The 97,991-nt window shown below is 66.1% G+C and carries 96 protein-coding genes and 3 tRNA genes (1 of these 99 cut by a window edge); 44 read left to right on the top strand and 55 right to left on the bottom strand.

The genetic code is table 11. The annotated features are described in order from the left end of the window. The coding region (locus D5S08_RS16855) for a PepSY-like domain-containing protein (RefSeq protein WP_121119429.1) at positions 1-361 on the top strand (361 nt) is incomplete at its 5' end. Between the two features lie 402 nt (positions 362-763). Here D5S08_RS16855 and D5S08_RS13560 read toward each other — a convergent pair. Then, complete coding sequence (locus D5S08_RS13560; protein ID WP_121119427.1) at positions 764-3,424, bottom strand: AAA family ATPase; 2,661 nt, start codon at positions 3,422-3,424, stop codon at positions 764-766. Positions 3,425-3,943: 519 nt separating this feature from the next. Here D5S08_RS13560 and D5S08_RS13555 point away from each other — a divergent pair. The 4 genes from D5S08_RS13555 to D5S08_RS13540 all read left to right on the top strand — a co-directional run bounded on the left by D5S08_RS13555 (position 3,944) and on the right by D5S08_RS13540 (position 8,139). After that, entirely contained in the window at positions 3,944-4,651 is a 708-nt protein-coding gene (locus tag D5S08_RS13555; protein ID WP_121119425.1) for a MerR family transcriptional regulator, read from the top strand. 70 nt (positions 4,652-4,721) lie between these two features. Next, positions 4,722-4,991: an AlpA family transcriptional regulator gene (locus tag D5S08_RS17415; protein ID WP_338322984.1), complete on the top strand. Its 270-nt coding sequence runs from the start codon at positions 4,722-4,724 to the stop codon at positions 4,989-4,991. Positions 4,992-5,200: 209 nt separating this feature from the next. Further along, a complete protein-coding gene (locus D5S08_RS13545) occupies positions 5,201-7,642 on the top strand; it encodes a glycogen/starch/alpha-glucan phosphorylase (RefSeq protein WP_121119423.1) in 2,442 nt (813 codons plus the stop codon). Positions 7,643-7,794: 152 nt separating this feature from the next. Beyond that, on the top strand, positions 7,795-8,139 hold the full coding sequence (locus tag D5S08_RS13540) for a response regulator (protein WP_121119421.1): 345 nt from the start codon (positions 7,795-7,797) through the stop codon (positions 8,137-8,139). 4 nt (positions 8,140-8,143) lie between these two features. Here the strand turns inward: D5S08_RS13540 and D5S08_RS16725 are convergent, their stop codons facing one another. The 4 genes from D5S08_RS16725 to D5S08_RS13525 all read right to left on the bottom strand — a co-directional run bounded on the left by D5S08_RS16725 (position 8,144) and on the right by D5S08_RS13525 (position 11,582). Continuing rightward, a complete protein-coding gene (locus D5S08_RS16725; RefSeq protein WP_206610345.1) occupies positions 8,144-8,308 on the bottom strand; it encodes a hypothetical protein in 165 nt (54 codons plus the stop codon). A gap of 60 nt (positions 8,309-8,368) precedes the next feature. Next, a complete protein-coding gene (gene lpdA / locus D5S08_RS13535; protein ID WP_121119419.1) occupies positions 8,369-9,784 on the bottom strand; it encodes a dihydrolipoyl dehydrogenase in 1,416 nt (471 codons plus the stop codon). Between the two features lie 72 nt (positions 9,785-9,856). Further along, positions 9,857-10,189, bottom strand: a complete 333-nt coding sequence (locus D5S08_RS13530) for an acyl-CoA thioesterase (RefSeq protein WP_121119478.1) — start codon at positions 10,187-10,189, stop codon at positions 9,857-9,859. Positions 10,190-10,241: 52 nt separating this feature from the next. Continuing rightward, entirely contained in the window at positions 10,242-11,582 is a 1,341-nt protein-coding gene (locus D5S08_RS13525; protein WP_121119417.1) for a pyruvate dehydrogenase complex dihydrolipoamide acetyltransferase, read from the bottom strand. Positions 11,583-11,726: 144 nt separating this feature from the next. On the opposite strand from D5S08_RS13525, the gene D5S08_RS13520 reads away from it, so the two are divergent. After that, positions 11,727-12,179 (top strand): universal stress protein, encoded by a 453-nt coding sequence (locus D5S08_RS13520; protein ID WP_121119415.1) that lies wholly within the window; start codon positions 11,727-11,729, stop codon positions 12,177-12,179. A gap of 30 nt (positions 12,180-12,209) precedes the next feature. On the opposite strand, the gene D5S08_RS13515 is transcribed toward D5S08_RS13520, so the two are convergent. Next, positions 12,210-12,581, bottom strand: a complete 372-nt coding sequence (locus D5S08_RS13515) for a cupin domain-containing protein (RefSeq protein ID WP_121119413.1) — start codon at positions 12,579-12,581, stop codon at positions 12,210-12,212. A 130-nt stretch (positions 12,582-12,711) separates the two neighbouring features. Between D5S08_RS13515 and D5S08_RS13510 the strand changes: the two genes are divergently transcribed. Continuing rightward, positions 12,712-12,924 carry a DUF4287 domain-containing protein gene (locus D5S08_RS13510; protein ID WP_121119411.1) on the top strand — a complete coding sequence of 71 codons (213 nt, stop codon included), beginning with the start codon at positions 12,712-12,714 and terminating at the stop codon, positions 12,922-12,924. 22 nt (positions 12,925-12,946) lie between these two features. Here the strand turns inward: D5S08_RS13510 and D5S08_RS13505 are convergent, their stop codons facing one another. Next, positions 12,947-15,229 carry a ribonuclease R family protein gene (locus D5S08_RS13505; protein WP_421757466.1) on the bottom strand — a complete coding sequence of 761 codons (2,283 nt, stop codon included), beginning with the start codon at positions 15,227-15,229 and terminating at the stop codon, positions 12,947-12,949. A gap of 118 nt (positions 15,230-15,347) precedes the next feature. Here D5S08_RS13505 and D5S08_RS13500 point away from each other — a divergent pair, with 118 nt between their 5' ends. After that, positions 15,348-16,541, top strand: a complete 1,194-nt coding sequence (locus D5S08_RS13500; RefSeq protein WP_121119407.1) for an MFS transporter — start codon at positions 15,348-15,350, stop codon at positions 16,539-16,541. Here D5S08_RS13500 and D5S08_RS13495 read toward each other — a convergent pair whose 3' ends face one another. The 9 genes from D5S08_RS13495 to dnaK form a co-directional block, all read right to left on the bottom strand. Next, positions 16,542-18,083 carry an aminoacyl--tRNA ligase-related protein gene (locus D5S08_RS13495; RefSeq protein WP_121119405.1) on the bottom strand — a complete coding sequence of 514 codons (1,542 nt, stop codon included), beginning with the start codon at positions 18,081-18,083 and terminating at the stop codon, positions 16,542-16,544. Between the two features lie 105 nt (positions 18,084-18,188). Then, positions 18,189-18,797, bottom strand: coding sequence for a polyhydroxyalkanoate synthesis repressor PhaR (gene phaR / locus D5S08_RS13490; RefSeq protein WP_121119403.1), 609 nt, complete (start codon positions 18,795-18,797; stop codon positions 18,189-18,191). 73 nt (positions 18,798-18,870) lie between these two features. Beyond that, a complete protein-coding gene (locus tag D5S08_RS13485; protein WP_121119401.1) occupies positions 18,871-19,923 on the bottom strand; it encodes an alanine racemase in 1,053 nt (350 codons plus the stop codon). After that, a complete protein-coding gene (locus D5S08_RS13480; RefSeq protein WP_421757468.1) occupies positions 19,920-21,530 on the bottom strand; it encodes an MFS transporter in 1,611 nt (536 codons plus the stop codon). The genes D5S08_RS13485 and D5S08_RS13480 overlap by 4 nt, the downstream gene beginning before the upstream one ends. 32 nt (positions 21,531-21,562) lie before the next feature. Further along, the gene (locus D5S08_RS13475) at positions 21,563-21,994 is read right to left on the bottom strand and encodes an iron-sulfur cluster assembly scaffold protein (protein ID WP_121119397.1); all 432 of its coding nucleotides are present in this window, start codon (positions 21,992-21,994) and stop codon (positions 21,563-21,565) included. After that, positions 21,991-22,509, bottom strand: coding sequence for a CvpA family protein (locus D5S08_RS13470; RefSeq protein ID WP_121119395.1), 519 nt, complete (start codon positions 22,507-22,509; stop codon positions 21,991-21,993). Before D5S08_RS13470 ends, D5S08_RS13475 begins: the two co-directional genes overlap by 4 nt. Before the next feature lie 11 nt (positions 22,510-22,520). Continuing rightward, on the bottom strand, positions 22,521-23,888 hold the full coding sequence (gene radA / locus D5S08_RS13465; protein ID WP_121119393.1) for a DNA repair protein RadA: 1,368 nt from the start codon (positions 23,886-23,888) through the stop codon (positions 22,521-22,523). 42 nt (positions 23,889-23,930) lie between these two features. Next, complete coding sequence (dnaJ, locus tag D5S08_RS13460; RefSeq protein ID WP_121119391.1) at positions 23,931-25,058, bottom strand: molecular chaperone DnaJ; 1,128 nt, start codon at positions 25,056-25,058, stop codon at positions 23,931-23,933. A gap of 75 nt (positions 25,059-25,133) precedes the next feature. Next, a complete protein-coding gene (gene dnaK, locus D5S08_RS13455; protein WP_121119389.1) occupies positions 25,134-27,056 on the bottom strand; it encodes a molecular chaperone DnaK in 1,923 nt (640 codons plus the stop codon). Positions 27,057-27,224: 168 nt separating this feature from the next. Between dnaK and D5S08_RS13450 the strand changes: the two genes are divergently transcribed. Next, entirely contained in the window at positions 27,225-27,737 is a 513-nt protein-coding gene (locus tag D5S08_RS13450) for a copper chaperone PCu(A)C (RefSeq protein ID WP_162301980.1), read from the top strand. A gap of 41 nt (positions 27,738-27,778) precedes the next feature. Continuing rightward, entirely contained in the window at positions 27,779-28,264 is a 486-nt protein-coding gene (locus tag D5S08_RS13445) for a vgr related protein (RefSeq protein WP_241557407.1), read from the top strand. On the opposite strand, the gene D5S08_RS13440 is transcribed toward D5S08_RS13445, so the two are convergent. From D5S08_RS13440 to hrcA, 4 genes are all read right to left on the bottom strand, one after another. Continuing rightward, positions 28,265-28,549, bottom strand: coding sequence for a YMGG-like glycine zipper-containing protein (locus tag D5S08_RS13440; protein WP_175578939.1), 285 nt, complete (start codon positions 28,547-28,549; stop codon positions 28,265-28,267). It abuts the gene before it with no gap. A 113-nt stretch (positions 28,550-28,662) separates the two neighbouring features. Then, complete coding sequence (locus tag D5S08_RS13435) at positions 28,663-28,872, bottom strand: YMGG-like glycine zipper-containing protein (protein WP_175578938.1); 210 nt, start codon at positions 28,870-28,872, stop codon at positions 28,663-28,665. A gap of 65 nt (positions 28,873-28,937) precedes the next feature. Then, the gene (locus D5S08_RS13430) at positions 28,938-29,477 is read right to left on the bottom strand and encodes a nucleotide exchange factor GrpE (RefSeq protein WP_175578944.1); all 540 of its coding nucleotides are present in this window, start codon (positions 29,475-29,477) and stop codon (positions 28,938-28,940) included. 19 nt (positions 29,478-29,496) lie between these two features. Continuing rightward, the gene (gene hrcA, locus D5S08_RS13425) at positions 29,497-30,540 is read right to left on the bottom strand and encodes a heat-inducible transcriptional repressor HrcA (protein WP_121119380.1); all 1,044 of its coding nucleotides are present in this window, start codon (positions 30,538-30,540) and stop codon (positions 29,497-29,499) included. 68 nt (positions 30,541-30,608) lie between these two features. Here hrcA and rph point away from each other — a divergent pair, with 68 nt between their 5' ends. The 4 genes from rph to D5S08_RS13405 are packed head-to-tail and all read left to right on the top strand — an operon-like array spanning position 30,609 to position 33,998. Beyond that, complete coding sequence (rph, locus tag D5S08_RS13420) at positions 30,609-31,325, top strand: ribonuclease PH (RefSeq protein WP_121119378.1); 717 nt, start codon at positions 30,609-30,611, stop codon at positions 31,323-31,325. After that, positions 31,322-31,951 (top strand): RdgB/HAM1 family non-canonical purine NTP pyrophosphatase, encoded by a 630-nt coding sequence (gene rdgB / locus D5S08_RS13415; protein WP_121119376.1) that lies wholly within the window; start codon positions 31,322-31,324, stop codon positions 31,949-31,951. The genes rph and rdgB overlap by 4 nt, the downstream gene beginning before the upstream one ends. A gap of 8 nt (positions 31,952-31,959) precedes the next feature. Then, complete coding sequence (gene hemW / locus D5S08_RS13410; RefSeq protein ID WP_121119374.1) at positions 31,960-33,111, top strand: radical SAM family heme chaperone HemW; 1,152 nt, start codon at positions 31,960-31,962, stop codon at positions 33,109-33,111. Continuing rightward, positions 33,108-33,998, top strand: coding sequence for a tyrosine recombinase XerC (locus D5S08_RS13405; protein ID WP_121119372.1), 891 nt, complete (start codon positions 33,108-33,110; stop codon positions 33,996-33,998). Before hemW ends, D5S08_RS13405 begins: the two co-directional genes overlap by 4 nt. Here D5S08_RS13405 and D5S08_RS13400 read toward each other — a convergent pair. From D5S08_RS13400 to rsmI, 4 genes are read right to left on the bottom strand one after another with little or no spacing between them, the layout of a single operon-like run. Continuing rightward, the gene (locus D5S08_RS13400; protein ID WP_121119370.1) at positions 33,995-34,603 is read right to left on the bottom strand and encodes a DedA family protein; all 609 of its coding nucleotides are present in this window, start codon (positions 34,601-34,603) and stop codon (positions 33,995-33,997) included. The two genes, D5S08_RS13405 and D5S08_RS13400, sit on opposite strands and share 4 nt — an antisense overlap. Before the next feature lie 36 nt (positions 34,604-34,639). Continuing rightward, positions 34,640-35,605, bottom strand: a complete 966-nt coding sequence (gene gshB, locus D5S08_RS13395; protein ID WP_121119367.1) for a glutathione synthase — start codon at positions 35,603-35,605, stop codon at positions 34,640-34,642. Between the two features lie 13 nt (positions 35,606-35,618). After that, entirely contained in the window at positions 35,619-35,969 is a 351-nt protein-coding gene (locus D5S08_RS13390; protein WP_121119365.1) for a YraN family protein, read from the bottom strand. Continuing rightward, a complete protein-coding gene (rsmI, locus tag D5S08_RS13385) occupies positions 35,966-36,814 on the bottom strand; it encodes a 16S rRNA (cytidine(1402)-2'-O)-methyltransferase (protein WP_241557406.1) in 849 nt (282 codons plus the stop codon). Before rsmI ends, D5S08_RS13390 begins: the two co-directional genes overlap by 4 nt. A gap of 61 nt (positions 36,815-36,875) precedes the next feature. On the opposite strand from rsmI, the gene D5S08_RS13380 reads away from it, so the two are divergent. From D5S08_RS13380 to rpsD, 3 genes are all read left to right on the top strand, one after another. After that, positions 36,876-38,030, top strand: coding sequence for a penicillin-binding protein activator (locus D5S08_RS13380; RefSeq protein WP_121119364.1), 1,155 nt, complete (start codon positions 36,876-36,878; stop codon positions 38,028-38,030). Positions 38,031-38,088: 58 nt separating this feature from the next. Continuing rightward, entirely contained in the window at positions 38,089-40,080 is a 1,992-nt protein-coding gene (gene parE, locus D5S08_RS13375; protein ID WP_121119362.1) for a DNA topoisomerase IV subunit B, read from the top strand. 213 nt (positions 40,081-40,293) lie between these two features. Further along, positions 40,294-40,908, top strand: a complete 615-nt coding sequence (rpsD, locus tag D5S08_RS13370) for a 30S ribosomal protein S4 (protein ID WP_121119359.1) — start codon at positions 40,294-40,296, stop codon at positions 40,906-40,908. A gap of 78 nt (positions 40,909-40,986) precedes the next feature. Here the strand turns inward: rpsD and D5S08_RS13365 are convergent, their stop codons facing one another. Beyond that, positions 40,987-41,298 carry a chorismate mutase gene (locus tag D5S08_RS13365; RefSeq protein ID WP_121119357.1) on the bottom strand — a complete coding sequence of 104 codons (312 nt, stop codon included), beginning with the start codon at positions 41,296-41,298 and terminating at the stop codon, positions 40,987-40,989. 111 nt (positions 41,299-41,409) lie between these two features. Between D5S08_RS13365 and D5S08_RS13360 the strand changes: the two genes are divergently transcribed. Next, complete coding sequence (locus D5S08_RS13360; protein ID WP_241557405.1) at positions 41,410-41,607, top strand: hypothetical protein; 198 nt, start codon at positions 41,410-41,412, stop codon at positions 41,605-41,607. A gap of 13 nt (positions 41,608-41,620) precedes the next feature. On the opposite strand, the gene tgt is transcribed toward D5S08_RS13360, so the two are convergent. From tgt to D5S08_RS13340, 4 genes are all read right to left on the bottom strand, one after another. Further along, on the bottom strand, positions 41,621-42,742 hold the full coding sequence (gene tgt / locus D5S08_RS13355; protein WP_121119355.1) for a tRNA guanosine(34) transglycosylase Tgt: 1,122 nt from the start codon (positions 42,740-42,742) through the stop codon (positions 41,621-41,623). A gap of 5 nt (positions 42,743-42,747) precedes the next feature. Continuing rightward, positions 42,748-43,605: a DUF481 domain-containing protein gene (locus D5S08_RS13350; protein ID WP_241557404.1), complete on the bottom strand. Its 858-nt coding sequence runs from the start codon at positions 43,603-43,605 to the stop codon at positions 42,748-42,750. Between the two features lie 108 nt (positions 43,606-43,713). After that, positions 43,714-44,481 carry an ABC transporter permease gene (locus D5S08_RS13345; protein ID WP_121119350.1) on the bottom strand — a complete coding sequence of 256 codons (768 nt, stop codon included), beginning with the start codon at positions 44,479-44,481 and terminating at the stop codon, positions 43,714-43,716. Beyond that, a complete protein-coding gene (locus D5S08_RS13340; RefSeq protein WP_121119348.1) occupies positions 44,478-45,449 on the bottom strand; it encodes an ABC transporter ATP-binding protein in 972 nt (323 codons plus the stop codon). Before D5S08_RS13340 ends, D5S08_RS13345 begins: the two co-directional genes overlap by 4 nt. A 317-nt stretch (positions 45,450-45,766) precedes the next feature. Between D5S08_RS13340 and D5S08_RS13335 the strand changes: the two genes are divergently transcribed. Beyond that, positions 45,767-46,909: a glycosyltransferase family 2 protein gene (locus D5S08_RS13335; protein WP_121119346.1), complete on the top strand. Its 1,143-nt coding sequence runs from the start codon at positions 45,767-45,769 to the stop codon at positions 46,907-46,909. A 99-nt stretch (positions 46,910-47,008) separates the two neighbouring features. Here the strand turns inward: D5S08_RS13335 and D5S08_RS13330 are convergent, their stop codons facing one another. From D5S08_RS13330 to D5S08_RS13305, 6 genes are all read right to left on the bottom strand, one after another. After that, positions 47,009-47,518 (bottom strand): hypothetical protein, encoded by a 510-nt coding sequence (locus tag D5S08_RS13330; protein ID WP_121119344.1) that lies wholly within the window; start codon positions 47,516-47,518, stop codon positions 47,009-47,011. Between the two features lie 42 nt (positions 47,519-47,560). Then, positions 47,561-48,589, bottom strand: coding sequence for a tRNA preQ1(34) S-adenosylmethionine ribosyltransferase-isomerase QueA (gene queA, locus D5S08_RS13325; RefSeq protein ID WP_121119342.1), 1,029 nt, complete (start codon positions 48,587-48,589; stop codon positions 47,561-47,563). Positions 48,590-48,596: 7 nt separating this feature from the next. Further along, the gene (locus D5S08_RS13320) at positions 48,597-49,301 is read right to left on the bottom strand and encodes a peptidylprolyl isomerase (RefSeq protein ID WP_121119340.1); all 705 of its coding nucleotides are present in this window, start codon (positions 49,299-49,301) and stop codon (positions 48,597-48,599) included. A 69-nt stretch (positions 49,302-49,370) separates the two neighbouring features. Further along, a complete protein-coding gene (gene coaD / locus D5S08_RS13315; RefSeq protein WP_121119338.1) occupies positions 49,371-49,880 on the bottom strand; it encodes a pantetheine-phosphate adenylyltransferase in 510 nt (169 codons plus the stop codon). A 2-nt stretch (positions 49,881-49,882) separates the two neighbouring features. Beyond that, positions 49,883-50,806 (bottom strand): polyprenyl synthetase family protein, encoded by a 924-nt coding sequence (locus D5S08_RS13310; protein WP_241557403.1) that lies wholly within the window; start codon positions 50,804-50,806, stop codon positions 49,883-49,885. Beyond that, entirely contained in the window at positions 50,803-51,060 is a 258-nt protein-coding gene (locus D5S08_RS13305; RefSeq protein ID WP_121119333.1) for an exodeoxyribonuclease VII small subunit, read from the bottom strand. The genes D5S08_RS13310 and D5S08_RS13305 overlap by 4 nt, the downstream gene beginning before the upstream one ends. A gap of 78 nt (positions 51,061-51,138) precedes the next feature. On the opposite strand from D5S08_RS13305, the gene purL reads away from it, so the two are divergent. Beyond that, positions 51,139-53,373, top strand: coding sequence for a phosphoribosylformylglycinamidine synthase subunit PurL (purL, locus tag D5S08_RS13300; RefSeq protein WP_121119331.1), 2,235 nt, complete (start codon positions 51,139-51,141; stop codon positions 53,371-53,373). Positions 53,374-53,431: 58 nt separating this feature from the next. On the opposite strand, the gene D5S08_RS13295 is transcribed toward purL, so the two are convergent. After that, complete coding sequence (locus tag D5S08_RS13295; protein ID WP_162301979.1) at positions 53,432-56,884, bottom strand: YadA-like family protein; 3,453 nt, start codon at positions 56,882-56,884, stop codon at positions 53,432-53,434. Positions 56,885-57,480: 596 nt separating this feature from the next. Between D5S08_RS13295 and D5S08_RS13290 the strand changes: the two genes are divergently transcribed. The 3 genes from D5S08_RS13290 (at position 57,481) to D5S08_RS13280 (ending at position 60,291) form a co-directional block, all read left to right on the top strand. Further along, the gene (locus D5S08_RS13290; protein ID WP_162301978.1) at positions 57,481-58,383 is read left to right on the top strand and encodes a PAS domain-containing protein; all 903 of its coding nucleotides are present in this window, start codon (positions 57,481-57,483) and stop codon (positions 58,381-58,383) included. An 80-nt stretch (positions 58,384-58,463) separates the two neighbouring features. Continuing rightward, on the top strand, positions 58,464-59,708 hold the full coding sequence (locus tag D5S08_RS13285; protein WP_121119325.1) for a DUF418 domain-containing protein: 1,245 nt from the start codon (positions 58,464-58,466) through the stop codon (positions 59,706-59,708). Next, complete coding sequence (locus tag D5S08_RS13280; protein ID WP_121119323.1) at positions 59,701-60,291, top strand: NADPH-dependent FMN reductase; 591 nt, start codon at positions 59,701-59,703, stop codon at positions 60,289-60,291. The genes D5S08_RS13285 and D5S08_RS13280 overlap by 8 nt, the downstream gene beginning before the upstream one ends. 3 nt (positions 60,292-60,294) lie before the next feature. Here D5S08_RS13280 and serB read toward each other — a convergent pair whose 3' ends face one another. After that, positions 60,295-61,179, bottom strand: a complete 885-nt coding sequence (gene serB / locus D5S08_RS13275; protein ID WP_121119321.1) for a phosphoserine phosphatase SerB — start codon at positions 61,177-61,179, stop codon at positions 60,295-60,297. Positions 61,180-61,181: 2 nt separating this feature from the next. Here serB and miaA point away from each other — a divergent pair, with 2 nt between their 5' ends. From miaA to leuA, 6 genes are all read left to right on the top strand, one after another. Continuing rightward, positions 61,182-62,132: a tRNA (adenosine(37)-N6)-dimethylallyltransferase MiaA gene (miaA, locus tag D5S08_RS13270; RefSeq protein WP_121119319.1), complete on the top strand. Its 951-nt coding sequence runs from the start codon at positions 61,182-61,184 to the stop codon at positions 62,130-62,132. Positions 62,133-62,258: 126 nt separating this feature from the next. Next, positions 62,259-64,001, top strand: coding sequence for a biosynthetic-type acetolactate synthase large subunit (ilvB, locus tag D5S08_RS13265; protein ID WP_121119316.1), 1,743 nt, complete (start codon positions 62,259-62,261; stop codon positions 63,999-64,001). Positions 64,002-64,033: 32 nt separating this feature from the next. Further along, positions 64,034-64,549 (top strand): acetolactate synthase small subunit, encoded by a 516-nt coding sequence (gene ilvN / locus D5S08_RS13260; RefSeq protein WP_121119314.1) that lies wholly within the window; start codon positions 64,034-64,036, stop codon positions 64,547-64,549. Between the two features lie 70 nt (positions 64,550-64,619). Beyond that, on the top strand, positions 64,620-65,639 hold the full coding sequence (gene ilvC / locus D5S08_RS13255; protein ID WP_121119312.1) for a ketol-acid reductoisomerase: 1,020 nt from the start codon (positions 64,620-64,622) through the stop codon (positions 65,637-65,639). A 154-nt stretch (positions 65,640-65,793) separates the two neighbouring features. Then, complete coding sequence (locus D5S08_RS13250; protein ID WP_121119310.1) at positions 65,794-66,441, top strand: YceI family protein; 648 nt, start codon at positions 65,794-65,796, stop codon at positions 66,439-66,441. Between the two features lie 220 nt (positions 66,442-66,661). Next, complete coding sequence (gene leuA, locus D5S08_RS13245; protein ID WP_121119308.1) at positions 66,662-68,347, top strand: 2-isopropylmalate synthase; 1,686 nt, start codon at positions 66,662-66,664, stop codon at positions 68,345-68,347. Here the strand turns inward: leuA and D5S08_RS13240 are convergent. After that, positions 68,344-69,012 carry an AHH domain-containing protein gene (locus D5S08_RS13240; protein WP_121119306.1) on the bottom strand — a complete coding sequence of 223 codons (669 nt, stop codon included), beginning with the start codon at positions 69,010-69,012 and terminating at the stop codon, positions 68,344-68,346. The genes leuA and D5S08_RS13240 overlap by 4 nt on opposite strands. After that, on the bottom strand, positions 69,009-69,758 hold the full coding sequence (locus D5S08_RS13235; protein WP_126665565.1) for a hypothetical protein: 750 nt from the start codon (positions 69,756-69,758) through the stop codon (positions 69,009-69,011). Before D5S08_RS13235 ends, D5S08_RS13240 begins: the two co-directional genes overlap by 4 nt. Positions 69,759-69,984: 226 nt before the next feature. Here D5S08_RS13235 and recJ point away from each other — a divergent pair, with 226 nt between their 5' ends. The 10 genes from recJ to phoB all read left to right on the top strand — a co-directional run bounded on the left by recJ (position 69,985) and on the right by phoB (position 79,385). Next, the gene (gene recJ / locus D5S08_RS13230) at positions 69,985-71,766 is read left to right on the top strand and encodes a single-stranded-DNA-specific exonuclease RecJ (RefSeq protein ID WP_121119302.1); all 1,782 of its coding nucleotides are present in this window, start codon (positions 69,985-69,987) and stop codon (positions 71,764-71,766) included. Positions 71,767-71,835: 69 nt separating this feature from the next. Next, a tRNA-Glu gene (locus tag D5S08_RS13225) sits at positions 71,836-71,910 on the top strand. Positions 71,911-71,935: 25 nt separating this feature from the next. After that, positions 71,936-72,010: transfer RNA gene (locus D5S08_RS13220), tRNA-Glu, on the top strand. A gap of 138 nt (positions 72,011-72,148) precedes the next feature. Further along, positions 72,149-73,387: a sensor histidine kinase gene (locus tag D5S08_RS13215; RefSeq protein WP_121119300.1), complete on the top strand. Its 1,239-nt coding sequence runs from the start codon at positions 72,149-72,151 to the stop codon at positions 73,385-73,387. A 173-nt stretch (positions 73,388-73,560) separates the two neighbouring features. Next, a complete protein-coding gene (locus D5S08_RS13210; protein ID WP_241557401.1) occupies positions 73,561-74,535 on the top strand; it encodes a substrate-binding domain-containing protein in 975 nt (324 codons plus the stop codon). 10 nt (positions 74,536-74,545) lie between these two features. Next, positions 74,546-75,931, top strand: coding sequence for a phosphate ABC transporter permease subunit PstC (gene pstC, locus D5S08_RS13205; protein WP_121119296.1), 1,386 nt, complete (start codon positions 74,546-74,548; stop codon positions 75,929-75,931). Continuing rightward, complete coding sequence (gene pstA / locus D5S08_RS13200; RefSeq protein ID WP_121119294.1) at positions 75,924-77,189, top strand: phosphate ABC transporter permease PstA; 1,266 nt, start codon at positions 75,924-75,926, stop codon at positions 77,187-77,189. The genes pstC and pstA overlap by 8 nt, the downstream gene beginning before the upstream one ends. Then, positions 77,183-77,965, top strand: a complete 783-nt coding sequence (pstB, locus tag D5S08_RS13195; protein ID WP_121119292.1) for a phosphate ABC transporter ATP-binding protein PstB — start codon at positions 77,183-77,185, stop codon at positions 77,963-77,965. The genes pstA and pstB overlap by 7 nt, the downstream gene beginning before the upstream one ends. Continuing rightward, the gene (gene phoU / locus D5S08_RS13190) at positions 77,965-78,633 is read left to right on the top strand and encodes a phosphate signaling complex protein PhoU (RefSeq protein ID WP_175578937.1); all 669 of its coding nucleotides are present in this window, start codon (positions 77,965-77,967) and stop codon (positions 78,631-78,633) included. Before pstB ends, phoU begins: the two co-directional genes overlap by 1 nt. 62 nt (positions 78,634-78,695) lie before the next feature. Further along, on the top strand, positions 78,696-79,385 hold the full coding sequence (gene phoB, locus D5S08_RS13185) for a phosphate regulon transcriptional regulator PhoB (RefSeq protein WP_121119290.1): 690 nt from the start codon (positions 78,696-78,698) through the stop codon (positions 79,383-79,385). Here phoB and D5S08_RS13180 read toward each other — a convergent pair. Genes D5S08_RS13180 through D5S08_RS13170 form a run of 3 tightly spaced genes read right to left on the bottom strand, consistent with a single transcriptional unit; the run spans position 79,382 to position 82,837 of the window. Then, the gene (locus D5S08_RS13180) at positions 79,382-80,098 is read right to left on the bottom strand and encodes an extensin-like domain-containing protein (RefSeq protein WP_121119288.1); all 717 of its coding nucleotides are present in this window, start codon (positions 80,096-80,098) and stop codon (positions 79,382-79,384) included. The two genes, phoB and D5S08_RS13180, sit on opposite strands and share 4 nt — an antisense overlap. A gap of 55 nt (positions 80,099-80,153) precedes the next feature. Further along, positions 80,154-81,587: a UdgX family uracil-DNA binding protein gene (locus D5S08_RS13175; protein WP_241557410.1), complete on the bottom strand. Its 1,434-nt coding sequence runs from the start codon at positions 81,585-81,587 to the stop codon at positions 80,154-80,156. Then, positions 81,587-82,837, bottom strand: a complete 1,251-nt coding sequence (locus D5S08_RS13170; RefSeq protein ID WP_121119286.1) for a putative DNA modification/repair radical SAM protein — start codon at positions 82,835-82,837, stop codon at positions 81,587-81,589. Before D5S08_RS13170 ends, D5S08_RS13175 begins: the two co-directional genes overlap by 1 nt. Positions 82,838-82,974: 137 nt before the next feature. Between D5S08_RS13170 and D5S08_RS13165 the strand changes: the two genes are divergently transcribed. Continuing rightward, positions 82,975-83,811, top strand: a complete 837-nt coding sequence (locus D5S08_RS13165; protein WP_121119284.1) for an alpha/beta fold hydrolase — start codon at positions 82,975-82,977, stop codon at positions 83,809-83,811. A 2-nt stretch (positions 83,812-83,813) separates the two neighbouring features. Here the strand turns inward: D5S08_RS13165 and D5S08_RS13160 are convergent, their stop codons facing one another. Next, the gene (locus D5S08_RS13160; protein ID WP_162301977.1) at positions 83,814-85,700 is read right to left on the bottom strand and encodes a glycosyltransferase; all 1,887 of its coding nucleotides are present in this window, start codon (positions 85,698-85,700) and stop codon (positions 83,814-83,816) included. A 239-nt stretch (positions 85,701-85,939) separates the two neighbouring features. Here D5S08_RS13160 and D5S08_RS13155 point away from each other — a divergent pair, with 239 nt between their 5' ends. Beyond that, a complete protein-coding gene (locus D5S08_RS13155; RefSeq protein ID WP_121119464.1) occupies positions 85,940-86,410 on the top strand; it encodes a pyridoxamine 5'-phosphate oxidase family protein in 471 nt (156 codons plus the stop codon). 80 nt (positions 86,411-86,490) lie between these two features. Here D5S08_RS13155 and D5S08_RS13150 read toward each other — a convergent pair whose 3' ends face one another. Then, positions 86,491-88,053, bottom strand: a complete 1,563-nt coding sequence (locus D5S08_RS13150) for an amino acid permease (protein ID WP_121119280.1) — start codon at positions 88,051-88,053, stop codon at positions 86,491-86,493. A 226-nt stretch (positions 88,054-88,279) separates the two neighbouring features. Between D5S08_RS13150 and D5S08_RS13145 the strand changes: the two genes are divergently transcribed. Further along, a complete protein-coding gene (locus D5S08_RS13145) occupies positions 88,280-89,374 on the top strand; it encodes a DUF475 domain-containing protein (protein ID WP_121119278.1) in 1,095 nt (364 codons plus the stop codon). 193 nt (positions 89,375-89,567) lie between these two features. On the opposite strand, the gene D5S08_RS13140 is transcribed toward D5S08_RS13145, so the two are convergent. The 4 genes from D5S08_RS13140 to efp form a co-directional block, all read right to left on the bottom strand. Beyond that, the gene (locus D5S08_RS13140) at positions 89,568-89,849 is read right to left on the bottom strand and encodes a hypothetical protein (protein ID WP_121119276.1); all 282 of its coding nucleotides are present in this window, start codon (positions 89,847-89,849) and stop codon (positions 89,568-89,570) included. A gap of 88 nt (positions 89,850-89,937) precedes the next feature. Then, positions 89,938-90,021 (bottom strand) — tRNA-Leu (locus D5S08_RS13135). Positions 90,022-90,073: 52 nt separating this feature from the next. Further along, the gene (locus D5S08_RS13130; protein WP_121119274.1) at positions 90,074-90,895 is read right to left on the bottom strand and encodes an inositol monophosphatase family protein; all 822 of its coding nucleotides are present in this window, start codon (positions 90,893-90,895) and stop codon (positions 90,074-90,076) included. 6 nt (positions 90,896-90,901) lie between these two features. Further along, entirely contained in the window at positions 90,902-91,465 is a 564-nt protein-coding gene (gene efp, locus D5S08_RS13125) for an elongation factor P (protein WP_121119272.1), read from the bottom strand. Positions 91,466-91,561: 96 nt separating this feature from the next. Between efp and D5S08_RS13120 the strand changes: the two genes are divergently transcribed. After that, entirely contained in the window at positions 91,562-91,972 is a 411-nt protein-coding gene (locus D5S08_RS13120) for a hypothetical protein (protein ID WP_121119270.1), read from the top strand. A 3-nt stretch (positions 91,973-91,975) separates the two neighbouring features. On the opposite strand, the gene D5S08_RS13115 is transcribed toward D5S08_RS13120, so the two are convergent. From D5S08_RS13115 to thiE, 3 genes are all read right to left on the bottom strand, one after another. Further along, positions 91,976-92,593, bottom strand: a complete 618-nt coding sequence (locus D5S08_RS13115) for a M23 family metallopeptidase (protein ID WP_121119268.1) — start codon at positions 92,591-92,593, stop codon at positions 91,976-91,978. 4 nt (positions 92,594-92,597) lie between these two features. Then, on the bottom strand, positions 92,598-93,788 hold the full coding sequence (locus tag D5S08_RS13110; protein ID WP_121119266.1) for a L,D-transpeptidase family protein: 1,191 nt from the start codon (positions 93,786-93,788) through the stop codon (positions 92,598-92,600). Between the two features lie 61 nt (positions 93,789-93,849). Further along, positions 93,850-94,485, bottom strand: coding sequence for a thiamine phosphate synthase (gene thiE / locus D5S08_RS13105; RefSeq protein WP_121119264.1), 636 nt, complete (start codon positions 94,483-94,485; stop codon positions 93,850-93,852). 102 nt (positions 94,486-94,587) lie between these two features. Here thiE and D5S08_RS13100 point away from each other — a divergent pair, with 102 nt between their 5' ends. Next, entirely contained in the window at positions 94,588-94,968 is a 381-nt protein-coding gene (locus tag D5S08_RS13100) for a hypothetical protein (RefSeq protein ID WP_121119262.1), read from the top strand. Here the strand turns inward: D5S08_RS13100 and D5S08_RS13095 are convergent. The 4 genes in view from D5S08_RS13095 to gap are tightly spaced (at most 50 nt apart) and all read right to left on the bottom strand, a layout consistent with a single transcriptional unit that may run on beyond the window. Continuing rightward, positions 94,965-95,864 (bottom strand): fructose bisphosphate aldolase, encoded by a 900-nt coding sequence (locus tag D5S08_RS13095; protein ID WP_121119462.1) that lies wholly within the window; start codon positions 95,862-95,864, stop codon positions 94,965-94,967. The two genes, D5S08_RS13100 and D5S08_RS13095, sit on opposite strands and share 4 nt — an antisense overlap. Before the next feature lie 50 nt (positions 95,865-95,914). Then, a complete protein-coding gene (locus D5S08_RS13090) occupies positions 95,915-97,117 on the bottom strand; it encodes a phosphoglycerate kinase (RefSeq protein ID WP_121119260.1) in 1,203 nt (400 codons plus the stop codon). Continuing rightward, entirely contained in the window at positions 97,114-97,626 is a 513-nt protein-coding gene (locus D5S08_RS13085; RefSeq protein WP_241557400.1) for an MOSC domain-containing protein, read from the bottom strand. The genes D5S08_RS13090 and D5S08_RS13085 overlap by 4 nt, the downstream gene beginning before the upstream one ends. Positions 97,627-97,631: 5 nt before the next feature. Beyond that, positions 97,632-97,991, bottom strand: partial view of a type I glyceraldehyde-3-phosphate dehydrogenase gene (gap, locus tag D5S08_RS13080; RefSeq protein WP_121119258.1) — the 3' end only. The gene runs 648 nt beyond the window's last position; only the last 360 of its 1,008 coding nucleotides appear in the window; the start codon falls outside the window, past its right edge — the gene reads right to left on this strand; its stop codon occupies positions 97,632-97,634.

Genomic DNA, 97,991 nt, shown 5'->3' with positions numbered 1-97,991 from the left:
CCGCGCCGGCTTCACCGCTGCCGAAGCGCAAGCGGAGACGCGCGACGGGCGCCGTTACTACGATGTCGAAGGCACCCTTCCTGACGGTACCGAGATCGAGTTCGACATCATGGAGGAGGACGGAGTCTGGCGCGTGGTAGAGACACAGCGCGACATCGCCTTCGCCGATGCCCCGGACGAGGTGCGCGCGGCGCACACAGCTGGGTTTGCACCCGGCCGGGTCATCGAAAGCACCCAGGCTGACGGATTGGTGATCTACGAGCTGTTCGGCGAAGCGGGCGGGGATCCTGAAGGGCGCAAGGTGGAGGTCAAGTGGGATGGTCACCGCGCCGAAGTCCTTGGAGAGGAATGGGCCCATTGAACATCTGAAGGTCTGCTCGCAGAGGATAGGCGCGTCCCTTCTCACCTGCTCGTGGTAAGAGAGCCTTGAACGTCAGGAAGAGGGTGTGAGCTGCCTCCGGTTTTGGGCCCCAAATCGGACATCCCGCGCCCATGGCGAGCTCCCCAGCTTCGGACGCTCGTTAATGTAAGCCAGTCGGCACGCCAAATGGCCGCACCGATGACTGAATTGGCGAGAATTGGGGCATTTTTGCCGTTCACGAGCGACGTGGTGAACGGCGGGTCTTATCACAAACCCGACGTCCGGCGATCGCACTTCATGATCTCATGGGCCGACTGAGATTTGGCCGTAAGCTGCCCGGCAGGTTCTAGGCTGGGATTGCGTGATAGCAGACTTTCGCTGGATTTCGGCCCGGAGCGGCGGTTAGAGCAGCGTCGCGCCGACCGGATCCTCGAGGGCGGAACGCGCCGCGGACGTCGCCTTCCGCCGCTTGCCGAGCTCTATCCTGAAGTCGTCGAGCACCTTCAGATCGGCTTCCATCTCATCAGGGGACGGCTGCGGGATGTCTCGGCCGGCCGACATGTCGTGGCCTGAGCGTTCCGACGCCCGCTTCATTGCGAAGTAGATCGTCCGATAGTCATCGTCAGTTACGGTAACCTCCTTGAGCCTGCCCGTCATGACATCCGGCACGAACCTTACGACCGTCTTCGCGAAGACGACCTCCTCGACCGCGCGTTCCCAGGATTCGCGCAGGTCCGAGTAGAAGTCCTTCACCTGCCGCCGGTACTCGTCCGTGTCGAAGTCGGTCACGGCCTTGAGTTCCTTCGCGCGCGTTCGCAACGTGTCGATCCGCGCATTGACGTCGGCCACCCATGGCTCGCGGTTCTCGCGGATCACGCCGAAGCCCTCGGACTGGGTCTTGGCGACGACCGACTTGACCAGCGGCGCGGCATCCCCTGCCCTGGCCGCCTCCGACACGACCTCGTTGAAGAACACCAAGTTGTGCGTGAAGATGATGACCTGCCGGCCTTTCTTTGCCTCGGCGACGAGACGGTGCGCGACCTTGCGGATGCGCAGGTGGTCGAGCGAGGAGACGGGGTCGTCAACGATGATGCCGTAGCGCGCGTCGTCGCCTCCGGTCTCGGCGAGGAAGCAGGCGAGCGCGAGCGCCCGCTGCTCGCCCTCCGAGAGCACCTGGTTGTTCTTCACCGCGCCGGCGCCCTGCAGGCCGACCGAGAACAGGCTCTTGCCGCCTGAGCTGGAGTCGCTGACCTTGAACGGAAGGTGGGTGAGGTCGAGCGCGGTGATCTCCTCCGCGATCCTCCTTTCGAGCTCCTCGGTGACGAGCTGCTTGCGCAGGGCGGTGATCTGCGTCGAGATCGACCGTGTCGCCACCTGGGCCTGGCATCCCGCCAACGACCGCTGCTCCGTGACGTCCCGCAGGCGCTGCAGCACCGTCTCCAGATCATTGGCGAGCTTCGCCCGGTCCTTGAGTTCGGCAAGCCGCGTCCGCTTGGCGTCCAGCACCTCGGTGTGCGAGGCGCTCCGCTGGAGCGTGGCGGCCTCGTCCTCAAGGCGCGTGAATTCCGCCGCGACCGTCTCCGCGAGCGCGGTTACGTCCGGCGCCGGTGCAGGCGTCGCCCTCTCGTCCAGCAGTGCGGCGCGCCTCGCCTCGAACCCGGCCAGCGCCTTGAGGATGTCGGCAACAGTCGTTGCCCGGATCGCATCGAGCTGTCCGTATCCGGCCAGGGTTTCCTCGACGATGGAGGCCTCCGGCACCTTAACCTGCTCGACCTGCGCAAGGAGCGCCTTCAAGGCGTCGCGCGCCCCATCGGCGCGCTTCGTGGCCTCGCCACTTACGAAGTCGTTGAACCGGGCCAGCCGGGCGGCGCCCGTCGGGGTGAGCGGCTCGAGGCACAGGACGCACAGGTCGCCGGTCGCCTCAGGCAGACGCGCGGGCAGGGTTTTCACTCCGCCAGCGACGAACCGGCGCGCGGCCTCGAACAGGATCCGCCAGGCCTCGCCGCCGACGTTCGCGACAGGCTCGCCTGCGAAACTGGCGGTCGCCGCAATTCTCTCCGCTTCCACTGCCTGGGCCAACTCGCGCCGCGCCCACGCGATCGTCTCACCGACCTTGTCCGAGAATCCCCCCCGGAGCGTGGCCAGCACCTCGCCCACGCGCTTCAGTACGGTGATGGCACGGCGGCGGGTCGCCGCAAGCGCGACCGGATCCGCGGCGAGCTCGGCTTCAAGTCGGGCGAGTTCGGCGAGTTCCGGCTCGCTCAGCTCGGACAGTCTGCGGATCTCGATCTCGCTGGGCAGCGAGGGGGCCTTGGGATCCAGCTTGGCGAGGGTCAGCGCGACAGCGCTACCTGGGGTGTATCCGGCTGGCAGCGGGACCCGCAGCCGCGGTGCGAGCGCCTTCTCTTCCGCCGAGAACCTCGTTGCCATCCGTTGGCACAGCTCGCCGTGGTGCTCGAGGATCGCGAGCTCGCGCGGCAGGTAGGCGATCCGGTTACCGCTATCGACGTAGAGCCGCGCGTTGTGACTGTCGAACACCGAAATCTGACGGAGCTGCGAGGGAGGTGGCGTCGCGGGATCCCAATCGATCTCGATTACCGCGTCGTCGCCGACCTGGTAGCGCACCTGTACGCGCATCGGCCCGCCGCCGGCGTCGAACACGTTCCCCCGCAGCTGGTCCGAGGTCAGGCTGCGGCACAGTCGCTTGGCGATGCGGGTGTATCCGCTCTTCCCGCTCCCGTTTTCCCCGTACACTAGCGTGATGCCCACACCGGCCATGCGCAGCTTTTGCCCACCCGCGAGGCGGTCGATGTTCTGCACGGGACCAAGCTGCGCCAACACCGTCCGCCGCGCCTCGACCGAGCCGCCTCCGAGATGGGAGGCATCGATGGCTGTCATAGGGTGGACGGTCGAGCCTGCCCCGACCGCGGCGCGCACGTTGTCGAGGATGCAATCGGCATCCGCCTGCTCGATCGAATGGTCCGCCGTAACGGCGATCCGCCGCAGACTGTCCTTCACCCAGTCGGGCTGCTCGGCAGCCCAACCCATTAGATCCTTCGCCATGTCTCCTCCCCTGTCATGCCAGACTGATCGGGTCTGGTGACCGACGCAAGCGGGGTTTCACCGTTGCGGCGGGAAGCGCTCTCGCGTTCAGCGAAGCGCGGCACGTCTCTTGAACGGCAGCTTACAGGAGCGCTTCGCGTCCTCCGGAGCGGCCGCTTTTTGGGGCGCGCTGCTGCCGGACGGCTCAATGGGACAGGAATGGCGGGTTCGGGCAGGAGCGGCCAATAACGCGCGCGGCGTGGAACGGCTTAAGTTGGTCGAAAGCTGCCACAGCTGTCAGATTGAACCCGGACATTCAGCATAGTCTTCTCCCTCAAGGGCTATACGCCCTACCCTGCCGCCTGAACGAGGGTCCGCTTGCGCCCGCCAAGCCCCCGAAAGCGGGCGGGCCGCAATCAACACCCTCTTCAGCCACGCCAAATCGGTACATCGCCCAGCTCTACCTTGCCGATCCATAGCAAAATCGGAGAAAGAAAGATTTTTCTTTCTTCAGCGAGATTTCGCGGGCATGTTCTCGACATGTCCACACCTCACCCTTTCGATCAAGACCTTCGAACGCGCCAGCAAATTGCTGAGATCGTCGGTATAGCCCCCGATACGGTCGCATACTGGAGCAAGGAAGGCTTGCTGAAGCCTCGCCAAGGTCATGCTCAAGGCCGAGGTAAGCACCGGATGTTTGGCAAAGACTCCATCTACATCGCAGCGGTGCTCCGTGAGCTGTCGCTCTACGGGGTACAAACAGCTGGCTTGAAGGAGGTTGCAAACCTCGTTTGGGGAGCGATCTCCATAGCCGCGGAATTTCCAGATATCTCTATATCGGTCCTCGAGAAGGCGGCTCGTTATCGGAGTTTTCAAGCGCTCTACGAGAAGGTGACTGCGCGACGCTCAGCGGCGATTCCTGAAAATGATACTCACAAAGATGCCGAACATTATAAGCAGTTTCAGGCTCTTTTCTTCAAACCTGACCCGGTCATATCTGATCTAGTGCCCAAGCTTGATAGCAAAGATTCTATCAGAATGAGGTTTTTTGGTGATCTGATGCTAGCTGGACAAGCTGGTACTGAATATCAAGACGATCCCGCGCAAAGTCGCCGCTGGATTTTCTATCATGTAGATGACCAGCTCGCAGCTATGCCCGAGAGTGATCTAGACACACATGATCCTCTCTCGAGCTTCATCATGCTCGATCTCGACCAGATCATCCAACCGATAGCATCAACACTCTGATCTTAGAGAACGGGCCGGGCGATGCGCCAACATCGTCCCGGCCCTCACCACGTTTGCCCTGGAGGGACATATGGCTGAACCTGCCGATACCATACTCAGCGTCACACAACACCCGTCGCATGAGGTGTACGTCTTTGGTGCCGGTGCACCGATGACAATCCTTCGTATGTCAGCGGTGACTGCCCGGACTGGGCTAAGCCGGGCGACCATCTACCGCAAAATGCGCGAGGCCACATTCCCGCGCCCCCGCCAGCTCGGGCAGAAAGCAGTCGGTTGGCTAGAGGCTGACGTAACAGCTTGGATTGCCGGCTGTGTCGAGGCGTCAGCCAATGACCGGTGAAGCTGGGGGCATTGTAGGGGGCACCGGATATATAGGTGCATCAGATAATTGCTATCTTCTGGGCACTAACCCTACTTGGTGCAGCTTCCACTCTGTCCGCCATCTTACCGAGATTGCGGCCTGCTGGCGAAATCTCGTTCAAACAAAAGTCAACTTCGACTCGCTAAACGAGATCCTGACGGGCACTCGCCCGTCAGGAGGAACAGTTCATGCATCATCCCCAGCCCCACGCGCAGGTCCATCTGCCAGCCGGATCATTGGCGGAGGAGATCGCGCGGACGCTGCTGCATCGGATCGGTAAGGTGCCCGCTGACGCCCTGCCGCGCGACTGGCTGGATGCCACGATCCTCACCGTGCGCAACGATATTGTCGAACGCTGGGTCGCCAGCACGCTTGCCACCCGGCAGCGCGGGCTGAAGCAGCTGAACTATCTCAGCCTGGAATTCCTGATCGGCCGCCTGCTGTCGGACACGATCCGCAATCTCGGCCGCGATGGCGAGGTCGCCGATGCACTGCGTCTTCTCGGCGTGGACCTCGCCATGATCGAGATGCTGGAGCCGGATGCGGCACTGGGCAATGGCGGGTTGGGCCGGCTTGCCGCCTGCTTCATGGACAGCCTAGCCAGCATGGGCCTGCCGGCGTTCGGTTATGGCATCCGCTACGTCAACGGCATGTTCAGCCAGCGGATCGACGCTGCCGGGGAGCAGGTGGAGCTGCCGGAAACCTGGCTGGCGAACGGCAATCCGTGGGAAATCGAGCGGCGCGACAGCGTGCATCGGGTCGGCTTTGGTGGCGCATGGCACCGCGACGATGATGGCAGGGTGCGCTGGACCCCGGCCGAACTGGTCGAGGCAGTTGCGGTCGACATGCCGGTGGTCGGCTGGCGGGGGCAGCACGTCAACACGCTGCGCCTGTGGACCGCCCGGGCTATCGATCCGTTGCAGCTGGACGTGTTCAATCGCGGCGATTTCACCGGCGCACTGGCCGACCAGACCCGGGCGGAGACGCTGGTCCGGGTCCTTTACCCCAACGACAGCACGCCGGCGGGGCAGGAGTTGCGGCTGCGACAGGAATATTTCTTCGCCTCCGCTTCCATCCAGGACATCGTGCAGCGGCATCTGCATGCTTACGGCACGCTGAACACCCTGCCTGACAAGGCGGCGATCCAGCTGAACGACACGCATCCGGCGATCGGCGTGGCCGAGCTTCTCCGTCTGCTGATCGACGAGCATCATATGGCTTACGAGGATGCGTGGAGCATCACCCGTCGTACCTTCGCCTACACCAATCACACCCTGCTGCCGGAAGCTCTGGAAAGCTGGCCCTTGCCACTGCTCGGCCGATTGCTGCCGCGTCATCTGGAACTGATCTTCCGGATCAATGCGGATGTGTTGGCAGAGGCCCGGGCCACGCCGGGGATGGACGCACCAGGCGTGGCGGCGGTCAGCCTGATCGACGAGGCGGGTGAGCGGCGCGTCCGCATGGCCAATCTTGCCTTCGCCGGATCGCACAGCGTGAACGGCGTGGCGGCGCTGCACAGCCAGCTGATGCGGGAGACCGTGTTTGCAGACCTCAACCGCCTGTATCCCGACCGCATCAACAACAAGACCAACGGCATCACGCCGCGCCGCTGGCTTGTCGGTTGCAATCCCGGGCTGACCGGCCTGCTGACCGACGCTATCGGCCCCGACTTCACCGATGATCTCCGCCACATCGCCGCCGCCGGCGACCTGGCAGGCGATGCAACCTTCCGGCAGCGTTTCCTGGCCGTAAAGCGCGCCAACAAGGTGGCACTGGCATCGCATGTCGCGACCCTGACCGGCTTGCAGCTGAACCCGGAAGCCATGTTCGACGTGCAGGTGAAGCGCATCCACGAATACAAGCGTCAGCTGCTGAACATCCTGCACACGATGGTGCTGTACGAGCGTATCCGTGCAGAACCGCACAAGGAGTGGGTGCCACGGGTCAAGCTGTTCGCGGGCAAGGCCGCTTCCAGCTATGCCACGGCCAGGCAGATCATCCGCCTGGCCAATGACGTGGCTCGCCGAGCGAACGCCGACCCGCTGGTGGCGGGACGGTTGCAGGTGGTGTTCCTGCCGGACTACAATGTCAGCTTGGCCGAACGGATCATTCCGGCTGCCGACCTGTCCGAACAGATTTCCACCGCAGGGATGGAGGCATCTGGCACGGGCAACATGAAGCTGGCGCTGAATGGCGCGCTGACTATTGGCACGCTGGATGGCGCCAATATCGAGATGCGTGATCATATCGGTGCCGCGGACATGGAGATCTTCGGGTTGACCGCGACCGAAGTGGCGGAGCTGGTCGAGGCCGGGTATCGTCCTTCGACGATGCTGGCCGACCTGCCGGAGCTCGGGCGAGTGCTGGGCGACCTGCGCGAAGGCATATGGTCGGCCGGTGACACTGGCCGGTATGCCTCGCTCGTCGATCGTTTGCTGGCCGAGGACCGCTACATGCTGCTGGCGGACTTTGCCGCTTACGACACGGCGCAGGGGGCGATCGATCGGCGCTGGTGTGATCAGGACGGGTGGGCCGCGTCGGCCATCCGCAACGTGGCCGGAATGGGCTGGTTCTCGTCCGATCGCACGATCGGCGAGTATGCGCGCGACATATGGAACCTGCAAAGGTGAGTCCGGCTTCACGGCAGGCGAGAGGGTGAACGGCGCCTTTACACTCGACTAACGGGCCTCGCGCGCTTATCGTTTGCCCACACTCGCCAGCACTTACACTGCGGTAAACATATGTTTATTCGGTTCTGGTGACCCTCGAAGGACCTTGCCGAATGCGTGTTCTACTCGTCGAAGACGAACCCATGATTTCCATGCTGCTGTGCGACATGGTGGAGATGGCTGGGCATGAGGTCGCCGGCGAGGCCGGGAGCGTGGATCGCGCCATGCAGATGGTCGAAGAGGTCGAGGCCGATGCCGCGATCGTCGATCTCAGGCTGCACAATCATGACAGCTACGGCGTCATGCAGCAGTTGCGGGCAAAGGGAATCCCGTTCGCTGTGGCGAGCGGGTTCGGTGCCGACATCGACCACAAGCTGGCCGGCAACGACGTGCCGATCGTGTCAAAGCCATACTCTGCAGGCGAAGTGGCAAGCGTTCTGACCCGCCTCGCCGGCTGATCGATCAGCCTTCTTCTTCGGGAATGTGCAGCGCGCGATCCTTCAGATCGGGGTCGTCATTCGGCGATACGGAAGACTGGTTCCCCAGCGCGATATGATCCTTGATCGTCTCGCTGTCGTCCTGCTCGGCCGTCAGATGATCAGGTCTGTCGCTCATTTCGAACTCCATCGGTGCCTCCTGATGTGCTGTTAATTCAACATCCCAGGCGACACCGATGTTCCAGCCTTATCAGATGTGTATCGCCTTGCCGTAAGCCGACAGCACGCTCTCGTGCATCATCTCGGACAGGGTCGGATGCGGGAAGATGGTGCCCATCAGTTCGGCCTCGGTCGTCTCCAGCACCTTGCCGACAGTGTAGCCCTGGATCAGCTCGGTCACTTCCGCACCGATCATGTGGGCGCCCAGCAGCTCGCCCGTCCTGGCATCGAACACGGTCTTGATGAACCCTTCCGGCTCACCCAGCGCAATGGCCTTACCATTGCCGATGAAAGGGAAGTTGCCGACTTTAACCGTGTGGCCCGCTTCCTTTGCCTTGGCTTCCGTCAGGCCGACGCTGGCGACCTGCGGGTGGCAATAGGTGCAACCCGGGATGGCACTGCGGTCCAGCGGATGCGGGTGCAGCCCTTCACCCTTCCCCAGTTCGATGGCGATGGATTCAGCAGCGGTCACGCCTTCATGGCTGGCCTTGTGCGCCAGCCACGGGCCGGGCACGCAATCGCCGATCGCCCACAGGCCCTTGCTCCTGGTGCGACCATAGGGATCGATCTGGATGAAGCCACGGTCCAGGTCCGCCAGCTTCTCGACGCCGATATTCTCGGTATTGGCGACGATGCCGATGGCGACGATAACGTGGCTGTACTCGCCCTGCTCGATCTTGCCGTCCTTGCCCTTCAGCTTGGCGGAAATGCCCGTCTCGGAGACCTTCATCTCCTCCAGTGCAGTGGCCGTCCTGATGGCGATGCCCTGCTTGGTCAGCGACTTTTCCAGCGCGGCGGAGATGTCGGCATCCTCCACCGGAACGATCCGGTCCAGCATCTCGACCACGGTCACGTCCGCCCCCATGTCGTTGTAGAAGCTCGCGAATTCGATCCCAATCGCGCCCGAACCGATCACCAGCAGCTTGGTCGGCATTTCGCTGGGGGTCATGGCGTGGCGGTACGTCCACACGCGCTTGCCGTCTGCCGGGGCAAAGGGCAGGTCGCGTGCGCGCGCGCCGGTGGCGACGATGATGTGCTTGGCGCTCAGTTGCTCCTCGCCCTTGTCGCTCTTCACCGTCAGACTGGTCGCGCCGGTCAGCGTGCCGGTGCCCATGTGCACGGCGATCTTGTTCTTCTTCATCAGGTGCGTCACGCCCTGGTTCAGCTGCTTGGCCACGCCGCGGCTGCGCTTCACCACCGCTTCCAGATCAGCCTCGATCTGGCCGGCGATCTTCAGGCCATAATCCTTCGCATGCTGCGCATAATGCATGATCTCGGCCGAGCGCAGCAGCGCCTTGGTGGGGATGCAGCCCCAGTTGAGGCAGATGCCGCCCAGCAGCTCGCGTTCCACGATGGCCGTCTTCAGGCCCAGCTGCGCACAGCGGATCGCCGCCACATAGCCACCGGGGCCGGAGCCCAGCACGATGACGTCGTATTGTTCAGCCACTTGGATTGCTCCTGAAATGTTGTGATCGGTTGGGGGCCGTCTGGCCGATATAGGGTGCGCCGCGCGGCATGCTCAGCCTTCGACAGGCCGTGGCCGGCCGTCTTCGTCGATGGCGACGAAGGTAAATTTCGCCTGCGTGACCTTGGCGGCATGATCGACATGGCGCGCACGGCGCCACGCTTCGACCGCGATGGTCATGCTGGTGCGCCCCACCCGCTCGATGCTGGTGTAGACGGACACCTCGTCACCCACCTTCACCGGCTCGTGAAATTGCATCCCGTCCATGGCAACGGTCACCGCGCGGCCATGGGAATAGCGCGCCGCCGTCAGCCCGGCGGCGCTGTCCATCATGCTGAGCAGCCAGCCGCCGAAGATGTCGCCATACGCATTGGTGTCCGCCGGCATGGCAGTCACCCGGATGGCGGGATCGCGATGCGCCTGATCCACCGGCTGGTGCTCAGGCGACAAGGCTGAGCGGCGCTTCGCAGAAGTCCTTGAACGCCTTCATCAGCGCCGCACCATCGGCACCGTCGATCGCGCGATGGTCGAAGCTGCCGGTCGCGCTCATTACCGTGGCGACCTGCAACGCATCCTCGATCACATAGGGGCGCTTCTCGCCCGCGCCGATTGCCATGATCATGCCCTGCGGCGGGTTGATGATCGCCTGGAACTGCTTGATCCCGTACATGCCCATGTTGGACAGGGATGCGGTGCCGCCCTGGTACTCCTCCGGCGCCAGCTTGCCTTCGCGCGCGCGGCCGGCGAGATCCTTCATCTCGGTGCTGATGGCGCTGATAGCCTTGCTGCCGGCATCCTTGACGATCGGCGTGATCAGGCCGCTGGGGATCGACACGGCGACCGAGACATCGGCGCGCGTGAAGCTCAGCAGCTTGTCGCCAGCGAACTGCACATTGCACTTCGGCTCCACGGTCAGCGCCTTCGCCAGCGCCTTGATCAGCATGTCGTTCACCGAGAGCTTCACGCCCTGCGCCGCCAGCGCGCCGTTCAGCTCGCCACGCAGCTTCAGCAGCGCGTCGAGGCGGATATCCACCGTCAGGTAGATATGCGGCACCTGCTGCTTGGACTCGGAAAGGCGGCGGGCGATCGTCTTGCGCATGGAGGACAGCTTGTCCTCCGTGTGCGGAATGCCGAAATCCTGCGCCTGGATGGCGGGTGCTGCAGTCGGGGCCGGAGTAGGTGCAGGCGTCGCGGCAGGAGCCGGAGCAGCCTGAGCCACGGGCGCAGCGCCGGCCTTGGCACCGGCCAGATCGGCCTTCACGATGCGGCCGCCGGGGCCGGAGCCCTTCACGCCGGCAAGATCGATGCCGTCTGCCGCCGCAAGCCGCTTGGCCAGAGGAGAGGCGATCACCCGCCCGCCGTCATTGCTGGACTGGGCCGGGGACGGCGTGGGCGCCGGTGCCGGCGACTGCGCCTTGGCATCGGTGCCGGCAATGTCCTGCGACTGGCCGGACGATGCACCCTTCGGTGCTTCAGCGGGCGCATCGGCTGCGGCGGCGTCACCACCGGCGGCGGGCTTCACGCTGGCAACATCCTCGCCCTCTTCAGCCAGGGTCGCGATCACCATGCCGACCTTCACGCCCTCGGTGCCTTCGGCCACGGCGATGTCGGCGATCACGCCTTCATCCACCGCCTCGAACTCCATGGTCGCCTTGTCGGTCTCGATCTCGGCCATGATGTCGCCGCTGGACACCTTGTCGCCGACCTTGACCAGCCAACGGGCCAGCGTGCCCTCTTCCATGGTGGGCGACAATGCGGGCATCCGGATGGCAATGGACATGGCGGTGCTTGTGATCCCTTCAGAAAACCTTGGCGCATCCTCTGGCCAATTTGTGCGCCCCGTTCAAGCGCCGCTTGCACCTCCACCTGCTTTGCCCGATGAACCGGCGGAGAAAACAGGGGCAATGGGACGGGGGCGTTGACCATGCGGGTCTATCTGGTGATCATCGACGATAGCGAGGAAGCGCGCGGGGCGCTGCGCTTCGCCGCGCGCCGTGCGGCCGATACCGACGGGGCGGTGCATCTGCTGGCAGTCGTGCCGAAACAGGCGTTCAACGCCTTCGGCGGGGTGCAGGCCACGATCGAGGAAGAGGCTCATGATCGGGCGGAGGCACTGGCGTCCAGCGCGGCTGGCGAACTGATGAGCGAAGTGGGCAAGGTCCCGCAGATCACCGTCCGCCTGGGCGATGCCAAGTCCGTCATCAACGAACATCTGGCCGATCACTCGGAAGTGGCAGCCCTGGTGCTAGGCGCGGCACGTGACGGCGGGCCAGGCCCGCTCGTCACGCACTTCGCCGCCGCTGCGGGCACGCTGCCCTGCCCCGTCATCATCGTGCCGGGTGGCCTCTCCGATGAAGAGATCGACCGGCTGAGCTAAGCAGCGCCCCGTCAGGTCAGACCGGCCGGATCAATCCTCTTCGGCTTCCTCGGCCTCTTCCTTGGTCTTGAAGCTCACGCCCTCGGGCTCGGCCGGGGGCGAATAGATGGTGAACAGCTTCAGCGGCTCGTCACCCTTGTTGATGATATTGTGGTTCGCGCCTTTGGGGATCACGATCAGATGGTTCTCGCTGACCTTGGTCTTGCTGCCATCGATCACCGCCTGCCCTTCGCCGGACACGAAGAAGGTCGTCTGGTCCGCCTCGTGCGTTTCCTCACCGATATCCATGCCGGGTTCGATGTGCATCATCACGATCTGGCACTGCTCGTCGTAATAGACTTCCTTCTGCCAGTGCGTGTTCTTGGTGGTCTGGGCGATGATGTCCTTGTTGAACACGGCCATATGCGCATCTCCTGTGAGTGAGTGGGTTTACCCGCGCTCAACCGCTGGCCCGCGATGCCGGTTCCGCACTTGCTGCGCCTTTGCCTCTGCGGCAGGATTGCGGGCATCATCAACGGCAGGATGCTTCATCATGGCTGACACACCGGTGAAAGGCCCCGCTTCCTACTTCCCCTCCATTGAGCAGAAATACGGCAAGCCGATCGCCCACTGGCAGGACCTGGTGCGCGGCCACCTTCCTGCCAAGCACATGGAGCTTGTCGCCATGCTGAAGGACGACCACGGCATGGGTCATGGTCATGCCAACGCCGTGGTTGCGCATATGCTGGCGACGTACAAATCCTAGCGCGCGTCGCGGGCCCGGCCTGCTACTTTCGGCGTCGGCCCTGATGGCGGATGTTCGATGGGCGGCCGCGCTTGCCGGCAGGCGGGCGACCGGCATTGCCCTTGCGCTTTCCTTCCGGCCGGCTGCCGCGTGGTTCCACGGCGGCACCCTCGCCATCCGGAATCTCGAACTTGAGCGCACCGGTCAACGGATTGGCCTCGGCCAGCCGCAGGTCCAGCATGTCGCCCACGGCGTAGCGGGTACCGCTGTCCTCACCGATCAGCGCGCGGGCTGCCTCATCATGGCGGAAATATTCGCGACCCAGGGTCGATACGGGCACCAGTCCGTCACCGCCAAAGCCGGCAATGGTCGCGAAGAAACCGAACTTGGCCACCCCGGTGATCCGGGTGGGGAACACCTCCCCTACCCGTCCGGCAAGCCATGCGGCGACATAACGGTCGATCGTGTCCCGTTCCGCCTCCATTGCCCGCCGCTCGGTCTGGCTGATGGCATCGGTGATGCGTGACAGGTCGTCCCGATCGCGTTCCGACAGGCCGGTCGCAGGCGGCAGGCCGCTGCCGGGCTTCGGCTGTTCGAACCCGAAGGCATCCACCAGCGCCCGATGTACCAGCAGGTCGGCATAGCGGCGGATCGGGCTGGTGAAGTGGGCGTAGGATCCCAGCGACAGGCCGAAATGGCCGACATTGGCCGGTCCGTAATAGGCTTGCGTCTGGCTGCGCAGCACCGCCTCCATCACCAGCGCCTTCTCGCCCGGATCGGTGACGTCGCGGATCATTCGGTTGAACAGGCTGGGCGTGATCACCTGCCCCAGCGCCAGCTTCTGGCCGATGGTGGCGAAGTATTCCTTCAGGGCCAGCAGCTTCTCGCGCGTCGGCGGCTCATGAATGCGGTAGACGACTGGCGCGACCTTGCTCTCCAGCGCCTTGGCCGCGGCGACATTGGCCGCGATCATGAACTCCTCGACCACCCGGTGCGCATCCAGCCGCTCGCGCAACGCGACCTCGGCTATGCGGCCCTGCTCGTCCAGCATGACGCGCCGTTCGGGGAGCTCCAGCTCCAGCGGATCGCGTGCCTCGCGGGCGGAGTTCAGGGCGCGCCAGGCATCCCACAGATGCTTCAGGTGGTCAGCGGCGCTGCCATCGTCGATCCGGGCCTGCGCGTCTTCATATGCGATCACTTCATGGATGCGAACCAGCGCGCGCTGGAAGAACCATTCGGCGACGCGGCCGTCAGGCGTGATCGTCATGTGACAAACCATCGCCGCGCGCCGCTCGCCCTCTTTCAGGGAGCAGACATCGGCGCTCAGCACCTCGGGCAGCATGGGCACCACCCGATCGGGGAAGTAGACCGAGTTGCCGCGCCGGCGTGCCTCGCGGTCCAGCTCTCCGCCGGGGCGGACGTAGAAGGACACATCGGCGATCGCCACCACCGCACGCCAGCCGCCCCCCTGCTCTTCCGGCAGCGGCTCGGCCCAGATCGCGTCATCGTGGTCGCGCGCATCGGCCGGATCGATGGCGACGATCGGCAGATCCGTCAGGTCTTGGCGATGCGCCTCGCTCAAGGTCAGCTTCGCGGCCCGCTCTGCCTCCGCGATGGCGTCCTCGGGGAAGATGTGCGGGATGCCGTGCTTGTGGATGGCGATCAGTGAAAAGGCGCGCGGTGCCAGCGGATCACCCAGCACCTCCGTCACCTTTACCCCGGCACGGGGCGATCGGCCGGCGGGCTCCGCCAGCACGAGCTGGCCTTTCTCGGCCCCGCCCAGATCGGCAATGGGGGACGAGTTGCGGATGCGCTTGTCCACGGGAGCCAGCCACGGCTTGCCGGCGTCATCCAGTTCCACAACGCCCAGCACGGACTCGTGCTTGTTGGGCAGCACCTTCATGGGATGCGCGATCCAGCCCCGGCCGGTCTCCTCCGTCCGGGCGAGCACGCGATCGCCTATGCCCAGCGCCGAACCGCGCTGCTTTTCCTTCAGGCGCAGCCGCGGCGGCGGGGTGGCGTCGTCCGGTTGCCAGCTGTCGGGAATGGCGATTGCCTCCCCATCCTCCACGCTGACGACCCGCAGCACGGTGACCTTCGGCACACCGCCCATGCGGTGATAGGCCGTCTTGCCGCCGTCGATCAGGCCTTCTTCGGCCATGTCGCGCAACAGATGCTTGAGCTGGATCCGCTCCTGTCCCTTGAGGCCGAAGGCGCGGGCGATCTCCCGCTTGCCGGCGACGGTATCGCTGCCGGCGATGAAGTCGATGATCTGCTGCCGGGAAGGCAAGCCGTATTGCTGGTCGCGTAAAGACATGCACCGCATATGCGGACTGCCGCACCATGTCGCAACGGTGCTGCAGTAATGGCAACAGTCGGACGGCTTGCGTCCCCGGCCATGCGCCTTATTTGCTGCACTGCAACAATAACGGAAATCGCAGTTCATGATGGAAGCGGAGCGGTCGCCGCGCGTGGCATTGGTAATCCTGGCACTTGCCATGGGCGCATTCGCCATCGGCACTGCCGAGTTCGCGGCGATGAGCCTGGTGCCGTTCTTCGCCCGTGACCTGGGATTGACGGAGCCGCAGGCCGGCCATGCGATCAGCGCCTATGCGCTGGGTGTGGTGGTGGGCGCGCCGATCATCGCGGTGCTGTCGGCGCGGATTGCCCGCCGGCCGCTGCTGATGGGGCTGATGGCGCTTTTCGCCGCGGGCAACGGCCTGTCGGCTCTGGCGGACAGCTATGGCGTGCTGCTGGCATGCCGGTTTGTGGCCGGTCTGCCCCATGGCGCATATTTCGGGATTGCGGCACTGGTCGCCGCCTCGCAGGTCGCGCCGGAACGGCGGGCGCAATCGGTCGCCTGGGTAATGACTGGGCTGACCGTCGCCACGGTGATCGGCGTGCCGGCCGCCAACGCACTGGGGCAGGTGCTGGGCTGGCGCAGCGGCTTCATCATCGTGGCTGTGCTGGCGCTGCTGACAGTGGCGCTGGTCTTCCTGTTCGCGCCGCATCAGCCCGCCGACCGCAATGCCAGCCCGATGCGTGAACTGGGCGCGCTGCGCCGACCGCAGGTGATCCTGACCCTGCTGGTGGGCGCAATCGGCTTTGGCGGTTTGTTCTGCGTGTATACCTATGTCGCCTCCACCCTGATTCAGGTGACGGGGGTGCAGGAGGCCACCGTGCCGCTGGTGCTGGCGGTGTTTGGCGGCGGCATGACGGCAGGCAATCTGTTCTGGGCCTGGCTGGCGGATCGCATCGGGACACGCTCCGCCGTGATCGCGCTTGCGGTCAGCGCGGGCAGCTGCGCCTTGTTTCCCTTTGCGGCGGGCAATCTGTGGGCGCTTGTCCCGGTGGTTACCGTGATCGGCTTTGCAGGTGGCTGGGGCACCGTGCTGCAGGCGCGGCTGATGACGGTAGCCGGCGATGCGCAGGCACTGGCAGCCGCTGCGCATCACAGCGCATTCAACTTCGCCAACGCATTGGGTCCATGGCTGGGTGGTTTGGCGATCACCGCCGGCTGGGGACTGCCGGCCACCGGCTGGATCGGCACGGCCCTGTCGCTGGCGGGCCTGGCCGTACTGGTGCTGACGCTGGTACTGCTCCAGCGTCAGCAGCCCTCCCTCGCAATCCCCGCCTAATCAGTAGGCGCGGGCGACCAGGATCCGTTCCACCGCCGGGGCGCCGGTGAACAGGCACGCGCCATCCGGCTCTGCAGCATCCAGCGGCACGTTGCGGAAGGTCAGCTTGAGCGCCTTCAGCCGCTCCACCACTTGCTCCAGCTCCGCACCGGTGGGGCGCGCCCATTGCACTTCAACCCAGCCCGGGTAGCGCTGGTCCTCTGCAAAGAACGCGGCGAGTTGATCGAAGTCGGTGATCCCGCGTTCGATCCGGGCGTCCCGCTGCTCTATCGCCTGGGCCAGCATGCTGGCCTGGATGTCGGCCAGGATGTCCGCCAGCGATCCCGTGGCATCTTCGCGCTGCGGGCTGGCGAAGTCGGGCTTGCCAGCCTCATTCCACAACCGGTCGCGCCGCAGCAGGCTGACCCGCCCATGCTCCATATCGCGCGGACCCACCTCGATGATGATCGGGGCGCCGCGACGCACCCAGTCCCATCGCTTGGACGCCACCTTGCCGGGACGGCTGTCGAGCAGGACACGCAGCTTCTCGTCGAATGCCCACTCCAGCGCAGCGGTGCTCTTCAGCAGGTCGCAATATTCCAGCAGGGCGCCATCGCCTTCGTCGCCGCGCAGCATCGGCAGGATCACCACCTGCCACGGCGCGATCTGCGGCGGCACGCGAAGCCCGTCATCGTCGCCATGCGTCATGATCAGCCCGCCGATCATGCGGGTGGACATGCCCCAGCTGACCGTATGCGCCAGCTGCTGCGCACCACCGCGATCCTGGAACCGGATACCGGCGGCCTCGGCAAAGCTGGTGCCCAGATAATGCGAGGTGCCGGCCTGCAGCGCCTTGCCGTCCTGCATCATTGCCTCGATCGACCAGGTCTCGACCGCGCCGGGGAAGCGCTCGTTCTCCGGCTTTTCGCCCGCGATCACCGGAATGGCGCACTGGTCCTGCGCAAAGGCCCGGTACATTTCCAGCGCGCGCATGGTCTCGACCCGCGCATCCTCCGCCGCCTCGTGCGCGGTATGGCCTTCCTGCCACAGGAACTCGCTGGTGCGTAGGAACATGCGGGTCCGCATCTCCCACCGCACGACATTCGCCCACTGGTTGATCTTGAGCGGGAGGTCGCGCCAGCTCTGGATCCAGCGGGCCATCGCATCGCCGATGATGGTTTCGCTGGTCGGGCGCACGATCAGCGGCTCTTCCAGCTTCGCCTCCGGATCGGGAACCAGCCCGCCCTTGCCGTCCGAAATCAGGCGGTGATGGGTGACCACCGCCATTTCCTTGGCAAAGCCTTCGACATGCTCCGCTTCCCGCGTGAAATTGGCCAGCGGGATGAACAGGGGGAAGTAGGCATTGTCCACGCCTGCTTCCTTGATGCGCGCGTCCAGCAGGCGCTGCATCCGTTCCCATATGCCGTAGCCCCACGGCTTGATCACCATGCAGCCACGCACGCCCGACTCCTCGGCCAGATCGGCGGCGGAGACGACTTCCTGATACCAGCCGGCGAAATCGTCGGCACGGCGGGCGTTCAGGGCGTGGCGGATTGCGGACATGGCAGGCTTTCGGCTGGGGTGATCAGGTGGTGGCGCGCCTTGCCTGCGCTTGCCCTGCCTGTCGAGGGGGCAAACGCCACGCGGCGCCGCCCCCGTCCCTGCCGCTTACTTGCCCAGCTCGTCCAGCTTCTTCTGCATGGCTTCCATCTGCGCCTTCAGCAGCTCCAGCTCGCCATTGTCGGCAGCGGCCTGCACGGGCGCGCGTGGAGCGACGGAAGTGGCGGCAGCGTCGGCCGCGCGGCTTGCACGCGCCGCCGGGGGCATGAACGCCTCCGCAGCGGCCTGGATCATGGCCATGTTGGTCTCGGCCATCTTGGCAAAGGCGTCCGTACCCGGCGTCGCGCCCCAGCTGTCCTGCAACTTGCGCTGGTTCTGCCGGAAATTGTCCATCGCCGCCTCCAGATAGGATGGCATCATCGCCTGCATGGAATTGCCATACATCGCGATCAGCTGGCGCAGGAAGCTGATCGGCAGCATCTGCTCGCCCTGCGATTCTTCTTCCATGATGATCTGCGTCAGGATGGAATGGGTGATATCGCCGCCCGTCTTGGCGTCGAGCACCCTGAAATCCAGACCTTCGCGCGTCATGCGGGAAAGGTCGTCCAGAGTGATATAGCTGGACGTGCTGGTATTGTAGAGCCGCCGATTGGCGTACTTCTTGATGACAATAGGCTCTGCTCTGGGTTCTGCCCTGCCCGCGTCCTCTGCTGCCATGCGGCAATCCCCTTAACCTGCGATTATGCTGCACTTAGCATCTGCAGCATATGCGGTGCAACAAGTTGCTGGGCTACCCCGCCACAAACCGTTCCAGTCTGGGACCAAGCAGGGTCAGCAACTCATATTGACTAAGGCCGCTCGCCTGCGCGGCATCATGCAGGGTGTAAGGCACGTCCAGCCAGTCCCCGGGGCCAAGATGCGGCGCGGCCGATAGATCGGCGACCACCATGTCCATGGAGACCCGGCCCAGCAATGGCAGACGGTCCGTACCGGCGTGCAGGACGCCCCTTCCGCCCCACGCCCGCAGGTAACCGTCGGCATAGCCAAGCGCGACCGTCGCCACCCGCATGGGACCGGGTGCGGTGAATACCCCATTATACCCGACGCGATCGCCTGCATCCAGCTGCCGCACTTGCAGGATGCGGGCCTGCGGGAAAGCCACCTGCCGGATCTCGTCCGCCAACTCGCCGCGTGGCGTGCCTCCGTACAGGGCGATGCCAGGCCGGGTCAGGTCAAAGGCATAATCCGCTCCCAACGCAATGCCGGCACTGTTGGCCAGAGCGCGGCGGCCCGCCGATCGGGCGCCCGCGACCTGCCTGAACAGCGCCAATTGCTCGCGGTTCTGCGCACTATCTTCATCGGCCGAGGCAAGGTGGGAATGAAGCGTATGGACCTGCAATCGTGCAATGTCCGGCTCGTTCAGTTGCGAAGGCGGCAGGCCCAGCCGGTTCATGCCCGTATCGACCATCAGATCACACAGGCCACCGCCCGCACCCAGCCATAGCCGCGCCTGCTGCACACTGTTGATCACCGGCCGCACGCCGGTACCAAGCGCGTAAGCAGCATCCTCGGCCGTCACCGGCCCGTGCAGGACCGCAATCTGACCCGGCGGCAGATGGGCGAGCAGTGCGGGCACTTCGCACCAGTGGGCCACGAAAAAGTCCTGCACGCCCGCGTCGCGCAGGACAGGCACGACGTGCATGGCGCCCAGACCATAGCCATCCGCCTTCACCGCCGCGCCTGCGCGGGCAGCGCCGGACTTCGCATCCAGTGCCCGCCAGTTGCCGGCCAGCGCCTGCGGATCGATCCGCAGGCGTAAGGGTGCGGGGGGGGGCTGGATCATGCTCGGCTTTCTTCAACGAAATCGCGCGGCGGCCCCTTGGGCAGGCCGAACCAGGCAACCACCAATGCCACCACCAGCAGCACGAAGGTGTACCACAGCCCGGCCAGCAGGTCGCCCGTGCGCGCGACGATATAGGCGGAAATCAGCGGCAGGAAGCCGCCGAAATATCCCGCACCGACATGGTAGGGGATGGACATGGAGGAATAGCGGATTCGCGCTGGGAACATCTCCGTCAGCAGCGCCGCAACCGGACCGAACGTGGCCCCGGTCAGCGCCCCCAGCACGAACACGATCAGCACGATCCCGACCATGTTGGCCGCAGGTGGCACCTGGTCCGGGCCAGTAAAGCCACGGGCCGCCAGTTCACGCTCGATCAGTCCGGTGCTGCCGGCCGGGTTCGAAGCAGGGTCGTAACGCTCATCGCCGAAGCTGACCGACAGGGCGGGCGCTTTCTCGGCATCATAGGGGATGCCGCGATCGGCCAGCCCGGCCAGCAGCTGCGCGCATTCGCTCGCCTGCCGGCTGGCCAGCGGGTCATAGGCGCAGCCCGGCCCGGCGAAGGTGATCGGGTGGTCCCGCTGCGCAGCCGCCAGTTGCGGATTGGCCAGTAAACCCAAGCCCCAGAACAGTGGAAACAGCAGCACGATCGCCGCCAGATAGCCCCACAGGATCGGCTTGCGCCGGCCGATCCGGTCGGACAGCCGCCCGAACCATACCAATGTCCCGACAGAGGCCAGCGCGCCGACGCCTACCAGCACCTCCGCCACTGTATCCTCCACCCGCATCGGCCCTTTCAGGAACGACAGGGAGGCGAATATCGCGGTGTAGAAGGTGATGGTCAGCCCGCAGGTCACGCCGAACAGCGCCACCAGGATCCGCCGCTTGTTGCCGGGATAGGTGAAGCTTTCGACGAACGGGTTCGCGCTGGTGCGGCCTTCCGCCTTCATCGCGCGGAACACCGGGCTTTCCTTCAACTGCAGCCGCATCCAGAGCGATATCGCCAGCAATGCGATGGACAGCAGGAACGGCACGCGCCAGCCCCATGCGGCGAACTCCTCCGTCGGGATCAGCGCCCGGCAGCCGAGCACCACCACCACGCTCAGCACGAAGCCGGCAACCACGCTCGCCTGGATGAACCCGGTGTAGAAGCCGCGCTTCTCCGGCGGCGAATGCTCCGCCACATAGGTCGCGGCCCCGCCATATTCGCCGCCGAGCGCCAGCCCTTGGGCGATGCGCAGCAGGATCACGATGACCGGCGCGGCGAGACCGATCGCCGCCTCGTCCGGGATCAGCCCGACGCCGGCGGTGGCAATACCCATCAGCACCACCGTCACCAGGAAGGTGTATTTGCGACCCAGCCGGTCACCCCAGTACCCGAACAGCACCGCGCCCAGCGAGCGGAACCCGAAGCCGATGGCAAACCCTGCCCAGGTGAGCAGCAGTGACAGCGTGGCGTTGTCGCTGGGGAAGAAGGCCGCGGCGATGAACGGCGCCAGCGTGCCGTAGATGAAGAAATCGTACCATTCGAACAATGTGCCGGCGGAGGACGCGGCGATGACCAGCCGGATTTCCTTCGCATCCGGCTCATGCGTAGCCGCGCTCGCCATCATGCCCCCTCCCCTGTGTTCTTCGGCCGTGACTAGGCCGCAGAAGGCGCACGGGAAAGGGCGGATGCGGCGGCCTGCCAGGGCAGCAGGATTGCGCCATGGCGGCCGGGGAAGGCGCGCGCGGGTTCCAGCATGGCGAGATCCGGCCAGTCTGGCAGCGCCGCCTCGCCTGCCAGCCACCGGGCGATCTGCTGGTGCGCCATGACGATGCTGTCCGCTTCGCGCCCGACCGCAGCCCGGGCGAACAGGGCGGCCGCAGCCTGTCCGACCGCACAGGCGCACACCTGCAGGCCCAATGCCTCCACCCGCTGGGTTGCATCGAGCCGCAGGCCGACGCTCAGCGTGCTGCCACATGCAGGCGAGCGCGCCTGTCCGGTGACGTCGGCATCAGGGATCGGCGGAACGGCGGCCAGTTCCACCGCCAAGCCCAGCACTTCTGGCGTGTAGAGCTTCGCCGCGCTCATGCTGCGGCCTCCACGCCGTCCAGCATGGCGCGCTGTTCGCGGATCAGGTTCACCATCCAGTCGGCGCTGGCATTGACCAGCGGATAGGTGCGTGCCTCCGTCAGCCATTCGGGCCGTCCGCCCGCGCCCCAGATCGTGTCATAACCCAGCACCAGCATGGAGAAGGCCATGATGACAATCACGAACCCCTTCAGCATGCCGAAGCCGAAGCCCAGCACGCGGTCGAAGGGTGCCAGTGCGGAGCGGCGCGAAGTCTGCCCTGCATGGTTGGCGAGGAGCCTGAGGCCGAGATAGGGTACCAGCAGCAGCAGCGCAAAGGCCAGCACCGCCGCGCCGGACGTGCTGCCGATCGGATCGACCAGCCATTGCGTCAGGTCGGTGTGGAAGAAGCGGATGGCGATGATCGCCACCACCCAGGCGGCCAGCGACAACGCTTCCTGCACAAAGCCACGGGACAGGCCGCCGATCGCGGAGAGCCCAACCACCAGCAGCGCAAAGATGTCGAAACCCGTCATGCCGCCAGTGCCTATTGCCCGCCCATGATCCGGTCAACGAGGTTGGGCAGGCTGGCGAGATGCCGATGGTGCAGACCCGCGCCAACCTTGGCACTATCCACCGGCCCGTTGCTCTGGTCGAAGCCGAGCTTCGCCGCCTCCCGCAGGCGCAACGCAGCATGGGCGACCGGCCGGACTTCGCCCGAAAGCGAGACCTCGCCGAACCAGATGGCGCGGAGCGGCAGCGGCTTGTCCGCCAGCGCGCTCACCAGTGCCGCCGCGACCGCCAGGTCGGCAGCGGGATCGGACAGGCGATAGCCGCCTGCAACGTTCAGATAGACCTCCGCGCTGGAGAAGTTCAGGCCGCAGCGCGCCTCCAGCACGGCCAACAGCATGGCGAAGCGGCCGCTGTCCCAGCCAACCACCGCGCGGCGGGGGGTGGCGCCTGATTGCAGCCGCACGATCAGCGCCTGGACCTCCACCAGCACCGGCCGCGTGCCTTCCATGGCCGGGAACACGGAGGTGCCGGCCACCGGGTCCTCCCGGCCCGAGAGGAACAGGGTGGACGGGTTGGCAACCTCCTCCAGGCCTTCGCTTTCCATGGAGAACACGCCGATCTCGTCCACTGCGCCGAACCGGTTCTTCAGGCTGCGCAGGATGCGGTATTGGTGGCTGCGCTCCCCTTCGAAGCTCATGACCACGTCGACCATGTGCTCCAGCACCCGCGGGCCGGCGATCGTGCCATCCTTGGTGACATGGCCGACCAGCACCAGCGCGACGCCGCTTTCCTTGGCATAGCGGATCAGTTCGAACGCGGAGGCGCGCACCTGGCTGACCGTGCCGGGCGCCCCGTCGATCGTGTCGGAATGCATGGTCTGAATTGAGTCGACGATCAGCAGCGCGGGCGGGTCGTCATCGTGCAAGGTGGTGAGGATATCGCGCACGTTGGTTGCTGCCGCCAGTTGCAACGGCGCGTCAGCCAGCCCCAGCCGGGAGGCACGCAGGCGGACCTGCCCGGTCGCCTCCTCGCCACTGATATAAACTGCCCGGGCGCCGGTGCGGGCCACGCTGGCGGCCGCCTGCAGCAGCAGCGTCGACTTGCCGATGCCCGGCTCGCCGCCCATCAGGATGGCGGAGCCAGGCACGATCCCACCGCCTAGCGCCCGGTCGAATTCGGCCAGCCCCGTGCTGCGGCGGGCCAGCGGCACGGTGGGTGCGTCCAGCGTCTCGAAAGTGACCGCCCGCCCACCGCTGGACAGGTCATGCCGGGTGGAGAACACGGTGGCCGGCGCATCCTCCACCAGCGTGTTCCACTGCGAACAGTCGACACACTGCCCCTGCCAGCGATGCGCGACGTTGCCGCATTCGGTGCAGACATAACGCCGCTTCGCCTTTGCCATGACCTGCCTCTATGCCGAACAGAGCGGGAACGCAAGCAGGCGTCAGCTGGTGAAGGCGCCCTTCAGACGCTCGAAGAAGCCGCGGCTTTCGGGGCACTCGTCACCCGTTTCCGTATCCTGGAACTCGCGCAGCAATTCCTTCTGCCGGGCAGACAGATGCGTGGGGGTCTCCACCACAATCTCCGTCACCAGATCGCCGCGGCCGCGCCCTTGCAGCACCGGCATGCCGGCGCCACGCTTGCGCAGCTGCTTGCCTGACTGGATCCCGGCCGGGATGGTGATGGCATGGGTTTCGCCATCCAGACCGGGGATCTCGATCGTTCCGCCCAAAGCTGCCGTGGTGAAGCTGAGCGGCACGCGGCTGAACAGCGCCGTGCCTTCCCGCTGGAATACGGAATGTGCCTTCACGTGGATGAAGATGTAGAGATCGCCCGGCGGCGCGCCCATCGGTCCGGCCTCACCCTTGCCGCTCAGGCGAATGCGCGTGCCATTGTCCACGCCGGGGGGAACGTCGACCTGCAATTCCTGCACCTTGTCGACCCGGCCTTCGCCGCGACAGGCGCGACACGGGCGTTCGATGATCTCGCCACGGCCATGGCAGGTCGGGCATGCCCGTTCGATCACGAACAGGCCCTGCTGCGCGCGCACCTTGCCATGACCATGACAGGTGGGACAACCGCGTCGCGATGTACCGGGTTCCGCCCCGGTGCCGCCGCATGGATCGCAGGCGACCGACACCTCCACCTTGATCTCGGTGGACTTGCCGTGGAACGCATCCTCCAGCCCGATCTCCATGTCGTAGCGCAGGTCGGCCCCGCGCCGAGGGCGGGCACCGCGCCCGGCACCGCCGCCGAACGCGCTGCCGAAGATCGTCTCGAAGATATCGCCGATATCGCCGAAATCCTGGCCACCCTGGCCATGACCTCCGCCACCGCCGTGCGTAAAGGCAGCGTGACCATAGCGGTCATAAGCGGCCCGCTTCTGCGGATCCTTCAGGCAATCATAAGCGACGCTGATCGCCTTGAAGCGTGCCTCGCACTCCTTGTCGCCCGGATTGCGATCCGGGTGCCACTTCATGGCGAGCTTGCGGTAGGCGGACTTGATCGTCGCCCCGTCTGCGTCGCGGCTCACTTCGAGCAGTTGGTAGAAATCAATCTCGGTAGTGGACATGTCCAAACCCCCAACCGGCGCCACCGCCGGGGCATCGTGCCCCAACGGTGACTGCGGTTTCCATTGTCAGGACAATCAGGCCTTCTTGTCGTCTTCGACTTCGGAGAACTCGGCCTCGACGACCTCTTCTCCATCGGCCTGTGCCCCATCGGCAGAACCGGAAGCGCCAGCGGACGCTGCCTGCTCCTGTTCGTAGATGGCCTGACCCAGCTTCATCGCGACCTGCGCCAGCGCCTCTGCCTTGGTGCGGATGGCAGCGGCGTCGTCGCCTTCCAGTGCAGTCTTGGTCTCGGCGATGGCCGCCTCGATCTCCGCCTTCACGCTGGCGTCGACCTTGTCGCCATTGTCGTCCAGCTGCTTCTGCGTGGAATGGACGAGGCTGTCGGCCATGTTCCGCGCTTCGGCGCTTTCGCGGCGCTTCTTGTCCTCGTCAGCGAACTTCTCGGCATCACGCACCATCTGCTCGATGTCGTTGTCGCTGAGGCCGCCGGAGGCCTGGATCTTGATCTGCTGTTCCTTGCCAGTGCCCTTGTCCTTGGCGGACACGTTCACGATGCCGTTCGCGTCGATGTCGAAGGTCACTTCGATCTGCGGCACGCCGCGCGGCGCCGGCGGAATGCCGAGCAGGTCGAACTGGCCCAGCATCTTGTTGTCGGTCGCCATCTCGCGTTCGCCCTGGAACACGCGGATGGTCACCGCCTGCTGGTTGTCGTCCGCCGTGGAGTAGACCTGCGACTTGCGGGTCGGGATCGTCGTGTTGCGGTCGATCATCTTGGTCATGATGCCGCCCAGCGTCTCGATGCCCAACGACAGCGGGGTCACGTCCAGCAGCAGCACGTCCTTGACGTCGCCCTGCAGCACGCCCGCCTGGATCGCCGCGCCCATGGCCACGACCTCATCCGGGTTTACGCCGGTATGCGGCTTCTTGCCAAAGAACTGCTCCACCACTTCGCGAACCTTGGGCATGCGGGTCATGCCGCCGACGAGGATCACCTCGTCGATGGCGCCCTTGTCCAAGCCGGCGTCGGCCAGCGCCTTGCGGCACGGCTCCAGCGTGCGCTGGATCAGGCCGTCGACCAGCTGCTCCAGCTTGGCGCGGGTGATCGTCTCCACCAGGTGCAGGGGGGTGGACGAACCACCTTCCATGCGGGCGGTGATGAAGGGCAGGTTGACCTCGGTCTGCTGGCTGGAGGACAGCTCGATCTTGGCCTTCTCCGCCGCTTCCTTCAGGCGCTGCAGGGCCAGCTTGTCCTTGCGGAGATCCATGTTCTCCTTCTGCTGGAACTGCTCGGCCAGATACTCGACCAGCGTGGTGTCGAAATCCTCGCCACCCAGGAAGGTGTCGCCGTTGGTGCTCTTCACCTCGAACACGCCATCGCCGATCTCCAGCACGGAGATGTCGAAGGTGCCGCCGCCAAGGTCATAGACGGCGATGGTCTTGCCGTCGTTCTTGTCCATGCCATAGGCGAGCGCCGCCGCGGTCGGCTCGTTGATGATGCGCAGCACTTCCAGACCCGCAATCTGGCCGGCATCCTTGGTCGCCTGGCGCTGCGCGTCGTTGAAATATGCCGGAACGGTGATGACCGCCTGGGTGACCGTCTCGCCCAGATAGGATTCAGCCGTTTCCTTCATCTTCTGCAGGATGAAGGCGCTGATCTGCGACGGGCTGTACTCGGTACCGCCGGCCTCGACCCAGGCGTCGCCGTTCTTGCCGCGCACGATGTCGTACGGGACCAGCTCCTTGTCCTTGGTGGTCAGCGGATCGTCGAACCGCCGGCCGATCAGGCGCTTGATGGCGAACAGCGTGTTGTCCGGATTGGTCACCGCCTGCCGCTTGGCCGGCTGCCCGATCAGGCGCTCGCCATCGCGGGTGAACGCGGTGATGGAAGGCGTGGTCCGCGCGCCTTCGGAATTCTCTACGACCTTGGGCTTGCCCCCATCCATCACGGCCACGCAGGAATTCGTCGTGCCGAGATCGATACCGATAACTTTCGCCATGGTTACCCCATTTTCCTTCTACTGGTTGGACGCCGCGCTGCTGGTTCCCCTGCGGGAGGCAGAACCGGTCGGCGGCTCGGAATGCGCGGGCGATATAGGGCGTGGCCTGCTTGGCACAAGAGTGGCCCGCCGCTATGCCGCCCACCAGCCATCCCCGGAGAAATGCGCATGCCGATCACCGCCCTGCACCGCCCCGTAACTGCCGCGATGCTTGCTTGCGCTGCCCTGCTGCCGGCAGCCTGCAAGCAGGAGGCGCCGCCCGCGCACGAAGCCGCCGATATCGTGCCCGGTGCGCCGGAGGCGCCCGATGGCATCAGCGTGACCGATGCCCGTCTGATGCTGCCGCCGGTCAGCGGAAATCCGGGCGCCGTCTATTTCGACATTGCCAATGCCAGCGATCGCCCTGTGTCCGTCGCGGCAGCCGCGGTTACCGGCGCAGGCATGTCGATGCTCCACACCACCCGCATGCAGGGCAGCAGGGCTGCAATGGAGCATGTCGAAGAGGCGGCTGTCCCGGCCGGCGGAACGATCAGTTTCGCGCCCGGCGGCCTGCATGTGATGGTGCACGATCTCGGACCTGGCGTCGTCGCCGGCAGCACGGCCGAAGTGACACTGACGTTTGCCGATGGCGACAAGGTGAGCTTCCCGGCCGCCGTGCAAACCGTGGGGGGCGGCTCCTGACGTTGGACGGCTGCACCTGTCCGCCCGGCGGACAACGTCCGTTGACAAAGGGCGAAGTGGAGCTCGCACGGTCGGTCTTCGGCAATGCGGTCGATTATGCGCCGGTCACGATCCGCCGACGCAAGTTCTTCCCGTTTCAGCCACGGCAGGTGGCGATGGCGCCATGTGGACACATCCACTTCCACCCGGGAGCCAGCGCCTATTGCGACGATTTCGCCGCAGCCTCCCTGTCACGGCAAGGATTGTTCATCCATGAACTGACGCATGTCTGGCAGACGCAGAGGCGCGGGCGCTTCTATCTGCCGGTGCATCGGCATCCGTTCTGCCGGTACGACTACAGCCTGAAACCGGGCTGGTCCTTGGAGCGCTACGGGATCGAGCAGCAAGCCGAGATCGTGCGCCATGCCTTTCTGCTGCGGCAGGGGGCCACACTGGCCGGGGTCGGAGACGCTCGCGCCTACGAGATGCTGGTCCGCTTTCCCGGCCAGGTGAAAAGGCTGCGCTCCGGCGAGGAGCGCAGCCCATGATTATCGGGGACGGACCGGGTAACCCTGCGTGCCGTAGCAATCGTCATCCAGACGACCGCGGCGATCATAGCCGTCGCAGCCATCGTTCTTGTCGACGAAGGCACCCGCTGCGCCACCGGCAGCGGCACCCACCGCAGCTCCGGTCAGGACGTCACCGCCGGTGATCGCGCCGATCGCCGCGCCAGCAGCCGCGCCGACGCCGGCACCTTCCGCAGCATAATTCTCGGCACATGCGCTGAGCGAAAGTGCGGCGACGGTGGACAGCGTAAGTGTGCGAATGATCATTGGAATGCTCCCTGGCGACCTAAGTGATACCATGCAAAACAGCCACACCGCTGCTATGTTCCACCGTCCACACCATCGCCGCACCGGTTCGGCGCAGGCGACCGTTGCCAGCGTTACTTGTCGATCAAGGCACCACCAACCGCGCCGGCAGCGCCGCCAACAGCCGCGCCCGTGCCGACATCGCCGCCGCTGACGGCGCCGACGCCCGCACCCGCGGCCGCACCGGCCAGTCCACCCTCGACAGCATGATTGTTTGCGCACGCGCCGAGCGACAGGGCCGCGGCGGCAGAGGCGATGGTGGCGAACAGCATACGATTGGTCATGAAAAACTCCGCAAGTGTGTTTCCATCACTTACGAAAACCGATCGGCCAAGTTCCCGCCTGCCGATCAGTCCGGCTTGCGCGCGACACCCACCATGGCGGGCCGCAACAGCCTGTCGCGGATCATGTAACCGGCCTGCATCTCCTGCACCACAGTACCAGGCTCCGCATCGTTGCTCGGGATCTCCAGCATCGCCTGATGCAGGTTCGGATCGAGCGGCATGCCCATGGCGGCGACGCGGGTGATCCCGTGCTGGGTGAACACCTTGTCCAGCTCACGCTGTGTCGCCTCGATGCCGGCGACCAGCCCCTTGAACTTTTCGTCGCTACGCAGATCGGCCGGCACGGCCTCGATCGCGCGGGAAAGATTGTCACCGACCGAAAGGACGTCGCGGGCAAAGCCGGTCGCGGCATAGGCGCGGGCGTCAGCCATGTCCTTTTCCAGCCGGCGGCGCACATTCTGCGTCTCCGCCCGGGCATACAGCACGTCCTGCTTCGCGACGGCGAGCTCCTCGCGCAGCGCGGCCAGCTCATCCGACCCGGCCTGCGTCTCTTCGCTCGCCTCGGTCACGTCCAGTTCGGCGGCCTGATCCTGCGTGTCATCCATGTTGTTCATTGCAATCCCGTTAACCTATCCGTCTGCCCAGAGAGCGGGCGGTGAAATCCACCATGGGCACAACCCTAGCGTAATTCAACCGGGTCGGCCCGATCACGCCCAGCACACCGACCACCCTGCCCTCTCGGTCACGATAGGGGGCGGCGATCACGCTGGAACCCGACAGCGCGAACAACCGGTTCTCGCTGCCGATGAAGATGCGGGTCGATTCCGCCCCTCGCGCGCTGTCCAGGAGATCGGCCACGGACTGCTTGCTTTCAAGATCGTCGAGCAGGGACCGAACACGTTCAATATCGCCCAGCGTGGTCTCGTCCAGCAGGTTGGCCTGCCCGCGCACGATCAGCACCGGGCGGCGTGCCGCATCCTGGCTCCACACCGCAAGTCCGCGGCCCACCAGATCCGCGGAGACACTGTCCAGTTCGGAACGCCTCGACGCGATCTCCCCTTCCATCGCCCGCAGGGCTTCCGCCAATGTGCGACCGACAAGCCGGGCGGAGATGTAGTTGGATGCCTGCTGCAATGCACTGGCCGTGACATCGCCATCAAGTTCGACGATGCGGTTCTCCACCGTCCCGTCCAGCCCGACCAGCACCGCCAGCGCGCGCGCACTGTCCAGCGCAATCAGGTTCATTTGCGCCAGTCTGGGCTCCCGTCGCGGAACCAGCACCATGCCGGCCGCGCCTGAGATGTCCGACAGGACCGCACTCGTCGCCTCCAGCGCGGCTTCAACGGGCCCGGGGCTGGCGAGACGCTGCTCGATGGCGGCGCGCTCTTCCCGCGTCGGCTCGGCCACCTGCATCATGCCGTCCACGAACAGGCGCAAGCCCTGTTCCGTCGGCATCCGCCCGGCGCTGGTATGCGGCGCCGCCAGCAGGCCAAGATGCTCCAGTTCCGCAAGCACGGAGCGAATGGAGGCCGGCGACAGGTTGATGCCGCGCCCCTGCGCGATCGTCTTCGACCCCACCGGCAATCCGGCGTCGAGATAGCCTTCGACCACGAGGCGAAAGATGTCGCGCGCGCGGTCGGTCAGTTCGGATATCGAGGGCTGGGCCATGACAGGGAGTGATCTAGGCGCTAGAGCCGACACAAGAAAGCTCTCCATACCTGATTTGAGGATCATTCATGCGACCATCCGGCCGTGCGCCCGACGAAATGCGCGCCATCACCATCGAAACCGGCTTCACCAAGCATGCTGAAGGCTCCTGCCTGATCGGCTTTGGCGACACCCGCGTGCTGGTGACTGCCAGCGTGGAGGAGCGGGTGCCGCCGTTCCTGCGCGGCAAGGGCCAGGGCTGGGTGACGGCGGAATATTCCATGCTGCCCCGCGCCACGCACACCCGCGGCAGCCGGGAAGCGGCAAAGGGCAAGCAGAGCGGTCGCACACAGGAAATTCAGCGACTTATCGGCCGATCCTTGCGCTCCGTGGTAGATCTGCAGAAGCTTGGCGAGCGCCAGATCACGCTGGATTGCGACGTGATCCAGGCTGATGGGGGCACCCGGACAGCCAGCATCTCCGGAGCATGGGTTGCCCTGCGCATTGCTGTGAACAAGCTGATGGCATCGGGTGCGCTGTCGGTCGATCCGATCCTGTCCAAGGTGGCAGCGGTCAGCTGCGGCATCCATGAAGGCACTCCGGTGCTCGACCTCGACTATATCGAGGACAGTGCGGCCGATGCCGATGCCAACTTCGTGCTGCTGGAAGGTGGCAAGATCGCCGAGGTGCAGGCGACTGCGGAGGGCGCATGCTACGACGAGGAGGCGCTGCTGCGCCTGCTGCGCCTGTCGCGCATGGGCTGCGACCGGATCTTCGCCGCGCAAGAAGGGGCGGTGCGCGGGTGATACGCCGCCTCGGCCCCGGCAAGCTGGTCATTGCCACGCACAATGCAGGCAAGCTGAAGGAAATTAGCGCCTTGCTGGCGCCCTTTGGCACGGAATGCATCAGTGCCGGGGCACTTGGCCTGCCGGAGCCGGCAGAAACCGGCACCAGCTTCACCGCCAATGCGCTGATCAAGGCGCATGCGGCCGCCAGTGCATCCGGCCTGCCGGTCCTCGCCGATGATAGCGGCCTGTCCGTGACGGCGCTGGATGGCCGGCCGGGCGTGTACACTGCGGACTGGGCCGAACGGCAGTGGTTCGAAGGCGCGCCGGGCCGCGACTGGTTCATGGCCATGGGCAAGGTCGAAGGGATGCTCTGCGCGATCGGCCCCGACACACCGCGCGATGCGTGGTTCACCAGCGTGCTCGCCCTCGCCTGGCCGGATGGCGAACAGGCCACCTATGAAGGTCGGGTGGACGGCGCGCTGACCTGGCCGCCACGGGGCACGCTGGGCTTCGGCTACGATCCCGTCTTCGTGCCCGCTGGGGAAACCCGCACCTTTGCGGAGCTGGAGCCTGCGGAGAAGCAGGCCATCAGCCACCGCGCCGCCGCCTTTGCGAAGCTGGTGGCCGGACAGTTCGGCACCTGACCACCGGCATGGCCCGCGCGCTCTATATCCATTGGCCGTTCTGTCTGAAGAAATGCCCCTATTGCGACTTCAACTCGCATGTTCGGGCCGTTGTGGACGAGGCGCAATGGCGCGAAGCCCTGCTGGCGGACATGCGGCACGAAGCTGCGATCGGCGCGGGCGAGCCGCTGCAGTCGATCTTCTTCGGCGGCGGCACGCCTTCCCTGATGCCGCCGGCACTAGTCGCTGCCCTGCTGGCCGAAGCGGAACGCCTGTGGGGTTTCACATCCGACATCGAAATCACGCTGGAGGCGAACCCCTCCTCCGTCGAGGCAGACCGGTTTGCCAGCCTGGCTGCCGCGGGCGTGAACCGAGCTTCGCTGGGCCTGCAGGCGCTGGATGACGACGCACTGCGGTTTCTCGGTCGTCTGCATGGCGTCAGCGAGGGCCTTGCGGCACTGGGCGTGGCACAGGCCCATTTCGATCGGGTCAGTTTCGACCTGATCTATGCCCGGCCCGGTCATGATCCGGACAGCTGGGTGCGAGAGTTGCGCCGCGCGCTGGCCCTCGGCACCGGGCACCTGTCACTGTACCAATTGACGATCGAGGAAGGCACACGCTTCGCCACCGATGTGCGGCAAGGCGCCTTTACGCCGCTGGACGATGATGCAGCGGGGGAGCTGTTCACGCTCACCCGTGAACTCACCAATGCCGCCGGCCTACCCGCTTACGAGATCAGCAATCACGCAAAGCGGGGCGAAGAGAGCCGGCACAATCTGACCTATTGGCGGTACCAGGATCACTGCGCCATCGGCCCGGGCGCCCACGGCCGCCGCTCCGGCCGCGCGACGGAGCGGCACCGCAAGCCGGAGAACTGGCTTGCCGCCGTCGCGCGCAACGGTCACGGCATCCAGCATGAACGCACGCTGGGGGTGCAGGAACAGGCATCCGAAGCCCTGCTGATGGGCCTGCGCCTGGCCGAAGGCATCGACCTAGCCGAACTCTCCACCCGCTTCGCGATCGCTCCCGATGCTTTGGTGAATGCGCGCAAGCTCGGCTTCCATCAGATGAATGGCCTGATCTGGCGGCAGGGTCAACGCTTTGGCGTGACGGAGGCTGGCATGCCGCTGCTGGATGCGTTGCTGGGCGAAGTGGTGGCGGACGACCTGGTCGGCGCATGACCCGCGCGGACATCCTCTCCGCATGGCACGATCATCTGCACCACCACCGGCGGCTGTCCCCTCACACGGTGCGGGCATATGGCGCCACGGCGGCGCGTTTGCTGGACATGGTGGACGCGACCGACTGGCGCGCACTTGTCGCGCTCGATGCCCACGGCCTGCGCGATCAGCTGGCGAGGCGGCGGGCGCAAGGGATCGGCAATGTTTCCGCCGCGCAGGAGCTGTCGGCACTGCGCGCCTTTCTCGCCTTCGCCAGGGCACAGGTCGGCAGCAGCGACACCGCCCTGCCCCGCATGCGTGGGCCGCGGATCAAGCGGGGTCTGCCGCGCCCGGTCTCGCCCGACGACGCGCTGAACCTGGCGGCTACCGTGGCGGAAGAGCCCGAAGCGGCATGGATCGGTGCCCGCGATCGCGCGGTGCTGCTGCTGATGTACGGCGCCGGCCTGCGCATCGCCGAGGCATTGTCGATCACCTGTGCCGACCTGCCCCTGGGCGAGACATTGCGGATTACCGGCAAGGGCAGCAAGCAGCGGCTAGTACCGATCCTGCCCGTGGTGGCGGAGGCGGTCGCCACCTATGACGCCCTGTGCCCCTGGCCGCGCAGCCGCGGTGACCAGCTGTTTCGTGGTGCCAAGGGCGGTCCGTTGAGCCAGGGCATGGTGCAGAAGGCAGTCGCCCGGGCGAGGATCCTGCTGGGCCTGCCCGCCAGCGCCACGCCGCATGCCTTACGCCACAGCTTCGCCACGCACCTGCTGGGCAATGGCGCCGATCTGCGTTCCCTGCAGGAACTGCTGGGCCATGCCAGTCTCGGCTCCACACAGATCTACACGCAGGTCGATGCAGCCACCTTGCTGGACACATACCGCAACGCCCATCCGCGCGCCTAGCCGCGCTCCGCGCGCGGCTTCCAAGTCAGCACGCGATAGAGGTAGAGCAGCACGCCCAGCCCGATCGACCCCACGATCACCCAGGTCATCACGCCCTCATAGCGCTCGATATAGGCGGCAAGATACCGGCCGCCGAGGATCAGGGCGGCATTCCAGATCGCCGATCCGGCAAAGGTGAAGATCAGGAACTTGCCCACCGGCATCCGCATCAGCCCGGCCGGCAGCGAGATCATCGTGCGCAGGACGGGCGAGAAGCGCAGCGCGAACACCACCCAATGACCATACCGCCGGAAGAACCCGCTCGCACGCTCGATATCTTCCCACTCCAGCGTCAGCCAACGGCCCCAGCGGCTTATCAACGGCTCGAGTCGATTGTAGCCGAAACGATGACCGATCCAGAACCAGACGTAATTGCCGGCCGTGGTGCCGAGCGTGCCGACGATCAGCAGCGGCCAGAAATCCATCGCTCCCCGGGCGACCAGGATTCCGCCAAGCCCCATGATCAGTTCTGACGGAACAGGCGGGACAATGTTCTCCAGCGCCATCAGCAGGGCGATACCGAGATACCCTCCCCGCTCGACGATCTCGATGATCCACTGGTCCATCCGGTACGAACGGACAACCCGGTGAAAAGGTGCCGTTCAGCCCTGCCGCATCGCGCCGTGGCGACTCTCGATCGCGTCCCAGATGCGCGCGCCGGTGTCGGTGCCGTTGAAGCGGTCGATGGCGACGATGCCGGTCGGGCTCGTGACGTTGATCTCCGTCAGCCACTTGCCGCCGATCACGTCGATGCCCACGAACACCAGCCCGCGCCGCTTCAGCTCTGGCGCCAGCGCGGCGCAGATTTCCTCTTCGCGCGCCGTCAGCCCGGCAGCCTCGGCGTAGCCGCCTTGCGCCAGGTTGGAACGGAACTCGCCTTCGCCAGGCTTGCGGTTGATCGCACCCGCGAACTCGCCATCCACCAGCACGATGCGCTTGTCGCCGGCGGCCACCTCCGGAAGGAAGGGCTGCACCATGAACGGCTCCGGCCACATCTGGCCGAACAGCTCGGTCAGGGCGGACAGGTTGGTACCGTCCGCCTCCACCCGGAAGATGGCCTTGCCGCCATTGCCGTGCAGCGGCTTCACCACCACCGCGCCGTGGCGCTGCTGGAAGGCACGCACATCGGCGATGTCGCGCGCCACCAGCGTGGGCGGCATGAAGCGGGCATAGTCCAGCACCCACATCTTCTCGGGCGCGTTGATCACTTCCCGCGGGTCGTTCACGACCAGCGTCGTACCGCGCAGTCGGTCGAGCAGCAGCGCGGCGCTGATATAGCCCAGGTCGAAAGGCGGATCCTGGCGCATGAGGATCACGTCGATATCGGCGGCGAGGTCGATCTTCTCCGGTTCACTCAAATCCTCGATATGATCGCCGGCGACCCGGCGCACCTTCACCGCACGGCCCCACGCACAGATGCGGCCATCCTCCCACGACAAGGTGCGCACATCATAGTGCCACAGACGGTGCCCGCGCGCCTGCGCCGACAGCATCATGGCGAAGGTGGAATCACCGGCGATATTGATCGTGTCGAGCGGGTCCATCTGGACCGCGACGCGCAGGCTCATTGTGCAAACTTCCCTATGGCTGCCAGGCATTGGTGATGTGGTCGGGCGTGCAGCCCGGCGCAAGCAGCATCACGTCAATCCGCATGTCTTCGCCGCCGGCCACATATTCATGGCCGATTGCGGCAACTGCTGCGGCGACGCGGCGCAGCCGGTATTCGTCGATGGCAAAGGCCAGGTCGGCCGCCCGTGCCCGCCACTTCACTTCGATGAAGGCGACCAGCCCCGGCTGCCGCGCCACGATGTCAATCTCGCCCGCCTTGGTCTTGCGACGGCGGTCGAGGATCGTCCATCCTTGCGCGACGAGCCACTCTTCCGCCTCCCGCTCCGCCGCACGGCCACGCGCTTCAGCCTGCTGCCGCTTCATCGGCTCTGCAGTTCCAGCGCGCGGGCATACAGTGTGCGGCGATCCTGGCCGGTCATCCGTGCGGCCTCCCCCGCCGCGTGGGACGGCTTGTGGCTCGCGAGCAGCTCGATCAGCAGCGCATCCACGTCGATCGCCTGCCCAGTTTGCTCTGCCGGAGGGCCGACCAGCAACACGATCTCGCCGCGGGGCGGATGCGCGCGGTAGTGCTCGATGAGCTCCTCCGCAGTGCCCGTCCGGCACTCCTCGTGCAGCTTGGTGAGCTCGCGCGCGACCGCGACCTCCCGGTCGGGCAGGTGCTCACCAATGGCCAGCAGGCTACGCTCCAGCCGGGGGGCAGTCTCGAAGAAGATCAGCGTGGTGCGTACGGGCGCCAGCTCGTCCAGCACCTCGCCACGGGCCTTGTCCTTCACCGGCAGGAAGCCGGCGAACAGGAAGCGGTCGCTCGGCAAGCCGGACAGTGCCAGGCCGGTCACAGGCGCACTCGCACCGGGGATGACGGTGATGGGCACGCCGACGCCGCGCGCCTCCCGCACCAGGCGGTACCCGGGATCGGATACCAGCGGCATGCCCGCATCGCTGACCAGCGCCACCGCGCGGGTCGCCATGGCATCCAGCAGGCGCGCGCGATCCTCCGCCGATGCGTGATCGTCATAGCGCCACAGCGGGCGCGCGATCTGCAGATGGCGCAGCAGCTTGCCGGTGACCCGCGTATCCTCGCAGGCGATTGCATCGCAGGCGGCCAGCACCCGCGCGGCACGCACGGTTATGTCGCCGAGATTGCCAATCGGGGTCGCGACTATATACAGGCCGGGAGACAGGGTCTGGGGATCATCGGCGTCGCTCACGCAGGCGCTTGTGGCCGCATGACCGCCCGAGCACAAGATCGACAGGGAGCGGCTCGTCCAAATGCTGGCACTCATCAGGCGCGGCCTCGCTGCGTTTCTTCTTACGCTGTTCCTCGCCGCCTGCCAGGTGATCCCGGATGCCGGGCAAGGTCCGGCTACCACCGCACCGCCGCCGCAGGTCGAAGGGCCGAGCGAAGGCGTGCTGCCGACGGATGATGCGCGGCACCGAGTCGCGATCCTGGTGCCGCTGTCGGGTGACAATGCCAATGTGGGCCGCGCGATCGCCAATGCCGCAACCATGGCGCTGATCGACACCAATGCCCAGGGGCTGCGCATCACCTCCTACGACACCGCTGGCGGCGCTGCGAGCGCCGCGGCAGAGGCGCTGGACAATGGCAACCGGCTGATCCTCGGCCCGCTTCTGTCGGAGGACGTGGCGGCCGTCGCTGCCGCAGCCCGGCCCGCCGGCGTGCCGCTCATCGCCTTTTCCAACGACAGTGCCGTCGCCGCGCAGGATGTGTTCGTGCTGGGCCATGTGCCCGAACAGTCCGTTGCCCGCACGGTCGCCTACGCCATGCAGCAAGGCGCGCGCAGCTTTGCCGCGCTGGTGCCGCAGGGTGCATATGGCGACCGCACCGCCGCCGCCCTGACCCGTGCGGTAAGTGCCGGAGGCGGCACGCTGGTCGCCAGCGAGCGCTACGATCGCGGCAACACATCGATCGTCAGCGCAGCCGGACGCCTGCGCGCGCGCGAAGGCTATGATGCGGTGCTGATCGCCGACGGCGCGCGACTCTCCGCGCTGGCCGCCGGTGCATTGGTGCGTGGCGGAGTGCGACCCAACCTGCTCGGCACCGAGCTGTGGAGCGGGGAGAGCACGATCGCCAACGCCTCCGCCATGAACGGCGCGTGGTTCTCCGCTGTCTCGGACGACCGCTTTCGGCAGTTCGTCACGTCTTACAAGTCTCGCTTCGGCGACACGCCGCCGCGCATCGCCACCCTTGGCTATGATGCGGTGCTGCTGACGTTGCGCGTGGCGCGGGACTGGCGCCATGGCAGCCCCTTCCCCGTGGCTGCGTTGCGCGCGCCCGACGGTTTCCTGGGTCTTGACGGTCCGTTCCGCTTCGGCGCGGACGGCGTGGGCGAGCGGGCGATGGAGGTGCGGCAGGTCGGCGACGGCACGGTCACGGTGATCGACGCCGCGCCGACACGCTTCTAGGCGGATAAGCGGGCGCGCGGTCTTGCCACGAGCGGCCGCGCACCCTCTATAGACCGATATGGCCGACGATCTGTTTGACGCTTTGCCGCAGGGCGGCGGTGATTACGATTCCTCCGCGATCGAGGTGCTGGAGGGGCTTGAGCCCGTCCGCCGGCGCCCCGGCATGTATATCGGCGGCACGGACGACCGTGCCTTGCATCACCTCGCGGCAGAGGTGCTCGACAATGCCATGGACGAGGCGGTTGCCGGCCATGCCAATCGCATCGAGATGGTGCTGGAGGAAGGGCCGGAGGGCAGCGCGGGGCGGCTGTCGGTCAGCGACAATGGCCGCGGCATCCCGGTGGACGAACATCCCAAGTTCCCCGGCAAGTCCACCCTCGAAGTCATCATGACCACGCTGCATTCCGGCGGCAAGTTCTCCGGAAAGGCCTATGCCACCAGTGGCGGCCTGCACGGTGTGGGCGTCAGCGTGGTCAACGCATTGTCAAGCGACACGCGGGTGGAGGTCGCCCGCAACCGGGAGCTGTTCGCGCAGGATTTCTCCGCCGGGCACCCGCAGGGGCCGCTGCAGCGGGTGGGGGCGGCGCCGAACCGCCGGGGCACCACCGTCAGCTTCGTGCCGGACACTGCGATCTTCGGCGACCGCAAGTTCAAGCCGGCGCGGCTGTTCAAGCTCGCCCGCTCCAAAGCCTACCTCTATGCCGGGGTGGAGATCCGCTGGAAGTGCGCGCCCTCTCTGGCAGGCGATGGCGTTCCCGAGGAGGCAGTGTTCCAGTTTCCCGGAGGGCTCGCCGATCACCTGGCCGAGCAGGTCGGTGCCCGCGAATGCGTCACGGCCGAGTTCTTTGCGGGCCGGCAGGACTTCTCGGACGATCAGGGCCGGGTGGAATGGGCGGTCGCCTGGCCGCTTTGGTCGGACGGCTCGACCAGCTGGTACTGCAACACCGTACCCACGCCGGATGGCGGCACGCATGAGCAGGGCCTGCGCGCCGCCCTGACCCGCGGCATCCGTGCCTTTGGCGAGCTGACCGGGCAGAAGAAGGCGAAGGACATCGCGCCGGAGGACGTGATCACGGGTGCGGAGATCATGCTGTCCGTCTTCATCCGCGACCCCCAATTCCAGAGCCAGACCAAGGACCGCCTGACCAGCCCTGATGCCGCGCGCCTGGTCGAGAACGCCGTCCGCGACCATTTCGACCATTTCCTGTCCAACAACATGGAGCGCGGGCGCGCGCTGCTGGGCGCGGTGATGGAGCGCATGGACGAGCGCCTGCGCCGCAAGGCGGAACGCGAAATCAAGCGCAAGACCGCCACCAACGCCAAGAAGCTGCGCCTCCCCGGCAAGCTGACCGACTGTTCCGGCGACGCCGGCGGCGAGACGGAACTGTTCATCGTCGAAGGCGACAGCGCCGGCGGCAGCGCCAAGCAGGCGCGCGACCGGAAGACGCAGGCCATCCTGCCGATCCGCGGCAAGATCCTGAACGTCGCCTCCGCCAGCGCCGACAAGATCCGCGCCAACAGCGAGATCGCCGACCTGACGTTGGCGCTGGGCTGCGGCACCCGCAAAGATTGCGATTCCACCCAGCTGCGTTACGATCGCATCGTCATCATGACCGACGCCGATGTGGACGGCGCGCATATCGCCACCCTGCTGATGACCTTCTTCTTTCAGGAGATGCCAGACCTGGTGCGCAACGGGCACCTTTATCTGGCGCAGCCGCCGCTCTACCGCCTGACCGCCGGCAAGGAGAGCCGCTACGCCGCGGACGAGGCGCACCGGGCGGAACTGGAACGTACCCTGTTCAAGAATCGCAAGGTGGAGGTCAGTCGCTTCAAGGGTCTAGGCGAAATGAACCCGGGCCAGCTGCGCGAGACGACTATGGACCCGCGCACGCGCAGCCTGATCCGCATCACTCTGCCCGAACAACACGAGCAGCGCCATGCGGTGAAGGAGCTGGTCGACCAGCTGATGGGCCGCAACCCGGAACACCGCTTCAACTTCATCCAGAACCGTGCCGGAGAGCTGGACCGGGACCTGATCGACGCCTGAGCCGGGTCGGGCGCCCTGCCTGCCCTTGCCTTGCGCCAAAACCCTGCTACAGGCCCCGCTTCACTTCGGAGCCGTGCCCGTGAAGGCGCGACCGATTGGCCCCGCATCCCGGTGAAGCGGCGGCCGCGCATGGCAGTTTACGGCCATGTGGTGCGATGCCGGGTTGAATGGCAGGCAACGGGCCTGTCCAGCAGATTGAGAAGGAACGACACCATGTCGAAGCGCCATAGCGCCAAGCACAAGCTCGACCGCCGCATGGGCGAGAACATCTGGGGCCGGCCGAACAGCCCGGTCAACAAGCGGTCCTACGGCCCCGGCCAGCACGGCCAGCGCCGCAAGGGCAAGATGAGCGATTACGGCCTGCAGCTGCGTGCCAAGCAGAAGCTGAAGGGCTATTACGGCGACGTCACGGAAAAGCAGTTCCGCAAGACCTATGACGAAGCAGCCCGGATCAAGGGTGATACCGGCCAGAACCTGATCGGCCTGCTGGAGCAGCGGCTGGACATGATTGTCTATCGCGCGAAGTTCGCGCCGACCATCTGGTCCGCTCGTCAGATCGTCAGCCACGGTCACATCCGCGTGAACGGTGTGAAGTGCAACATCGCCAGCCGCCGCGTGAAGGTCGGTGACGTGATCAGCCTGGGTACCAAGGCCAAGGAAATGGCGCTGGTGATCGAGGCGCAGAGCCTGCCCGAGCGTGACATCCCCGACTATGTCGCGACCGACGGTACCGACAAGGTGACCTTCGTGCGCGTGCCGAAGCTGGACGAGGTGCCCTACCCCGTCACCATGGAGCCGAACCTGGTCGTCGAGTTCTACTCGCGCTGATCGGTCCACGGTACTGAACAAGAAGGGCGGTCCTGCGGGGCCGCCCTTTTCGTATGTGCTGCTGTAGATTGCGGCGTGTCAGCCGCGGGCGTGATCCCAGCGGGCGAGTTCGTAGGCGATCGAGCCTTCGACCAGCACATCCCACACGGCAGCGATGGTGTCTGCCGGCAGGCCCCGGTGCTCCGCCTCTGCCACGGCGCCGGCGATCACTTCGGCCTTTCGCGGCTCATCCCGCACGGCCTCGCGATTGGGTTTGATCCGGGCGGCGGCGCGCATATAGCCGAACCGGCGATCCAGCAGGGCGATCAGCTCGCGATCAAGTGCATCCACCCCGGCGCGGACCTGCGCCATGGTGGTACAATCTTGCGGAGCGAGAATATGATCGGTCATGCCGTGTACCCTGCCGCTTCACCTCCGCCTTGTCGAGTGTCTGGCCGGATTGCCCTGTTTAGTGCGTAAAAGCAGATGGTTGGCGGGAACGAGGCTGGGGCAGGAATGTTCATGCTTCGTCGCATGATCCTCTACCGCTTCATTACCCGCCATCGTACCGGCAAATGGTATGCAGACCTTCGGACGGCACAGCTGCGCGCCAATGCAATCGGCGCCGGCTTCCTGGACCCGGCGGGCAACTTCGTCCCTTACCGCGGCACAGTGCTGGAGTTCCGCAAGGCCGCCAGGGGAGAGCGCGAGGCCGGCTGATCGCTGCAGGCGATCAGCGCAGATAATCCCGCCGGAAGTCCGCCGCGAAGGCTGCAAACCGTCCCGCCCCGATCGCCTCGCGCATCGCCTGCATCAGTTGCTGGTAAAAGGCGAGGTTGTGCTCCGTCAGCAGCATGGCGCCCAGGATCTCGCCGGAACGGTGCAGGTGGTGGAGATAGGCGCGGCTGTAATGGGCACAGGTGTCGCAGGTGCAGCGCGGGTCCAGCGGCGCGGTATCTTCGGCATGAACCGCATTGCGCATGTTCAGCGGCCCCGTCCAGGTGAAGGCCTGCCCATTACGCCCTGACCGGGTGGGCAGCACGCAGTCGAACATGTCGACCCCGCGCTCGACCGCGCCGACCAGATCGTCGGGCTTGCCGACGCCCATCAGGTAACGCGGTGCGTCCTGCGGCAACTGGCCGGGCGCGAAATCGAGCGTGGCGAACATCGCCTCCTGCCCTTCGCCCACCGCCAGGCCGCCGATAGCGTAGCCGTCAAAGCCGATCTCGCGCAGCGCCTCTGCCGATCGGGCACGAAGGCCTTCGTCCAGCGCACCCTGCTGGATGCCGAACAGCGCCGCACCTTTGGCATGCTCCCCACCCGCATCGAACGCCTGGCGGCTGCGCCGGGCCCAGCGCATGGACAGGGCCATGGACGCCTCGATCTCCGCCAGCGGGCGATCCGCACGGGGGCACTCGTCGAAACACATCACGATGTCGGAGCCGAGCAGGCGCTGTATCTCCATCGAGCGTTCCGGGCTGATCAGATGCTTCGATCCGTCCAGGTGGCTGCGGAAGGTGACGCCCTCCTCCGTCAGCTTGCGGAGCGCTGCCAGGCTCATCACCTGATAGCCGCCGCTATCGGTCAGGATCGGCCGATCCCAGTTCATGAAGCGGTGCAGCCCGCCCAGCCGCGCCACCCGCTCCGCGCCGGGGCGCAGCATCAGGTGGTAGGTGTTGCCCAGAATGATGTCGGCGCCGATCGCGCGCACGCTTTCCGGCTTCATCGCCTTCACGGTGGCGGCGGTGCCCACGGGCATGAAGGCGGGAGTGCGGATCTCGCCCCGGCGCATGGTGATCGTGCCTGTGCGGGCGCGCCCGTCCGTGGCGTGGACGGCGAAGGCAAAGCGGGTCATGTCGACTAGAAACCGTAAACGAGGGTGAAGCGGGTCTGCGTGTCGGTGGACACGGCGTTGGCCGGCGGGTTGCTGTTGTAGTCCACGGTGTAGCTCAGACGCGTGGTGAAACCATCGCGGATCTTGGCCTCCAGGCCGGTGACCAGCAACAGGCTGGTGTTGTTGCCATCCGTGATCACCTGCGCGCGTCCGCCAGTCTCCGTGACGTAATCGGTGTCCTGCGTCAGCGTCAGCCCGTCAGCGATCTGCCAGTTGAAGTCCAGGCCGGCCAATGCGCCCAGATTGGTTTCTGTCGTGCCGTCGATCGCATCGGTTCGTCGAAAGGCCGGGCCGAGTTGCACCGACAGCCGGGGCTGCCCTTGCAGAACCTCGTAGCCCAGACCGCCCGAGATGGAATAGCGGCCGGTAAAGCCGGAAAAGCGGTCCTTCTCGAACTGGGCCAAGCCATAGGTGAACAGGCGCGGAGTGATGACGTAGCGCGGTTCGTAGCTGGCGAGGTATTGCTCGCGCGAGGTGCGCCCGCGGCTGCGCTGGTAATCGACCGATCCGCGCAGCAGATGCGTCCAGTCGATGCCGGTCCGGCGCAGTTCCAGGGAAGCGGACACGCCGACATCGTTGCTGTTGCCGGAGGACTGGAAGGCACCGATCTGGCCCTTGCCGGACCAGTTGTCGAGCAGTCCGGCACGGCGCAGTTCTTCCACGCGGACGGTACTGCGCGCCTGGGTCAGCTGGCGCTGGCGATCCCTGAAGCCGGCCTGCAGCGCGTTGATCTCCTCGACATCGTCGGGATTGGTCTCGCGCGCCAGTTCCACCACGGTCTGCACCTTGGCGGGATCGCCCGTGGCCATGGCGGCGTCGATCATGGCGCGTACCGGATCGGCCAGCTGCGCCCTGGCAGGGCTGGGCAGGAACGCGAGAAACGGGAGCAGAAGTAACGTAATGCGGTGCAGCATGGTTGCCCTGCTAGCGTGTCAATCGCGCAACCGCCAGCCGGTGCGGAAGATCACCGCGATCGCCGTGACGCATATGACAAGGAAGGTCACGGTGGCGCCCAGCGACAGGCCGATGGGAAAATCGGATGTGCCGGTAAAGGTCCAGCGCAACCCGTTCACCAGATAGACGATCGGGTTGACCATCGCGACCGTGCGCCAAGGTTCGCCCAGCATGTCCAGCGAATAGAAGGTGCCGCCGAGGAAGGTAAGCGGCGTCAGGATCAGCAGCGGCACGATCTGCAGCTTCTCGAAACCGTCAGCCCAGATGCCAAGGATGAAGCCGAAGAGCGAGAACGCGGCCGAGATCAGCAGGATGTAGATCAGGGCGAAGAACGGACGGGCGATGGTGTAGTCCACGAACAGGGTCGCCGTCAGCAGAATGATGGCCGCCAGGATCAGCGACTTGGCCGCCGCCGCTCCGACGAAGCCGATCAGCGTTTCCGCCACGCCGACGGGCGCGGACAGCAGTTCGTAGATCGCGCCGGTGAAGCGCGGCATGTAGATGCCGAAACTGGCATTGCTGGTGGATTCCGACAGCAGGGTCAGCATCAGCAGGCCCGGCACGATGAAGGCGCCGTACGATACCCCATCGATCGACTGGATCGAGCCACCGATCGCGGATCCGAAAACGATGAAGTACAGGGAGGTCGTCAGCACCGGAGCCAGGATGGAGCCGAAGGCGGTGCGGAAGGCGCGCATCAGTTCGTTCTTGAAGATGGCGTAGGCGCCACGCAGGTTGACGTTCATGCCGCGGCTCCCTCTTCGATGGGCGTGTGGTGCTCCTCGTTCCGCTCGACCAGGTTGACGAAGATGTCTTCCAGGCTGGACTGGCGGGTTTCCAGCCCGATGAATGCGATGTCCATGCGGGTCAGCGTCTGCGCCAGTTCGGCGACCTGCCTGCGGCCCTGCCCCTGCCCGTCACCGCCGCGATAGACGAGCACGCTCCCGTCCTCCTCCAGCGCCAGCGGAAGGGCGCCCAGCGCGTCGGGCACGCTGGCCAGCGGCTGCGCCAGGGTGAAGCGACCTTCCATTCGGCCCAGCTTGGTCATCATCGCTGCCTTGTCGTCCACCAGCAGGATGCGGCCCTGATCGATCACCCCGACCCGGTCCGCCATTTCCTCCGCCTCCTCGATGTAATGGGTGGTCAGGATGATGGTGGTGCCGCGTTCGCGCAGCGCATCGATCTGGCGCCACATGTCGCGGCGCAGTTCCACGTCCACGCCGGCGGTCGGTTCGTCCAGGAACAGCAGGTCGGGATCGTGCGCCAGGGCCTTGGCGATCAGCACGCGGCGCTTCATTCCGCCGGACAGCTCCCGGATACGGGCGTTGCGCTTATCCCACAGGCTGAGCGAGCGCAGCACTTCCTCGATACGGCGCTCGTCCGGCGCCAGGCCGAACATGCCGCGCGAATAGCGGACGGAGCGGATCACCGTGTCGAACATGTCGAAACTGAGTTCCTGCGGCACCAGCCCGATGCGGCGGCGCAGGCGGCGCCAGTGGCGCTGCAGGTCCTCCCCGAAGGCGAACATCTCGCCCCCGCTGGGCCGGACCAGGCCGCACACGGCGCCGATCAGCGTGGTCTTGCCCGCGCCGTTGGGGCCAAGCAGCGCGAAGATCTCCCCACGCTGGATGGTCAGGTCCACCCCGGCCAGCGCGACGGTGCCGCGCTTGTAGGTCTTGGTAAGATTGCGGATGTCGAGAATCGGTTCGGGCACGACTGGGAGATTGGGCGCGGCAGCTCTTATTGCAACCGCGAAAACGGAGGACGAAGGTTACACGAAACGGGCGAAATGTGCGTGGTCAAACTCCCCCGCTTCACCGCCGTGCGGATGGGGCGAACGGGTGTGAACTTCCGCCGCGTGCCTTGCCGTGCCGGCAATCGGGCGGAAGGGTGCAACGTGGGGGCGCGGTGTTCATGCGCAGTCCCATACCGGTTCACAGCAGTGTAGGACAGCTTGTGCCCGTGCGAGATGCTTGCCCTGCCCGGCGGAAACTCTATGGGCGCGGAAAACTGCGGAAAAATCCTGTCATCATGCACGCCGACACTGCCCCTGCCCCATCCGTGGTGCCCCTGCCCGTCCGGCAGCGCCCCGTGCTGTCCGTGGTGATCCCAACCTTCAACGAACGGGACAATGTCGGTCGCATGGTGGAGGTGCTGGACGCCGCACTGGTCGGCATCCCGTTCGAGATGGTGTTCGTGGACGATGACAGCCGCGACGGAACGCGCGAAAGATTGTGTGAACTTTCGGCGAGCGATCCGCGCGTGCGCATGGTGCACCGGATCGGCCGTCGCGGCCTCAGCACCGCCGTGGTGGAAGGCATCCTGTCCACCACCACGCCCTACATTGCGGTGATCGACGCCGACCTGCAGCATGACGAGCGCGTGCTGCCGCAGATGCTGGCCAAGCTGCAGGCGGGCGAGGCCGATGTGGTGGTGGGCTCCCGCTATACCGAAGGCGGTAGCGTGGGCGACTGGGATGCCGGCCGCGTGCGGGTAAGCGCGGTGGCCACGAAGCTGGCGCGGATGGTGGCGCGGGTGAAGCTGACCGATCCGATGAGCGGATATTTCGCCCTGACCCGCGAGGCGTTCGACAGCGCGGTGCGTGACCTTTCAGGTCAGGGGTACAAGATCCTGCTGGATATCTGCGCCAGCAGTGCGGCGCCGCTGCGCATGGCGGAGGTGCCGTACCAGTTTCGTGCGCGGGAGGCCGGAGACAGCAAGCTCGACGCGATGATCGTGTGGGAATACCTGCTGCTGCTGATCGACAAGCTGATCGGCCACATCGTGCCGGCGCGGTTCGTGTCCTTCATGGCAATCGGCGGCTTGGGCGTGTTCGTGCACATGGCGGTGCTGGGGTCGTTCGTGGCCGCGGGGCAGCCGGCCTTCATCTGGGCGCAGTCGATCGCAACCGGCATCGCGATGGTGTTCAACTTCTTCGTCAACAACCTGCTGACTTATCGTGATCGCCGGCTGAAGGGCTTTGTGCCGGTGACCCGTGGGCTGCTGAGCTTTGTGGCGGTGTGTTCCGTGGGCGCGATCGCCAATGTCGGCATCGCGGAGGTGCTGTTCGCCGGCTATCGCTATGCCTGGTGGCTGGCAGGGCTGGCCGGCATCGTCGTGGGCGCGTTCTGGAATTATGCGGCGACGGCGCTGTTTACGTGGAAGGCAAAGTAGGACGGGCCAGACCAAGCGCACATCTTTAATGGGCGGTGGTTCGCGTTTGCCCGCGCTGAAGGAAGTGTGATCTGGAGATGGCGGGTGCGGGTGGCGTGGTCACGAAGGACCGGAGCCGGAGTGCCCGCCCACGCTGATCCGGACGGCAGGCTGGCGCTGCGTGCCGGTGGTCTCCAGTTGAACAAGATGCCCTTCCGGGAACCAGTAGACGGGGAACGTCCCGTCACCTTTCTGCTTGCGGTCGACCGCCAGTTCCCGGTCCAGATCGGCCGCAAGACGCAGCGCGGTACGTGGCCGGTCCAGCCGGGCCACGATGAAGCAAGCGGCGGTGCTTTCATCAGCATACATCAGTAGCACCGATCCCTTGCTCAGGATCGGGACTGGCATCTCGGTCGGCTGCCCGCCCTGCGTTGCCGTGACCGCCGACCAGCCATCCGCTGCCAGAGCGGAAGGGTTCACCCCGCTGGCGTTCGTTGCCTTGCGACATGACTGAACGCCGGCCACGATCTCCGCGAGAGGCGCCACTTCCAACCCGCTCACCTGCGCGCCGGCAGGTACGGCAAAGCCAATCGATGCAGCGATCAGGCAGCAGGGGGTGCGTAGCTTCATCGCAATCTCCAGGTTGAACCCGAAGCTATTCCGCAGTCTTGCTCAAGGCAACAGCAGCGAACTGTCTCCATAAGAGTAGAACCGGTAGCCTTCCGCGATCGCGTGGGCGTAGGTCTGCTGCATCCGCTCCAGCCCCATCAGCGCGCTCACCAGCATGAACAGGGTCGAGCGTGGCAGGTGGAAGTTGGTCATCAGCCCGTCCACTGCGCGGAAGGTGTAACCTGGCGTGATGAAGATCGACGTGTCGCCGTCGAACGGTCGGATCACACGATCTTTCCCGGTGGCGCTTTCCAGCAGGCGCAGGACGGTGGTGCCCACGGCGATCACCCTGCCCCCGTTCGCTCGAACGGCGTTCAGGCGGTCCGCCGTGGCGGGATCGATGCGGCCCCATTCGGCGTGCATGGCATGCTCGGCCGTGTCGTCCGCCTTCACCGGCAGGAAGGTGCCGGCGCCGACATGCAGCGTCAGCGTCTCGCGCCCGATGCCGGCGTCTTCCAGCGCGGCCAGCAGTTCGGGCGTGAAATGCAGTGCAGCAGTGGGAGCGGCGACGGCGCCGTCCGCCTTCGCGAACATCGTCTGGTAATCGCTGCGGTCTGCTTCGTCCGTCGGGCGCTTGCCGGCAATGTAGGGGGGCAGCGGCATGCGGCCGGCGCGTTCCAGCAGCAACTCGACCGGCTCCACGCCCGCAAAGGCCAGCGTCCAGCTGCCGTCCGGGTGACGCTGCTCGGCCGTGGCGGAAACGTCCGCGGGGAAGGCGATGGTGTCGCCTTCGCGAAGACGCTTGCCGTTGCGGATGAACGCCTGCCAGCGGCGCAGGTCGATCCGCTTGTGCAGGGTGGCGCCGATCCGCGCCTCTCCCCGCGTGCCTTCCAGCTGAGCGGGGATGACGCGGGTGTCGTTGAACACCAGCACGTCGCCTGCTCGCAGCATCTGCGGCAGGTCGCGCACGGAGCGGTCCTGGAAGGGCTCGCTCCCCGGCACCACCAGCATGCGGGCCGCATCACGGGGGCGCGCGGGGCGCAGCGCGATCAGTTCGGGCGGCAGAGCGAAATCGAACAGGTCGACGCGCATCAGGTGGTCAGTTGCTGGTGGAGTTGCTGAGCTCGTCCGCCGAAAGGGTCGCGGCCGCGGCGGGCGCGGCAGGCGGCATCTTCGGCGGCTTGTTGTCGGACGCGATGGAAGCCTGCACGATGAAGGTCGGGTTCTGCGGCGGCTCGCCCCGCTGGATCGCGTCCACCGCATCCATCCCGCCGATCACGCGGCCGAAATTGGTGTAGTTCCGGTCCAGCGAGAAGCGCGGGTAGAACACGATGAAGAACTGGCTGTTGGCGCTGTCTTCCGACTGCGCGCGAGCCATCGCCACGGTGCCGCGCACATGCGGGAACTGGTTGAACTCCGCCGGAAGGTTCGGCAGCTCCGACCCGCCGGTGCCGGTGCCGGTCGGATCGCCCGTCTGCGCCATGAAGCCTTCGATCACGCGGTGGAAGATGATGCCGTCATAGAAGCCCTGCCGCGTCAGCGTCTTGATCCGCTCCACATGCGCAGGCGCCCATTGCGGCATCAGGCGGATGGCCACGCGGCGGCCGTTCGACAGATCGAGAAGGAGGATGTTCTCCTTGTCCTGCGTCGCGTCGAAATTGACCGTCAGCGGCATGGCGCTGGTTGCCTGGCTCTCCGCGGCTTCCACAGCCGGCTGGGCGATGGCGGTCTCCTGCGCAACGGCAGCGGGTGCCATCAGTGCGAGCGGCAGGCTAAGCGCCAGGGCGAGAATGCGGTTGGTCATCGGTTCCAGACACGTGCGAATGGGGAAGCGCCGCCCTTTAGGGCCGGGCGGCTGTCGGTGCAATGAATGTCAGTCGCTGCCCCGCCGGCCGATCTGTTCCACCCGCGCCGTGACAAGGTCGCGCACCCCCGGGCTGACGAAGCGGGTGATGTCGCCGCCGAACAGGGCGATCTCCTTCACCAGCTTGGAGGCGATGGGCTGCAGGGAAACGTCAGCCATCAGGAAGACCGTCTCGATCCGGCTGTTCAGCTGCTGGTTCATGCCGGCCATCTGATATTCGTACTCGAAATCCGCCACCGCCCGCAGGCCGCGCACGATCAGGTCGGCGCCGCACGTCTCCGCGTAATGCATCAGCAGCGCATCGAAGCTGCGGACTTCCACATTGGCGAGGCCCAGCCGGGCGACTTCGTCCCGCACCATGGCCATGCGTTCCTCGGGCGTGAACATGGGGTTCTTGCTGGGATTGGTGGTGACACCCACCACCAGCCGGTCGACCAGCTTTGCGCCGCGCCGCATGATGTCCGAATGGCCCAGCGTCAGCGGGTCGAAGGTGCCGGGGTAAAGGCCGGTGCGGGTCATCCCTAGTGGTCCCGTTCCACCACATAGCGGGCCAGCGCGCGCAGCAGGTCCGCCTCCGACCCGTGCTGCACCAGATGGCCGATCGCCTGTTCGCTAAGCGCCCGGGCCTGCGCACGGGCGGCCTCGGAGCCCATCAGGGACACAAAGGTAGCCTTGCCGGCTTCCGCATCCTTGCGCAGCGCCTTGCCCGCCAGCGCCTCATCCCCTTCATGGTCCAGCAGGTCGTCGGCGATCTGGAAGGCGAGACCGATGTCGCGGGCATAGGCGCGCAGCGGGGCGCGGCCATCTTCCGGCACATGGCCCAGGATCGCGCCCATCTCCACCGCGGCGCCCAGCAACGCGCCGGTCTTGAGTTCCTGCAGGCGGATCACGGTGTGCAGGTCGAAGCCACCATCTTCCGCGGCGATATCCATCATCTGCCCGCCGGCCATGCCGTCATGCCCGCTGGCGGTGGCAAGGCAGCGCACCAGATCGGCCCGCACGAAGGGATCGCCGCTGGTCGCCGTGTCGGCCAGGATCTCGAACGCCAGCGCATGCAGCGAGTCGCCAGCGAGCACGGCGATCGCCTCGCCATAGGCGACATGGGTGCTCGGCTTGCCGTGGCGCATGGCATCGTCATCCATGCAGGGCAGATCGTCATGCACCAGCGAATAGGCGTGGATCGCCTCGATCGCGCAGGCGGCGCGGATGGCGGCGTCGCGATCGGCGTTGAACATCTCCGCCACCGTGATCAGCAGCATGGGACGCATCCGCTTGCCGCCGCCGATCACGGCGTGACGCATCGCCTCGACCAGGCGGCTGCGGGCGTCGTCGGGGATCGGGAGCAGCGCATCGAACGTCTCGTCCACCTCCGCCTGGATACGGGCGAGGCTGCGGGGCAGCAGGTCACTGTCGAGCATGGTGGTCCCCATGGCGGGTGCCCTCATTCGCCGGGGAACGGCGCGGTGCCGGCGGCGCGGCCATCCGGGCCGGCGACGATGCTTTCGATCCGGGCCTGCGCCTGGTCCAGCCGTGCCTGGCAGTGGCGGCGCAGTTCCTCGCCCCGTTCGTAAAGCGAGATCGACTCGTCCAGCGGCACGTCTCCGCCCTCCAGCCGGCGCACGACATCTTCCAGCGCGCGCAGGGCATCCTCGAAACTCAGTTCGGCGATCGGGGCGGCTTGGGCAGGGATAGCGTCCATCGCACACAGCATTGACCCAGCGCCTTGGGACGGTCAACCACTAGCGCACTGCAGGCAGCAAAGCTAAGGGCGCCGGCCATGTCCCAGATCACGCCAGATGTCGTCGAGGCCCACGGCCTCAATTCCGAAGAGTATGAGCGCGTGCTCCACGCGCTCGGCCGCGAGCCGAACCTGGTGGAACTGGGCATCTTTTCCGTCATGTGGTCCGAACATTGCAGCTACAAGTCGAGCCGGCTGCATCTGAAGACGCTGCCGACGGAAGCCCCGTGGGTGATCTGCGGCCCGGGCGAGAATGCCGGCGTGATCGATATCGGCGACGGGCCGGACGGCACCAAGCTGGCCGCCATCTTCAAGATGGAGAGCCACAATCACCCCAGCTATATCGAGCCCTACCAGGGTGCGGCGACGGGTGTGGGCGGCATCCTGCGCGACGTGTTCACCATGGGCGCGCGGCCGGTGGCGAACATGAACGCGCTGCGCTTCGGCCGGCCCGATCACCCGAAGATGAAGCATCTGGTCAGGGGCGTGGTCGCGGGCATTGGCGGCTACGGCAATTGCGTGGGCGTGCCGACCGTGGGCGGGGAGACGAACTTCCACCCGGCCTACGACGGAAACATCCTGGTCAATGCGATGACCGTAGGCGTGGCCGACCAGTCGCGCATCTTCTACTCCGCCGCCACCGGACTGGGCAATCCGATCGTCTATGTTGGCAGCAAGACCGGTCGCGACGGGATCCACGGCGCGACCATGGCCAGCGCCGATTTCGGCGAGGATAGCGAGGCCAAGCGCCCCACGGTGCAGGTCGGCGATCCGTTCACCGAGAAGCTGCTGATCGAGGCATGCCTGGAACTGATGGCGACCGACGCGATCGTCGCCATCCAGGACATGGGCGCGGCCGGCCTCACCTCCAGCAGCGTGGAGATGGCAAGCAAGGGCGGTGCCGGCATCCGGCTGGACATGAACATGGTGCCCTGCCGCGAAGAAGGCATGACGCCTTACGAGATGATGCTGAGCGAGAGCCAGGAGCGGATGCTGATGGTGCTGAAGCCCGGCAAGGAGCCGATGGCCGAGGCGATCTTCCGCAAGTGGGAGCTGGATTTCGCCGTGATCGGCGAGGTCACCGACACCGGCCACATGGTGCTGGAATTCGACGGCGAGGTGGTGTGCGACATCCCGCTGGCACCGCTGGCGGACGATGCGCCGCTGTATGACCGCCCCTCTGCCGAACTGGCGAAGCCGGCCCCGCTGGCTGATGCGCCGGACAGCGCGGATCCCGGCGCCGACCTGCTGGAGTTGATGGGCGGTGCCGACCTCGCCAGCCGCAAGTGGATCTGGGAACAGTACGACAACCAGGTCGGTGCGGACACGATCGCCGGTCCGGGTGGCGATGCCGCGCTGGTGCGGGTGCATGGCACCCGGAAGGCGCTGGCGCTGACCACCGATTGCACGCCGCGTTATTGCTTCGCAGACCCGTACGAGGGCGGCAAGCAGGCCGTGGCGGAAGCCTATCGCAACATCAGCGCAACCGGCGCCACGCCGCTGGCGATCACCAACTGCCTGAACTTCGCCAATCCGCAGCGGCCCGAGATCATGGCGCAGCTGACCGGGTGTATCGCCGGCATGGGGCAGGCCTGCCGCGTGCTCGACTTTCCCGTGGTGAGCGGCAATGTATCGCTCTACAACGAAAGCAAGGCGACCGGCGGCGGCAGCGCGATCCTGCCCACGCCCGCGATCGGCGGGGTCGGCTTGCTGCAGGATTACACCCGCCGCGCCAGCATCGCCTTCAAGCAGGCGGGCGAAGCGATCTACCTGTTCGGCGCGGAGCCGTGGGCCACGCCCAATGCGGCGCGCGGCCATCTGGGCCAGTCGCTGTGGCTGCGCGAGCTGCATGGGCGTGAGGATGGCCCTCCCCCGCATGTCGACCTGACGCTGGAGAAGTACCAGGGCGAGTTCATTCGTGAGCTGATCGCGGCCGGGCTGGTCAGCGCGGTGCACGACGTGGCCGATGGCGGGCTGGCGGTTGCGCTGGCGGAGATGGCGCTGGCCGGCGGCATGGGCGCCGAGGTGACGCAGCATCCCAACTACACCGCAGCCGCATGGTGGTTCGGCGAGGATCAGGGCCGGTACGTCGTGACCGTGCCCGACATGGAGGCATTCCAGCAGCAGATCGCCAAGGGCACGCGCGATGCCGATACCGCCAGCAGCGGCCTGCGCCGCATCGGCACGACGGGGGGCGACAGCTTGCTCGGTGTGACGCTGGACGCGCTGCGGCAGGCGCATGAAGGCTTCTTCAAGGACTGGATGGAGGACTGAACCCGCTGCGGCAGGCTCAGCCCTCCATTTCGTCGCCGGCTCGGCCGCCGCGCCCGTTCTAGCGAAGGGCGAAGCCGACGCCGACGGCGGCGCCTGCCTGGCCGCGGCTGGTATAGGTCGCCGCCATGTTGATGCGCCGGCGGTCCGTCCGGTGGGCCAGGCCCAGTGCCATGGCGCTTTCGCCCTGCCAGATGCCGGCCCCGCCGCCGAGCGTCAGCTCCCCTTCCATGGAGGGGATCTGCGCCATGGCCATGGCCGCCGCCGTGCCCGCCTCCGCATCGCGGCGCAGATCGTCCAGGCGGAAGTCGAACTGCTGCAGGCGCATGTCGGTATTGGCGGTGGACGCCACGACCGACATGTTCATCGCATCGCCCAACTGGCCGACATTCACGGCATCGGTCAGCTCGACACCCGCCGCCACATTGCGCAGCGTGACCGGCGCAGCCGGCGGGAAGTCGCCCGGATGGCTGAACGTCACCGTGTTGGTGGCGCTGTCATACTGGACCGAGTTGCTGCCGAGCGTCGCGGCCTGCTGCGCCGTCGCAAGCGCGGCCTGCGATGTTGCCGTGGTGGAAGCCAGCGCGGCATTGGTGGCCGCCAGCTGGCGCCCGTTCACCGCCTGGGTGGAGGCTGCATCCACCGCGCCATTCGCGACATTGGCCAGCGTCACCGCCGCACCGGCCGTGCCGCCTGCCAGCGTGACCCTGTCCGCGCGCTCGCCCGAAGCAGTGCGGTCGTACTGGATGGCATTGCCGGCGGCTGCGGCGATCGCCGCCACCTGGCCGCCATTCACCGCATCGGTCGAGCCGGCCGCGATCGTGCCGTCGGCGACGTTATGCAACCGCACGGGGGCATTGGCATCTGCGCCGACCAGCGTCACATCGTTGCTGGCCAGGCCGCCATTGGGCACGGTGGGCGTGGCGGCATCGGCGTAGCGGACCGGACCAACGCCGACGCTCAGGCTGCTTCCCAGCAAGGCGATGGCGGCGCTGTTTGCCGACACCTGCGCATTGGTGGCGGCCAGCTGGCCCCCGTTCACCGCTTCCATCGAGCCCGCCGCCACCGTGCCAGCCCCGACATTGGCAATCACGGTTCCTGCCGTCCCTGCCAGCGTCACCCTCTCGCGCAGCGGCGTGTCGTAAGCGACGCCGGCCGCGGCGGCGGCCCCGACCTGCGTTGCCAACCCGGCCAGGGCCTCGCCGACATTGCCATAAGTCGTGCCGGCCACGTTGTATGATGCGGCGGAAAGCGTGCCGGTCGTGCTGTCATAGGTTGCGCCGCCACCCAGTGACGCAGCCATGGCAGTGCCCAGATTGCCGGCGACGCCGCGCAGCTGCGCCACATTGACCGCATCCGTGCCCGAGCTGCCCGCGGCAACACCCGTGATCTGCCGTTCGCCCAGCGGAAAGGCGCCCGGATCGATCGGATTGGGACTGGTGCGCGCGATCGCGATCTCCCCGGCGGATGTCTGGACCGTGCCCATGCCAAAGGCCGCGTAGTTTGCCTGCGCGCCGCGCTCCGCCAGCGAACTGGCCCCCAGCGCCACGCTGCCTTCCGCCACAGCCTGCGACCCGATACCCAGCGCCACCGATCCGAGTGCGGTCGCCCGCGACGCGGCGCCGAGCGCCGCGGCGCCCAATCCGGCTTCTGCTCGCTCGCCGATGGCAGTTGCGTAATCTACCGCGACGGCCTGGACGCCGAGCGCGGTGGCCTTCTGCCCGGCGGCATGCGAGCCATTGCCGAATGCCAGGGTGTGCAGCCCCAGTGCCCGCGAACCATTGCCGATGGCGAGAGCAGCGACGCCGTCGGTCGTGACATTGCTGCCGATGGCGAGCGCATCCTCCCCAGTGACCACATTGCCGAAGCCGAGCGCCAGGGACTGCAGCCCGTCGACCTGGTGCCCGTCGCCGATGGCGATGGCATGGTCGCCGGCCACGATGTTGAAGTTACCGATCGCGACCGCGCCCATGCCGCTTGCCCGATTGCGCTGGCCGATCCCGACCGCACCGTCACCTGTGATGATGTTGGAGTCGCCCAGCCCCACCGCGCCGATGCCCGTCGCCTCGTTGTCGCGGCCCAGCGCGACCGCACCATCGCCGGCCGCCTGGTTGGCATAGCCGATTACCACCGCCCTGCCCGATGCCGCCACCGATCCATCGCCGATCGCGACCGAGCTGTTGCTCCACGCCTTGGCCCCTCGCCCTGCAGCCAGCGACCCTTCCGCCGCGGCAATCGCGTCAGGGCCGATCGCGACCGAGTCGGTGGCCAGAGCCTGCGAGTCGGCACCATCCGAATTGGTGTTGAAGTAGGGGCTGTCCTGGTCGACGCCGCCCACGGTCAGGTTGCTGAGCGATGTCTCGATCGCATTGACGACCGCCTGCACGTCCCCGAAGTTGCGGCCCCCGTACAGCAAGCCGGCATCGGCGATGCCCGCGGCCAGATCGAGACTGCTCAGCGGGCCGACGAGCATCGCAAACCTTGTGCCGAGGTCGGACAGCTGCCCGCCATTCACCGCGTCCGTCGATCCGGCCGCGACCTGACCGGCGGCAAGGTTGGTGATGCGCGTGCCGGCATTGCCCGCCAGCCGCAGCAGGTCATGCGCGGTGCTGTCATACTGGACGGCAACGGTTGTCAGGGCGGCGATCGCATCGGCATTGCCCAGGACACGTGTGTCGACGGACGTGATGGCGTTGAAATTGGCGGCAACGCGGGTGTCCAGCATGCCCAGTCCGGCCGTGTTGCCGGCGATGCGGAGATCATGACTGGCGAGCACAGCGTCCGTGACCGTCATGCGGCTGTCCAGGCCACCGATGCTGGCGAGATTGGCGGCGACCTGCTGGTCGGTCGCGAACAGCTGGGCGCCGTTCACGGCATCGGTCGAGGTGGCCGCGAGAGCGCCGGCAGACAGGTTGGTGATCCGCGAACCGTCCGCGCCCGCCAGCTGAACCAGATCGCGGGTGCTCCCGGCATATTGCACGACGACTTCCTTCAGCCCTGTCAGCTGCGCGGCCATCTGGTCCTGCACACCACTGACCTGCCCGACGGTCGCCGCATCGCTGGGTGCACTGCCGGCTGCGACATTGGTGACCTGTCGCAACGCTCCGTCGGCACCGACGGAGAACTCGCCCGTGGAATTCTGTGGCGCCGCCAGGCCGACGGCGGAATAGTTGCCGAGGGCACCGCGCAGCGCCTGCGAACCGGCGCCCACGGCGATGCTGTTGGCCGCCGTTGCCCGCGCGTTCGCGCCCAATGCAATGCTGGCCGTCGCGCCATCCACGGCAAGGGCGTTGTTGCCCAGCGCAATCGAGTCGATGTCGAAGGCGCGTGACGCAGAGATGGCGTTGGCGCCCAGTCCCGAAATGCGGTTGCCACCGATTGCGATGCCCGCCGGTGCATCGAGGGCAATGGCGTCGGACGTGGTGACGCACTGGTCGGAAGGGCCGATGATCGTTCCATCCGTGCCAAGCACCTGCAGCGTGATGGGGTCACCCGCTGCGGCACTGCTCAGCAATCCAGTGACGTTCAAACTTGGGCTTTGGTTTCCAAGCAGAAGCCTGATGGTGCCGCCAAGAAGAGGAACATTGCCCAGGACGCCGATGAGGCCATTGATTGAGTCTTCCAGCGGATCGGCAACTCCGGTGATCACCGGGGACATGAGATCAGTCACCACCGATTTGGGCAGGCTGACGCCGGCGCAGGTGCTGACCAGGCGATCCTGGGATTGCGCCAGAACGGGCGTGTTGCCCGCCAGCACCAAGCATACCGCTGCGCTTGTCGGGAACCCGAACCTGTTCAGGCTGTTTCTGTAGCTGCGAGCCATTCCGACCTCTTCGACTTTGTGAGAAATGTACCTTTCCAGAGGTATGGGCTGTTGATGAACTCGCGCCTGAGCGCCTCGCGGCCCGGAAAAGCGTAAAACATGTGCTGGCATGCCAGCTTCACAGACGGTGGCTGTGCAGTTGACGCGCGTAGTTGCCCAAAATGTGTCGCCCGGCTGACCGAATTTTGCGGAGAATCCGCAACAAGCGCGCACATTGTCTCCAACCGAACATTGTTCTTGCGGAACAATTCATTATCGCACCGAACAGTCGGATTTCAGGAACAAGTGTGTCTGCTTCAACCAAGAACGCCGTGCATGTGACATCGGCGGATTTCGTGCGGCATTTCGGTGGCTGGCAGGATCGGGCGAGCAAGAGCCCGATCGTGGTCACGCACCATGGTCGCGCGCGCCTGATCGTCCTGTCGCCCGAGAAGTTTGCCGAGATGGCGTCCAACGATGAGGAGCATGCGATATCGGACGCCACATCCCGGTCAACGGATGCCGCCGGACTGGAAATCCTGACGGACAGCATGGACGAATGCTTTATTGCGTTCGACACCGATCTGCGCGTCGTCCAGGTCAATGCCGCGATCTGTGCCTATCTGCGCGTGGGTCGCAGCCAGCTGGAAGGTCGCACCCTGGCCGCTTCGGTTCCGCAATCGAACGGTTCGCTGGCCTACGCCAATGTCGTCTGCGCACTGGAAAGCGGAAAATCGGCAACGCTGGAGGTGCAGTCCATCATCTACCCCGACCGCTGGTTGCGGGTGAAGACATTTCCCTTTTCCACCGGCTCTGCCTGCCTGTTCCGCGATGTGACGGAGGAGGTGGAGGCGCGTGACGCTGTCGATATCCAGCTTGCGACGCGGCAAGCGTTGGTGGCGCACGGCATGGTCGGGCGCTGCGTCCTGACTGTGCGCGCCACCTTTCGGGAGGTGGATGCCGCCTTCGCCGCGCTCGTCGACCTCGAGCCGCAGGGGCTGCTGCGAGCGCGATTCTGCGACATATTCCCGCTCAATCGCCGCGCTGAGGCGCGCGAGTTCGTGGAGAGCGTGCTGGAGACAGGAAAAGCAGCCACGCTGGACACCCGCCTGCTGCGCCGCGGCCATGCGGAGGAAGAGGTGCGGCTGAGCATGGCCGCGCTGACCGGAGTTCACGATCGCGGCGTGGTGGTCATCGCCACCCGCAAGTAGAGGAAGGCGCAGGCGCCCTTGCCGCCGCCTGCATTGCGCGCCATTCCGGCCCCGCCGGGCGCTTCGCCCGCGGAGGCAGCATGGCTACCACTACTCCAGATCGCATCCCCACGCTGGACATCATGCGCGGGCTGGCGGTGATGGGCATCTTCTCCGTCAACGTCGTCGGCATGGCGATGATCGAGGCGGCGTACTTCTACCCGCCCGCCTATGGCTTCGGCAGCATGGCCGACCGGGTGATGTGGGCGGCCAACTTCATCCTGGTGGATGGCAAGGTGCGGGCGCTGTTCTCCATCTTGTTCGGGGCCGGCATCGTGCTGGTGTGCGAGCGGGCGGAAGCGGCCGGGCGCGCTGCATGGCGGGTGCATTATCCCCGCATGCTGGTGCTGCTGGGGTTCGGGCTAGCCCATTATTACCTGCTGTTGTGGGGCGACATCCTGGCCAATTACGCGCTGATGGGGCTGGTCGGCTTCCTGTTCTGGCGCCTCCCGGTCGAACGGCTGCTGGTGCTGGCGCTGATCGGCTTCGCCCTCACCTACACGCCCGGCGTGCTCTATTCCCAGCAGCTGAGCGCAGCACGGACCCTGGAGGCGCCGGGTGCTGCGCCGGAGGATCGTGCGCGTGTAGCGGCCTGGTGTGCCTCGCTGATCCCCACCCCTGCTGCGATCGCGGCGGACAAGGCGGCGCACCAATCGGTCTCGGCGCATGCCCGGTACATGCTGCAGACGGAGCCGTGGCGGCCGCTGGAATCCGTGATCGGCTATGGCGGGGAGACACTGGCGCTGATGTTGCTGGGCATGGCGAGTTACCGCTCCGGCTTCCTGACCGGTAGCTGGCCGCGCCGGAGATACCTGCAGGTTGCCGGACTGTGCATCGGGGCCAGCCTGCTATATTTCGGGGCCAGTGCCTGGGCCATACTGCGCGCCGGGTTCGATCCGTTCATCTACATCCCGCTGGACCAGTACTGGGCCGGACCGCTGCGGCCGGTCGCCGCCGTCGGCTATGTCGCGGCGATCATCCTGCTGGTGCGGAGCGGCCGGCTGGCCGACCGGCTGGCCGCCACCGGGCGGATGGCGTTCAGCAATTACCTGGGGGCCACCCTGGTCGGGGCGATGTTGTTCAACGGGTACGGGCTGGACCTGTACGGCACCCTGTCCCGGGCGGAGGCCTGGCTGTTCGTGCCGCCCGTCTGGATGCTGATGCTGTGGTGGTCGCCCTGGTGGCTGAAGCGGTTCCGGTACGGGCCGCTGGAATGGAGCTGGCGCAGCCTGGCGCGCTGGCGGTGGGAGCCGCTGCGGCGGATAGAGGAGAGACAACATGCCTGACCGGATTCTTGTATTCTACGGTTCCTACCGGTCCGATCGGCAAGGCATTCGCCTGGCGGACTGGCTTGTACGCGCCTTCACCGCGCGCGGGGCAGAGGCGGAGCTGATCGACGCCAGGGCGGTCGGGCTGCCCATGCTCGACCGGATGTACAAGGAATATCCCGCCGGTGCGGCGCCGGTGGCACTGGAACAGCTGGCGGGCAAGATCAGGGCTGCGGATGCCTTCGTGTTCGTGGCCGGCGAGTACAATTGGAGTGTGCAGCCCGGCCTGAAGAACCTGACCGACCACTTCCTGGAGGAATGGCAGTGGCGCCCGGCGGCGATCGCCAGCTACTCCGCCGGTCGCCTCGCCGGGGCACGGGCGGGGCTGGCCTGGCACGGCATCTTGTCGGAAATGGGCATGGTGGTGGTGTCCAGCACGCTGGCTGTCGGCGGCATCGCCCATGCCTTCGACGAAGCGGGCGAGCCGGCGGGCGATGGCGGCTCGGCGCTTGCCCGTGCCTTCCCCCGCTTCGCCGACGACCTTGCCTGGTGGACCGAAGCCGGCCGCAATCAGCGCGCGCGGGTCGCCCCGCCTTATTGAAGGTTAGCCTGCAACCCACTCATGCTCGGGAATGCCCATCAGCTTCAGCAGCGCGGTCAGTTCGCCACGCTCCACCCAGCCATTCGCCGCCTCCCGCGCGGCAGGCTTCGCACGATAGGCGATACCGTAGCTGGCGGTGCGCAGCATGGGGATGTCGTTCGCCCCGTCGCCGGCGGCCATGGAGACCGCCTGATCGCCGAGCAGCGACAGTTCCTCGCGCAGGGTGCGTTCCTTGCTGGCCGCATCGGCGATCGGGCCCGCCAGCCGGCCGTCCAGCTTGCCATCGGCCACGGACAGCCGGTTGCCGACCACCCGGTCGAAGCCCAGCCGTTCTGCCACCGGATCGGCGAAGTGGTGGAACCCGCCGGTCACCAGCACGGTGCGGCAGCCGCGGTGGCGGAGCGTCGCCACCAGCACGCGCGCGCCGGGAACGGGGTGGATGCGGGTGGCGAGGCAGGTGCCGATCGCCTCCTCCTCCAGTCCTTCCAGCAGGGCGACGCGTTCGTGCAGCGCGTCGGCAAAGTCCAGTTCGCCCCGCATCGCGCGTTCGGTGATAGCCGCGACGCGATCCTTCAGGCCCGCGAAGTCGGCCAGTTCATCGATGCATTCCTGCCCGATCATGGTGGAATCCATATCGGACACGAACAGGTCGGGTACGCGGATCTCGTCCCGCGCGATGATGGCGTCACTGGGATCGAAATGATCGCGGATCACCTGCTTCAACGCGGCCAGGTCGTCACCCGGCAGCATCAATTCGAGTACGTCGCTCCAGTGATCCAGCAGGCTGGCGCCGGCCAGCGCCATGCCCCGCTGCGCCAGTGCGGCGCTGGCGGCATCGAGCTGTCTGTCGAGCGTGGCAGGGTCTGCTATGAGCCGGGCGATGAGCAAGGATGAGACTTTCGATGCGTGAGCGGGTGGCGCTCATCGCAGGGCCGACCGCGAGCGGCAAGAGCGATCTGGCCGTGCGGCTGGCGCTGGCGGTGGAAGGTGCCGGCTGCCCTGCCCGCATCATCAATGCGGACAGCGCGCAGGTCTATCGCGACCTCGCGGTCCTGAGCGCCCGGCCGGATGCGGCGGAAATGCAGGGGGTGGAGCATCGCCTGTTCGGCGCCTGGGACGGGGCGGATGCATGCTCCGCCGCGGACTGGGCCACCGCCGCCCGGCGCGAGATCGCCAAAGCCCATGAAGCGGGCGCGTTGCCGATCCTTGTGGGCGGCACCGGGCTCTATCTGCGCACCTTGCTGGAGGGAATCGCGCCGATCCCGCCGATTGTGGCGGAGGTGCGCGCGGAGGTGCGCGCCCTTTCGGTGGCCGACGCCTATGCCGCGCTGGAGCGGGAAGATCCCGCACGCGCCGTGATATTGAATGCCGGCGACAGCCAGCGGATCGCTCGCGCGCTGGAGGTGGTGCGATCCACCGGGCACCCGCTCGGCTGGTGGCAGGAACGGCGCGAAGGCGGGATCGGGGATGCCGTGGAGCTGCACGCCCTTGTGCTGCTGCCCGATCGCGACTGGCTGTATGAGCGTTGCGACCTGCGTTTCGCCCGCATGATGGATGGCGGTGCGGTGGAGGAAGTCGCCGCCCTGCTCGTCCGCGGGCTGTCGCCGGAGCTGCCGGTGATGCGCGCGATCGGCGTGCCGGAGATCGCCGCCTGGCTGGAGGGGCGGTCCAGCCGGGAGGACGCCATCGTGCACGGACAGCAGGCGACACGGAGATACGCCAAGCGGCAATATACCTGGTTCCGTCACCAGCCTCCGTCAGGCTGGCCCCGGATCGGGCAAACCGGCATGGAACAAGACGCTCAGATAACAAGAATATTGCGCACTTTGCGGTTGACATGACATTTTGTGTCGCATAGTTGGGCCGGGAAGCGGGGCTGCGGCCCTGCACCGGCTGGAGAGGAGCGACCCGGCACGAGGCAATCGTGCCGGGTCGGTTTTTTCCAACCCAAGCAAAGGAATGGTCCGGTGACGAAAGAACGCAGCGGCGCTGCGATATTGATCGAGTCCCTGGTGCAGCAGGGCGTGGAGTTCGTGTTCGGCTATCCTGGCGGTGCGGTGCTGCCGATCTATGACGAGCTGTTCAGCGACACGCGCCTGCGCCACATCCTGGTGCGGCACGAGGCCGGCGCGGCGCATGCGGCGGAAGGCTATGCCCGCTCCACCGGCAAGCCCGGCGTGGTGCTGGTGACCAGCGGCCCTGGCGCGACCAATGCGATCACCGGCATCGCCGATGCGTTCCTCGATTCCATCCCGATGGTCGTCATCACCGGGCAGGTCGCCACCAATCTGATCGGCACGGACGCCTTTCAGGAGGCGGACACGGTCGGCCTGACGCGCCATTGCACCAAGCACAACTACCTCGTCCGCGACCCGGCGGACCTGGCACACACGATCGAGGAAGCGTTCCTGATCGCCACCACCGGTCGCCCCGGCCCGGTCGTGATCGACATTCCCAAGAACGTGCAGGTCGCCACTGCCCCGCTGCAGGACGACCGCCCGCGCCGGCAGCGCCGCTACGAACCGCGCACGGTCGCTGCGCCGGACGAGATTGCGGAGGCGCTGGAACTGCTCAGGAACGCGGAGCGGCCGGTGTTCTACACTGGTGGCGGGGTCATCAATTCCGGCCCGCATGCCAGCGCGGCCCTGCGCCGGCTGCAATCGCTGACCGGCGCGCCAGTCACCTCCACGCTGATGGGTTTGGGCGCATTTCCCGCCGATCATCCGGACTGGCTGGGCATGCTGGGCATGCACGGCACGCTGGAAGCGAACATGGTGATGAACGAATGCGACGTGATGGTCTGCATCGGCGCGCGGTTCGATGATCGCGTGACCGGGCGGCTGGATGCCTTCAGCCCGCATTCCACCAAGATCCACATCGACATCGATCGGGCCAGCATCAACAAGGTGGTGCCGGTGGACCTCGGCATCGTGGGCGATTGCGGCACCGTGCTGGAACAGCTGATCGCCGCGTGGGGCGACGCCCGCGGGCGCGACCTGGGCGAATGGAAGGCGCGCATCGCCGGCTGGCGCGCGCGCGATTGCCTTGCCTTTCCGCACCGCAAGGATGCGCTGATGCCGCAACTGGCGGTGCAGCGCCTGTACGAGATGACGCGCGAGCGGCAGCCGATCATCACCACCGAGGTCGGCCAGCACCAGATGTGGGCCGCGCAATATTTCGGGTTCCAGGATCCCAATCGCTGGCTCACCAGCGGGGGCCTGGGCACGATGGGTTATGGTCTGCCGGCGGCGATCGGTGCGCAGCTGGGCAATCCCGACGCGCTGGTGATCGACATTGCGGGCGAGGCCAGCATCCAGATGAACATTCAGGAACTGGGCACCGCCAGCCAGTATCGCCTGCCGGTGAAGATCTTCATCCTGAACAACGAATATATGGGCATGGTCCGCCAGTGGCAGGAGCTGACCTATGAAAGCCGTTATTCCAACAGCTACTCCGACAGCCTGCCCGACTTCGTGCGGCTGGGCGAGGCCTATGGCTGGAAGGGCATCCGCATCTCGGACGAGGCCGGGCTCGATGATGGCATCCGCGCCATGCTGGACCATGACGGCCCGGTGATCGTGGACTGCCAGGTCAGCAAGGATGCGAACTGCTTCCCCATGATTCCCAGCGGCGCGGCGCATACCGAGATGCTGCTGAACGGCGATGTCCATGCCGGCACCATGGCGGATGACGCCAAGGCGCTGGTGTGACCGCCCTCCTCCCGATTTCCGCAGGATCCACCATGCAGATACAGCACCGCCAGGCGGAACGGCACGTCCTGACCGTGATCGTCGACAACGAAGCCGGTATCCTGGCCAAGATCGCCGGCCTGTTCACCGCGCGCGGCTACAATATCGACAGCCTGACCGTGGCCGACATCACGGAGGACCACGCAACCAGCCGTATCACGGTGGTCACCAACGGTCCGCCGCCGGTGATCGACCAGATCATCGCGCAGCTGGAACGGCTGGTGCCGGTGCACAAGGTCGTCGACCTGACGGATGAGGGCCCGCATGTGGAGCGCGAGCTGGCACTGGTGAAGGTCGTCGGACAAGGCGATCACCGGGTCGAGGCGCTGCGTCTGGCCGATGTGTTCCGCGCCAGCGTGGTCGACACCACCACCGGCAGCTTCGTGTTCGAGTTGACCGGCGCGCCGGAGAAGATCGACCGCTTCATCGCCCTGATGCGGGAGCTGGGGCTGGTGGAGGTTGGCCGCACCGGCATCGTCGGCATGATGCGCGGCGCGCAGGGTATCTGAGTTTTTCACGATTGCAGCATGACGCCCCGTCAGGGGCTGGCGGGCGCACGCCCGATGGAAGGGAAGTACAATGAAGGTCTATTACGACGCCGACGCCGATCTCAACCTGATCACGGACAAGAAGATCGCGATCCTGGGCTATGGCAGCCAGGGTCATGCCCACGCGCAGAACCTGCGGGACAGCGGCGTGAAGAACGTCGCGATCGCGCTGCGTCCGGGCTCCGGCTCCGCGAAGAAGGCGGAAGGCGCCGGCTTTCAGGTGATGAGCAACCAGGACGCGGCCGGCTGGGCCGACATCCTGATGATCCTGGCGCCGGACGAGCACCAGGCCAAGATCTGGGCCGACGACCTGAAGGGCCGCCTGCGTCCTGGCGCCGCCCTCGCCTTCGCCCATGGCCTGAACGTGCATTTCGGCCTGATCGAGCCTGACGAGGGCATCGACGTCATCATGATCGCGCCCAAGGGCCCCGGCCATACGGTGCGCGGCGAATACAGGAAGGGCGGCGGCGTGCCCTGCCTGATCGCGGTGCACCAGGATGCCAGCGGCAACGCGCATGACATCGCGCTGGCCTATGCCAGCGCCGTCGGTGGCGGCCGGTCCGGCATCATCCAGACCGATTTCAAGGAAGAGTGCGAGACCGACCTGTTCGGCGAGCAGGCGGTGCTGTGCGGCGGCCTGACCGCACTGATCAATGCCGGCTTCGAGACGCTGGTGGAAGCCGGCTACGCGCCCGAGATGGCTTATTTCGAGTGCCTGCACGAAATGAAGCTGATCGTGGACCTGATGTATGAAGGCGGCATCGCCAACATGCGCTACTCCATCAGCAACACCGCCGAATATGGCGACATCCACACCGGCCCGCGCCTGATCACCGAAGAGACGAAGAAGGAAATGAAGCGCGTGCTGGCCGACATCCAGGATGGCCGCTTCGTGCAACGCTTCATGCTGGACAATGCCGCCGGCAACCCGGAACTGAAGGCGAGCCGCAAGAAGCAGGCACAGCACCCGATCGAGCGCACGGGCGAACAGCTGCGCGCCATGATGCCGTGGATCGGTGCCAACAAGCTGGTCGACAAGGAACAGAACTGACCTGACGCCGGAGCTGCCCTCGCCCGGATATGGGCGGGGGCAGGCAGGCGCTGCCACGAAGAACTGCAGCGGTAACACCCTTGTGCCTTCTTGAGCGTTGCCCCGGCATGCCCCACTTGTTGCGCCAGCAAGCACCAACGGGGAGCCTACCACCATGCGCAAGATCATCCTGAGCACCATCGCCGCCGCCGCCATCAGCACCGGCGCCTTTGCAACCCTGCAGGCGCAGGATGCCCCGCAGCTGCCGGGCCAGATGGATGCAAGCCGCGTCACCGCCGGCACCTATGCCGCCGATGCCAGCCATTCGCTGATCGGCTGGCGGGTCAACCATTTCGGGTTCAACGATTACTTCGGCATCTTCGGTGATGTGGCCGGTACGCTGACGATCGATCCGGCAAACCCCGCGGCGGCCAAGGTGGACGTGACCGTGCCGATCGCCAATGTCGTCACCGCCAGCGAAGGGCTGACCGCCCACCTGCTGCGTCCCGGCGCCGACGGCAAGGCACCCGACTTCTTCGGCGCAGAGGCCGCCCCGGCGCGCTTCGTCTCCACCTCGGTCCAGCCGACCGGCCAGACCGGCGCGACGATCAATGGCGACCTGACGCTGAACGGCGTTACCAAGCCCGTCACCATCGCCGCCGAGTTCACCGGCGCCGGCGCCAATCCGATGAGCCAGACGCCGACTGTCGGCTTCGAAGGCACGACGACGATCCGCCGTTCCGACTTCGGGGTCAACGGCGCCCTGCCCGTGGTGTCGGACGAGGTGGAGCTGAACATCACGATCGCGTTCGAAAAGCAGTAAGCCTGTTTGCGGGCAGGGTGGACAGCCCCACCCTGCCCGCCTACACAGCCCGGCATGAACGCCCGCGAGCTGCTATCGCTGCTTCGACTAACGCGCCCTTAGGCGCGTCACGGCTCCTTGCGCGTGAAGCAAGGGGCCATTCGCCTAAGGGCCAATTGCACCTGCGAAGTCGAACAGCCTCTGCCGCCCGCGGCGGGGCAAAGCGAAGGCAATCGAAGCCATGACCATGCTGAAGGAACCGGGCCGCAAGTACAGGCCCTTCCCCGCCATTGACCTTCCCGACCGCCAATGGCCGGGCCGTGTCATAACCCAGCCGCCGCGCTGGCTGTCCACCGACCTTCGCGACGGCAATCAGTCGATCATCGATCCAATGGATGCGGTGAAGAAGAACCGCTTCTTCGACCTGCTGCTGGGAATCGGCGTAAAGGAGATCGAGGTCGGCTTCCCCAGTGCCGGCGCGACCGAGTTCGACTTCATCAGCGATCTGGTCCGGTCCGGCCGGGTGCCGGAAGATGTGACGATCCAAGTGCTGACCCAGTCGCGCGAGGACCTGATCCGCCGCAGCTTCGAAAGCCTGGAAGGCGCGCCCCGCGCGATCGTGCACCTCTACAATGCGGTCAGCCCCGCCTGGCGCGAGATCGTGTTCCGCATGAGCCGCGAGGAGGTGAAGGCGATTGCCGTCGCGGGAGCGCAGAACCTGGCGGCCGAAGCGGAACGACGCCCCGGCACGGAATGGCTGTTCGAATATTCGCCGGAGACCTTCTCCACTGCAGAACTCGATTTCAGCATCGAGGTGTGCGCCGCGGTGATGGACGTGCTTCAACCCACGGTCGAGCGTCCGCTGATCCTGAACCTGCCGGCCACGGTGGAGGCGGCGACGCCGAACGTCTATGCCGACCAGATCGAGTATTTCTGCCGCCACTTGCCCAACCGCGAGGCTGCGGTGATCAGCCTGCACACGCACAATGATCGTGGGACCGGCGTGGCCGCGGCCGAGCTGGGCCTGATGGCAGGCGCGGACCGGATCGAAGGCTGCCTGTTCGGCAATGGGGAGCGCACCGGCAATTGCTGCCTGGTGACAGTCGCTCTCAACATGTACACGCAAGGCATTGATCCGGAATTGGATTTCTCGAACATCGACCGGGTCATCGAGACGGTCGAATATTGCAATCAGCTGCCCGTGCACCCGCGCCATCCCTATGGCGGGGAACTGGTCTTCACCGCCTTTTCCGGTAGCCACCAGGACGCGATCAAGAAGGGGTTCGAGGCGCAGGCCGCCCGCAATGACGAGTTGTGGCGTGTGCCTTACCTGCCAATCGACCCGGCCGATCTGGGGCGCAGTTACGAGGCGGTGATCCGGGTCAACTCGCAATCCGGCAAGGGCGGGTTCGCCTGGGTGCTGGAACAGGGCCAGGGGCTGAAGCTGCCCAAGCGGTTGCAGGCCGATTTCAGCCGCCATGTGCAGCGCATGGCCGACGAACTGGGCCGCGAACTGAACGGTGCGGACATCTGGGATGCGTTCCGCTCGGCCTACTTCCTGGAAGCCGCGACACCGACCTTCGACCTGGTCGATTATGAAGAGACCCGCGCCACCGACGGCACGCGCCTGTTCACCGGCACGATAACGGTCGGTGGCCAGACGCAGAAGGTCAGCGGCCGGGGCAAGGGGCTGGTCTCCAGCGTACTGGCCACCCTGCAGCAGACCTACGGCCTGCATTTGGACGTGCTGGATTACAGCGAACATGCCCTGGCCAAGGGCACCGATGCCCGGGCTGCCGCCTATCTGGAATGCGCGTTGCCTGATGGAGGCATCGTGTGGGGTGTCGGCGTGGACGAGGACGTCGCCACTGCCAGCGTACGTGCCATCCTGTCTGCCGCGAACAACGCAGTCGCGCGGCCAGCCTAGCCGAAGATCCAGTCGATCAGCGACCGGTCGTCCAGCTTCTGGGCGGCCGGCGCCGGTTCCAGCGGCGGATGCGGTTCGCCCGCCATGATCAGCACATCCGGCGGCAGCCCGGGCTCCGTGCTGTTCCACAGCAGCTCGGCCATGGCGTCCAGCACCGTGAAGTCGACCTCCTCGCCCAGCCGGTCTCTACGGTTCAGCTTGAAGCGGGTGCGATCCTCCGCCAGCAGGCGGCGCCGCAGCGCGCGCTGCAGCAGGTCGATGCGCATGATCGCCTGGTCGAGCGCGATCTCGGGCGCCTTTGGCCGCATGCGCGACCAGTCGGACTCGATCTGCCCCATCCGTTCCGCGACCATCGCGTTGTAAGCGTGATGGGGCCCGCGATGGAGCGGCATCCGGGTCTGTTGCGCCGTGCCTTCCGTGGAGGGCAGCAGCAGGCCGTTGCTGCGAAAATCGTCAAACCCGATCCGGTCGCGCCCGATCTCGTCGAACAGCCGGCCATGCGCGTGGTGGCTCAACAATTGCCGGGGCAGCAGATGGTGCCGCTGCATGCCGGTCCGATAGCCGGGTTGCCCTGGATTGTTGACCGATGGAAACGGGAGTTTCGGCCGCGCAACAATCGCGGCCCGCGCGCCAGACCGCCGGAATGGCGGCCTCGCAGGGTTCATGCGCGCGATGCGCTCACAAACCGTCCGCTGGGTGAAGGGTCGAGCAGCAGCGCCTCGCCGCCCGGGCCGGCAAGCGTCACGGGATCGGTCAGGCGGCCGTTCTCCACCAGCCAGTGCAGCATGCGCAGCGCCAGACGGGCGCCGGCCGCACGATCCATCACCAGCTGAGGCTCCACCCGCAGCTCCTGGCCGGTGAACAGGCTCAGCCCCTCACTCTGCAGGCCGCCCTCGGGCGTTGGCGCCAAAGCGGCGAGGCCGAGGCCGGGGAACGGGCCGCCTTCGGCCCAGCGGATCACGGAATCGCTGAAATGGCGCGGGCTGCACCAGGTGCGCGCCGGGTGCCACGCAACCGCCTGGACAAACGGCATCTGCGCCAGCCGCGCCATCAGCCACGCCATGCCGCGGACCACTGGCAGCATCGTGCCGCCTGCCCGAAGATGCGGACCGGGTCGCAAGGTGACCGCCTCCAGCATGCCCGGCGCGAAGTCTGCCGGCAGCCCGTAGAAGTGCCCGGCTGGCGGGGCGGGTTCAGCTTCGCCCGGCCGCAGTCCCTCCAGATCGAAGGTCAGGCCGTTGGCCAGCAGCTCCAGCCAGCGCAATGCCTCCGGGTCAGCGGCACCGGCAGAGGATTCGTCGGAGGGGTCAACGCTGATCGTAAAGCCGCCATCACGCTGCGCGGCGGCGCGTACCTCCGCCGCCGACGGCCGACGGCCGGGCGCAAAGAGGAGCGAAGCTGCAGTAAGCATGCCTGCAGCACTTGGGTGCACCCCGCCGTTTATCTGTTGTCCCCCGTTTCCTGTGGAAGCGCGCGTATGCACCGGAAATCCTAAACAGGTCGAGATGGGGCTGGACGGCCGTTTCTGTTTGGGACGGAACGCAAAATCACACACCTCCGCACAGGGTGAGCGCGAGGCTGTTCCGCGCCGGCTACACCGCTTTGCACCTGAGAACGCATTGGAGTAGGCGGTTATCATGGCAACCTGCCCTGCACTCTTAGGTATAGAACAATCCCTGTCTGGCAAGACCTGGCGTTGGCGTGGCGGCGATGCGTCCGGCGCCGACGGCATGGCCGGATTGGGCCAGGATCTGGTCACTCACCTGCTGCTGTCACGGGGGGTGGAGCGGCATGATCTTGCCCGCCATCGTACGCCCAGCCTGCGCGATTTCATGCCAGATCCTTCGCTTTTCAACGACATGGATCGCGCGGCCGAACGCCTTGCCGACGCAGTCATCACGCGTGAGCAGGTGGCGGTGTTCGGGGACTACGATGTCGATGGTGCCACCAGTGCAGCCCTGCTGATCCGGTTGTTGCGTATGCTAGGGCACAATGCGACGCATTATATCCCGGACCGGCTGACGGAGGGTTACGGGCCCACGGAAGCAGCCCTGCTGGGGCTGGGCCGCGCAGGGTCGACTCTGATCGTGACGGTGGATTGCGGCGCCACCGCTTTCGCCCCGCTTGCCGCAGCGCATGATGCGGGGATTGATGTGGTGGTGGTGGACCACCATCAATGCACGGCGGAGCTGCCGACCGCCTATGCCGTGGTCAATCCCAACCGGCTGGACGAGGCGGAGACGGGCACCGCGCATGGCCATCTGGCGGCCGTGGGTGTCGCCTTCCTGCTGGCGGTCGCCGTGGTGCGGGTGCTGCGCGGGCGGGACTACTTCTCCGGCAGGCAGGAACCGGACCTGCTGTCGCTGCTGGATCTGGTGGCTCTGGGCACCGTGGCCGATGTTGCGGCGATCCGCGGGCTGAACCGCGCCTTCGTGGCGCAGGGGCTGAAGGTCATGCGCCGGCGCGACAATGTCGGCATTGCGGCGCTGATCGACGCCAGCCGGCTGAGCCGCGCGCCCACCTGCAGCGATTGCGGCTTCGCCCTGGGCCCGCGCATCAATGCCGGCGGGCGGGTGGGCGATGCTGCCCTGGGTGTCCGTCTGCTGACGACCAGTGATCCGGAGGAAGCACGCATGATCGCGGCCCGTTTGGACCAGCTGAACGAGGAACGCCGCGCGATCGAACAATCGGTGCAGGAAGCCGCCGAGATGCAGGCGGCGAGGCAGACCGATCGCGCTGTGCTGGTGGTGTCCGGCACTGAATGGCATCCGGGTGTGATCGGCATCGTCGCCGGCCGGCTGAAGGAGAAGTATGGCAAGCCAGCCATCGTGATCGCGCTGGATGTCGCGACCGGCCAGGGCAAGGGATCCGGCCGCTCCATCGCCGGGGTCGATCTGGGGGCGGCGATCATCGGCGCGCGCGATGGTGGCTTGCTGGTTGCGGGTGGTGGTCATGCGATGGCTGCGGGGCTGACGGTGGACAATGATCGCGTGGCGGAGTTTGCCGCATGGATCGAATCGCACCTGGCCGCACCCGTCGCCCGTGCCAGCACCGGTGGTGCGCTGCTGCTTGATCTGGCGCTCACGCCGCGCGGACTGACCGCGGGTCTGGTGGAGGAGCTGGAGTGCGCGGGTCCGTTCGGCGTCGGCTGGCCCGGCCCGCGGGTGGTGGTCGGCCCGGTCCATCTGGTCCGCGCCGAGGTGGTCGGCAACGGCCATGTCCGCCTGATCGCCGGAGGGGCCGATGGCGCATCCCTGAAGGCGGTCGGTTTCCGCATGGCGGAGACACTGCTGGGCCAGACCCTGCTGCATGGCGCGAAGGGGCGCCGGCTGTGGCTGGCAGGCCGGGCGCGGACCGATGATTGGGGGCAGACCCCGCGTGCCGAACTGCATCTGGACGACGCTGCTTTTGCCGATTGAAAGAAGCGCCAAAGCGGGGTTGACCGGATCGCCGGGCGCCCCTAAAGGCCCCCCTCGCCTTCGCGACAAGGCCCCTTCGTCTAAGGGTTAGGACGCGGCCCTTTCACGGCTGAAATACGGGTTCGAATCCCGTAGGGGTCACCATCGCGGTGCGCAATTGAATGGCTTCGGCCCCTTCGTCTAGCGGTTAGGACGCGGCCCTCTCACGGCTGAAACACGGGTTCGATTCCCGTAGGGGTCACCAGTCATTCACATCCTCACCAGACATGGCTGGCCCGTGCAACGGTCCACAATCGGACCGGGCACGGACCTATGCTGCCCTGCAGCGACAGGTCGCGCTTTCGGGCTGGCACGCCGGCGATCCGGTCGCTAGGGCCGCGCCATGATCGAGAGCAGGCCGTTCCCGACCGCAGCCATCCTGATTGCCCTGGCGTCAGGTGTTGCGCTGTTGCTGGCGGGCGAGAATCCGCTGCTGATCGGCGTGCTGGTTCTGGTGTGGATTGCCACCTTCTGGCTGGTCGCGCCGCAGCAGCGCGCCGCCACGCCGGCCGCCAATGCGGAAAGCGTACAGCTGACGCGCACGGGCATGCGCGACCTGTTCGAACAGTCGATCCAGCCGGTGCTGATGCTGGACGGCATGCGCATCATCGTCGCCAATGCCGCCGCGCGCGAGGCGCTGGGCACGCATGTGCTAGGCCAGGACGCCCGGGTCGCCTTCCGTCATCCGGAGGCGGTGGAACTGCTTGCCCGGTCCGAGGGCGGCGGTGCCACCATCCAGGGTCTGACCGGACCGCGCAGCATCTGGCAGATCACGCGCCAGACGCTGGACCAGCGTTATTCCCTCGTGGAACTGGTGGACCGCACGGCCGAGGCCGATGTCAGCCGCGCGCACACCGATTTCGTCGCCAACGCCAGCCACGAACTGCGCACGCCGCTATCCTCCATCATCGGCTATATGGAGACGCTGGTGGAGGAGTCGGAAACGCTTGATCGCGCCCGCGCCGACCGTTTTCACGGAATCGTGCTGCGCGAAGCGCGTCGGCTGCAGAACCTCGTCAGCGATCTGATGTCCCTATCCCGGGTGGAGGCGGAGAAGCACGACCGTCCCCGCGAACTGGTCGACCTGAAGCCGCTGGTCGGGCAGGCGGCGCGTGATGCGGCCGGGCCGGAGCGTCAGAGCCGGCTGGAGTTCCACATCTCGGACGAAGCGATGCACACTCAAGGCGATCAGCGACAGCTGGAGCAGCTGGTGCGAAATCTTGTCGACAATGCGCTGAAATATGGCGCGCCCGACACGCCCGTCTGCGTGGAGCTGTCGCCCGCGCGGCGTTCCTGTGCCGCGATCATCGTGCGTGACCAGGGGGAAGGCATTGCGCCCGAACATATCCCTCACCTGACCCGCCGCTTCTACCGCACCGATCCCGGCCGCAGCCGCGCCGCAGGCGGCACCGGCCTCGGCCTGGCGATCGTCAAGCATATCGTGGAACGGCATCGCGGGCGGCTGGACATCGCCAGTCGGCAGGGCAGCGGCACAATTGTGACGATCCACCTGCCCGTTGCCGGCGCACCGACCGGTGCGAACGACGAGAACAGCGGCACCGGTGGAGTAGCCTTGTCATGAAGCTGTCGCATTCATCCAACAACGGGCGCTGGACGGAACAATCCGCATCACGCCCGCCGGTTGGCTGTGCCGGTCGCCACACATCTTATGGAAAGGCTGGCAGGTCCGGCATGAAGCGGTTCATCGCATCATCTGTTGTTGCACTTTGCGCCAGCCTGTCGCTGGCGGCATGCATGACCGGCGGCACCCGGGAATCCATCCGCGCGGTCGGGTCGTCCACGGTCTACCCGTTCGCCAAGACGGTGGCGGAAGCCTTTGCGCGCTCGCATCCCGAGTTCCCTTCCCCCATCATCGAGGCGACGGGCACCGGCGGCGGCATCAATCTGTTCTGCGCCGGCCTTGGGGCCAGCACGCCGGACATCGCCCATGCCAGCCGACGGATGAAGGCGTCCGAGTTCGCCCAGTGTCAGGCCAACGGCGTGGAGGACGTGATGGAGATCCAGGTCGGGCTGGACGGCATCGCCTTCGCCAGCGCGAAGAACGGCATCCAGCTGAACCTGAGCCCCGAGATCATCTACCGCGCAATCGCCGCAAATCCCTACGGCCGACCGCAGGCGGCGCGCCTGTGGTCCGATGTGGACGCGTCGCTGCCGAACCAGCCGATCCTGATGTACGGGCCGCCCTCCACCTCCGGCACCCGTGACGCGCTGAAGGAACTGATTCTGATCCCGGGCTGCAATGCCGACCCACGCATGGCGGCGCTGAAGGAAAGCGACGAGGCCCGGTACGAGCAGATCTGCACCGAAGTGCGCAGCGACGGGGCCTTTGTCGATCAGGGTGAGCAGGACAATCTGATCGTCCAGAAGATCCGGAGCAATCCGCGGGCGGTCGGCCTGTTCGGATATTCCTATCTGGAAGAAAATGCCGACAATGTGCAGGGCCTGCCGATGAACGGCGTGCAACCGACCTACGACAACATCGCCAGCTTCGCCTATCCGGGTGCACGGCCGCTCTACATCTATGTAAAGCGAGCTCACCTGCAGGCGATCCCCGGCCTGAAGGCTTTCCTTGCCAAATGGGTGGAAAGCTGGGGTCGTGATGGTCCGCTGACCGATATCGGCCTGGTCGCGAGCCCGCCCGACGTGGCGCAGCGCAGCGCCGTAGCTGCCACGCGGTATACGACCCTTACCGCGGCCGATTTCGAGTAAGGTCCGCATCATGCCCCCGTCCCTGCTCATTCTGCTGGCTCTGGCCCTTGCGACGATCGGCTGGATCGCCGCGCGTGGCCGCGCCTACAGCTTCGCCCGGTCGCAGCCGGCACGCCGACTGGCCGCCCTGCCCACCTACCACGCATGGTTCGTGGCGCTGTCCATCATGATCCCCGCGGTCCTGTTCATCGTGATCTGGGGCATCGTCTCGCCCGGGCTGATCGTCCGGTCCGTGGAGGCGAGCCCCGCCGCCGCGGGTCTGCCTGCGGAAGGCCTGCTGCGTCAGACCCTGCTGGCAGAGGCGCGCAACGTTGCCGACGGTTCGGCGCCAGCGGTGTTCAACGAGGGCGCGCAGGTCCTGGTGCGGCCGTTCCAGGAGGCAATCGGCCGCTTCAACCTGATCGGCGGCGCGGCCACGGTGGTCATCGCCTTCTTGTGCGGCATGGCCGCTTTCCTGCGGCTTCGTCCCGACTTCCGGGCGCGCACGCGGGTGGAGCGGCTGGTGATGGGCATCCTGCTGCTGGCATCGCTGGTGGCGATCCTGACGACGCTGGGCATCTTCGTCAGCCTGGTGTTCGAGACCGTGCGCTTCTTCGGCATGGTCAGCCCGGTCGATTTCCTGTTCGGCACGCATTGGGGGCCTGACCCGATGAGCGCGACGGACAATGTGGATGGCAGCCGTTACGGTGCGCTGCCGCTGTTCTGGGGCACGATCTATATCGGCGCGATCATCGCCATGCTGGTGGCGATCCCGCTTGGCCTGATGAGCGCCATCTACCTTACGCAATATGCCGATCCGCGCTGGCGCCGCTGGCTGAAGCCGATGCTGGAGATCCTCGCCGGCGTGCCGACCGTCGTTTACGGCTATTTCGCCGCGCTGACCGTTGCCCCGGCCATTCGCGATGTCGCGGTGTCCATCGGGATCAGCAATGCCAGCAGCGAAAGCGCCCTTGCCGCCGGACTGGTGATGGGCGTCATGATCATCCCGTTCGTGTCGTCCATGGCGGACGATTCCATCGCCGCCGTGCCGCGCACCATGCGCGACGGCTCGCTGGCGCTTGGTGCGACGAAGAACGAGACGATCCGCCGCGTGCTGGTGCCGGCCGCCCTGCCCGGCATCGTTGCCGGCGTGATGCTGGCCGTCAGCCGCGCCATCGGCGAAACGATGATCGTGGTCATGGCCGCGGGCGCTGCCGCCAACCTCTCGGCCAACCCGCTGGAGGCGATGACCACCGTCACCTTCCAGATCGTGGCCATGCTGACGGGCGAAGGCAGCTTCGACCATCCAGCCACGCTCAGCGCCTTTGCCCTGGGGTTCGTGCTGTTCCTGGTCACCCTTGCTCTCAACTTCATCGCCTTGCGCGTCGTGAAACGGTTCCGCGAAGCTTATGAGTGACACCATGACCTCCGCCGATCTCGGCCCAACACGCTCGCCCGCCTATGCTGCGCGGCTGAAGCGGCGCTATGCGGCGGAGCGGCGCTTCCGTCTGGCCGGGCTTGCCGCTGTCGTATTCTCGATGGCCGTGCTCGCCTTCCTGCTCGCGACCATGACGCTGAACGGTGTCGGCGGATTTCAGCGCACCACGCTGATCGTGCCGATCGACTTCGCCGCCGCCAACCTGACCCCTCCGGCCGAGAACGCCACCTTCGGCGTTGCGGTCCGCTCGCTGGAGAACCAGGGGCTGCCCGAATTGATCGAAACAAATGTGGGCGCCCGCTTCGGCGAGGATGCGTCCAGGCAGATCAGCCCGGACGCCTGGCGTGTCGCGGCAGAGGCGATCATTGACGACCCAACCCTGCTGAGTGAGCGCGCAACTCTGGACCTGCCGGTCAGCCAGAACCTCGCCGCCGCCTACAATGGTGATGGTCATGCCGAACTGCGCCCGCTGGCCGACCGGCTCGCGGCAGACGGCGCGCTGGCGGACCGGCTCGATCTCGGCTTCCTGGCGCGATCCGACGCTACCGACCCGCAGCTGGCGGGCATCTGGGGCGCGCTGAAGGGTTCGATCCTGACAATGCTGGTCACGCTGGCACTGGCCTTCCCGGTGGGCGTGCTCGCCGCGCTCTATCTGGAAGAATATGCCCCGCGCGGCCGCTGGACCGATCTGATCGAGGTTTCGATCAACAACCTCGCCGCGGTGCCCTCCATCATCTTCGGGTTGCTGGGCCTGGCCGTTTTCCTGGGCCTGTTCCCCTCGCTCCGCTCCGCCCCGATAATCGGCGGCATGACGCTGGCGCTGATGACAATGCCGGTGATCGTCATCTCCGGCCGCAACGCGATCAAGGCGGTACCGCCGTCCATCCGTGACGGTGCGCTGGCGGTGGGCGCAAGTCCGATCCAGGTCGTGTTCCACCATGTGCTGCCCCTGGCGCTGCCCGGTATCCTGACCGGCACCATCATCGGCATGGCACGCGCCCTGGGCGAGACGGCGCCGCTGCTGATGATCGGCATGCGCGCTTTCGTCGCCACCCCGCCGGGCGGCCTGGCCGATCCGGCGACCGTGCTGCCCGTGCAGATCTTCCTGTGGTCGGACGAGATCAGCCGCGGCTTCGTGGAGCGGACCAGCGCGGCGATCATCGTGCTGCTGGCCTTCTTGTTGCTGATGAACGGGCTTGCCATCTACCTGCGCAACCGCTTCGAAAAGACATGGTGAATCCTGTGCTGTCCAACTCAGAACCCAAAATGCGCGCGCATGACGTGTCGGTCTTCTACGGTGCGAAGCGGGCGATCGACACGGTCTCGATCGACATCAACACCGAACATGTCACCGCCTTCATCGGCCCGTCCGGCTGCGGCAAGTCGACCTTCCTGCGCACTCTCAACCGCATGAACGACACCATCGCCAGTGCGCGGGTGGACGGGGTGATCGAGCTGGACGGAGAGGACATCTACCAGTCCGGCATGGATGTCGTGCAGCTGCGCGCCCGGGTCGGCATGGTGTTCCAGAAGCCCAATCCGTTTCCGAAATCCATCTACGAGAACGTGGCCTACGGTCCGCGCATCCACGGCCTGGCACCCAGCAAGGCGGAACTGGATGTCAATGTCGAGCGATCCCTGCGCCGTGCGGGCCTGTGGGAAGAGGTCAAGGACCGCCTTGCCGAACCCGGCACCGCGCTGTCCGGCGGACAGCAGCAGCGGTTGTGCATCGCCCGCGCGATCGCGGTCGAGCCGGAAGTGATCCTGATGGACGAGCCGTGCAGCGCGCTGGACCCGATCGCCACGGCCCGGATCGAGGAGCTGATCGACGAGCTGCGTGGCCGTTATGCCATTGTGATCGTTACCCACTCCATGCAGCAGGCAGCCCGGGTGTCACAGAGGACGGCGTTCTTCCACCTGGGCAACCTTGTGGAATATGGCGAAACCTCGCAGATATTCACCACGCCGCGCGAGCAGCGCACGCAGGACTATATCACAGGACGGTACGGCTGATGGTGCAACATACGGTCAAGGCTTTCGACGAGGACATCACCCGGCTGCGCGGCCTGATCGCGGAGATGGGCGGCCTTGCCGAGGTCGCGATCCAGGAAGCGCTGGACTCGCTTGTCACCGGAGACGAGGACAAGGCGGCCCGCGTCGTCGGCCGCGACCGCAAGCTCGACGAGCTGGAGATGGAAGTCGATGCGATGGCCGTGCGGATGCTGGCCCTGCGGGCGCCCATGGCCGACGACCTGCGCGAGATCATCGCCGCGCTGAAGATCGCCGGCGTGCTGGAGCGGATCGGCGATTATGCCAAGAACATCGCCAAGCGAGTACCTCGCCTGACCGAGCGCGCCAGGTTCGAACCGTTGACGCTGCTGCCGGCCATGGGCGAGATCGCGGCTGAGATGGTTCACGATGTCCTGACCGCCTATGCCGCGCGCGATCCGTTGCTGGCGCGCGAAGTGATCGAGCGCGACGCCAAGGTCGATGCGTTCTACGACAGCATCTTCCGCAACTATGTCAGCTACATGGTTGAAAACCCGGCCACTATCACGAGCGCCGCGCATCTGCTGTTCGTAGCACGCAATCTGGAACGGATCGGCGATCACGCCACCAATGTGGCCGAGATGGTGCACTTTTCAGCCACCGGCCGATATCCGACCGACGTCGACCGCTGACACGGTTCTGTCGCTTTTATGTAATACGATCGCCGTGACGCTTATCCGGAGATCACTGTCACATGTCCGCCCCCAAGCTGCTGCTGGTCGAAGACGATATCGCGCTGGCCGAACTGCTGGAATATCGCTTCGCCAATGAAGGATACGACGTCCGTGTCACCGCGGATGGCGACGAAGCGCTGGTCTTTGCGGCGGAGGATGCGCCCGACCTGGTCATCCTCGACTGGATGGTCGAAGGCACCAGCGGGATCGAAGTATGCCGCCGGCTGCGTCGCGACAAGGCGACCGCTCATGTGCCGATCATCATGCTGACTGCGCGCGAGGCGGAGGATGACCGCATCCGCGGCCTGGAGATCGGTGCCGACGATTATGTGACCAAGCCGTTCTCTCCGCGCGAATTGCTGGCCCGTGTATCCGCCGTGCTGCGGCGCGTGCGTCCCGCTTTGGCCGGCGAGACGATCGAAGCGGGCGACATGCAGCTCGATCCGGTAGCACATCGTGTGGAACGGCGCGGCCGGCAGTTGCAGATCGGCCCCACGGAATACCGGCTGCTGAAGTTCTTCATGGAACATCCCCGGCGCGTGTTCAGCCGTGGCCAGTTGCTGGACGCGGTCTGGGGCACCGGCAGCGAGATCGAGGAACGCACAGTGGATGTGCATATCCGGCGCCTCCGCAAGGCAATCGCGCTGGACATCGCCAAGGACCCGATCCGCACCGTCCGCTCCGCCGGATACGCTCTCGAACCGGTCTAGCGGCAGAACCCGCCCAGCCCGCGCGCGGCCTGATCCAGGTGGAGATGGTCGGCGTGGGCGGCGTTGTATTCCGGGCTGAGCACCGTGCCGAACACGTCGCATGCGCCGTCGCGCACGCGATGCAGGAATTCGGCATCTTCATCTTCCCCGTCCCAGTCGCGCAGCACGCTGATGCGCCGGCCATCCTCCGTCACGAAGCCTGCGATGTCGATCGCGTTGCCCGTGGCATGCTCGCTCCAGTTGCCGCCGCCCCCGATCCGGCGGCAGCTGAACGTGCCGAGATGCTCGACGCGCGCGATCGGCGATGCCAGCAGCTCGGCAGCGGCCGGCTGAACCGATTGCGCCAGCCAGACCTGCAGCCCGGCGGCGACCGGACAGGTGGTGACGGGGCGTGCTGGGCTGAACGGCGCAGATCGGAGCTGGGTGCGGTCGGCCCGGCGGCAGGTACCCTCGCCCGCCGCATCCAGCACGGCAAAGGCGACGCCGCTGCGTTCCAGCACGGCCCGACACTCCTGCGGATCGCTGCGCAGAGCGGCCAGCTTGCGCTGCGTGGCCCAGCCCGGCGGGTCGTTGAGGTCCAGCGGTGCCCAAGGATCATGCTCCGGGTGATCGGCCAGCCACGCACGCCCTCCAAGCAACAGCGCGGCCAGAAGCAGCAGGCCGATCGCCAGGCGATCCGTTCCGAAATGATCCAGTTGGCGGGAAAAGCGCATTGCTGATCCAAGCGCGACGACGCCGCAAGTGTTCCGACCTGCCGCAGCCCGGGCTCTATCCGATCAGCTCTGCCACCCGTCTGGCGACAGCGACCAGATCGGCCTGGAACAGGCGCTCCTGCTCCGCGCGCGCGGCACCGTCCAGCCGAAGCAGGTAGGACGGGTGCGCAGTGATCCACAGCTCGCTGCCATCATCCAGCTGGTGCGGCATGCCGCGCGCCTTGCTGACGCTGACCGTCTTGCCCAGCATACCCCGAGCCGCGCTGGCACCCATGGCAAGGATCAGCTTGGGCTGCACGATCTGCCGCTCGCCTTCTATCCACCAGCGGCAGATGTCGATTTCCTTGGCGGTGGGCGTCTGGTGCAGGCGGCGCTTGCCCCGGTTCACGAACTTGAAGTGCTTGACCGCATTGGTGACATAGGTCGCAGCGCGGTCGATGCCGGCCTGCTGCAGATGGACGTCCAGCACCTGACCCGCAGGTCCTACAAAAGGCCGACCCTGCTGGTCCTCCTGATCGCCGGGCTGTTCACCGACAATCATCAGCGCGGCATCCTGCGGCCCCTCGCCCATGACCGCCTGATTATCCAGTTCGCCGATCGGGCATTTGCGGCAGGCATGGATAGCCTGGTCGATCGCTGACAATGTCTGCGGCCGTTCGTCGAATTCCAGAGTGCCTGCTTCCACCATCGCTGCCTCCCGCGCCTGGGCGCCTGCCACCAGTTCCAGGATCAACGCAGTCTCGGGCATGTTTTTCCAGTACTTGCGTGGCATTTCCTTCAGCATGGCGCCGATCTTCAGACGCGCGGGGTTAAAGGTGGAAGCATAGTACCGCCGCCACAGATCTTCCGTCGGATCGCCGTCCGGCGCATCGCTACGCTGCGCAGGCGGACCTTCGGCCAGCACCGCGCCATCCCAGTGCAGCGAGCCGCGCGGGGTCAGGATCGCCCAGCGCATGTTCGTGAAGCGGTTGACGAAAAAGGCGGCATTGCTGCGCAGGATGTGGTGCTCAGGCTCGAACCAGGCGACGAAGCGCTCCTCGCCATCGGCATCCTCGACGGCCCGGAAGCGGACAAAGGCCCGCATCTTGTGCTTGTCCCGGCGCACGGTGCGCGCCAGTTCGTCAAGCCGGCGCACATCGGTATCGGTCCGGTCCTCCAGCACACGGCTGTTAGTCTGATGACGCCACAGCAGGCGGTACAGCAGCGCGAAGCGCGCGGAGTCGGAATGACAGATGGCGGTCTCGGCGGCCTGGATGAAGGGCTTGCTGGCACGCACCTGAGGCGCATCGCCCGGCGGCTCGGGCAACTGGCGCTGACCTTCCGCGAACAAGTCGCCGGTGCCGCCCGGCTCCACCCAGGCGATCCGGTCTGGCGGCACAGCGCACTGCACCAGCGTCCGCGCCGTGGCACGCCAGAACGCGAAATCGTCCGGCTCGGGCAGATGGACCACGTAGAAGGCGGCAGCAGCATCGACAGGCAACGGCGTGATCACGCGGCGAACAGCTCCAGCTGCTCCTCCTTCGGAGCCAACAGCGTCCGCAGATCCGCTCGATCCGTCAGCAGGGTGGGCCGCCAATCCGCAGTCACGATGAACGGTCGGACCTTGGCGATGGAAACGGTCAGCTTGCCCACATCCTCCAGCCGCAAGCTGCGCTGCCGCCGGGCCGCGATCAGCTGGTTGACCGCACGCACGCCCAGCCCGGGCACACGCAGCAGCGCCTCACGCCCTCCGCGATTCACATCGACCGGGAAGCGGTCACGAAATTTCAGTGCCCAGGCCAGCTTCGGATCGATGTCGAGCGGCAGCATGCCGTCGTCACCCGTCGCCTGCATGACTTCCGCCGCGGAATAGTCGTAAAAGCGCATCAGCCAGTCGGACTGGTATAGCCGATGCTCACGCATCAGCGGCGGCCGCTTCAGCGGCAGCACCGCACTGGCATCGGGAATAGGACTGAAGGCCGAGTAATAGACCCGGCGCAACCGGTATCCATCATACAGCCGGCTCGCCTTGCCCACGATATCGGCGTCGCTGGCCGCGTCCGCGCCGACGATCATCTGCGTCGACTGTCCCGCAGGAGCAAAACGCGGAGCGTTGCGGAAGCGCTTCGTCTCATCGCGAGATTGCGCGATATGCTCCTTCACCTCGCTCATGGCGCCTTCTATGCGGCCGGTGTTCTTGTCCGGAGCCAGCCGCGCAAGTCCGGCCTCGGTCGGCAATTCCACATTGATGGACACGCGATCGGCATAGAGCCCCGCTTGATGCACCAGCTCAGGGTCTGCATCGGGGATGGTCTTCAGGTGGATGTAGCCGCGGAAATCGTGCTCTTCACGCAGGATGCGCGCCACTTCCACCAGCTGCTCCATCGTATGATTGGAGCTTTTCACGATGCCAGAGGAGAGGAACAGCCCTTCGATATAGTTGCGGCGGTAGAAGCTGAGCGTCAGGTCCACCACCTCCTGTGGCGTGAACCGTGCGCGCGCCACGTTGGAGCTGGCCCGGTTGACGCAATAGTGACAGTCGAAGATGCAATGGTTGGTCAGCAATATCTTCAGCAAGGAGATGCAGCGACCGTCGGGCGCATAGGCATGGCAGATGCCCATGCCCTCGGTCGAACCCATGCCCTTGCCCCCGCTATCCTTGCTGTTGCGCTTGGCGGTGCCGGAAGACGCGCAGGACGCGTCATATTTTGCCGCATCGGCCAGTACGGCAAGACGCTCCAGGATGGTGCCACGACTCATATGTTCCATATATGTTCGCCACCTGCCTGAGCCTAGCTCTTTCTTCTGCAACGGCTTTTTCCGAGATCATAAAAATGCGGCACTTTCGGTGGCTGCCGGTGGTTCTGCCCAAGTCCCCCAATGAAAGGACGACACGAATGAACCGAGTGAAGACGCGCGACGGTACCGATCTGTTTTTGAAGACCCTGGGTCAGGGCCGGCCGGTGGTGCTGATCCATGGCTGGCCGCTGTCCGCAGACAGCTGGGATCCGCAGATGATCGCTTTGGCAGAGGCCGGGTATCAGGCGATTGCCTATGATCGACGGGGTTTCGGCCGGTCGGATCAGCCGCCTGCCGGCTATGACTACGACACCTTTGCCGACGATCTGGCCGATGTGATGGAAGCGACCGGCGCCACGCAGGACGTCGCCCTGGTGGGTTTTTCCATGGGCGGTGGCGAGATCGCCCGCTACATGAGCCGGCATGGCGGCAAGGGCGTGACCCAGGCGGTGCTGGTCAGCTCGGTCGTACCGTACATGTTGCAGACGCCCGACAATCCCGATGGCGTGCCGCAAGCCACCTTTGCGGAGATGACAGCCGGTATGCGCGCGGATTTCCGGCACTTCTTCACGAGCTTCTTCAAGGACTTCTATGGGGTTGGCCTGGTGTCGCAGCCCGTCAGCGACGAACAGCTGCACTGGGCTTGGATGACCGCGCAGATGGCGGGGCAATATGCGACTCTACAAGCGGCGCAGGCCTTTGCCACCACGGACTTCCGACCCGACCTGCCGCACTTCACCGTGCCCACGCTGGTGATCCACGGCACTGCGGACAAGACGGTGCCGATCAAAGCCACCGGCCGCGCGGTCGCGGCTGCCGTACCGACAGCGGAACTGATCGAATATGATGGCGAGCCTCATGGCGTCTTCGCCACGCAGCAGGAACGGCTGACGCAGGACCTGCTCGACTTCCTCGGTCGTCGCCAGACGTCCTGACCTCAAGCCACGGCCGGCACTTGCGGGCCGTGGCCATCGGTCGCCTCGGGGCGATCGCCGCGCAGCGCCAATATGGCCATGTACGGAGCGCACAGGAACTGCAGCGCCATCACGCCCAGGCCACTGGCGCCCAGCACCGTCAGCTCCCAGCCGATCCGCGGCATCGCAGCGAGCACCAGCCCGCATCCCACAAGGCTCAGGAAAGCCAGCGCGGTTTCCGGAGCAGCCGACCACAGCGCTCCTCCCAGAGTATCGGCCCCGCCGAACTTGGGCGTGCGGCGCCACGCCAGCGGCTTGCCCGATAGGCCGGCGATGCCGGACAGCAGCACCACATAGGTCAGCGACGCCCGCGCCACTTCTCCCCGCACCATGTCGGCCAGCCGATGAATACCGGACAGCTTGTAGCGGTGGCGGATGCGCACCAGCGTGGTCACGAGCGTCAGCGCCAGTAAGGGCCAGGTCACGTCAGGCACGTTCACTCGCCCGATCTCCCCGGCATAGATCGCGATTGTCACCCCGCCCAGCATGAACAGACCGGTGACGATCCCGGCCAGGGTCTGCAGCGGAGCCATGCACCGCAGGATTTCGAGCAGCTTCGTCCACCCTGGCATCGGGCGTGCATAAGGGGCGGGTAGAAACAGGCGCCAGTGACGCATCAATTGCTGCACCGGGCCCGCGGTCCAGCGAAACCGCTGCTTCTTGTAATCGTCGAAGGTGTCCGGGATCAGCCCTCGGCCGAACGTCTCGCTGAGATAGTAGCCGCGGTAGCCCACCGCGCGGATGCGGACGGAGACCTCCGAGTCCTCGGTCAGGCACCACTCGGCCCAGCCGCCGGCTGCCCGCAGCGCACGTGTCCGCAGCAGGCACATCGTGCCGATGGTGAAGGCGCCGCCATACTCATGGACGCCCAGCATATCGACCTTGTTGTTCGGCATGTACTCGGCATAACAGGCGGACAGGAACGCGCTGTTCTCGTAATCGCGATAATCGTGCGGCGTCTGCAGATAGCCGATCTGCGGGTCTTCGAAGAACGGCACCAGCCGCGCCAGGAAGTCCGGCGTGGACAGGTAATCGGCGTCGATAACCGCGACGATCTCCGCCTGCGGATCCATCCGGTCCAGCAGCCAGTTCAATGCGCCGGCCTTTGCGCCGGGCAGCGGCGCCACATGGAAGAAGCGGAACACCTCGCGCCCCAATCGCTCGTTGAGCTCCGCGCTGTAGGCCTCCAGGGGGCGCCACAGCGCTTCGTCCTTGGTGTTGTTGTCGCACACCAGCACTTCGAAATCCGGATAATCGAGGGCGGCCAGATGATCCATCGTCGCCTTCACGATCTCCGGCGGCTCGGCATAGCAGGGCAGCTGGATCGACACGCGCGGCTGGTAATGGCGCGACACCATCGCAGGCGCATGCGTCGGCTCGCTCCAGCTGCCATGGGTCAGCACCGCCTCGCGCGCGATCCGTTCGACCGACGCCAGCAGGGACACGGCGAAGGTCACCGTCACGCCCATCAATGCCAGCGCCTCGAACCCCTGTGACAATGTCAGTTCGTTGATGAACAAGCAGGACCACAACCAGGTGGTGCACAGCCCCTGGAAGGTGATCGCCAGCCAGGCCGCGCCAGGAATGCTGAGATTGCGTGCGCCCCTCGCAACCGCGATCGAGAGCAGCAGGAAGATGGCCGCCGGCCACAGGATCGTGCCCAGTTCACCCAGCAGCAACGCGCAGGCCCCCGTCGCCAGCGCAGCTATCGCCAGCAACTCGCCCAGTTCCGCGCCGCGCGTATCATGCGTCACCCGCACCGAACGGGCCAGCCACAACGACATGGCCAGCACCGCCACTGCCGTGAACAGCACCCAAGGGTCTAGATCGACGCGCTGTGGTAGCGGCATGAGCATGGTTCCTGTATGCACGGGTTCGGGCCAATGCTGCAATGCAGCGTAGCCAAGGTTTGTTCCGGTAGGTTGATTGCCGGCGCGAGATCAACCCCCTTCCCTGCCCGCGCATACGCCTATGCGACGGCCCGAAGGTGATGCTGCGATCGGTTGCGGATTGCCCCTCCGAACAGGGCATCGTGGAACCGGAACACCCGGCATCCGGTTGGTCGCCAGAACAGACAGGAGACACCCTGATGAGCGACACGCATGAACTGAAGCAGAAATTCTGGAAGGCACTGGCGGACAGCCCGTACACCTTCCTGCAGCTGGATGCGGAACCGGCCACCGCCGTTCCGATGACAGCGTCGCTGGACCGTGATGCGGACAGCGCTGTCTGGTTCTTCACCAAAAAGGATCATTCCCTGGCCGCGGGCGGCCCCGCTACCGCGACCTTCTCCGGCAAGGGCCACCAGATGTTCGCCCGTTTCGGCGGGACGCTGGTCACCGAACACAGCCGCGACCGGCTGGACAAGCAATGGTCGAAGCAGATCGAGGCCTGGTACCCGCAGGGCAAGGATGATCCCAACCTGCTGCTGCTGCGCATGGATCTTGGTCGGGCGGAGATCTGGAACAGCGACCTTGGCGTGATCGACGAGGTCAAGATGATGCTGGGGTTCGACGTCCGCTCCGAAGCGCACGACGAGCATACGAAGACGGCCCTGTAACTGGGCCACCTTGCCCGCCAAGAAAAAGGCCCGCCGGGAGCGATCCTGGCGGGCCTTTCGCGTTACCGGTGCCGGTTGGTTCAGGCGTCCTTGCCGCCCGGCGTGTGGATGCCGGGCAGCGGCGGAACCGGCTGCGGCGGGATGCCGGCGGCATCTTCCGGCACGTCCAGAATGCCGCGGCCCACATGGCTGCGGTTACGGCTGTAGCCGAAATAGACCAGCAAGCCGATTGCCGCCCAGGCGACGAACATCAGCTTCGTTTCCAGCCCCAGGCTCCAGAACAGGTATGCGCAGCCGGCGATGGCAATCGGCGCCGTGATGGTGACGGCCGGCGTGCGGAACGGGCGGGCCCGGTCGGGGTCCGTCCGGCGCAGCACCATGACCGCGATCGACACGGCCGCAAAGGCGAACAGCGTGCCGGAGTTCGAGATGTCCGCCAGGATGCCCACCGGGAAGAAGGCCGCGAACAGCGCCACGAAGATGCCCGTCAGGATCGTAATGACATGCGGCGTGCGATATGTGGGGTGAACCTTGGAGAACACGGAAGGCAGCAGCCCGTCGCGGCTCATGACGAAAAAGATGCGGGTCTGGCCGAACATCATCATCAGGATGACGGAAGGCAGCGCCAGGCCGGCGGCGAGGCCAAGCAGATTGCCGATCTGCGGCCAGCCGATTTCACGCAGCGTCCAGGCCAGCGCCTCCTTCGAACAGGTCACGGCCTCGTTACCGGCGGCAGCCAGCGCAGCGCACTGGTCTGACAAGGCCACGGAGCCGGGTGCCAGCACCTCGCCCGCCGGACCGAAGACCGGCTGCGCACCGACGGTGCCGATCACGCCAGCGGCGACCAGGATGTAGAACACGGTGCAGATGGCCAGCGACCCGATCAGGCCGATGGGCATGTTGCGCTGCGGGTTCTTGGTTTCCTCCGCCGCGGTGGAGACCGCATCGAACCCGACATAGGCAAAGAAGATGGAAGCCGCCGCGGCCGAGATGCCGGAAAATCCCAACGGGGCGAAGGGCGAGAAGCCGTCGCTGTTCATGACAGGCACGGAGAGCACGATGAACAGCAGCAGCGCAGCGACCTTGATCGCCACCAACACCGCGTTCACCGTGGCACTCTCCTTGGTACCGATGACCAGCAGCCAGGTGACCAGGCCGGCGATCAGCATCGCGGGCAGGTTGACCAGGCCGCCGTCGAACGGCCCCCGCACCAGCATGTTTGGTATGTCGATGGCAAAGGTGTGCTCTATCAGGCCGACGACATAGCCTGACCAGCCGACCGAAACGGCACCGGCCGCAACGGCATATTCCAGGATCAGGGCCCAGCCGACCATCCAGGCGATCATCTCGCCCATGACGGCATAGGAATAGGTGTAGGCGGAACCGGAAACCGGCACCATCGCCGCCATCTCGGCGTAACACAGGGCTGCCACCGCGCAGACGAAGCCGGCGATGATGAAGGAGATCATCATCCCTGGCCCGGCCTTCTGCGCCGCCTCTGCCGTCAACACGAAAATGCCGGTGCCGATCACCGCGCCGACCCCCAGCATGGTCAGCTGAAACGCACCCAGGGTACGTTCAAGCGACTTTTTTTCCGCCGTCGCCAGAATGGCGGATAGCGGTTTCACCCGGCCAAAAATCATGGAGCCTGATTATCCCTCAAATTGCATGATCCGCGACGTTGACTGTGCAGCCTTGCCGTCGCTTGTGCGCCTTGTTCTATGCCAATTTGTCGCCTCTGCAATGCTGGATGAATGATTCCGGCTATGTTTGCCGGATATCGGCGTGGATTATCGGGTGCGGTTGCCCATCACCCGCAAACCGCCTAGCGCAGCGCATTCCTTAACAGACATCGGCCGACACGAACTCATGGGCACCTTCCGACGCTTTTACGGCTTCTCGCTGATCTTCACGCTGGTCTGCCTGGCGCTGGGCGCCTGGTACGGATTGTCGAGCACGGGTGACGTGTCGGCAATGCTTGCGATGCTGTGGATCATCGTGGTCCTGTCCGTGCTCGAAATCTCGCTGTCGTTCGACAATGCGGTGGTGAACGCTTCCGTGCTGAAGGACATGGACAAGGTCTGGCAGAAGCGCTTCCTGACTTGGGGTATCGCCTTCGCGGTGTTCGGCATGCGGGTGATCTTCCCGCTGGCGATCGTCGCCATCGCCGCGGGTCTGGGGCCGATGGAAACGATCAACCTCTCGCTGAACAACCCCGTGGAGTACGAGCGGATCGTCAGCTCTGCCCATGTGGGCATCGCCGGCTTTGGCGGCGCCTTCCTGGCGATGGTGGGCCTGAAATTCTTCTTCGATGGCGAGAAAGAGGTGTTCTGGATCGCCAGTGTCGAACGCATGCTGGCGCGTTTCTCCGCGGTCCCGGCGGCAGAGATCGCGTTGCTGCTGCTGGCGCTGTGGGGGATCTCCGGCCTGCTCGCTCCGGCCGATGCGCTGACATTTCTGGTGGCCGGCATCCTGGGTCTGGTCACCTTTATCGCCGTGGAAGGCGTCAGCGCGATCCTGGAGCTGCAGGAGGAGAAGAAGAAGCTGGCCGGCGCCGCGATGCGTAGCGGACTGGGTGGCTTCATCTACCTGAACATTCTCGACGCGTCTTTCAGCTTTGACGGCGTGATCGGCGCCTTCGCGCTGTCCAACAACATGATCATCATCGCGCTGGGCCTGTCGATCGGTGCCATGTTCGTGCGTTCCATGACCATCCACCTGGTGGAACAGGGCACGTTGGCGGAATATCGCTATCTGGAGCATGGCGCCTTCTGGGCGATCATCGTGCTGGGCGGCATCATGCTGCTGTCCGCCCGCTTCCACATTCCGGAGACCATCACCGGCCTGATCGGCGCCGTGCTGATCGGTCTGTCGCTGCTGTGGTCCATGCGCCACAACCGACGCATGAAGGCCCGTGAGGGCCTTGCCGCGGTGCAGCAGGAAGTGGACAGCGGCCCTCGCTGACCTGGCCGGGAGGGGTTTCCCCTCCCGATCCCATTCTTGCCGATCTTTGTACAATGCGGGCCGAGCGGCAGCGCTACGAGCGTGCGGGCCTGCCCGGCGGCACTCGCAAATTGATGGCGGTCAGCGCTATACCCGATCGACGCCTGCGACCGCCATCGTCACGAGAGATAACGGTGTGTCCCCGGCCAGCGTCCTAATTGACGCCGTCAGCCACATCCTTTGCAGCATCACCGATCTGCCCGGCAGCTTCCCCTACCTCGCCGGCGGCATTCGCAATAGCGTTGTCCTTGGCAGCCTCTGCGCCGCCCATCGTGGAAAAGGCCCACACGATAACTGCTGCGACCAGCAGCAGGGCAATCACCCCGATGATGGCGACGCCCCCGGACCGGCGCGACGCGCCGTCGGTCACGATCGTGGTATGCGTATGGCTGCTGCCCTCGGGCGTTTCGGTCGTCACGATGCGTTCTTCGACCATTGCTGCTCTCCCTCTATCATGGTGGCCAGACAGCGCACCAGAGGGGGCAATCGTTCCGAGACCGTCCGTAGCCGGACTTTGCTGTAGGTGGTGCCCCTGGCCAGACTCGAACTGGCACTCCAAAGGAACTCGATTTTGAGTCGAGCGCGTCTACCAATTCCACCACAGGGGCACACCGAGACGAGCCGGCGCTTAGCGGGCCGGTGTCGTCCGGGCAATAGGTCCTATTCGCGCAACGCGCCGGCCAGCAATTTGTGCAGACGGGAATGCAGCGGATCGTTGCCGGCCAGCACCTGCTCGGCACAAATCGGCTGCGAACGACCGCGATAGTCGGTTACAAAGCCACCGGCCTCCCGCACCAGCAGACAGCCCGCAGCCGAATCCCACAGCTGCAAACCGCTTTCCCAGAACCCGTCAAAGCGGCCCGCGGCAACCCAGGCGAGGTCCAGCGATGCGGCACCGAACCGGCGGATGCCCGCGACTTCCGGCCCGATCGCGCCGAAGATGCGGCTCCATTCGGTGAAGTCGCCATGGCCGGAAAACGGCGTGCCGGTGGCGATCAGTGCCTCCGACAGCTGGCGCCGGCCGGACACCCGCAGGCGCCCGTCATGCAGCCACGCGCCCCGGCTCTTTTCGGCCCAGAAGCTTTCGTCGGTGATCGGCTGGTAGACCAGCGCAGCGGTGACTTCGCCCCAGCCGCTGCCATCCAGCTTCGGTTCCTGCACCGCAATGCTGATTGCGAAATGCGGAATGCCGTGCAGGAAGTTGCTGGTGCCGTCGAGCGGGTCGATGATCCAGCGCGGGCTCCGCGGATCGCCCTCGATCTCGCCGGCTTCCTCCATCAGGAAACCCCAGTCGGGCCGCGCAGCGCGCAGCTCGTCCCACAGCGTGCGTTCGGCCTGCCGGTCGGCGCGGCTGACGAAGTCGGCCGGCCCCTTGCGGCTCACCTGCAGATGCTCGATCTCGCCGAAATCGCGCCGCAGCTTGCCACCCGCCTTGCGCGCGGCGCGCTCCATTACGCGCATCAGACCCGTGATTGCTGCCATGATGCGTCAGCCGGCCTTCCCGACATAGGTGCGTTCGTACACATCGACCACGATGCGCGTCCCGCTACCGATATGCGGCGGCACCATCACGCGCACGCCATTGTCCAGGACGGCGGGCTTGTAGCTGGAAGAGGCGGTCTGCCCCTTCACCACAGCGTCGGCCTCCACGATGGTGGCTTCCACGGTGTCGGGCAGCTGCACGCTGATGGGCTTCTCGTCCCACAGTTCCAACATCACTTCCATGCCGTCCTGCAGGAAGGCGGCGGCATCGCCCAGCAAGTCCGCCGGCAGCTGGATCTGGTCGTAATTGTCCTTGTCCATGAACACCAGCATGTCGCCATCGGCATACAGGTACTGGTAATCCTTGGTATCCAGCCGCACGCGCTCGATCGTGTCGGCGCTGCGGAAGCGGACGTTCGTCTTGCGGCCGTCCTGCAGGTTCTTCATCTCGACCTGCATGTAGGCGCCGCCCTTGCCCGGCTGGGTGTGCTGGATCTTGGCGACCTTCCAGATGCCGCCTTCATATTCCAGAATATTGCCGGGGCGAATGTCCACGCCGCTGATCTTCATCGCTGTACATGCCTTCGAAGGATGGGAAACAGTTGCGCGCCGTAGCGGTTGCGGAGTTGCATGGCAATGCGGGGCATGGGCCGCTATGGTACCGGAATGACAGAGCGATTGCGATCACGCGCGCGCCGCCTGGGTGCGCTTTGCGCCGCCACGGTGCTGCTGGCATCTGCCGCGCATGGGCAGGACATTTCACCGCGGGCGGAGCGGCTGCCGCAACATCGCGGGGGAATCGGCGTCATGCAGCAGGGGCTGTATGTCTGCGAACTGCCCGATCCCCGCGCACCATCGCGCGGGGTGGTCCAGCAAGGTACCAGCTTCCGCATTACCAGCGCGTCCCGCTACATCTCCGACCAGGGCACCGGCACCTATCTGCGGCGTGGCAACACGGTGGTGCTGTCCAGTGGTCCACGTGCTGGCGAAAGTTACCGGATCATCAGCGACGGCTTCGTGCGCAAGGTGGAAGACGGCGCGCCGGGCCGGCTTCGCTGCGTACGCCGCGCGCGCTGACCATCACTGGCCGGTCAGCACCGGAAACGGGTTGATCGCGCGCGCAGGTTCCCACCATTCGGCGCCGGGTGATGTACGCAGGATGGCAAAATGCAGATGCGGCGAGCCCGCATCTGCATTTCCGGTGGAGCCGACGGAGCCGAGCACCTGGCCGGTCCGCACCTGCTGCCCTTCCGCCAGCCCGGGCGCATAGGATTGCAGATGCGCGTAGTAGAGCAGCGTGCGCCCGTCCGCCCCGCGAGTGTAGATGGTGAGCCCGCCTGCCCGGCTGGTGAACAGCTTCTCCACCAGGCCGTCCGTAGCCGCCAGTACCGGCGTACCGCGCGGCGCCATGATGTCGAGCGCCTCGTGCGTCCGTTCCTCGTCATCCCCGCGGCGATCATCGAATGTGTCCACCAGATCCGCCGCGGCAACGCCCTGCACCGGGATCGACCACGTACCAGGCACCGGCATGAAGCGGCTGCCCTGCGAACGTCCAACGGGGGCAGCGGCTTCGGACACGATGCGGTCGGTCTGGGCCGTCTGCCGCTGCGGTGACCAGCCGCCACCGACAATGATCCACGCCGCACTGGTCAGCGTGGCCGTGATGATGACGGTCAGCAGACGGTCGAAGAAACGCATGCGGTCAGGCCTGGAACAGGACCTGCGTGGAACCGCTCACCATCTGCGCCAGCCGGGCTGCATCCCAGTTGGTCAGCCGCACACAGCCATGACTTTCCGTCCGGCCGATCGTCGAAGGTTCCGGCGTGCCGTGGATGCCGTAATGATCCTTCGTCAGGTCGATCCAGACCACGCCGACCGGGCCGTTGGGGCCCGGCGGCAGGTTCTGCTTGGTGTCGGAGGAGGACGCGTCCCAGAACAGGTCGGGGTTGTAGGCATAGGGTGGATTGTAGGCGGTACCCTTGATGCCCCACTCGCCCAGCGGCAGGGGATCGTTCTCCGACCCGGTCGTGACGGTGAACATGGCGATCAGCTTGTCGTCCGCATCATAAGCCTTCAGCCAGCCGCCGGACTTGTCGACGACGATGCGATCGGCCTTCGGCTGCTCGCTGCCAACACCCAGGCTTGCCAGCGTCGTCAGCCATTCCTTGTTCTCCACTTCGGAGGCGACGATCCGGTCGGCGCCGACATTGGGAACACGGATCTGCTGTCCTACGCGGAAGGCAGGTCGCGGCGGCATGGTGCTGCGCTCCGTTCCCGCACTCGCAACGGGCGTCGGCGCGGGCGCGGCCGTATTCTCGCCGCTGGCCGCTCGGCCATTGGGGTTCAACTGGTATAGCACCTCGATGGTGGTGTGGAACCGCTCCGCCAGCGCTTCGTCCAGGGTTTCATATCCCAGATGCTGCAGCTTCGCCTGGTCGGCATAATCATCCGGCGTCGGGCGGTACTGCCCCTGTCCCCAACCTTCCGGAACGGTAACCACGCGGGTCGCGGGAATGTTGCTCCAGCGCATCAATGCGGCGCGGGTCGGCTGGTCCAGTTCGCCATTGACGGTCAGGTTGTTGGCTTCCTGGAAGCCCTGCAGCGCGTTGCCGGTCGAGATGCCCATCTTGCCGTCGACCACGCCCGGGGCGAAACCGAGCCGCTCCAGCACCACCTGCACCTGCATCATTGGACGGGCTTCCACATCCGCCACGCCGACATCAGCCGTTTCACCCGCCGCAGGATCGCTCGAGGCCATGCTGTCGGCGCCACCCCCGGCCTGCGTCTCGGCCGCGGCAGGGTCGGCATCCCGACCATCCGTGCCGTTGAAGCCGCAGCCCGCTAACGCCAGGCTGATCGCAAGCAGAGAAGCGGTGATGGTGAAGCTGCGCATGTTGTCTCCCTTTTCACAAGACAACAGCCATCCGCCCGATTGGCTCCCCGGCCGGTCAGCCTCAACGCAAGGCGGCCGCGAAGGCCTGGATCGCGGCGACCTCGTCCAGGCCATCCGCATTGGCCCACACGCTTGCACTCACCGCCAGGAAGTCGGTCCCGGCTTCCACCAGCGGGCGGCAGTTGGCGGGTGTGATGCCGCCGATCGCCACGCAAGGGATCTCCATCAGGCCGTGCCACCAGTGCAGCAGGTCCAGATCCGGCCGGTGCTCGCTGGCCTTGGTGCTGCTGGGATAGAAGGATCCGAAGGCGACATAGTCGGCCCCCGCATCGCCCGCCTCCATCGCCAGGTGCCGGCTGGCATGACAGGTGACGCCAATCTGCGCTTGGGCGCCCAGGATGGTACGGGCCTCCCGCGGGGAACCATCGCCCTGCCCGAGATGCACGCCATCAGCGCCGATGCGCTTCGCCAGACTGACATCGTCGTTGACGATGAAGGCCACATCGCGCGCCGCACACACGGCCTGCAGCGGCTCGGCCGCCCGGGCACAGGCATGCTGGTCGAGGCCCTTCAGGCGCAGCTGGAATGCGGCGACCGGCAGCGCCGGATCGGCGGCATCGATCGCGCGGGCAAGCCGGTCGGCAAAGGTGCCGGATACATCGGCGGGAGAGATCAGGTAAAGTTGACAGTCGGACATGGCAGAGCCTTACAGCGAGGGGACGTATGCGCCAATGGCCGCGTTCGGCGCAACGAACAGCCATTCAGCACCGCGCAACCCGCGCATCAGGATAGGGCGTCCATGCGCCCGATCCTGATCCTCGCCCCCCTTGCCCTGACCGCGTGCGCCACGACGCCGGAGCAACCCGAGGGCGAACGCCATCTCCCCACCGCCGCAATCGGCGAGACGGTGATGGTCGATGGCCCGCAGCTGACCGTGATCGAGCTGCTGGAGGACAGCCGTTGCCCGGTGGATGTGCAATGCTTCCATGCCGGTCGGGTACGGGTGCGGGTTGCCGTCCATCTGGGCGGCGGCGACCGGCAGCTGGACCTGACCTTGGGCGAGCCTGTGCAGGTGGCAGATGGCGCGCTGGAACTCGTGGCGGTGCAGCCGCCCCGTACGGCGGAGGCGATCGCCCCCGCCGCTTACCGGTTCAGCTTCCGCTTCGATGGCGGGTACTAGGCGGCGACCTTTTCCACGCTGGCGCAGTGGATGGCGGTGATCGCTTCGTCCAGCACGGCGTCGAACTCGGCATCGCTCTGGCCGGCGCGCAGCTCTTCCAGCAGCGCGCGGCTGAAGCTGGCGATCATGCCTTCGTTCTTGGCCAGTTCCGCACAGGCCTCGCCGCGGGCGAATCCACCGGACAGGGCGACGACCTTCAGCACCTTGGGGTGGCGGGCCAGTGCATCATAGGTGCCGGCAACGGCCGGAATCGACAGCTTCAGCATGACCTGCTGCCCTTCGGGCAGGATGTCCAGGTGCTTCAGGATCTCGTCCCGCAGCATCACTTCGCCCTCCGCACGGTCGGCGGCCTTGATCGAATATTCAGGCTCCAGGATCGGCATCATGCCATGGGCAATGACCTGTGCGCCGATCTCGAACTGCTGCGCCACGATCGCCGCGATGCCTTCGCGATTGGCAGCGTTGATGACGGACCGTTCCTTGGTGCCGAACACGCCCAGGCTGCTGGCGCGGGTCAGTAGCGCATCCAGGGTCGGCATCGGCTTCATTAACTGCACGCCGTTCGCCTCATCCTCCAGTCCCTTGTCGATTTTGATGAACGGCACCACGCCCTTGTCGATCAGCGCGGTCGGGGTCGGCTTGCCATTCACAGCGCCGTCCATCGTGCGTTCGAACAGGATGGCGCCGATCACGCGATCGCCGTTGAAGCTGGGTGCGCTGATGATGCGGCTGCGCATGTCGTGGATCTTGCCGTACATGGCCTCCTCGCCGTCCCACTCGTCATCATTGACGCCATAGGCGCGCAGCGCCTTGGGGGTGGAGCCGCCGCTCTGGTCCAGCGCGGCGATGAAGCCGCGGCCCCCGGCGATCTTGGCGGTCATCTCGTCCTTGGTCATGCGCAAAGCCCCCTGCTTTTCAGTGTTGCTGTCGTTGTTCATTGAAATCTTCAGCGCGCCAGTGCGGCGACGCCGGGCAGCTCGCGCCCTTCCATCCATTCCAGGAATGCACCACCGGCCGTCGAGACATAGCTGAAGTCACCGGCCACGCCCGCATGGTTCAGCGCCGCCACGGTGTCACCGCCGCCGGCGACCGACACCAGCGAACCTTCCGCGCTCAGCGCCGCCGCCGTGCGTGCCAGCGTCACGGTCGCGGTATCGAAGGGCTGTGTCTCGAAGGCGCCCAGCGGACCGTTCCAAACCAGCGTGCGGCAGGTCTTCAGCACATCGGCCAGCGCCTCCACGGCGCGCGGACCGATGTCGAGGATCATCTCGTCAGCGGCGACCTCGTGCACGTTGCAGGTGCGCAGCGATGGCGGATTGGCGGCGAACTCGGTCGCGACGACCACATCGTAAGGCAGGTGCACGGTGCAGCCGGCGCGGTCCGCGGCTGCCATGATCGCATCCGCCTGACCAGTCAGGTCATGTTCGCACAGGCTCTTGCCCACATTCACGCCGCGTGCGGCCAGGAAGGTGTTGGCCATGCCGCCGCCGATGATCAGGTGCTGCACGCGGCCGACCAGATGCTCCAGCACGGCCAGCTTGGTGGACACCTTGGCTCCGCCGACTACCGCCGCCACCGGCGGCTCCGGCTGGCCGAGCGCCTTGTCCAGCGCGTCCAGCTCCGCCTGCATCGCCCGTCCGGCATAGGCCGGCAACATATGCGCGAGAGCTTCCGTGCTGGCGTGGGCCCGGTGGGCGGCGGAGAATGCATCGTTCACATACAGGTCGCCATTCGCCGCGATGGCACGGGCGAAGTCGGCATCGTTCGCCTCCTCGCCCTGCCAGAAGCGCGTGTTCTCCAGCAGGCCGATGTCGCCCGGACGGAAGATGCCGATCGTCTGCTCCACCACCGGGCCGGCGACCTCCGGGATGAACATCACCTCGCGCCCCAGGACATCGGCCACCGCGCCCTGGATCAGGCTGGTGGACATGGTGGAGTTGCGTTCCCCCTTGGGTCGGCCAAAATGCGCCAGCAGCAGGACCTTGGCGCCGGCATCAGCCAGTTCCAAAATGGTCGGCGCCACTGCGCGAGCTCGGGTGAGGTCCGTCACCACCGCGTCGTGCATCGGCATGTTGAGGTCGACCCGCACCAGCGCCACCTTGCCGTGGACATCGCCTGCATCGTCCAGCGTCGCGAACTGCCTGCTCATAGCTCGATCCTTACTTGGTCGCCGACGGCAATATCGCCGTCCGCTATCACTTCGGCCAGGAACCCGCCGCGCCAGTCCGGCAGCAGCGCGGCCTTCAGGCCCGGGGCGATCTCCTCCATGCGGCTGCACGGATCGCATTCCATGGTGACCAGCAGGCGACATTCGCTGCCGATGCCGAGCACGAACTTCTCCTGCCGCGGCAGGCGGATGCCGTGCAGCAGCAGATTGTTGCGCCGCACCCACCATGGCAGGTCAAGCCGCAGGTCGGCCATCGCCGCAGCCCAGCTCTCCGCCTCGATCAGGGAGACCTGCCGCTTGAAGCTGTTCTTGCGCGCGGCCAGCGCGCCGCGGAAATCGCCGGCAATCCCCGCAGCACGGCTGACATGAACGCGGCTGATCCCGTGCTGGTTTTCGCCACGCGAACGATCGCGCCGTGCAATCCCCGCCAGACGGCCGCCGGCGACGGCTTGCGCCTCGCCCGCGGCCAGGGTCTGCCCGTCTGCCTGCATCTGCCTCAGAGCAGGCCCGCCATCACGCCGGCCGTGTCGATCATGCGGTTGGAGAAGCCCCATTCATTGTCATACCAGGACACGACCCGCGCCAGCTTGCTTTCCAGCACGGCCGTTTCCAGGCTGTCGACGGTGGACGAGGCCGGATAATGGTTGAAATCGCTGGAGACGAGCGGCTGGTCCGTATAGTCGAGCACGCCCTTCATCGGGCCGTCCGCTGCCGCCTTCAGCGCCGCGTTGATCTCTTCTACCGTCACGTCGCGGCCCGGCACGAACACCAGGTCGACCATGGATACGTTCGGCGTCGGCACCCGGACGGAGGAGCCATCCAGCTTGCCCTTCAGTTCCGGCAGCACCAGGCCCAC

It is taken from the genome of Croceibacterium ferulae, from assembly GCF_003660445.1.
GTDB classification, from domain to species: domain Bacteria; phylum Pseudomonadota; class Alphaproteobacteria; order Sphingomonadales; family Sphingomonadaceae; genus Croceibacterium; species Croceibacterium ferulae.
Note: the sequence above shows the minus strand (reverse complement) of the source record. Positions and strands in the feature narration are given on the sequence as shown.

Excerpts from the sequence above, each read along its gene's own strand:
- D5S08_RS13435 (WP_175578938.1), bottom strand. The coding sequence starts at position 28,872 with ATGACCAATCGTATGCTGTTCGCCACCATCGCCTCTGCCGCCGCGGCC.
- D5S08_RS13520 (WP_121119415.1), top strand. The coding sequence starts at position 11,727 with ATGCGGGTCTATCTGGTGATCATCGACGATAGCGAGGAAGCGCGCGGG.
- pstC (WP_121119296.1), top strand. The coding sequence starts at position 74,546 with ATGCCCCCGTCCCTGCTCATTCTGCTGGCTCTGGCCCTTGCGACGATC.
- phoB (WP_121119290.1), top strand. The coding sequence starts at position 78,696 with ATGTCCGCCCCCAAGCTGCTGCTGGTCGAAGACGATATCGCGCTGGCC.
- D5S08_RS13090 (WP_121119260.1), bottom strand. The coding sequence starts at position 97,117 with ATGAGCAGGCAGTTCGCGACGCTGGACGATGCAGGCGATGTCCACGGC.
- D5S08_RS13250 (WP_121119310.1), top strand. The coding sequence starts at position 65,794 with ATGCGCAAGATCATCCTGAGCACCATCGCCGCCGCCGCCATCAGCACC.
- D5S08_RS13430 (WP_175578944.1), bottom strand. The coding sequence starts at position 29,477 with ATGGATGACACGCAGGATCAGGCCGCCGAACTGGACGTGACCGAGGCG.
- D5S08_RS13155 (WP_121119464.1), top strand. The coding sequence starts at position 85,940 with ATGAGCGACACGCATGAACTGAAGCAGAAATTCTGGAAGGCACTGGCG.
- D5S08_RS13240 (WP_121119306.1), bottom strand. The coding sequence starts at position 69,012 with ATGAACCCTGCGAGGCCGCCATTCCGGCGGTCTGGCGCGCGGGCCGCG.
- D5S08_RS13510 (WP_121119411.1), top strand. The coding sequence starts at position 12,712 with ATGGCTGACACACCGGTGAAAGGCCCCGCTTCCTACTTCCCCTCCATT.
- D5S08_RS13285 (WP_121119325.1), top strand. The coding sequence starts at position 58,464 with ATGGCTACCACTACTCCAGATCGCATCCCCACGCTGGACATCATGCGC.
- pstB (WP_121119292.1), top strand. The coding sequence starts at position 77,183 with ATGGTGAATCCTGTGCTGTCCAACTCAGAACCCAAAATGCGCGCGCAT.
- D5S08_RS13170 (WP_121119286.1), bottom strand. The coding sequence starts at position 82,837 with ATGAGTCGTGGCACCATCCTGGAGCGTCTTGCCGTACTGGCCGATGCG.
- D5S08_RS13485 (WP_121119401.1), bottom strand. The coding sequence starts at position 19,923 with ATGATCCAGCCCCCCCCCGCACCCTTACGCCTGCGGATCGATCCGCAG.
- D5S08_RS13345 (WP_121119350.1), bottom strand. The coding sequence starts at position 44,481 with ATGAACGTCAACCTGCGTGGCGCCTACGCCATCTTCAAGAACGAACTG.
- D5S08_RS13280 (WP_121119323.1), top strand. The coding sequence starts at position 59,701 with ATGCCTGACCGGATTCTTGTATTCTACGGTTCCTACCGGTCCGATCGG.
- recJ (WP_121119302.1), top strand. The coding sequence starts at position 69,985 with ATGGCAACCTGCCCTGCACTCTTAGGTATAGAACAATCCCTGTCTGGC.
- D5S08_RS13470 (WP_121119395.1), bottom strand. The coding sequence starts at position 22,509 with ATGACGGGTTTCGACATCTTTGCGCTGCTGGTGGTTGGGCTCTCCGCG.
- D5S08_RS13160 (WP_162301977.1), bottom strand. The coding sequence starts at position 85,700 with ATGCCGCTACCACAGCGCGTCGATCTAGACCCTTGGGTGCTGTTCACG.
- D5S08_RS13130 (WP_121119274.1), bottom strand. The coding sequence starts at position 90,895 with ATGGCAGCAATCACGGGTCTGATGCGCGTAATGGAGCGCGCCGCGCGC.
- D5S08_RS13350 (WP_241557404.1), bottom strand. The coding sequence starts at position 43,605 with ATGATCGACGCCGCCATGGCCACGGGCGATCCCGCCAAGGTGCAGACC.
- phoU (WP_175578937.1), top strand. The coding sequence starts at position 77,965 with ATGGTGCAACATACGGTCAAGGCTTTCGACGAGGACATCACCCGGCTG.
- rpsD (WP_121119359.1), top strand. The coding sequence starts at position 40,294 with ATGTCGAAGCGCCATAGCGCCAAGCACAAGCTCGACCGCCGCATGGGC.
- D5S08_RS13475 (WP_121119397.1), bottom strand. The coding sequence starts at position 21,994 with ATGAGCGCGGCGAAGCTCTACACGCCAGAAGTGCTGGGCTTGGCGGTG.
- miaA (WP_121119319.1), top strand. The coding sequence starts at position 61,182 with ATGAGACTTTCGATGCGTGAGCGGGTGGCGCTCATCGCAGGGCCGACC.
- D5S08_RS13210 (WP_241557401.1), top strand. The coding sequence starts at position 73,561 with ATGACCGGCGGCACCCGGGAATCCATCCGCGCGGTCGGGTCGTCCACG.
- efp (WP_121119272.1), bottom strand. The coding sequence starts at position 91,465 with ATGAAGATCAGCGGCGTGGACATTCGCCCCGGCAATATTCTGGAATAT.
- ilvN (WP_121119314.1), top strand. The coding sequence starts at position 64,034 with ATGCAGATACAGCACCGCCAGGCGGAACGGCACGTCCTGACCGTGATC.
- D5S08_RS17415 (WP_338322984.1), top strand. The coding sequence starts at position 4,722 with ATGGCTGAACCTGCCGATACCATACTCAGCGTCACACAACACCCGTCG.
- D5S08_RS13165 (WP_121119284.1), top strand. The coding sequence starts at position 82,975 with ATGAACCGAGTGAAGACGCGCGACGGTACCGATCTGTTTTTGAAGACC.
- D5S08_RS13310 (WP_241557403.1), bottom strand. The coding sequence starts at position 50,806 with ATGAGGGCACCCGCCATGGGGACCACCATGCTCGACAGTGACCTGCTG.
- D5S08_RS13100 (WP_121119262.1), top strand. The coding sequence starts at position 94,588 with ATGCGCCCGATCCTGATCCTCGCCCCCCTTGCCCTGACCGCGTGCGCC.
- D5S08_RS13480 (WP_421757468.1), bottom strand. The coding sequence starts at position 21,530 with ATGGCGAGCGCGGCTACGCATGAGCCGGATGCGAAGGAAATCCGGCTG.
- D5S08_RS13380 (WP_121119364.1), top strand. The coding sequence starts at position 36,876 with ATGCTGGCACTCATCAGGCGCGGCCTCGCTGCGTTTCTTCTTACGCTG.
- D5S08_RS13110 (WP_121119266.1), bottom strand. The coding sequence starts at position 93,788 with ATGCGCAGCTTCACCATCACCGCTTCTCTGCTTGCGATCAGCCTGGCG.
- queA (WP_121119342.1), bottom strand. The coding sequence starts at position 48,589 with ATGCGCGTCGACCTGTTCGATTTCGCTCTGCCGCCCGAACTGATCGCG.
- dnaJ (WP_121119391.1), bottom strand. The coding sequence starts at position 25,058 with ATGTCCACTACCGAGATTGATTTCTACCAACTGCTCGAAGTGAGCCGC.
- D5S08_RS13495 (WP_121119405.1), bottom strand. The coding sequence starts at position 18,083 with ATGTCCGCAATCCGCCACGCCCTGAACGCCCGCCGTGCCGACGATTTC.
- leuA (WP_121119308.1), top strand. The coding sequence starts at position 66,662 with ATGACCATGCTGAAGGAACCGGGCCGCAAGTACAGGCCCTTCCCCGCC.
- pstA (WP_121119294.1), top strand. The coding sequence starts at position 75,924 with ATGAGTGACACCATGACCTCCGCCGATCTCGGCCCAACACGCTCGCCC.
- purL (WP_121119331.1), top strand. The coding sequence starts at position 51,139 with ATGTCCCAGATCACGCCAGATGTCGTCGAGGCCCACGGCCTCAATTCC.
- dnaK (WP_121119389.1), bottom strand. The coding sequence starts at position 27,056 with ATGGCGAAAGTTATCGGTATCGATCTCGGCACGACGAATTCCTGCGTG.
- D5S08_RS13365 (WP_121119357.1), bottom strand. The coding sequence starts at position 41,298 with ATGACCGATCATATTCTCGCTCCGCAAGATTGTACCACCATGGCGCAG.
- D5S08_RS13405 (WP_121119372.1), top strand. The coding sequence starts at position 33,108 with ATGACCCGCGCGGACATCCTCTCCGCATGGCACGATCATCTGCACCAC.
- hemW (WP_121119374.1), top strand. The coding sequence starts at position 31,960 with ATGGCCCGCGCGCTCTATATCCATTGGCCGTTCTGTCTGAAGAAATGC.
- D5S08_RS13390 (WP_121119365.1), bottom strand. The coding sequence starts at position 35,969 with ATGAAGCGGCAGCAGGCTGAAGCGCGTGGCCGTGCGGCGGAGCGGGAG.
- D5S08_RS13540 (WP_121119421.1), top strand. The coding sequence starts at position 7,795 with ATGCGTGTTCTACTCGTCGAAGACGAACCCATGATTTCCATGCTGCTG.
- rph (WP_121119378.1), top strand. The coding sequence starts at position 30,609 with ATGCGACCATCCGGCCGTGCGCCCGACGAAATGCGCGCCATCACCATC.
- D5S08_RS13360 (WP_241557405.1), top strand. The coding sequence starts at position 41,410 with ATGCTTCGTCGCATGATCCTCTACCGCTTCATTACCCGCCATCGTACC.
- D5S08_RS13330 (WP_121119344.1), bottom strand. The coding sequence starts at position 47,518 with ATGAAGCTACGCACCCCCTGCTGCCTGATCGCTGCATCGATTGGCTTT.
- D5S08_RS13120 (WP_121119270.1), top strand. The coding sequence starts at position 91,562 with ATGACAGAGCGATTGCGATCACGCGCGCGCCGCCTGGGTGCGCTTTGC.
- D5S08_RS13115 (WP_121119268.1), bottom strand. The coding sequence starts at position 92,593 with ATGCGTTTCTTCGACCGTCTGCTGACCGTCATCATCACGGCCACGCTG.
- D5S08_RS13095 (WP_121119462.1), bottom strand. The coding sequence starts at position 95,864 with ATGACCAAGGACGAGATGACCGCCAAGATCGCCGGGGGCCGCGGCTTC.
- D5S08_RS13145 (WP_121119278.1), top strand. The coding sequence starts at position 88,280 with ATGGGCACCTTCCGACGCTTTTACGGCTTCTCGCTGATCTTCACGCTG.
- D5S08_RS13505 (WP_421757466.1), bottom strand. The coding sequence starts at position 15,229 with ATGCGGTGCATGTCTTTACGCGACCAGCAATACGGCTTGCCTTCCCGG.
- tgt (WP_121119355.1), bottom strand. The coding sequence starts at position 42,742 with ATGACCCGCTTTGCCTTCGCCGTCCACGCCACGGACGGGCGCGCCCGC.
- D5S08_RS13235 (WP_126665565.1), bottom strand. The coding sequence starts at position 69,758 with ATGCTTACTGCAGCTTCGCTCCTCTTTGCGCCCGGCCGTCGGCCGTCG.
- D5S08_RS13400 (WP_121119370.1), bottom strand. The coding sequence starts at position 34,603 with ATGGACCAGTGGATCATCGAGATCGTCGAGCGGGGAGGGTATCTCGGT.
- D5S08_RS13140 (WP_121119276.1), bottom strand. The coding sequence starts at position 89,849 with ATGGTCGAAGAACGCATCGTGACGACCGAAACGCCCGAGGGCAGCAGC.
- radA (WP_121119393.1), bottom strand. The coding sequence starts at position 23,888 with ATGGCAAAGGCGAAGCGGCGTTATGTCTGCACCGAATGCGGCAACGTC.
- gshB (WP_121119367.1), bottom strand. The coding sequence starts at position 35,605 with ATGAGCCTGCGCGTCGCGGTCCAGATGGACCCGCTCGACACGATCAAT.
- D5S08_RS13335 (WP_121119346.1), top strand. The coding sequence starts at position 45,767 with ATGCACGCCGACACTGCCCCTGCCCCATCCGTGGTGCCCCTGCCCGTC.
- D5S08_RS13320 (WP_121119340.1), bottom strand. The coding sequence starts at position 49,301 with ATGACCAACCGCATTCTCGCCCTGGCGCTTAGCCTGCCGCTCGCACTG.
- D5S08_RS13515 (WP_121119413.1), bottom strand. The coding sequence starts at position 12,581 with ATGGCCGTGTTCAACAAGGACATCATCGCCCAGACCACCAAGAACACG.
- hrcA (WP_121119380.1), bottom strand. The coding sequence starts at position 30,540 with ATGGCCCAGCCCTCGATATCCGAACTGACCGACCGCGCGCGCGACATC.
- parE (WP_121119362.1), top strand. The coding sequence starts at position 38,089 with ATGGCCGACGATCTGTTTGACGCTTTGCCGCAGGGCGGCGGTGATTAC.
- D5S08_RS13440 (WP_175578939.1), bottom strand. The coding sequence starts at position 28,549 with ATGATCATTCGCACACTTACGCTGTCCACCGTCGCCGCACTTTCGCTC.
- D5S08_RS16725 (WP_206610345.1), bottom strand. The coding sequence starts at position 8,308 with ATGGAGTTCGAAATGAGCGACAGACCTGATCATCTGACGGCCGAGCAG.
- D5S08_RS13150 (WP_121119280.1), bottom strand. The coding sequence starts at position 88,053 with ATGATTTTTGGCCGGGTGAAACCGCTATCCGCCATTCTGGCGACGGCG.
- D5S08_RS13085 (WP_241557400.1), bottom strand. The coding sequence starts at position 97,626 with ATGCAGGCAGACGGGCAGACCCTGGCCGCGGGCGAGGCGCAAGCCGTC.
- D5S08_RS13450 (WP_162301980.1), top strand. The coding sequence starts at position 27,225 with ATGCCGATCACCGCCCTGCACCGCCCCGTAACTGCCGCGATGCTTGCT.
- phaR (WP_121119403.1), bottom strand. The coding sequence starts at position 18,797 with ATGGCAGCAGAGGACGCGGGCAGGGCAGAACCCAGAGCAGAGCCTATT.
- D5S08_RS13530 (WP_121119478.1), bottom strand. The coding sequence starts at position 10,189 with ATGCCGGCGGACACCAATGCGTATGGCGACATCTTCGGCGGCTGGCTG.
- D5S08_RS13500 (WP_121119407.1), top strand. The coding sequence starts at position 15,348 with ATGATGGAAGCGGAGCGGTCGCCGCGCGTGGCATTGGTAATCCTGGCA.
- thiE (WP_121119264.1), bottom strand. The coding sequence starts at position 94,485 with ATGTCCGACTGTCAACTTTACCTGATCTCTCCCGCCGATGTATCCGGC.
- coaD (WP_121119338.1), bottom strand. The coding sequence starts at position 49,880 with ATGACCCGCACCGGCCTTTACCCCGGCACCTTCGACCCGCTGACGCTG.
- D5S08_RS13305 (WP_121119333.1), bottom strand. The coding sequence starts at position 51,060 with ATGGACGCTATCCCTGCCCAAGCCGCCCCGATCGCCGAACTGAGTTTC.
- ilvC (WP_121119312.1), top strand. The coding sequence starts at position 64,620 with ATGAAGGTCTATTACGACGCCGACGCCGATCTCAACCTGATCACGGAC.
- D5S08_RS13525 (WP_121119417.1), bottom strand. The coding sequence starts at position 11,582 with ATGTCCATTGCCATCCGGATGCCCGCATTGTCGCCCACCATGGAAGAG.
- D5S08_RS13555 (WP_121119425.1), top strand. The coding sequence starts at position 3,944 with ATGTCCACACCTCACCCTTTCGATCAAGACCTTCGAACGCGCCAGCAA.
- D5S08_RS13560 (WP_121119427.1), bottom strand. The coding sequence starts at position 3,424 with ATGGCGAAGGATCTAATGGGTTGGGCTGCCGAGCAGCCCGACTGGGTG.
- D5S08_RS13180 (WP_121119288.1), bottom strand. The coding sequence starts at position 80,098 with ATGCGCTTTTCCCGCCAACTGGATCATTTCGGAACGGATCGCCTGGCG.
- D5S08_RS13545 (WP_121119423.1), top strand. The coding sequence starts at position 5,201 with ATGCATCATCCCCAGCCCCACGCGCAGGTCCATCTGCCAGCCGGATCA.
- D5S08_RS13215 (WP_121119300.1), top strand. The coding sequence starts at position 72,149 with ATGATCGAGAGCAGGCCGTTCCCGACCGCAGCCATCCTGATTGCCCTG.